This window comes from Mucilaginibacter aureus (assembly GCF_053514885.1).
Map to the genome: position 1 here is coordinate 1,381,373 of NZ_CP170601.1, position 115,343 is coordinate 1,496,715.

General features: G+C 43.4%; 106 protein-coding genes, 1 tRNA gene and 1 pseudogene (2 of these 108 running past the window's edge). 75 read left to right on the forward strand and 33 right to left on the reverse strand.

The genetic code is table 11. The features are described from left to right. The 10 genes in view from nuoK to ACFGVR_RS05865 are tightly spaced (at most 52 nt apart) and all read left to right on the forward strand, a layout consistent with a single transcriptional unit that may run on beyond the window. On the forward strand, positions 1–304 hold the 3' portion of the coding sequence (gene nuoK, locus ACFGVR_RS05820) for an NADH-quinone oxidoreductase subunit NuoK (RefSeq protein ID WP_448701733.1). Its footprint begins 26 nt before the window's first position; 304 of the gene's 330 nt are visible here — the last part of the coding sequence; its start codon lies off the left edge, out of view; the stop codon is at positions 302–304. Between the two features lie 48 nt (positions 305–352). Continuing rightward, on the forward strand, positions 353–2,263 hold the full coding sequence (gene nuoL / locus ACFGVR_RS05825) for an NADH-quinone oxidoreductase subunit L (protein ID WP_448701734.1): 1,911 nt from the start codon (positions 353–355) through the stop codon (positions 2,261–2,263). 21 nt (positions 2,264–2,284) lie between these two features. After that, the gene (locus ACFGVR_RS05830; protein WP_448701735.1) at positions 2,285–3,748 is read left to right on the forward strand and encodes a complex I subunit 4 family protein; all 1,464 of its coding nucleotides are present in this window, start codon (positions 2,285–2,287) and stop codon (positions 3,746–3,748) included. 3 nt (positions 3,749–3,751) lie between these two features. Further along, positions 3,752–5,140, forward strand: a complete 1,389-nt coding sequence (locus ACFGVR_RS05835) for an NADH-quinone oxidoreductase subunit N (RefSeq protein ID WP_448701737.1) — start codon at positions 3,752–3,754, stop codon at positions 5,138–5,140. Positions 5,141–5,192: 52 nt separating this feature from the next. Then, a complete protein-coding gene (locus tag ACFGVR_RS05840) occupies positions 5,193–5,849 on the forward strand; it encodes a DedA family protein (RefSeq protein WP_448701739.1) in 657 nt (218 codons plus the stop codon). Between the two features lie 9 nt (positions 5,850–5,858). Then, positions 5,859–6,407: an inorganic diphosphatase gene (locus ACFGVR_RS05845; RefSeq protein ID WP_448701741.1), complete on the forward strand. Its 549-nt coding sequence runs from the start codon at positions 5,859–5,861 to the stop codon at positions 6,405–6,407. Further along, positions 6,408–7,751, forward strand: a complete 1,344-nt coding sequence (locus ACFGVR_RS05850) for a hemolysin family protein (protein WP_448701743.1) — start codon at positions 6,408–6,410, stop codon at positions 7,749–7,751. Between the two features lie 10 nt (positions 7,752–7,761). Beyond that, positions 7,762–8,469 carry a 16S rRNA (uracil(1498)-N(3))-methyltransferase gene (locus ACFGVR_RS05855; RefSeq protein ID WP_448701745.1) on the forward strand — a complete coding sequence of 236 codons (708 nt, stop codon included), beginning with the start codon at positions 7,762–7,764 and terminating at the stop codon, positions 8,467–8,469. Next, positions 8,466–9,122 carry a DUF4159 domain-containing protein gene (locus ACFGVR_RS05860; RefSeq protein ID WP_448701746.1) on the forward strand — a complete coding sequence of 219 codons (657 nt, stop codon included), beginning with the start codon at positions 8,466–8,468 and terminating at the stop codon, positions 9,120–9,122. Before ACFGVR_RS05855 ends, ACFGVR_RS05860 begins: the two co-directional genes overlap by 4 nt. A gap of 2 nt (positions 9,123–9,124) precedes the next feature. After that, entirely contained in the window at positions 9,125–9,625 is a 501-nt protein-coding gene (locus ACFGVR_RS05865; RefSeq protein WP_448701748.1) for a biotin/lipoyl-containing protein, read from the forward strand. A 151-nt stretch (positions 9,626–9,776) separates the two neighbouring features. Here the strand turns inward: ACFGVR_RS05865 and ACFGVR_RS05870 are convergent, their stop codons facing one another. From ACFGVR_RS05870 to ACFGVR_RS05920, 11 genes are all read right to left on the reverse strand, one after another. After that, complete coding sequence (locus tag ACFGVR_RS05870) at positions 9,777–10,532, reverse strand: DUF4197 domain-containing protein (protein ID WP_448701750.1); 756 nt, start codon at positions 10,530–10,532, stop codon at positions 9,777–9,779. Between the two features lie 99 nt (positions 10,533–10,631). Continuing rightward, positions 10,632–11,222 (reverse strand): hypothetical protein, encoded by a 591-nt coding sequence (locus ACFGVR_RS05875; RefSeq protein ID WP_448701752.1) that lies wholly within the window; start codon positions 11,220–11,222, stop codon positions 10,632–10,634. An 87-nt stretch (positions 11,223–11,309) separates the two neighbouring features. Then, a complete protein-coding gene (locus ACFGVR_RS05880; protein ID WP_448701754.1) occupies positions 11,310–11,960 on the reverse strand; it encodes a DUF47 domain-containing protein in 651 nt (216 codons plus the stop codon). 52 nt (positions 11,961–12,012) lie between these two features. After that, positions 12,013–13,071 (reverse strand): sensor histidine kinase, encoded by a 1,059-nt coding sequence (locus ACFGVR_RS05885; RefSeq protein ID WP_448701755.1) that lies wholly within the window; start codon positions 13,069–13,071, stop codon positions 12,013–12,015. Between the two features lie 280 nt (positions 13,072–13,351). Continuing rightward, positions 13,352–13,885, reverse strand: coding sequence for a YceI family protein (locus tag ACFGVR_RS05890; protein ID WP_448701756.1), 534 nt, complete (start codon positions 13,883–13,885; stop codon positions 13,352–13,354). A 96-nt stretch (positions 13,886–13,981) separates the two neighbouring features. Then, complete coding sequence (locus ACFGVR_RS05895; protein ID WP_448701757.1) at positions 13,982–15,592, reverse strand: ATP-dependent DNA ligase; 1,611 nt, start codon at positions 15,590–15,592, stop codon at positions 13,982–13,984. Further along, complete coding sequence (locus tag ACFGVR_RS05900) at positions 15,589–16,692, reverse strand: ligase-associated DNA damage response exonuclease (protein WP_448701758.1); 1,104 nt, start codon at positions 16,690–16,692, stop codon at positions 15,589–15,591. The genes ACFGVR_RS05895 and ACFGVR_RS05900 overlap by 4 nt, the downstream gene beginning before the upstream one ends. A gap of 282 nt (positions 16,693–16,974) precedes the next feature. Next, positions 16,975–19,137: a carboxy terminal-processing peptidase gene (locus ACFGVR_RS05905; protein WP_448701759.1), complete on the reverse strand. Its 2,163-nt coding sequence runs from the start codon at positions 19,135–19,137 to the stop codon at positions 16,975–16,977. A gap of 201 nt (positions 19,138–19,338) precedes the next feature. Then, positions 19,339–19,962 (reverse strand): response regulator, encoded by a 624-nt coding sequence (locus ACFGVR_RS05910; protein ID WP_448701760.1) that lies wholly within the window; start codon positions 19,960–19,962, stop codon positions 19,339–19,341. A gap of 20 nt (positions 19,963–19,982) precedes the next feature. Beyond that, on the reverse strand, positions 19,983–20,552 hold the full coding sequence (locus ACFGVR_RS05915; protein ID WP_448701761.1) for a tetratricopeptide repeat protein: 570 nt from the start codon (positions 20,550–20,552) through the stop codon (positions 19,983–19,985). A 143-nt stretch (positions 20,553–20,695) separates the two neighbouring features. Further along, on the reverse strand, positions 20,696–21,343 hold the full coding sequence (locus ACFGVR_RS05920; RefSeq protein WP_448701763.1) for a DNA-3-methyladenine glycosylase family protein: 648 nt from the start codon (positions 21,341–21,343) through the stop codon (positions 20,696–20,698). A gap of 62 nt (positions 21,344–21,405) precedes the next feature. Here ACFGVR_RS05920 and ACFGVR_RS05925 point away from each other — a divergent pair, with 62 nt between their 5' ends. From ACFGVR_RS05925 to ACFGVR_RS05940, 4 genes are read left to right on the forward strand one after another with little or no spacing between them, the layout of a single operon-like run. Continuing rightward, positions 21,406–22,686 carry a replication-associated recombination protein A gene (locus ACFGVR_RS05925; protein ID WP_448701764.1) on the forward strand — a complete coding sequence of 427 codons (1,281 nt, stop codon included), beginning with the start codon at positions 21,406–21,408 and terminating at the stop codon, positions 22,684–22,686. Between the two features lie 39 nt (positions 22,687–22,725). Next, positions 22,726–24,201 (forward strand): DUF5687 family protein, encoded by a 1,476-nt coding sequence (locus ACFGVR_RS05930; protein WP_448701765.1) that lies wholly within the window; start codon positions 22,726–22,728, stop codon positions 24,199–24,201. A gap of 2 nt (positions 24,202–24,203) precedes the next feature. Next, a complete protein-coding gene (locus ACFGVR_RS05935; RefSeq protein ID WP_448701766.1) occupies positions 24,204–24,944 on the forward strand; it encodes an ABC transporter ATP-binding protein in 741 nt (246 codons plus the stop codon). 1 nt (position 24,945) lies between these two features. Beyond that, positions 24,946–25,446, forward strand: coding sequence for an N-acetyltransferase family protein (locus ACFGVR_RS05940; RefSeq protein WP_448701767.1), 501 nt, complete (start codon positions 24,946–24,948; stop codon positions 25,444–25,446). A 372-nt stretch (positions 25,447–25,818) separates the two neighbouring features. Here ACFGVR_RS05940 and ACFGVR_RS05945 read toward each other — a convergent pair whose 3' ends face one another. The 3 genes from ACFGVR_RS05945 to rsfS form a co-directional block, all read right to left on the reverse strand. Further along, positions 25,819–26,457: a LutC/YkgG family protein gene (locus tag ACFGVR_RS05945; RefSeq protein WP_448701769.1), complete on the reverse strand. Its 639-nt coding sequence runs from the start codon at positions 26,455–26,457 to the stop codon at positions 25,819–25,821. A 54-nt stretch (positions 26,458–26,511) separates the two neighbouring features. Continuing rightward, positions 26,512–28,605, reverse strand: coding sequence for an ATP-dependent zinc metalloprotease FtsH (ftsH, locus tag ACFGVR_RS05950; protein ID WP_448701770.1), 2,094 nt, complete (start codon positions 28,603–28,605; stop codon positions 26,512–26,514). Between the two features lie 62 nt (positions 28,606–28,667). After that, on the reverse strand, positions 28,668–29,042 hold the full coding sequence (rsfS, locus tag ACFGVR_RS05955) for a ribosome silencing factor (RefSeq protein ID WP_448701771.1): 375 nt from the start codon (positions 29,040–29,042) through the stop codon (positions 28,668–28,670). A 91-nt stretch (positions 29,043–29,133) separates the two neighbouring features. Here rsfS and ACFGVR_RS05960 point away from each other — a divergent pair, with 91 nt between their 5' ends. The 4 genes and pseudogenes from ACFGVR_RS05960 (at position 29,134) to pfkA (ending at position 33,035) form a co-directional block, all read left to right on the forward strand. Continuing rightward, positions 29,134–29,862 (forward strand): biotin--[acetyl-CoA-carboxylase] ligase, encoded by a 729-nt coding sequence (locus ACFGVR_RS05960; RefSeq protein WP_448701772.1) that lies wholly within the window; start codon positions 29,134–29,136, stop codon positions 29,860–29,862. 5 nt (positions 29,863–29,867) lie between these two features. Beyond that, positions 29,868–30,314, forward strand: coding sequence for a protein-disulfide reductase DsbD domain-containing protein (locus ACFGVR_RS05965; RefSeq protein WP_448701773.1), 447 nt, complete (start codon positions 29,868–29,870; stop codon positions 30,312–30,314). Between the two features lie 21 nt (positions 30,315–30,335). Next, positions 30,336–32,071, forward strand: a pseudogene (locus ACFGVR_RS05970) (protein-disulfide reductase DsbD family protein). Continuing rightward, positions 32,058–33,035 (forward strand): 6-phosphofructokinase, encoded by a 978-nt coding sequence (gene pfkA, locus ACFGVR_RS05975; RefSeq protein ID WP_448701774.1) that lies wholly within the window; start codon positions 32,058–32,060, stop codon positions 33,033–33,035. The pseudogene ACFGVR_RS05970 and the gene pfkA overlap by 14 nt, the downstream one beginning before the upstream one ends. Before the next feature lie 761 nt (positions 33,036–33,796). Here pfkA and ACFGVR_RS05980 read toward each other — a convergent pair. Beyond that, on the reverse strand, positions 33,797–34,585 hold the full coding sequence (locus ACFGVR_RS05980) for a PAS domain S-box protein (RefSeq protein WP_448701775.1): 789 nt from the start codon (positions 34,583–34,585) through the stop codon (positions 33,797–33,799). Between the two features lie 261 nt (positions 34,586–34,846). Between ACFGVR_RS05980 and ACFGVR_RS05985 the strand changes: the two genes are divergently transcribed. From ACFGVR_RS05985 to ACFGVR_RS06040, 12 genes are all read left to right on the forward strand, one after another. Beyond that, positions 34,847–35,422, forward strand: coding sequence for a 30S ribosomal protein S16 (locus ACFGVR_RS05985; RefSeq protein WP_448701776.1), 576 nt, complete (start codon positions 34,847–34,849; stop codon positions 35,420–35,422). Positions 35,423–35,506: 84 nt separating this feature from the next. Continuing rightward, positions 35,507–36,031, forward strand: coding sequence for a ribosome maturation factor RimM (gene rimM, locus ACFGVR_RS05990; protein WP_448701777.1), 525 nt, complete (start codon positions 35,507–35,509; stop codon positions 36,029–36,031). Positions 36,032–36,103: 72 nt separating this feature from the next. Next, positions 36,104–36,988 carry a hypothetical protein gene (locus ACFGVR_RS05995; RefSeq protein WP_448701778.1) on the forward strand — a complete coding sequence of 295 codons (885 nt, stop codon included), beginning with the start codon at positions 36,104–36,106 and terminating at the stop codon, positions 36,986–36,988. Between the two features lie 19 nt (positions 36,989–37,007). Continuing rightward, positions 37,008–37,451 (forward strand): hypothetical protein, encoded by a 444-nt coding sequence (locus ACFGVR_RS06000; RefSeq protein WP_448701780.1) that lies wholly within the window; start codon positions 37,008–37,010, stop codon positions 37,449–37,451. After that, positions 37,441–37,641, forward strand: coding sequence for a helix-turn-helix transcriptional regulator (locus ACFGVR_RS06005; protein WP_448701781.1), 201 nt, complete (start codon positions 37,441–37,443; stop codon positions 37,639–37,641). The genes ACFGVR_RS06000 and ACFGVR_RS06005 overlap by 11 nt, the downstream gene beginning before the upstream one ends. Before the next feature lie 52 nt (positions 37,642–37,693). Further along, on the forward strand, positions 37,694–38,545 hold the full coding sequence (locus tag ACFGVR_RS06010; RefSeq protein ID WP_448701783.1) for a hypothetical protein: 852 nt from the start codon (positions 37,694–37,696) through the stop codon (positions 38,543–38,545). An 11-nt stretch (positions 38,546–38,556) separates the two neighbouring features. After that, entirely contained in the window at positions 38,557–38,946 is a 390-nt protein-coding gene (locus ACFGVR_RS06015; protein WP_448701784.1) for a VOC family protein, read from the forward strand. Positions 38,947–39,021: 75 nt separating this feature from the next. Continuing rightward, positions 39,022–39,696 (forward strand): tRNA (guanosine(37)-N1)-methyltransferase TrmD, encoded by a 675-nt coding sequence (gene trmD, locus ACFGVR_RS06020; protein ID WP_448701785.1) that lies wholly within the window; start codon positions 39,022–39,024, stop codon positions 39,694–39,696. Further along, on the forward strand, positions 39,693–40,145 hold the full coding sequence (locus ACFGVR_RS06025; protein WP_448701786.1) for a nucleotidyltransferase domain-containing protein: 453 nt from the start codon (positions 39,693–39,695) through the stop codon (positions 40,143–40,145). Before trmD ends, ACFGVR_RS06025 begins: the two co-directional genes overlap by 4 nt. A 118-nt stretch (positions 40,146–40,263) precedes the next feature. After that, positions 40,264–41,031 carry a hypothetical protein gene (locus ACFGVR_RS06030; protein ID WP_448701787.1) on the forward strand — a complete coding sequence of 256 codons (768 nt, stop codon included), beginning with the start codon at positions 40,264–40,266 and terminating at the stop codon, positions 41,029–41,031. A gap of 130 nt (positions 41,032–41,161) precedes the next feature. After that, a complete protein-coding gene (gene rplS / locus ACFGVR_RS06035) occupies positions 41,162–41,509 on the forward strand; it encodes a 50S ribosomal protein L19 (RefSeq protein WP_448701788.1) in 348 nt (115 codons plus the stop codon). An 89-nt stretch (positions 41,510–41,598) separates the two neighbouring features. Continuing rightward, positions 41,599–42,759 (forward strand): mechanosensitive ion channel family protein, encoded by a 1,161-nt coding sequence (locus ACFGVR_RS06040; RefSeq protein ID WP_448701790.1) that lies wholly within the window; start codon positions 41,599–41,601, stop codon positions 42,757–42,759. A gap of 55 nt (positions 42,760–42,814) precedes the next feature. Here the strand turns inward: ACFGVR_RS06040 and ACFGVR_RS06045 are convergent, their stop codons facing one another. The 4 genes from ACFGVR_RS06045 to ACFGVR_RS06060 form a co-directional block, all read right to left on the reverse strand. Then, complete coding sequence (locus ACFGVR_RS06045; RefSeq protein WP_448701791.1) at positions 42,815–43,606, reverse strand: MlaD family protein; 792 nt, start codon at positions 43,604–43,606, stop codon at positions 42,815–42,817. Positions 43,607–43,611: 5 nt separating this feature from the next. Then, entirely contained in the window at positions 43,612–44,400 is a 789-nt protein-coding gene (locus ACFGVR_RS06050) for an ABC transporter ATP-binding protein (protein ID WP_448701792.1), read from the reverse strand. Position 44,401: 1 nt separating this feature from the next. After that, a complete protein-coding gene (locus ACFGVR_RS06055) occupies positions 44,402–45,175 on the reverse strand; it encodes an MlaE family ABC transporter permease (RefSeq protein ID WP_448701793.1) in 774 nt (257 codons plus the stop codon). A gap of 89 nt (positions 45,176–45,264) precedes the next feature. Further along, positions 45,265–45,975, reverse strand: coding sequence for a pirin family protein (locus ACFGVR_RS06060; protein WP_448701794.1), 711 nt, complete (start codon positions 45,973–45,975; stop codon positions 45,265–45,267). 165 nt (positions 45,976–46,140) lie between these two features. Between ACFGVR_RS06060 and ACFGVR_RS06065 the strand changes: the two genes are divergently transcribed. From ACFGVR_RS06065 to ACFGVR_RS06080, 4 genes are all read left to right on the forward strand, one after another. Continuing rightward, entirely contained in the window at positions 46,141–48,021 is a 1,881-nt protein-coding gene (locus tag ACFGVR_RS06065; protein ID WP_448701796.1) for an ABC-F family ATP-binding cassette domain-containing protein, read from the forward strand. Beyond that, complete coding sequence (locus ACFGVR_RS06070; protein WP_448701798.1) at positions 48,018–48,269, forward strand: CBU_0592 family membrane protein; 252 nt, start codon at positions 48,018–48,020, stop codon at positions 48,267–48,269. Before ACFGVR_RS06065 ends, ACFGVR_RS06070 begins: the two co-directional genes overlap by 4 nt. A 48-nt stretch (positions 48,270–48,317) precedes the next feature. Further along, a complete protein-coding gene (gene mnmG, locus ACFGVR_RS06075; RefSeq protein ID WP_448701799.1) occupies positions 48,318–50,180 on the forward strand; it encodes a tRNA uridine-5-carboxymethylaminomethyl(34) synthesis enzyme MnmG in 1,863 nt (620 codons plus the stop codon). A 112-nt stretch (positions 50,181–50,292) separates the two neighbouring features. Then, positions 50,293–51,930 (forward strand): Ig-like domain-containing protein, encoded by a 1,638-nt coding sequence (locus ACFGVR_RS06080; RefSeq protein WP_448701800.1) that lies wholly within the window; start codon positions 50,293–50,295, stop codon positions 51,928–51,930. Here ACFGVR_RS06080 and ACFGVR_RS06085 read toward each other — a convergent pair. After that, positions 51,920–52,432, reverse strand: a complete 513-nt coding sequence (locus ACFGVR_RS06085) for a gamma carbonic anhydrase family protein (RefSeq protein WP_448701802.1) — start codon at positions 52,430–52,432, stop codon at positions 51,920–51,922. The genes ACFGVR_RS06080 and ACFGVR_RS06085 overlap by 11 nt on opposite strands. 39 nt (positions 52,433–52,471) lie before the next feature. On the opposite strand from ACFGVR_RS06085, the gene ACFGVR_RS06090 reads away from it, so the two are divergent. Further along, positions 52,472–52,544, forward strand: a tRNA-Gly gene (locus tag ACFGVR_RS06090). Between the two features lie 9 nt (positions 52,545–52,553). Here ACFGVR_RS06090 and nadB read toward each other — a convergent pair. Next, positions 52,554–54,149, reverse strand: a complete 1,596-nt coding sequence (gene nadB / locus ACFGVR_RS06095) for an L-aspartate oxidase (protein ID WP_448701803.1) — start codon at positions 54,147–54,149, stop codon at positions 52,554–52,556. Positions 54,150–54,557: 408 nt separating this feature from the next. On the opposite strand from nadB, the gene nadA reads away from it, so the two are divergent. The 5 genes from nadA (at position 54,558) to ACFGVR_RS06120 (ending at position 59,303) form a co-directional block, all read left to right on the forward strand. After that, on the forward strand, positions 54,558–55,550 hold the full coding sequence (gene nadA, locus ACFGVR_RS06100) for a quinolinate synthase NadA (RefSeq protein ID WP_448701804.1): 993 nt from the start codon (positions 54,558–54,560) through the stop codon (positions 55,548–55,550). Between the two features lie 107 nt (positions 55,551–55,657). Further along, complete coding sequence (gene thiL, locus ACFGVR_RS06105) at positions 55,658–56,707, forward strand: thiamine-phosphate kinase (protein WP_448701806.1); 1,050 nt, start codon at positions 55,658–55,660, stop codon at positions 56,705–56,707. Between the two features lie 20 nt (positions 56,708–56,727). After that, positions 56,728–57,561 (forward strand): hypothetical protein, encoded by an 834-nt coding sequence (locus ACFGVR_RS06110; protein WP_448701808.1) that lies wholly within the window; start codon positions 56,728–56,730, stop codon positions 57,559–57,561. A gap of 54 nt (positions 57,562–57,615) precedes the next feature. Next, complete coding sequence (locus ACFGVR_RS06115; RefSeq protein ID WP_448701809.1) at positions 57,616–58,449, forward strand: hypothetical protein; 834 nt, start codon at positions 57,616–57,618, stop codon at positions 58,447–58,449. 5 nt (positions 58,450–58,454) lie between these two features. Continuing rightward, positions 58,455–59,303, forward strand: coding sequence for a hypothetical protein (locus tag ACFGVR_RS06120; protein ID WP_448701810.1), 849 nt, complete (start codon positions 58,455–58,457; stop codon positions 59,301–59,303). 5 nt (positions 59,304–59,308) lie between these two features. Here the strand turns inward: ACFGVR_RS06120 and rmuC are convergent, their stop codons facing one another. From rmuC to ACFGVR_RS06140, 4 genes are all read right to left on the reverse strand, one after another. After that, positions 59,309–60,649: a DNA recombination protein RmuC gene (gene rmuC, locus ACFGVR_RS06125; RefSeq protein WP_448701811.1), complete on the reverse strand. Its 1,341-nt coding sequence runs from the start codon at positions 60,647–60,649 to the stop codon at positions 59,309–59,311. A gap of 228 nt (positions 60,650–60,877) precedes the next feature. Then, positions 60,878–61,366, reverse strand: a complete 489-nt coding sequence (locus ACFGVR_RS06130) for a gliding motility lipoprotein GldH (RefSeq protein ID WP_448701812.1) — start codon at positions 61,364–61,366, stop codon at positions 60,878–60,880. A 1-nt stretch (position 61,367) separates the two neighbouring features. After that, entirely contained in the window at positions 61,368–62,801 is a 1,434-nt protein-coding gene (locus tag ACFGVR_RS06135) for a PSP1 domain-containing protein (protein WP_448701813.1), read from the reverse strand. Between the two features lie 2 nt (positions 62,802–62,803). After that, positions 62,804–63,949 (reverse strand): DNA polymerase III subunit, encoded by a 1,146-nt coding sequence (locus ACFGVR_RS06140; RefSeq protein ID WP_448701814.1) that lies wholly within the window; start codon positions 63,947–63,949, stop codon positions 62,804–62,806. A 139-nt stretch (positions 63,950–64,088) separates the two neighbouring features. Between ACFGVR_RS06140 and ruvX the strand changes: the two genes are divergently transcribed. The 7 genes from ruvX to ACFGVR_RS06175 all read left to right on the forward strand — a co-directional run bounded on the left by ruvX (position 64,089) and on the right by ACFGVR_RS06175 (position 69,058). Beyond that, the gene (gene ruvX / locus ACFGVR_RS06145; protein ID WP_448703030.1) at positions 64,089–64,493 is read left to right on the forward strand and encodes a Holliday junction resolvase RuvX; all 405 of its coding nucleotides are present in this window, start codon (positions 64,089–64,091) and stop codon (positions 64,491–64,493) included. Positions 64,494–64,691: 198 nt separating this feature from the next. Further along, the gene (locus tag ACFGVR_RS06150) at positions 64,692–64,973 is read left to right on the forward strand and encodes a GxxExxY protein (RefSeq protein WP_448701815.1); all 282 of its coding nucleotides are present in this window, start codon (positions 64,692–64,694) and stop codon (positions 64,971–64,973) included. A gap of 64 nt (positions 64,974–65,037) precedes the next feature. Next, positions 65,038–65,679 (forward strand): O-methyltransferase, encoded by a 642-nt coding sequence (locus ACFGVR_RS06155; RefSeq protein ID WP_448701817.1) that lies wholly within the window; start codon positions 65,038–65,040, stop codon positions 65,677–65,679. A gap of 3 nt (positions 65,680–65,682) precedes the next feature. Next, the gene (locus ACFGVR_RS06160) at positions 65,683–66,237 is read left to right on the forward strand and encodes a glucosaminidase domain-containing protein (RefSeq protein ID WP_448701819.1); all 555 of its coding nucleotides are present in this window, start codon (positions 65,683–65,685) and stop codon (positions 66,235–66,237) included. A 50-nt stretch (positions 66,238–66,287) separates the two neighbouring features. Beyond that, positions 66,288–67,160, forward strand: a complete 873-nt coding sequence (locus ACFGVR_RS06165; protein ID WP_448701820.1) for a glucosaminidase domain-containing protein — start codon at positions 66,288–66,290, stop codon at positions 67,158–67,160. A gap of 63 nt (positions 67,161–67,223) precedes the next feature. After that, complete coding sequence (locus tag ACFGVR_RS06170) at positions 67,224–67,988, forward strand: hypothetical protein (RefSeq protein ID WP_448701821.1); 765 nt, start codon at positions 67,224–67,226, stop codon at positions 67,986–67,988. 308 nt (positions 67,989–68,296) lie between these two features. Next, positions 68,297–69,058: a DUF3078 domain-containing protein gene (locus ACFGVR_RS06175; protein ID WP_448703031.1), complete on the forward strand. Its 762-nt coding sequence runs from the start codon at positions 68,297–68,299 to the stop codon at positions 69,056–69,058. A gap of 334 nt (positions 69,059–69,392) precedes the next feature. Here the strand turns inward: ACFGVR_RS06175 and ACFGVR_RS06180 are convergent, their stop codons facing one another. Further along, positions 69,393–70,400, reverse strand: a complete 1,008-nt coding sequence (locus ACFGVR_RS06180) for a terminase small subunit (protein ID WP_448701822.1) — start codon at positions 70,398–70,400, stop codon at positions 69,393–69,395. Between the two features lie 484 nt (positions 70,401–70,884). Here ACFGVR_RS06180 and ACFGVR_RS06185 point away from each other — a divergent pair, with 484 nt between their 5' ends. The 4 genes from ACFGVR_RS06185 to ACFGVR_RS06200 all read left to right on the forward strand — a co-directional run bounded on the left by ACFGVR_RS06185 (position 70,885) and on the right by ACFGVR_RS06200 (position 73,818). Then, a complete protein-coding gene (locus tag ACFGVR_RS06185; RefSeq protein WP_448701823.1) occupies positions 70,885–72,216 on the forward strand; it encodes a hypothetical protein in 1,332 nt (443 codons plus the stop codon). Positions 72,217–72,223: 7 nt separating this feature from the next. After that, a complete protein-coding gene (locus tag ACFGVR_RS06190) occupies positions 72,224–73,090 on the forward strand; it encodes a DNA adenine methylase (RefSeq protein ID WP_448701824.1) in 867 nt (288 codons plus the stop codon). Positions 73,091–73,190: 100 nt separating this feature from the next. Then, complete coding sequence (locus ACFGVR_RS06195; RefSeq protein ID WP_448701826.1) at positions 73,191–73,445, forward strand: hypothetical protein; 255 nt, start codon at positions 73,191–73,193, stop codon at positions 73,443–73,445. After that, complete coding sequence (locus ACFGVR_RS06200) at positions 73,435–73,818, forward strand: hypothetical protein (protein WP_448701828.1); 384 nt, start codon at positions 73,435–73,437, stop codon at positions 73,816–73,818. Before ACFGVR_RS06195 ends, ACFGVR_RS06200 begins: the two co-directional genes overlap by 11 nt. Positions 73,819–74,252: 434 nt before the next feature. Here the strand turns inward: ACFGVR_RS06200 and ACFGVR_RS06205 are convergent, their stop codons facing one another. Continuing rightward, positions 74,253–75,311, reverse strand: coding sequence for a Vgb family protein (locus tag ACFGVR_RS06205; protein WP_448701829.1), 1,059 nt, complete (start codon positions 75,309–75,311; stop codon positions 74,253–74,255). 158 nt (positions 75,312–75,469) lie between these two features. Between ACFGVR_RS06205 and ACFGVR_RS06210 the strand changes: the two genes are divergently transcribed. Beyond that, on the forward strand, positions 75,470–76,018 hold the full coding sequence (locus ACFGVR_RS06210; protein ID WP_448701831.1) for a hypothetical protein: 549 nt from the start codon (positions 75,470–75,472) through the stop codon (positions 76,016–76,018). A gap of 90 nt (positions 76,019–76,108) precedes the next feature. Here the strand turns inward: ACFGVR_RS06210 and ACFGVR_RS06215 are convergent, their stop codons facing one another. Further along, positions 76,109–78,559: a DUF5916 domain-containing protein gene (locus ACFGVR_RS06215; protein ID WP_448701832.1), complete on the reverse strand. Its 2,451-nt coding sequence runs from the start codon at positions 78,557–78,559 to the stop codon at positions 76,109–76,111. A 356-nt stretch (positions 78,560–78,915) separates the two neighbouring features. Here ACFGVR_RS06215 and ACFGVR_RS06220 point away from each other — a divergent pair, with 356 nt between their 5' ends. The 11 genes from ACFGVR_RS06220 (at position 78,916) to ACFGVR_RS06270 (ending at position 96,014) form a co-directional block, all read left to right on the forward strand. Then, positions 78,916–80,253 carry a hypothetical protein gene (locus tag ACFGVR_RS06220; RefSeq protein ID WP_448701833.1) on the forward strand — a complete coding sequence of 446 codons (1,338 nt, stop codon included), beginning with the start codon at positions 78,916–78,918 and terminating at the stop codon, positions 80,251–80,253. 1 nt (position 80,254) lies between these two features. After that, positions 80,255–82,570, forward strand: a complete 2,316-nt coding sequence (locus ACFGVR_RS06225; RefSeq protein ID WP_448701834.1) for a hypothetical protein — start codon at positions 80,255–80,257, stop codon at positions 82,568–82,570. A 140-nt stretch (positions 82,571–82,710) separates the two neighbouring features. Beyond that, the gene (locus ACFGVR_RS06230) at positions 82,711–83,331 is read left to right on the forward strand and encodes a hypothetical protein (RefSeq protein ID WP_448701835.1); all 621 of its coding nucleotides are present in this window, start codon (positions 82,711–82,713) and stop codon (positions 83,329–83,331) included. After that, a complete protein-coding gene (locus tag ACFGVR_RS06235; protein WP_448701836.1) occupies positions 83,312–83,611 on the forward strand; it encodes a winged helix-turn-helix domain-containing protein in 300 nt (99 codons plus the stop codon). The genes ACFGVR_RS06230 and ACFGVR_RS06235 overlap by 20 nt, the downstream gene beginning before the upstream one ends. A gap of 52 nt (positions 83,612–83,663) precedes the next feature. After that, positions 83,664–86,168, forward strand: a complete 2,505-nt coding sequence (locus tag ACFGVR_RS06240) for an XrtN system VIT domain-containing protein (RefSeq protein WP_448701838.1) — start codon at positions 83,664–83,666, stop codon at positions 86,166–86,168. Continuing rightward, positions 86,158–87,552, forward strand: coding sequence for an exosortase N (xrtN, locus tag ACFGVR_RS06245; RefSeq protein WP_448701839.1), 1,395 nt, complete (start codon positions 86,158–86,160; stop codon positions 87,550–87,552). Before ACFGVR_RS06240 ends, xrtN begins: the two co-directional genes overlap by 11 nt. Continuing rightward, positions 87,509–87,991 (forward strand): hypothetical protein, encoded by a 483-nt coding sequence (locus tag ACFGVR_RS06250; RefSeq protein WP_448701840.1) that lies wholly within the window; start codon positions 87,509–87,511, stop codon positions 87,989–87,991. The genes xrtN and ACFGVR_RS06250 overlap by 44 nt, the downstream gene beginning before the upstream one ends. A gap of 3 nt (positions 87,992–87,994) precedes the next feature. Further along, entirely contained in the window at positions 87,995–88,375 is a 381-nt protein-coding gene (locus ACFGVR_RS06255; protein ID WP_448701841.1) for a ribosomal maturation YjgA family protein, read from the forward strand. Then, entirely contained in the window at positions 88,375–89,136 is a 762-nt protein-coding gene (locus ACFGVR_RS06260; protein WP_448701842.1) for an oxygenase MpaB family protein, read from the forward strand. Before ACFGVR_RS06255 ends, ACFGVR_RS06260 begins: the two co-directional genes overlap by 1 nt. A gap of 33 nt (positions 89,137–89,169) precedes the next feature. Beyond that, positions 89,170–89,949: a phosphodiester glycosidase family protein gene (locus ACFGVR_RS06265; RefSeq protein WP_448701843.1), complete on the forward strand. Its 780-nt coding sequence runs from the start codon at positions 89,170–89,172 to the stop codon at positions 89,947–89,949. A 233-nt stretch (positions 89,950–90,182) separates the two neighbouring features. Further along, complete coding sequence (locus tag ACFGVR_RS06270; protein ID WP_448701844.1) at positions 90,183–96,014, forward strand: carboxypeptidase-like regulatory domain-containing protein; 5,832 nt, start codon at positions 90,183–90,185, stop codon at positions 96,012–96,014. 55 nt (positions 96,015–96,069) lie between these two features. Here ACFGVR_RS06270 and ACFGVR_RS06275 read toward each other — a convergent pair whose 3' ends face one another. Beyond that, positions 96,070–97,716 carry an alpha-L-fucosidase gene (locus tag ACFGVR_RS06275; protein ID WP_448701846.1) on the reverse strand — a complete coding sequence of 549 codons (1,647 nt, stop codon included), beginning with the start codon at positions 97,714–97,716 and terminating at the stop codon, positions 96,070–96,072. A 153-nt stretch (positions 97,717–97,869) separates the two neighbouring features. Between ACFGVR_RS06275 and ACFGVR_RS06280 the strand changes: the two genes are divergently transcribed. Both ACFGVR_RS06280 and ACFGVR_RS06285 read left to right on the forward strand, forming a co-directional pair. Further along, positions 97,870–98,769: a helix-turn-helix domain-containing protein gene (locus ACFGVR_RS06280; RefSeq protein ID WP_448701847.1), complete on the forward strand. Its 900-nt coding sequence runs from the start codon at positions 97,870–97,872 to the stop codon at positions 98,767–98,769. A gap of 133 nt (positions 98,770–98,902) precedes the next feature. Next, positions 98,903–101,785: a PAS domain-containing protein gene (locus ACFGVR_RS06285; RefSeq protein ID WP_448701848.1), complete on the forward strand. Its 2,883-nt coding sequence runs from the start codon at positions 98,903–98,905 to the stop codon at positions 101,783–101,785. A 118-nt stretch (positions 101,786–101,903) separates the two neighbouring features. Here ACFGVR_RS06285 and ACFGVR_RS06290 read toward each other — a convergent pair whose 3' ends face one another. Together ACFGVR_RS06290 and ACFGVR_RS06295 are read right to left on the reverse strand one after the other, a co-directional pair. Beyond that, on the reverse strand, positions 101,904–102,971 hold the full coding sequence (locus ACFGVR_RS06290; RefSeq protein ID WP_448701850.1) for a glycoside hydrolase family 130 protein: 1,068 nt from the start codon (positions 102,969–102,971) through the stop codon (positions 101,904–101,906). 19 nt (positions 102,972–102,990) lie between these two features. Next, positions 102,991–103,767, reverse strand: a complete 777-nt coding sequence (locus tag ACFGVR_RS06295) for an HAD-IIB family hydrolase (protein ID WP_448701851.1) — start codon at positions 103,765–103,767, stop codon at positions 102,991–102,993. 119 nt (positions 103,768–103,886) lie between these two features. Between ACFGVR_RS06295 and ACFGVR_RS06300 the strand changes: the two genes are divergently transcribed. From ACFGVR_RS06300 to ACFGVR_RS06315, 4 genes are all read left to right on the forward strand, one after another. Further along, complete coding sequence (locus ACFGVR_RS06300) at positions 103,887–104,438, forward strand: hypothetical protein (protein ID WP_448701853.1); 552 nt, start codon at positions 103,887–103,889, stop codon at positions 104,436–104,438. Positions 104,439–104,518: 80 nt separating this feature from the next. Continuing rightward, positions 104,519–105,847, forward strand: coding sequence for a signal recognition particle protein (gene ffh / locus ACFGVR_RS06305; RefSeq protein WP_448701855.1), 1,329 nt, complete (start codon positions 104,519–104,521; stop codon positions 105,845–105,847). A 266-nt stretch (positions 105,848–106,113) separates the two neighbouring features. After that, the gene (locus ACFGVR_RS06310) at positions 106,114–106,848 is read left to right on the forward strand and encodes a hypothetical protein (RefSeq protein WP_448701856.1); all 735 of its coding nucleotides are present in this window, start codon (positions 106,114–106,116) and stop codon (positions 106,846–106,848) included. A gap of 81 nt (positions 106,849–106,929) precedes the next feature. Then, positions 106,930–107,874 (forward strand): hypothetical protein, encoded by a 945-nt coding sequence (locus tag ACFGVR_RS06315; protein WP_448701857.1) that lies wholly within the window; start codon positions 106,930–106,932, stop codon positions 107,872–107,874. Positions 107,875–107,878: 4 nt separating this feature from the next. Here ACFGVR_RS06315 and ACFGVR_RS06320 read toward each other — a convergent pair whose 3' ends face one another. Continuing rightward, a complete protein-coding gene (locus tag ACFGVR_RS06320) occupies positions 107,879–108,010 on the reverse strand; it encodes a hypothetical protein (protein ID WP_448701858.1) in 132 nt (43 codons plus the stop codon). A 169-nt stretch (positions 108,011–108,179) separates the two neighbouring features. Here ACFGVR_RS06320 and ACFGVR_RS06325 point away from each other — a divergent pair, with 169 nt between their 5' ends. From ACFGVR_RS06325 to ACFGVR_RS06350, 6 genes are all read left to right on the forward strand, one after another. Beyond that, positions 108,180–108,548, forward strand: a complete 369-nt coding sequence (locus ACFGVR_RS06325; protein WP_448701860.1) for a hypothetical protein — start codon at positions 108,180–108,182, stop codon at positions 108,546–108,548. 3 nt (positions 108,549–108,551) lie between these two features. After that, on the forward strand, positions 108,552–109,220 hold the full coding sequence (locus tag ACFGVR_RS06330) for a hypothetical protein (RefSeq protein WP_448701861.1): 669 nt from the start codon (positions 108,552–108,554) through the stop codon (positions 109,218–109,220). Continuing rightward, positions 109,184–110,014, forward strand: a complete 831-nt coding sequence (locus tag ACFGVR_RS06335; RefSeq protein WP_448701863.1) for a sensor histidine kinase — start codon at positions 109,184–109,186, stop codon at positions 110,012–110,014. Before ACFGVR_RS06330 ends, ACFGVR_RS06335 begins: the two co-directional genes overlap by 37 nt. Then, positions 109,980–110,627 (forward strand): response regulator, encoded by a 648-nt coding sequence (locus ACFGVR_RS06340; protein ID WP_448701864.1) that lies wholly within the window; start codon positions 109,980–109,982, stop codon positions 110,625–110,627. Before ACFGVR_RS06335 ends, ACFGVR_RS06340 begins: the two co-directional genes overlap by 35 nt. Before the next feature lie 174 nt (positions 110,628–110,801). Continuing rightward, positions 110,802–113,696 (forward strand): sensor histidine kinase, encoded by a 2,895-nt coding sequence (locus ACFGVR_RS06345; protein WP_448701865.1) that lies wholly within the window; start codon positions 110,802–110,804, stop codon positions 113,694–113,696. 53 nt (positions 113,697–113,749) lie between these two features. Then, positions 113,750–114,820: a PA0069 family radical SAM protein gene (locus ACFGVR_RS06350; protein ID WP_448701867.1), complete on the forward strand. Its 1,071-nt coding sequence runs from the start codon at positions 113,750–113,752 to the stop codon at positions 114,818–114,820. Here ACFGVR_RS06350 and ACFGVR_RS06355 read toward each other — a convergent pair whose 3' ends face one another. Next, positions 114,821–115,343, reverse strand: the final stretch of a protein-coding gene (locus tag ACFGVR_RS06355) for a tetratricopeptide repeat protein (RefSeq protein ID WP_448701868.1). 965 nt of this gene lie beyond the right edge of the window; 523 of the gene's 1,488 nt are visible here — the last part of the coding sequence; its start codon lies beyond the right edge, outside the window; its stop codon occupies positions 114,821–114,823.

The window sequence follows — 115,343 nt, forward strand, 5'->3', positions numbered from 1 at the left end:
AACCATACCGCTTAATCACTACATCATATTATGCGCCATCATCTTTTCGATAGGCGTAATGGGTGTATTGATCCGCCGTAACGCCATTGTGATATTTATGTCGGTTGAGCTGATGCTGAACGCGGTTAACCTGCTGCTTACCGTATTCTCCGCTTACCGCGGCGATGCCACCGGGCAGGTATTTGTGTTTTTTATCATGGCCCTTGCCGCTGCCGAAGTAGCGATAGGCCTATCCATCATCGTGATGGTTTACCGCAATACCAATTCGTTGGATATTAACGTACTGAACAGGTTGAAACACTAAGAAATAATTAAGAGTCAAGACTTTAGTCTTTAAAGCGATAAAATATAAATGGTAAATAATTATATCTGGCTTATTCCCGTACTTCCGTTAATTGGATTTTTGATTAACGGAGTTGGCCGCAATGCATTGTCAAAAGGCCTTATTGGTGTTATTGGCAGCGCGGTAGTTTTAGCATCCTTTGGTATCAGCGTGGCTGCCTTTATGCAGGTAAGTAAAACCGGTGGCTTTACCGTTAACCTGTTCGACTGGATAAAAGTTGGCAATCTGGATATTCAATTCTCTTTCCTGGTTGATCAGTTAAGCTCCATTATGCTGCTCATCATTACCGGAGTAGGCTTCCTCATCCACGTTTACTCGGTAGGCTACATGCACGATGATGCCGGGTTTGGTAAGTTCTTCTCGTACCTCAACCTGTTTGTGTTCTTTATGCTGTTGCTGGTATTGGGTTCAAACTACGTGGTGATGTTTATTGGCTGGGAAGGTGTAGGTTTATGCTCATACCTGTTGATCGGTTTCTGGTATAGTAATGGTGAGTATGCCGATGCCGCTAAAAAAGCCTTTGTAATGAACCGTATCGGCGATTTAGGCTTCCTTATCGGTATCTTTGTTATTTTTAACGCTTTTGGTTCGGTAGCTTTCGCCGATGTGTTCCACAAAGCAGAATCGCTGCACAGCGGCAACACTACCGTATTATTGATCACTCTTTTGCTGTTTATCGGTGCAACCGGTAAATCGGCACAAATACCTTTGTTTACCTGGCTGCCAGACGCAATGGCCGGCCCAACTCCGGTTTCGGCACTCATTCACGCTGCAACCATGGTTACAGCCGGTGTATATATGATAGCCCGCTCAAACATCTTGTTTACCCTGGCGCCGGTTACCATGCACATCATCGCTGTTATCGGTTTAATGACGTTGGTTTTAGCCGCGCTCATCGCCATTACACAAACAGATATTAAAAAGGTACTGGCTTATTCAACCGTATCGCAACTGGGTTATATGTTTTTAGGTTTGGGCGTTGGCGCTTATACCGGGGCATTCTTCCATGTGTTAACACATGCTTTCTTTAAAGCCCTATTGTTCCTGGGTGCAGGTTCGGTTATTCACGCGGTAAGTGGCGAGCAGGATATGCGTAATATGGGTGGCCTGCGCGGCAAATTGCCAATCACTTTTGCCACCATGCTTATCGGAACCATCGCTATCGCCGGTATACCGCCATTTGCAGGCTTTTTCTCAAAAGATGAAATACTGGCACACGTTTACGAACATAACCCGGTGCTATGGGTAATTGGTGTGTTAGGTGCTGTGCTCACATCTTTCTACATGTTCCGAATGATGTTCCTGACCTTCTCGGGCAAATTCCGCGGTACTCATGAGCAGGAACACCATCTGCACGAATCACCAGCTACCATCACTATACCGTTGATCGTTTTGGCTGTATTATCAGTAGTTGGTGGTTTTATCAATGTGCCCGAAGTATTATGGGGCCATCACTCGCTCGAAAACTTTTTATCACCCGTATTCAAAGTATCAACAGACATGTTGAGTCATGATAAGATCGAAACTTCGGCTTCAACCGAATGGGCCTTAATGGGCGTTTCGGTAGTTGGCGCACTGTTCGCTTTGGGTTGGGCTTACAGCAAATACATCAGCAAAGGTCAGTTACCTGTTGCCGATACCGAAGAGCGCCCGGCATTTACCAGCTTATCATACCATAAATTTTATATCGACGAAATTTACGATACCATCATCCGCAAACCGCTTGATGCCATATCGGTGTTCTTTTACAAAGTTGTCGATCTGTTAGGTATCGATGGCTTTGTGAACGGCCTGGGTAAAGGCTCGATGGAAGCGAGTAAAGATCTGCGCCTGTTACAAAGCGGTAACGTAGGTTTCTATATTTTTATGATGGTAATAGGCATTGTTGCCTTACTGGTTTACAATATATTCAGATTTTAAGGGCATTTATAAGATATTATAATGACGGTTACTATATTACTTTTTTTACCGGTACTCGGTGCGCTGATAACCTTGCTGTTTAAAGGGTCATCGGCTAAAACGGCGGCGCTGTTTTTTGCCGTGGCCGAATTAGCTGTAGCTGTGCTTTTCCTCACCAAATTCATTCCCGATTCGAGCATCCAGTTTTCAGTCGATTATCCCTGGATAGAACAATTCGGCATTCACTTTAAAGCCGGTATCGATGGTATCAGCATGGTATTGGTGCTATTAACCACGCTGCTTGTGCCCATCATCATATTAAGCAGCTACAAGCACGAATACAAAAACCCATCGGTTTTTTATGCGCTTATTTTGTTTATGCAGGCCGGTATGCTGGTAGTATTTACTGCGTTTGATGGCTTTTTATTCTATGTTGGATGGGAAATAGCCCTAATACCCATCTACTTTATCTGCGCACTATGGGGCGGTACCGATCGTATCCGCATTACGCTTAAGTTTTTTATTTACACCTTCGCGGGATCGTTGTTCATGTTGTTAGGGTTCATCTACCTGTACATGCAAACGCCCGATCACACTTATGATCTGCAATCGTTTTACCATTTACAATTAAGCGCTGCACAGCAAGCCATGGTATTCTGGGCGTTCTTTTTAGCTTTCGCTATCAAGATGCCGATATTCCCCTTCCATACCTGGCAGCCCGATACCTATACCGAATCGCCAACCGCCGGCACCATGATGCTTTCGGGTATTATGCTAAAAATGGGTGTTTACGGCGCTATCCGCTGGATGATCCCTATCGCACCTGCCGGGCTGACGAACAGTGGACCTTATGTGATAGTTTTGGCCGTTATCGGCATTGTATATGCATCGCTTATCGCCTTTAATCAAAAAGACGGCAAACGTTTGATCGCTTATTCATCCATTGGCCACGTTGGCCTCATAGCTGCCGGTATATTTGCCTGGAACGTGCAGGGCATACAAGGCGCCATGATCCAGATGCTTAACCACGGTATCAATGTTGTGGGTTTGTTTTTTGTGATGGACATCATCAGCCGCCGTTTAAATACCCGCGATATCGACCAGTTGGGAGGCATCTCAAAAGTAGCACCGCAATTTGCAGTTAAATTTCTCATCATTTTGTTAGGTACAGTGGCCCTGCCCTTAACCAATGGTTTTATCGGCGAGTTTTTGTTATTGAACGGTGTTTATCAATACAATATCTGGTTATCCGCTGTAGCGGGATTGACCATTATTTTTGGCGCGGTTTATATGCTGCGTATGTACAAAAAAGTAATGCAGGGCCAAACCAACAGTCTCACCGCTACCTTTACCGATATTGATGGTTCCGAAAAAGTAGTTTTACTGATCATCTGCGTACTCATCATTTTTATAGGTGTGTACCCCAAACCAATTCTGCACCTGTCCGAAGCCAGTGTAAAAGCACTTATTGAACAGGTAAACATTAAATCATTATCAGCTAAGTAAACAATGAATACTCTAATAATCATTTCTGTTTTACCGATCATCCTTTTATACCTGGGATTGTATAAGTTTAACAAAGCTTTATTACCGGTTACTATAGTTGGCTTACTTGCTGCCTTAGGCTGCGCTATTGCTGAATGGAACCAATATCCAAGTCCTATTTTTAGCGGCATGATGCTGTTTGATAACTTCTCCATCGCGTTTTCGGGCGTTACTATTATCTCAACCATATTGATCCTGCTGCTGTCAAAAAACTATTTCGAAAGTATCAGCGAGCACGTTGCCGAGTATTATTCCATTATTTTGTTTGCCCTTGCGGGGATCATCGTGATGCTCTCATACCATAACATGGTGATGCTGTTTATCGGTATCGAGATCATGTCGGTAAGCTTGTATATCCTTGCGGGGATCAAAAAGAAAGATTTCGCATCTAACGAAGCTTCATTAAAATATTTTTTAATGGGCGCTTTTTCAACCGGGTTTTTATTATTTGGTATCACGTTGATCTATGGCGCTACCGGGTCGTTTAACCTGGATACGATACAGGATTGGGTAATTCATCACCCACGTAACACCGAGCCGTTCTTTTACCTGTTTTATGCCGGTATTTTGTTAATGATCGTGGGCCTTTGCTTTAAAGTAGGCGCAGCACCCTTCCATTTCTGGACACCCGACGTATATGAAGGAGCGCCAACACTCATCACTTCGTTTATGTCGACTGTAGTTAAAACAGCAGGCTTCGCTGCTTTCCTGCGTTTGTTTTCAACCTGCTTTGGTACGGTTGCCAACCTGTGGACACCAACCCTGCTCATCATCACCATCCTGACGTTGTTTATAGGCAATATCACCGCCTTATACCAGCAAAGCTTTAAACGGATGCTGGCGTTCTCGAGCATCTCGCACGCGGGCTATATGCTGTTTGCTATTGTGGCCCTGGGCGCAAACTCAAACAACTCGGTATTTGTTTATGCTACGGCTTATTCCATAGCATCTATCATTGCTTTTGCGGTACTGATGCTGGTGCAGCAACAATCCGGCTCCGACCGTTTTGAAGCTTTTGACGGCTTGGCTAAAAAGAACCCGTTCCTGGCGCTGGTACTCACTATATCCATGCTATCATTGGCCGGTATACCGTTAACCGCGGGCTTTATCGGTAAATTCTTTATGTTTTCGGGCGCGCTGGCGCAATACCAGATCACCCTGGTTGTTATAGCCGTAATTAATGCCATCATCAGCATTTATTACTATTTCAGGGTAATTGTAGCCATGTATTTTAACCCGGTCGAGCGTAACGAACTTTCTGTACCAACTTATTTCACTCTTGTTTTAGGCTTTTCGGCACTAATAACCATTGTTATTGGTGTATACCCGGTTTTTTTAACTACCTTAATATAATATTTACCGGTAGGGTAAACCGGTTAAATATTTGTAGTTTTACAAATATCGAATGGAAAGTTTCTGGGAACACCTAAAAAATTTAACCGAAGCAAAAGCGATTATTGAACACGGTGGGTTTTACCTGTTGCTTGTAGTTGTTTTTGCCGAAACAGGTTTATTTTTCGGATTCTTTCTACCCGGCGATTACCTGTTGGTACTGGCAGGCATATTTTGCGCCAACGGTATGATCAATACTTCAATTTACGTATTGATACTAAGTCTCATAGCTTCTGGCTTTTTAGGTAATTTTGTTGGGTATTGGTTTGGTTACCGAACGGGTGATGTATTGTTCACCCGCGATGACTCGTGGTTCTTTAAAAAGCGATATGTGCGTGTAGCCGAAGAGTTTTATACCAAACATGGCGGAAAAGCATTGATTATTGGAAGATTTCTCCCCATAATTAGAACTTTTGCTCCTATCTTTGCAGGGATTGCCCGGGTTGATTTTAAACGGTTTACCCTTTACAATTTGGTAGGCAGCATTGCCTGGGTAACTACCCTAACCCTGATAGGCTATTTTTTGGGGCGTAAATATCCCACCCAGATACAGGATTATTTACAATATATTGTAATTGGTTTAATAATAGTTACAACAATTCCGCTTATTATAGCTTTAGTAAGAAAGCGGTTGGCAAATAACAACATTGACGATAAAACAAACACATAAATATACTAAATGAGTACGCAACATCCATGGCACCAGGTTTCACCTGGCGAAAATATACCCAATATTGTTAACGCTATCATCGAAATCCCAAAAGGTTCAAAAGCCAAATACGAAATAGATAAAGAATCGGGCCTGTTAAAATTAGACCGTGTTTTATTCTCGTCGGTAATGTATCCGGCTAACTATGGCTTTATCCCGCAAACCTATTGCGATGATAAGGATCCGCTGGATATTTTGGTTTTATGCTCTGTTGACGTTTACCCGATGTCGATCATCGAGGCGCAGGTTATCGGTGTGATGCACATGGTTGATAACGGCGAGCAGGATGACAAGATCATCGCGGTAGCAAAAAACGACATGTCGGTTAACTACATTAACGAGCTAACCGAATTACCGCCGCATGCCATGAAAGAAATTGTACGTTTTTTCCAGGATTATAAAAAGCTGGAAGGTAAAAACGTAACCATAGAGCACCTGATGGGGCAGCGGTATGCCTACAAGGTGATCAACGAGGCGCTGGACTTGTACAAGTCTACTTTTCCAACTTATCAATCGTAAATGGCCCCACCCGACCTCCATATAAGCGGTTTTTACGTATTTGCCACCCTGGCGCTGGTTGCGCTTAACGGCTTTTTTGTTGCAGCCGAGTTTGCCATGGTGAGGGTGAGAGGATCGCAAATTGAACTGCAGGCAAAAACAGGCAGCGCCGTTGCCAAGGTTGCCAAAACCATTATGTTTAATTTGGATGGTTACCTGGCCGCCACGCAACTGGGTATCACCATTGCCTCGCTTGGTTTGGGTGTGGTGGGCGAAGGCGTGGTGAGCGCCATTATGCTCAATATATTTAATGATGTAGGTTTTACCGTTACATCAAACGTGGTGATCAATATCAGCCACATTACCGCATTTACGCTCATCACGGTGTTTCACATTGTATTTGGCGAATTAGCTCCCAAATCGATCGCGATACAGCGTTCTGTGCGTACGGTGATGGCGGTGTCTGTCCCGTTAAGGGTATTCTTTGTGATCTTCAGGCCCTTTATCTGGACGTTGAACACCTTTGCGAATTTTATATTAAGATCGTTAGGTATTAAAACCGTACCTGGCGGCGAGGCACACCATAGTTCGGAAGAGTTGCAATACCTGCTTGAACAGGGTAAGGAGACTGGCGCATTGGATTCGAGCGAGCACGAGCTGATCCAGAATGTGTTTGATTTTAACGAGCGTGTAGTTAAAAATATCATGGTGCCCCGTACCAAAATATCGGGGGTTGATCTGAATACCACCAAAGAAGAATTACTGGAAAGCATTATTACTGAAGGATATTCGCGGATGCCGGTTTACGATGACGTGATCGATAAGATTGTAGGTATTGTACACGCTAAAGATATTTTAGCTCTGCTTGCCCGTAACCAGGATATTGTGTTGAAGGATATTATCCGTAAACCGTACTTTATCCCGGAGACTAAAAAGATCAATGACCTGATGGCCGAACTGCAGCAAAAGCGCATCCAGATAGCTATCGTATCCGATGAGTTTGGCGGCACGGCAGGTATGGTTACCCTGGAAGATATTGTGGAGGAACTGGTTGGTGAGATACAGGACGAATACGACGAGGAAAAGCCGATAGTTGAAAAACTGAACGAGCGCGAGTTTGTAGTAAACGCACTTGCACCGATATATGATGTGAACGAGCATTTGCCGCATGACCTACCAGAGGATGGCGACTTTGATACCGTATCCGGATGGCTGGGTGATATTTTTGGTAAGATACCCGAGGTTGGCGAGCAAAAGGAGGCGAACGGATACAATATTACGGTACTCAAAAAATCAGATCAGAACATCGAGTCGGTAAAGCTCGAACTGCTCATTAACGAGTCGGACGCGATAGACCTGCACTAAACCGGTAGCCATGCAGCTTTTTTACACACCAGATATCACCGATTCGCCACTTTACTACCTGAGCGAAGAGGAGAGTAAACACGCTATCCGGGTATTACGCCTGCAAAATACTGATCACGTCCAATTGATTGACGGCAAGGGTGGTTTATACGAAGCCGAGATCGTTGACCCGCATCCCAAAAAGGTAGCCCTGAAACTATTATCGCATCAGCAGGAATTTGGCAAACGAAACCATTACCTGCACATTGCCGTGGCGCCTACCAAAAATATTGAACGCCTGGAATGGTTCCTGGAAAAGGCTACTGAGATAGGTATCGATGAGATCTCGCTCATTATTTGCCAGCGTTCGGAGCGTAAGGAAGCTAAGGCTGAACGCCTGAACAAGATCATTACGGCGGCCATCAAACAATCGCTCAAAGCGTACCACCCGGTGTTGAACGAGGCTGTGTCTTTTGCCAAATTCATCGCGCAAAGCAAAGCCGCCCAAAAAATGATAGCCCATTGCGAGCCGGGCGAAAAAGCCGATCTGCGAAAGCTGGTAAAACCTAACGGCGATTACCTGGTTTTGATTGGACCGGAAGGCGATTTTGCACCAAAAGAAATAGCCGATGCTTTGCAAAATGGATTTGAACCAATAACTTTAGGCGATAGTCGTTTACGTACGGAGACGGCCGCGCTGGAAGCCTGCTTCGAGATCAATTTTTTAAACCGCCCATGAGAGCACTCAATGCCATTGTTATAGTTTGCCTGTTGTTGCTAAGCAGCTTCAATGTGCCTACGTATAAGATGGCTAAGGTAAAGTATAATGGCGGCGGCGATTGGTATGGCGACCGCACAGCGCTGCCAAACCTGATAGCTTATTGTAACGATAACCTGAAAACCAATTTTCAGCAGCAGGATGAGATAGTGGAGGTTGGCAGTTCGGAAATATTTAATTACCCGTTTATATTTTTGACCGGACATGGTAACGTGATCTTCTCCAACCAGGAAGTGGCCAACCTGCGCAAATACCTGATTGGCGGCGGCTTTTTGCATATCGACGACAATTACGGCCTGGATAAATTTATCCGCCCGCAAATGAAAAAGGTTTTCCCGGAACTGGAATTTACCGAGCTGCCTGCCAATCATCCCATCTATCACCAGAAATATGATTTCCCGAACGGGCTGCCCAAGATACACGAACATGATGGTAAGCGCGCACAGGGTTTCGGTTTGATCTATAAAGGTAGGCTGGTTTGTTTTTACACTTACGAATGCGATTTAGGCAACGGATGGGAGGACCTGGGAACTTATCCTAACGACACGCAGGAATCGCGCTTAAAAGCCTTAAAAATGGGTGCTAACCTGATACAATACGTTTTAACGCAATAAACATGTACAGCATTAAAGTAAATGATCAATTTGGTTTTGAAGCAGCGGTAAAAAAGGACTTGCTAACCTTGAACAACACAGCCGTAAAAGCCGACGTAGCCAAGCTTGATGCAAACAATTATCATGTCATTAATCAAAACCGATCATACCGGGTGGAGGTGGTAGCTTTTGACCGTGCAGCCAAAACCGCAAGCATTAAAGTAAACGGCAATACTTACCAGGTAAAGGCCAAAGATCAGTTTGACGCTTTGTTAGAACAGCTTGGCATGAGCAATTTAAACAGCACCAAGGTAAGCGACATTAAAGCACCGATGCCGGGCCTGGTATTAAAAGTTTTAGTTGCCGAAGGCGATGAGGTTAAAAAAGGTGATAACCTGTTTGTATTAGAGGCCATGAAAATGGAAAACATCATCAAAGCCCCGGCCGATGCCACCATTAAAAGCATTAAAATAAAACCTACGGATAAGGTGGAGAAGGGGCAGTTGCTGATCCTGTTTAGCTAAAATCTCTCACATCTCCGTTGTCATCTCGAACGATAGTGAGAGATCTTCTACTGTAGGCTCGCAGGCTTTGCAGGTAGCAGAAGATTTCTCTTTCGCACCTCCTGCTATTCCCCCTCTGCTCTATCGAAATGACATAAGGGGTGGTTAGCCATTACATCTTCGATGAAGCAAAGGCAAATACCTTTTGCATAACCGGGCTTGGGCGTGCGCCGATATTGGTACGGATATTCAACTCTTCCGCAGCTATCTTGATAAACAGGCCGTCGATGGTTTTTTGGCAGGCGTAGTCAACAATATCAGGGTTTACCTTGCTTACAAAAGGTATTTTATTGTAGATGGTAGCGCCCTGGCTGTAGTATTGGGTTGCACCCGTTTTGCCTAAGCTTTTTTCGATAACGGGTTTAAATGCTGCAACAAGGGCTACGGTAGTTGTACGTTTAAAATATTGGGTGGCCGAATCGTTGTTACCTAACAGTATCTTTTGTACATCATCTAAAGTCATTTTTTTAATGGCATCTATAAAGATGGGCTTAGCCTGGCTGGCGGCATCTTCGGCAGCGCGGTTTAACGACAGGATGATCTTATCACACAAAGCGTCCTGGCCTAATTGCCTTAAACGGCTCTCAACTTTTTGCGCTTCGGGCGGGAACAATAGTTTTACAGTAGCGTCGGCAAAAAAGCCATCAACAGCTGATAATTTATCTGAGCTTTTGGTGGTTCCCTGGGTTAAGGCATCTTTTAAAGCGGTACCTATTTCTAAAGTGGTTGGCGTACCTGATGTACTTGTACTGCCCCCTGTAAGCGCTTTTATTGAGGATGGTAATTTTATTTGTGCCGATGCTGTGTTTAAAAAGCCTGCTGATAATAAAGTTGCAGCTAATAGGGGTAAACGAAATACTTTGTTCATAGTGGATATTTGCTCTAAAACGGTAATGATAGTTATTTAGTCTGTGCTAAACTAATAAATTAAACACAAATGCGATATCACGGTATCGGTCCATCAATTTTAGTATTCTTTGTATTTCATGTCAAACCGGCCAAGTGTTACATGCGTGGTATCTGTGATGTTTCTGATGTTTACAGCGTTAAATGAGAAGGTACCGGATATGATCTTGTTTACAGGGTCTAATTTGCTAATGTAAAGTTGTCCGCTAACTTGCGTGTTGGTGTAATAATCATAAAAAGTATGATTTGAAAACAACGAGTAGAATGCAGAAGCACCATTTGGCTTATTCGATTCTTTTAAAATATAGGTTTGGCCCTGGGTAAGAGCTAAGGAATCTGTTTGAATATAAACAGACGGCTCGGAATAATTGTCGCTATCGTTAAACGCCCCCAGCGAAAACGTATACCCACTCTTGTTATAGCCGGGTGAATAAACGCAGGTAAGGGGTTCCCGATAATACAATAATTTGTATTGCGCGAATGGTAAAAAAACTTTTCCATTAATAACGCAACCAAATGTATTGGCGCCGGTTTGTGTTTCGGGTGGTAATCTGTCCAGATTTGAACCCGGATCATCATATTTTTTTGTACACGATGACAAGAATAAAACACCAATAAGACACAGTTTGATCAAGCTGATCTGTTTTTGCATAGTAATACCGCTTTACATATTGGGATAAATATAAAGTAAGAATGAGCAGGCCCCTTGCCTTGCCGATGTGTCCTCACCGGCAAGTTACTACGCGTTTTTCACCAGGATGGTTTCCATCACGTTGGCTACATCTTCGCACATATCAGTAGCGGTTTCTAAGGCGGCCAGTATCTCTTTGTATTTGATGAGCTTTACAGCGTCCTTTTCGTATAAAAACAGATCGGCAACGGCGCGGTCAAAAACATCATCGGCCTGGTTCTCTATGCTGTTGATGCGGATGCACGAATCGGCAATGCTGCGCACATTGTTCATATCTTTTAATTCCTTGATGGCCTTTTCCATTTCAATGGCGCCGCTTAAGATCAGTTCTGAAAGTTTTTGCACGGCCGGTGTCATCTCTTCCATGTTGTACAGGTTCATCCGGTTTACCGAACCCTGTATATAATCCGCCACATCATCAATAGCGCCAGTTAACGAGGCAATGTCTTCCCTGTCGAACGGGGTGATAAAGTTTTTACTAAGCTCCAGGTATATCTGGTGAGTAATTTCGTCACCTACATTTTCCAGCTTATCAATTTGGTTAAACAGCGCAATCCTATCCGCAGCATCGGCAACAGCTACAACCTCAACCAATAGTTTAGCCATAGTAACCACATTGGTCGCGGCTTGCTCAAATAAAGGAAAAAATACTTTTTTGTCCTTTGGTACAAAATACTGGAAGATGCTGTTTAATGACATTGCGGGATTTTTTTAATTTATACAAATGTACCTCACCACTGTTAAGCCAGTGTTAACTTTTTAATACGGGTAACACAGGGAACGGCGACTGGCGTACCTTTTGCAAAGTAAAGCCAAATGTGGACCCGATACCTTCGGTGCTACGCACGTTGATGGTTTGCTGGTGCGACTCAACAATGTGTTTTACAATAGCCAAACCCAGACCGGAGCCGCCGATCTGCCTCGAGCGGCTGCTATCCGTGCGGAAAAAGCGCTCGAATAAACGCGGCAGGTACTTTTCTTCAATGCCGATACCATCATCGGTAACCTCTACCAAAACCTGTTCGTGCAGATCGTACAGTCGTACGGCGGTATGGCCGCCTTCCTTGCCGTATTTAAACGAGTTGTCGATCAGGTTTACCAGCACCTGGCGAATCTTCTCGCGATCGGCGCTCACCATAATGTGTTCGTCATACTTATCTTTAAACTCGAGCTTTATTTTGTGTTGTTTGGATTTCAGCTCCAGCGATTCGATCACTTCCTTGATCAGTTCGTTGATCCTGAATTTGGTGTAATTGATCGGTATTTCGCCCGATTCGAGTTTCGAGATCTCATCCAGGTCCTTGATCAGGTAGCTCAGCCGGTCTACGTTCTTGGCGGCCTTATCCAAAAACTGCTTCACCATATCCGGATCGTCCATATCATCCTGCAAAGCCTCAATGTAGCCTTGTATGGCAAAAAGCGGCGTTTTAAACTCGTGCGAAATGTTCGATAAAAAATCGCGCCTAAACTGCTCCTGCTTTTTGAGGTCTTCAATTTCGGTTTTCTTCTGGCGGGCCCACTCTTTCACTTCAACTTCCACGTCGTTTATCGGGTCGCTGCTTACATGGTCGCCAATGGCATCCTTCAGATCCTTACCCAGTTTTAAATTATGGATGAGTTTATAAATGATCTTGATTTTGGCCACAATATATCGCTCTATCATATAATAAATAAAGATAAAGCCCGATATCATGCTCACCGAAAAGGTAATGGCCACATCGTACCAACTATGCCTGAAGTAATAGTTTACCGCCGAAATAGTGATAGCTACGGCAAGGGCGTTGATGAAAACAAGTACGCGGAGTTTCATTTCGGGGGATGTAAAACGTAAATATACGTTGAAGCGGGTAAATAAGTTATATTTAACAAAAAGATAATGTGGAGGATGATTTCGAATGTTCAATTTCGAATTTTCTATCTTTCACGAAGTCATGCCGAGCTCGTTTCAGCTCGTTAGTCACAAGTTAACCCACCACACCACCAGCCCTTAAACTTGCGCCAGTAAAAAAATAAATCCGAAATTGAACATTCGAAACGGCGTAGCCCTCTTGAGCACCTTAAAAAAATAAGCAACAGCGAAAAATCCGAAATCAAAAAGATGTTTCCACATTCAAAAACACTGTCACCTCATTACTCAACACCACGCTGGTATCGCCTACGCCAAAATCGAGGCGGTTGAGTTTAAAGCTACCGGTAAAGGTCGCGATATTGCCTTTCGGGACGTAGGTAAACGGCAGCTGGATGCGTTTGGTTTTGCCTTTTATGGTGAGATCGAAATCGCCGGTATAGTTATTGCTGCCCGTTTGTTTAAATGAAACCGATTTGAGCGTGATCTTTGGGTAATGATCGGCATCAAAAAAACCTTCTTTACGCAGATGCTCATCGCGCATGTCATCGTCGCTGTTGATGGTTTTTACTGCTACCGAGGCCTCGATGCTGCTGGTTGCAAGCTGAGCTTTATCAAACAAGATAGTGGCTTCAACCCCGCCGAACTTTCCGTTAGTAGTGAAACCCATATTTTTGATCTGATAGGTAACGGATGATTTGGTTACCGTGTGTTTGGTTTGCGCGTTGGCGAGCAGGGTTGCGCCAAGCAATAGTATAATCAGGGATATTCTTTTCATTCGTGTTATTAAACTTCAAACCTAACGATTATACCTTTTTGTTGGTATAACCGTCATGGATTATTTACAATTATGACTGCTTAATTGCTTGTTGGTTTAAAGCATGGCTTTCAATGTTTCCAGGGTATCGGCTTCTTCCATGGGTTTATCTGTGCGCCAGCGCAGTATCCTCGGGAAGCGCAGCGCTACTCCGGATTTATGCCGGGTGGAATAATTGATACCCTCGAAACCGATCTCGAACACCAGCTGCGGTTTAACAGTGCGCACCGGGCCAAACTTTTCGAGCGTGTTGCGTTTAACAAAATTATCCACCTTGCGGATCTCTTCGTCGGTTAAACCGGAATAGGCTTTGGCAAAAGGCACCAGCTTATCACCATCCCAAACGGCAAAGGTATAATCGGTGTACAGGTCGGCGCGGCGGCCGTGGCCCTTTTGTGCGTAGATCATCACAGCGTCCACGGATAGCGGATCGATCTTCCACTTCCACCAGTCGCCGCGACGGCGGCCCACCTGGTAAGCGGCGTTTTTACGCTTGAGCATAATGCCCTCGGCTATCATACTGCGTGATTGTCCGCGGATGCCGGACAGTTCATCCCAGCTGTTAAAGCTGATCAGTGCCGAAATGCGGAAGGTATCCGGGTAGGCTGTTGCCGATTGCAGCTGTTCCAGTATCAGCCGACGTTCGCTTTGTGTGTGATGGCGGATATCCTCGCCGCCGTATTCCAGGCAATCATAAGCGATAACGGCTACCGGGCTTTCCTCCAATATCTTTTTGCTAAGATTTTTACGTCCAATGCGGGTTTGCAGCACATTGAACGGCATGGGCTGGCTATCGCGAAAGCTTAGTATCTCGCCATCCAATACAGTTCCATCAGGCAGGGCATTCAAAAACGGATGCAGCTCGGGGAATTTATCGGTAGCCAGATCCTCGCCCCGGCTCCAGATAAAGATCTTGTCCCCGCGCCTGATCATCTGCGCTCGGATGCCATCCCACTTCCATTCGGCCTGCCATTCGGCGGCATCGCCAAGAGCAACCTGCAGGTCATCTGCCGACTTCTGCTTTTCGGATGTTTCCTGTATGGGATACGCCAAAAAGAACGGATACGGGCGCGATATATCATCCGAAGCGCCTTCTTCGGCTATGAGCTGTGCAAACTGGTAATCTTCGGGCGCCCAGTTACCCATGATACGGTGTGTAATGGTTGCCGAATCAAGTTGAGAAATATCGGCCAAAGCCTTAACCACTAAGTTTTGCGATACCCCGATACGAAACCCGCCTGTAAGGAGCTTGTTGAATACAAAACGTTCCTGCGTATCCAGCATTTCCCACGATGTAAGCAGCCATTGCTTACGCTCGTCTTCGGTTTTATCGCCAAGCGAGTTGATCTCGGCTATCCATTCGGTTAGCGTTTTATTACTGCTGTTGGTGCTTTTAGGAAGCAGTAGCGTAATGGTTTCGGCCAGGTCGCCAACCACATGATAGCTTTCTTCAAACAACCAAACTGGTATATGTGCCATCTCCATGGCCCAGGTACGCACCAGGGTAGAATTAATGGGCCTTTTAGGTTTCCGGCCTGTAAACAGGGCCAGCATATGCATCTTATCGGTGTCGGGCACCGATAAAAAGTAATCCTTTAAAATCCTCACCTTTTCGTTGGTTTTATTAGTTTCATCAAGCGAGAGGAAGAGCTGGGCGAAGGCTTTCATTCCTTTGGTTCTCCTTCCGGGATGGCTTCGGTTTTAACCAAAACTTCTTCATCCGCCTCCGTCAACTCATCGCCACCATAAAGGGTATGCACTTCGTGCGCATCAAAACCTATCTCGCTTAGGTATCGCGCAAAGCTGGCCGTATAACCATGGGTAAGATAGACCTTTTCGCAGCCGGTAGCATCAATAGCACTGATCAGGCCGTTCCAATCGGCATGATCGCTAAGCACAAAACCACGGTCGGCAGCACGGCGGCGTTTGGCCCCGCGTATGCTCATCCAGCCCGAGCAATAACCAAAGTCGTACGGGTTAAAGCGGCGCATCCAGGGTGTACCCACCGATGACGGCGGCGCGATGATAATGCCCTTTCGGGCTTCTTCTTTAGATGTATCCGGAGTGATCCGATGGGTCGGATTCAGAACAATGCCATTGCGGCGCAAGGCTTCGTTGGTGTTTTCGATCACCCCGTGGGTATACACCTTACCTATCGACAGATCGAGGTTTTGCAAAATACGTTGCGCCTTGCCCAAACTGTAGCCCACAATCACGGTAGCAAGGCCATTCTCCACGTTATGTCGCCACCAGTTGTTGATCTCGTTAAAAGTTTCGGCTTGGGGTTTCCACTTGTAAACAGGCATCCCAAAAGTACACTCGGATATAAAATGATGGCAGCGTACCGGTTCAAACGGTGTGGAGATTCCATCATCTTCTACCTTATAATCGCCACTTACTACCCATATCTCGTCTTTATAGCATACCCGGATCTGTGCCGAACCGATAACATGCCCCGCCGGGTACAGGCTGATCTCCACCCCGTTCTTCATTACTTTTTCGCCGTATTCTACCGTTTGCAGCTGGATCTCGCCAAGGCGATAGCGCAGCACCTGTTCGCTGTAATGGTGCGCCAGGTAACGCTTGTTGCCGGCACGGGCATGGTCGCTGTGCGCATGTGTGATCACAGCATCATCAACAGGCAGCCAGGGATCGATATAAAACAAACCCTGTGCACAGTAAATGCCCTTATCGGTAAACTCAAGCAGTGGTTTTTTAAGCATGGTAATTAAAAAGGCCTGGTTATGTGCCGGGCCTTTAAGTAACATGTTTTAATGGTCAATGTTTTATTGGGCAGTATTGTTTGGTGTGCTGCTGTATACCTTAACGGCTTTGTGTATTTTATGATTCCCGATACCGGCAGTAATATAAAAAGCCGGTATTGAAGCCACCATAAGAATGAGCGGAGCACCGATCTGCAGGCTGGCTTGTCCCCGGTAGGTAGCCGCACCCGGCGAACCATAAGTTATGTTCCGTAACCCCCTATTATAAACAACAAAGCCCCGTTAAGTAAACATAACGGGGCTTCTATATTAATTATCTTAAATAATTTATAGTTTATTAACCGGAGGTGCTGTATTGATTTTGGTTATTTTGTTATCCATTAAAATATAGTCAGTGAGTATCTGCCCGCCGGCATATTTTAAAAAGTCGAGATCCTCGCTTCTTGGTTTTTTCTGGCCTTTTTTAAGAACCGGTAAGCCCAAAGCAACACGCTCGGCATTTTCGCCTTCGGTGGTTTTGGCCTCATCAATATCACGTTGTTTTTTCAGCTGTTCTTCGTTCAGCGAGATGCTTTTTTCGGCGTCGCGTTTCTTATAATCATTCATGGCGTTCACCAGGTATTTATAAGCCGGGTTATTGGCCATGCGCTCCGTAAACATTTGGTTTAGTTTAGGCACGGCTGCAGCCAGGTCGCCTGCTTTAACATAATTGCTTTTCGCAATCATATCGTAAGGCAATGCCGATGGCTCGGTATCTTCGCCATATTTATCCACCGGGATAAGCGACGGGAACTTAATATCGGGAGTTACACCTTTATGCTGGGTTGAAGTACCGTTAATACGATAAAACTTGGCTATAGTTAAATTAAGCTGACCTAATATGCTTTGGTTACCCGATCCATCCGGAACAGGTGTTTTGGTTTTGGCAAATAAGGCCTTCAGTTCTTCCATTTTGCCAGGCTCTATCTGCTGGTCAAGGTCAATTTCGTTTTGCACGGTACCTTTACCATAGGTTTGTGTGCCGATGATCAGTCCGCGGCCGTAATCCTGTATGGCGCCGGCAAAAATTTCGGATGCCGATGCGCTGAAACGGTCAACCATTACCGCGAGTGGGCCGGTATAAGCAACGCCGGTATCCTCGTCGCGCTCCACGTCGATCCGGTTGCGGCTATCACGTACCTGCACCACCGGACCAGCTTTGATGAACAATCCGGTCAGGCTGATCGCTTCAGGTAATGAACCGCCTCCATTTTCGCGCAGGTCTATCACCACACCATCAACACCTTTTTGTTTCAAGGTATCCAATATCCTCCGCACATCGCGGGTAACACTTTTGTAATTGGGGTTACCGGCGCGATAGTCGGCAAAGTTCATGTAAAAATCCGGGATGTTAATAATGCCTATTTTGGTGATCTTACCATTGGTATTATAGGTCTTGATCTCCGATTTTGCCGAACGGTCTTCCAAAACTATCTTCTCCCTAACAATGTCCAGCGTTTTAGGCTGGTCGGAAGCCTTGGCGCCTTTTGGCAACAGTTTCAATCGCACAACAGTGCCTTTAGGTCCGCGTATCAGCGATATGGCATCATCAATGCGCCAGCCTACAATATCTTTAAACTCACCGTCTTTACCCTGTGCAACGGCAACAATACGGTCGTCAACATTAACCTCTTTGGTTTTATACGCCGGGCCGCCCGGTACAATGGTTTTGATGGTTACATAATCATTTTCGGTAGCCAGCGTTGCGCCAATACCTTCCAGCGAACGCGACATTTCCATATTGAACTGCGACGCATTAAACGGCGTAAAGTAACTGGTATGCGGATCTATAGCACCGGTAAAAGCATCCATAAATTGCTGAAAAACATCTTTACTCGATAACTTATTAGCATTAGCCAACAGGTTTTCATAGCGTTTTTTCAGCGTCTCTTTATCTTTAGCGATATCGGCATTAGCCAGTTTAAGGTTAAGCAGATCATATTTAACACGCTTGCTCCAAAGTTCGTTCATCTCGGCGTCGGTGTTTATAAAAGGCAAATTATCCCTGTCGTAGGTAAAAGTTTCGTTTTTGGTAAAATCGTAGGTTTTATCCAGCTGCGCCAGCGAGTATTTTACCCTTTCCAGATAGCGTTTTTGGTAAACGTTAAACATGTAAAAAACATCCGCCAGGTCGCCGGCCTTAATATCATCGTCGAGTTTGGTTTTAAACGGCTCAAAGCTTTTCACATCAGATGCCAGCAGGTAATTGTGGTTTTCATCCAAACTTTTTAAATACCTGTTGTAAATTACCGTCGAAAGCGAATCATCCAGCGGAAGCTTTTTATAATTGATCTGCAGCATTTCGGCAACCAGGTGCACCACTACGCTTTGCCTTTCATCAGGGGTAATATCATTTGATCCCGGAACCTTCACCATCGGTTTTCTTGGAGCAGCAGCGGTACATGCCAGCGTTGCGCCAAGTATAAGCAGCACATATATTTTCTTAAACATATCTTTTACTGAATTTACATCAATTTTTGGACTGAACATTTATCTGATAACGTAATTAATTGCTAATCTATATAAAAAAAGAAACAGCCCTACAGCTGTTCCACTAATAACAATAACAATATTACAAAAATGTTTGATTTGTTTTACGCTAAAGGCACCTATAAACATTAAATTACAATTCGCAGAAGATCGGTGCACAGATCAGATAATGTTTTTTTGATAAGCGTACTGTAACAGGCCGGCCGTATTGGCAGCTGATGCTTTCCGCAAAATATTACTCCGGTGGCTTTCCACTGTGCGTTCGCTTATGGCCAGCTGATCGGCTATCTCGCGGCTGCTGTGTTCTTTGGCTATCAGTTTAATGATCTCTATCTCACGCTCGGTAAACCTGATCATGGTATCAACCCTAGTCATGGCCTGCTGTACCTCTTCCGAAAAATATTGGCCACCATTGGCTATGATGTTAAGCGCCTGCACCAGTTCTTCTTCGCTGGCATCTTTTAACACATAGCCGCAAACGCCCGCATCAACCATTTGCTTAATGATCACCGGGTCGCAAAACATCGATAAGGCCAGTATCCGCATACGCGGATATCTTTTCAAAACGGTACGCGCCAGCTCAACACCCGACATTTGCGGCATGTTGATGTCGGTCAATAAAATATCCGTGGGATTTCTTTTCAACAGTGTCATCACCTCTGCCGGGTTATTGCTTATACCGCTTATCTCAAATCCGCTTTGATCGGCAAGTAACGAGGCTACCCCCTGTGGTATCAGAAAATGATCGTCGACAATAAAGATCCTGCGTTTATGCTGGTAAGGCATAAAATATTCGTTTAGTACTGTTAATTTTTTTTCTCTTCGGCTAACTCAGCATACCTGATATCGTTTTTGATATTCAGACTGCGGTTATGCTCAACTATAAGCAGCTTTTTTTTGATCTCGTTAACATCGTTTAAACGGCCCTTGCCTGCTGCAAAATCAATGGCGGCGTTCAGGTCGTCCTTTGCCTGGGCAAAGTCGCCTATCTGCAATTTTACCATCCCCAGGCCAACCAATGATGCTATTGTATTGGCATCATCCCCTTTTTGGCGGGCCAGGTAATTGATCTGCAAAAAGTACCATTTAGCTTCCGAATAACGCTGCTGCTCCAGGTACAGGGCTATTAAGCTGTTAAAGTTATCAATACTTTCAGAGTGCATATGAAACCGCAGCGTATGATAAAGTGATTTCATCAATGCCGCTTCGGTTACATCATAGCTAAACTGGCTGCGTTCAAATTTTATATTAGCTGTTATGGCCGGGTTAACTATTTTGCTTTGCATTATACCCACATTGTGGGCTTGCTGCAATGGCGAATATCTCACCAATACGGGCTTCTTTTTCATCCACTGAAACTGTGCGTCAGCAGACAAACAAATTAATAAACATAGGGGGGCGAGTATAAATACTCTCGTCTTTTTAAACACTATAATATCCGTATGCTACAAATATACATCTAAAACACCTATCGTTAACCAGTATTGTGTAAAATTTTCGATTAAATTAAATATCGCCATTAATTTGCTCTATTCTTGTTGGCAGGTTTTCTTTCCTCCAGGTAAAAGTGCCATAACAGCATTGTAGCCAGTGTCTGGTACGGTTTCCAGCTTTTCGCGATCAGTAAAATATCCTCCCTTGATATTCCTGCCGGCAGATTTTTGATCCTTTTCAAGGCATTTACCGCTGCAAGGTCGCCCACGGGGAATATATCTGCCCGGTGCAGAATAAAGATCAGGTAAATATCTACCGTCCAGTTACCAATACCTTTAATAGCGGTTAATTGCTGCCGCACCTCATCATCAGTTAAATATTCAAGCTTTTCCAGCGATAGTTGTCCGCTCACTATACATTCGGCCAGATGCCTTACATAAATAGTTTTTTGCCTGCTAAAGTAACAGCCTTTTAATTCTTCATCGGTTAAAAGCAATAGGCGGGCGGGCGTAATCTCCTGTATCTTTTCCTTTAATTTATTTAATGCCGATAGTGCCGAAGCCAGCGATACCTGCTGCTCCAAAATAATATGGACCAGTGATTCAAAAGTATTTGGCCGCTGCCATAGCGGTGGGTAGCCATACGTTTTGATGATATTACCCAGGTCGGCATCTATTGCAGCTACGTTGTCGCAAAGCTGGGGCAGGTTGGTGATGTCAAAATGTTGGCTCAAGTAAAATAAGTTTTGCTAACAAAATTAGGATTTAGGATTTAGATTTTCCTAATTTTACTTTTATGAGTACCCTGCCACCTTTAGCCGAGCGCATGCGCCCAAAAAACCTTGACGAATATGTTGGGCAAAAACATTTGGTTGGGCCCGGCGCGGTATTGCGTAAGGCTATCGAATCGGGCAATTTGCCATCCATGATCTTTTGGGGGCCGCCGGGGGTGGGTAAAACTACGCTGGCCTTTATTATCTCTCAATCGTTAGACAGGCCTTTCTTTTCCCTGAGCGCTATCAATTCGGGCGTAAAAGACGTGCGCGAAGTGATCGAGAAAGCTGCGCTATTGCGCAAGGCAGGGCAAGCCTTACCGGTATTGTTTATCGATGAGATCCACCGATTTTCCAAATCGCAGCAGGACTCGCTGCTTGGTGCTGTTGAACGCGGCATTGTTACCCTAATAGGCGCCACCACCGAAAACCCTTCGTTCGAAGTCATCTCGGCTTTGCTTTCGCGATGCCAGGTGTATATTTTAAAACCCTTAAGCGAGGACGATCTGATCCACCTGCTGCAAACCGCACAGCAACAAGACGAGGTAATTAAAAATCGTAATATCACTATTGAAGATTACGAAGCATTGATCCGCCTTTCGGGAGGCGATGCCCGCAAACTGCTCAATATCTTTGAACTGCTCATCAATGCGCTCGATAGTGATAACATCACCATCACCAACGATGTAGTGCTCGAAAATGTGCAGCAAAACATGGCCCTGTATGATAAGGCAGGCGAGCAGCATTACGATATCATTTCTGCCTTCATCAAATCCATGCGCGGCAGCGACCCCAACGGCGCTGTTTACTGGCTTGCGCGGATGATAGTAGGTGGCGAAGACCCCCTGTTCATTGCCCGCCGCATGCTCATCCTGGCATCCGAAGATATCGGCAATGCCAACCCTAACGCCCTTTTACTGGCGCAAAGCTGTTTTAATGCGGTACAGGTTATCGGCATGCCCGAATCGCAGCTCATTTTATCGCAAACCGTTATTTACCTGGCCACATCGCCCAAAAGCAACTCGGCAACAACTGCCATAGGTGCGGCTATTGCAATGGTTAAGCAAACTGGCGATCTGCCCGTGCCCCTGCACCTGCGCAATGCACCAACCAAACTGATGAAAAACATAGGCTATGGCAAAAACTATCAATACGCACACAGTTTTGAAGGCAATTTTGTGGACCAGGATTTTTTACCCGAAGCCATCCGCGGAACTAAATTATACGAACCAGGTAACAATTCGCGCGAAAACGAATCTAAAGAGAAATTAAAAAAACTTTGGGGCGACAGGTATAAATACTAACTTACCACTCACTATTAACTGCTCACCATTTAACACTATATGACCTTAACTTTTATCCGGCACGAGCTAAAATCCTTTTGGCGGTCAAAAAATACCGGTAAAACCGTAGCTATACGTATTGTAATGGGTATATTAATTTTATACCTGCTGCTTAATGTGCTGGTGGTTTCCTTTTTTCTGGATAAAATATTAGAAAAATCCTTCCCCACGCAAGATCTGATCACCTCTTTCTGCGGTATTGTACTCTACTATTTTTTGTTCGATCTGTTGATGCGTTTCCAGTTGCAGGAGTTACCCACACTAAGGGTACAGCCTTACTTGTTGCTGCCGGTGCGTAAAAACACCCTCATCAGGTATCTGTCATTCGCGTCGCTACAGTCGTTTTTTAACCTGTGGCCAATCATCTTGTTTTGCCCGTTTATATTTAAAGTAGTAAAGCCCGAGCGCGGTATAGGCGCAGCCTTGCTGCTAATTGTTGCCATATTGGGCCTAACCATCTTCAACAATTATCTCAGCTTATATATCAAGCGCCGCTCGAGCTTAAACGGGTGGGTATCTATTGGTTTCGCGGCTGTGCTGATAGTTCTTGGCGCCAGCGATTTTGCCTGGCACGTGGTTTCGTTCAGCAAAATTTCGTTTGTTTATTTCGGCCATCTGCTTACACAACCAGTACTGGTGCTTATCCCAGTAGTACTGGCTTTGGTAATGTACTACATTAACTTTTTGTACCTCAAACAAAATCTGTACCTCGAAGAGTTAGGCTCGCGCAAAACAAGCTACAAAAGCAGCACCGAGTTCCCGATACTTGATCGTTTAGGTTCAGTTGGCGACCTGGTAGGTAACGAGTTAAAATTGATCTTTCGCAATAAGCGCCCGCGTTCGGCCCTGGTGATGACACTGATGTTTATGTTTTACGGCCTCATATTTTACACCAACAAACACTATTCCGGCGATTACATGAAGATTTTTTGCGGTATGTTCATGACCGGCATTTTCATTATCAACTACGGCCAGTTTATGTATGGCTGGCAGGCAGGCCATTTTGATGGGATATTAGTAAGTAAAGTTAAGTTCCGTGATTTTTTACGTGCCAAATACCTGTTGTTCACCGCGGTATCTTGCGTAGCGTTTTTGTTAACCACGCCTTATGCCTACTTTGGCTGGCACATTGTGCTGGTACATTTTGTAATGTTTGTTTGGAACATTGGCGTTAACACCACCATCGTGCTGTTTTTTGCCAACCGCAATTATAAACGCATCGACTTAAGCAAGGGTGCCTCATTTAACTGGGAAGGCGTTGGGGCAACACAATTACTACTGGGCTTCCCGTTGTTTATATTACCATTTATCATTTACGGGCCATTGGCATTCTTTAAACATCCGGATATTGCCCTGGCCATTTTATTTACGGTGGGTATACTGTTTATTTTAACACGCAGCTACTGGATCAAACTTTTAGAAACTGATTTTTACGAAAAGAAATATAAAATAGCCGATGGCTTCAGAGCTAAATAATTATGATAGAAATTAAAGACCTTAAAAAAGTTTACGCCGATGTGGTTGTGGTTAATGTGCCGCACCTTAACATTGGTAAAGGCGAAAGCGTTGGCCTGATAGGTAATAACGGCGCAGGTAAAACAACCCTGTTCCGCACCATTCTCGATCTGATCCGCCCCGAAAAAGGCGAGGTTCTGTCAAATGGCGAAAATGTGGCCAATAGCGAAAAGTGGAAAAACTATACCGCGGCCTACCTTGACGAAAGCTTCCTGATAGATTATCTTACACCCGAAGAATACTTTTATTTTATTGGCGGCCTGCACCAGCAAAGCCGTGCCCATGTTGATGATTTCTTAGCTTCGTTTGCCGATTTTTTTAATGGTGAGATCTTAAAAAAAGGCAAATACATTCGCGATCTGAGCAAGGGCAACCAATGCAAGGTTGGTGTTGCCGCGTGCCTGCTTCAAAACCCGGAGGTGTTGATGCTGGATGAACCTTTTGCCAATATTGACCCAAGCACACAGATCAGACTTAAAAACTTATTAAAAGACATGAACCGCTCACGCGGGATAACTACCATTGTATCAAGCCATGATCTCAACCACGTAACCGAAGTTTGCGAACGCATTTTGCTGATGGAAAAGGGCAAGATTATTAAGGATATTACCACAAGCGCTACCACCTTAAAAGAGCTGGAAGAATATTTTGCAGTAGGTGGCGAAACCCCTACGATCAATGTTCCACCTGTTGAGTTAAAGTAAAATGCCCGTACACATTCGCGAAGCAAGCCTTACCGATGTTGAGGCTATTTGCCAGATAGCCCATAAAACCTGGTGGCCAACCTATAGCTCCATTTTAAGTGCCGAACAGTTAACTTTCATGCTTGGTGTGCTTTACAATCACGAAAAAATCAGCACCCAGGTCCAAACCGGCGAACAGACGTTTTTAATACTCACCGAAGATGATCAGGTGGTAGCATTTGCGGCCTATTCCGTTCGCGAAGAAAACCCAGATATTTATAAACTCCACAAATTATATTGCCTGCCACAAACCCAGGGTAAAGGCTATGGTAAAGTATTAATTAACGAGGTAATATCCAGGGTTATAGCGGCAGGCAAAAATGTGCTGCAGCTTAATGTAAACCGGTTCAATAATGCCCGTACTTTTTACGAAAAAATGGGATTCGGGATCGTTTACCAGGAAGATATTGCCATCGGCGATTATTGGATGAACGATTTTGTAATGCAAAAAACGCTCTCTTAGGCTCCTAATCCTTGCTTGTCAGGCATTTTTTGATAACAAATTCTCAATTTTTTTTACTATTGATTATAAAAAAGGGTTGTGATCGATTAAATAATTCGTAAAAAAATAAAAATTAATTTGATGCGTTATTTTTTAATACGCATAGAAAATTTGACCGGCATTTTTATTATGTTAGGAAACTATTTATCCGTGCGCAACGTATAATAGTCAGAACCCTTTATTAAAACTTTTTTTAACCCATTAATTAACTAACATGTTGATATTGCAAGTTATTGTCCCCGCAATACCCGGTATTGTCATGACACTTATCGCTATACAGTTGCTCCCCAAGAGAGACCGGTAAGCAAACTGAGTTTAACGAATTATGATTGTTTAACCATCCAGTAAAAACACAAAAAGCTCTTTGGGGCCATGTGCACCTAAAACCAGTGTTTTTTCAATATCTGCTGTACGGCTTGGGCCGGTTATAGTTGATATAAGTGATGGTATGGCATTGCTGTGTTTATTTTTGATCAGCTTAAAGCCATCGCTCAGGTCCATAACCAATTGCGAGGTGTAAGCTAATACAATATGCACATTGGGATAAATACTCAATCGGCGGCCAGCTGCATTGCCGTTTGAGATCAGTATGCTGCCATTGCGCGCAATAAGCGCTTCGCACAACGTAAAACCTACTTCGGCTTGCTCAAAATCTTTGTCCGTTTCAAAAAACGGGTATTCGTATTGGGTCAAAATGTCTTGTAGTGGTTTTTCCCAGCAATAAATTTTTCGCCAGTTGCGCTCTTCGGCAAGTGTAAGCAGGTTTTCAATAAACTGCATCTCGTCTTCACAAAAAACAAACTGCCCATTAACCGCGGTAAATTGCTCAGCAAATAAAAGCTCTGGCAAATCGGCAGGGGGCGGGTACAAGGGTAGATCTTCCATATTAGGGTATGGGTTATCCCGCCTTTCCAGCAAAGCTTTGCGAATCTTTTTAAGCAGTTTTTCTTTACTTGTTGTGTTGTTTTTCATTACCCAATAAAAAAGCCGCTATGGGTTTCCATAGCGGCTTTAAATATATGCTTTTTAAGCTTGTTCTTGTCCTTCAATATTGTTTGCTTTAGCCGGGTTGGTCAGCTCGTCCGGTATTGCGTTGTTATCAACACCCGGGTTTAAAGCAGCTTCGCCGTTCACAAACTTGTCATAAGTAGTGCGCTCGTCAAACGGCCTTTTGCCCAATATTTCTTCCAGGTCCGATTGGAACAATACTTCTTTCTCCAGCAGCTTGGCAGCCAGTTTTTCAAGGCCGTCGCGTTTTTCATTCAGCAATACTTTGGTCGAAGCATAAACCTTGTCAACCAGTTTTCTCACCTCAGCGTCTATCATTTCGGCTGTGGTGTCAGAGTATGGCTTGTTAAACTGGTACTCGCCCTGCGGATCGTAAAACGATACATTACCCACATTGCTGTTCATACCATAAATTTTGGTCATGGCATAAGCCAGTTTGGTTATGCGTTCCAAATCGCTCAATGCCCCGGTCGATATTCTTCCAAAAACAATATCCTCGGCAACCCGGCCACCCATCGAAACGCTCATCTCATCAAGCAATTGCTCTGTAGTATATAAAAACTGTTCTTTAGGCAGGTATTGCGCATAACCTAATGCTGCAACACCACGCGGAACGATAGATACCTTAACCAATGGATCGGCGTGCTCCAAAAACCATCCCGCAATAGCGTGCCCGGCTTCGTGGTAAGCAACAATACGTTTTTCTTCTGGTGATATGATCTTGTTTTTCTTTTCCAAACCACCGATAACCCGGTCAACAGCATCCTGAAAATCCTGCATATCAACAGCCTCTTTGTCTTTACGGGCTGCAATTAAGGCCGCCTCGTTACAAACGTTGGCTATTTCGGCGCCGGCAAAACCTGGTGTTTGTGCCGATAGTTTTTTGGCATCCACATCCGGTGATGTTTTTACCGGGGCAAGGTGTACTTTAAATATCTGTTCGCGACCGTTCAAATCAGGTTTATCGATAGAGATCTGCCTGTCAAAACGTCCGGGGCGCAGCAATGCCGAATCTAATACATCCGGGCGGTTGGTTGCAGCCAGGATAATAATACCCGAGTCGGTACCAAAACCATCCATCTCAACCAATAACTGGTTCAATGTATTTTCGCGCTCATCGTTACCGCCCATCATGTTGTTTTTACCACGGGCACGGCCAATAGCATCTATCTCATCAATAAAAATGATACAAGGTGCTTTATCTTTAGCCTGGCGGAACAGATCGCGAACACGCGATGCACCCACACCAACAAACATTTCCACAAAGTCTGATCCCGACAAGGAGAAGAAAGGCACCTGGGCCTCGCCTGCTACGGCCTTGGCCAATAAAGTTTTCCCGGTACCCGGCGATCCGATCAATAACGCACCCTTAGGTATCTTACCACCCAAATTGGTGTATTTTTTAGGGTTTTTAAGAAAATCAACGATCTCCATTACTTCCTGCTTGGCTTCTTCTAAACCGGCGACATCGTTAAATGTAACCGATACCTGGGCTTCTTTATCAAACAAGGTAGCTTTTGATTTACCGATGTTGAAGATCTGACCACCCGGACCACCGCCCGAACCGCCCGACATACGGCGCATAATAAAGATCCACATACCGGCAAAAAGCACGATCATGATCACACATTGCACCAGCCAGTTTGACCAGATGCTTTCGCGAGGCTCCAGGATAGGGGTGATCTGATCTTTAGCCGGCCAATCTTTCTCGATAGCGGCTATGGCCGATTGCAGTCCATCAAACGAGCCCGCGGTAAACATATATTGCGGGGCGGCATCCTGAGAAACACCAAACGTGCTTTTATTTCTTACTTCAGCATATTTTGATTTTTTATTCAGACTGTCTTTTTTAATATAAACCTCTACATAGATCAGGTCGCCACCTTTATAGGCAACCAGTTTCTCAACATCACGATCCCTTAGCATGGTGCTAAAATCCTGCATGTTGGTTGGTTTAACATTCGAAGTGTTAAATATGGTTGAGGCCACAACCAGGGCCAGTACAATTAAACCATATATCCAAATGATATTAAACTTGGGGGCCTTAGGGCTAAGCTTTTTATTTGGATTTCTCCGGGTAATTTTGGGTCTATCTGCTTTAGTTTCTTTCATCTTTTTACAAGCTCAAACTTAATTCTTTGAAATTTTTTTTGCTGGGAGGAAATTGATTTTGTTTAAGCGCTTATGTAATATTTTATTTCTGCATCGCCCCACAGATCCTCAACACCGTAGTATTCGCGTTTATCTGTTCTAAAAATGTGTATCACTACATCAAAGTAATCAAGCAATATCCATTCGCTGTTTTCCAAACCTTCTTTACGCAGGGGGTCTATCTTCAGTACTTTATAAATTTCTTCTTCAACACTGTTGGCAATTGCCTTAACCTGCGTGGCCGAATCGGCATGACATATTACAAAGTAATCGGCTACTGAACTGTGGATGTTTCTGAGATCGAGCCTGATAATATCATTTCCTTTTTTTTCCTGGATGCCGTGAACGGCCAATTCCGAAATATGAGACGATTCGTTGATTGATTTATTTTTTACCATCAAAAAGATTTAGTTTTGGACGAACTGACAAATATTAAATTCGACATTGCAAAATAACACATTTTCAGGATTATTTGTTGGACAAAATTTGGTGACATTAACCGAAGTTGATTCAACTAACAATTTCCTTAAAGAAGCATTGGCAAATTCCACGCCATTAACCGAAGGAACGGTCATTATGGCAGAAAGCCAATATGCGGGCCGGGGCCAGCAGCAAAACAAATGGCATACCGAGCCCGGTAAAAATCTCACGTTCAGTATATTGCTTAAACCCACATTTTTAGCTGTTAACCAACAATTTAATTTAAATTTAGCTATTAGTGTTGGTATTATAAACGCATTAACACCCGTTTTAGGTACAGGCGTAAAAATAAAATGGCCCAACGACATTTATTATAACGATAAAAAGCTCGGCGGAGTTTTAATTGAAAACATCATCCAGGGCCCGCAGATCAAAAATTCGATCATAGGCATCGGTTTAAACGTAAACCAAACCGATTTTGCGCCATGGGTGCCTAATCCTGTCTCTGTAAAACAAATCTTACAGAAAGATTATGAACTGAAACTTTTATTATCAGACATTTGCGGTTGCATTGAAGCTGCGTACCTAATGCTTAAGGCTGGTAATATCAACCGGCTAAAAGCGTTTTTTATGCAAAACCTGTACTGGTTAAACGAATTGAAACCTTTTAAAATACCCGAAGGTATATTTAATGGTGTGATCAAAGATGTGACATCTACCGGACAATTGGCTGTAAGTTTTGACAACCAATTGCGACTATACAGTTTTAAAGAAATAGAATTTTTAAACAAACCATAACAAAAATGAAGAAGTTATTGATCGCTTTTGCAACCATTTTATTTAGCGCAAGCACCTATGCGCAAATTGAGAGCCATGTAAAATGGGCCGAAGGCGTAAAAAAAGTGAGTGCTACCGAAGCCGTTATTTTAGTGAAAGCCACTATTGATGAGGGCTGGCATATTTATTCGGTTAATCAAAAAGATGGCGGCCCGGTAAAAACCACCATTAGCCTTACCCCGTCGAAAGATTTTAGCCTGGTTGGTAAAACCATCGAGCCGACGCCCGTAACCAAATTCGAAAAATCATTTGGTATCAATGTAAGCTATTTTGAAAACTCGGTTGTTTTTCAGCAAAAAATTAAGCTAAAGACAAAACAAACTGTTGTTAAAGGCAAAATAGAATTTATGACCTGCGACGATCACAAATGCCTTCCACCCGAAGACATTGATTTTAGCGTAGCTATTAAATAATAACGCCTGCAGCATCAAATCATGAAAAAACAATTAAATATACTTTTATTGTTACTGACCTTTTTTTGCTTTTCGGCGGATAGAACCATCGCACAAAACAAAAAGCCGGATACCGTATCAACCGAAGACGTACAGTTTATCAGTATACCAACCGCTGCCGATAGCATAGCCATGCGCAAGGCAAAAATGGATTCGGCGGCAAAAACTACAGCAGCAGTAACACAGGCAGTAGCCAATGGTAAAAGCGTACCGGGCGTTACCGTTGTTAAGGTAGAAATACCAAAAACTTTGTGGCAGATATTTCTTGCTGGCTTGCTCGGTGGTTTTGCGGCATTGATTATGCCGTGTATCTTTCCTATGATACCACTAACAGTTAGCTTTTTTTAAAACAAGGTGGTACACGTAGCGGAGGTATTGTTAAAGCTGCTTTATACGGCTTGTCGATTATAGTTATCTATGTTGGCTTAGGTTTACTTGTTTCTATTATTTTCGGTTCGGCGGCATTAAATAATTTGGCAACCAACGGGATTTTTAATTTTCTATTCTTCCTGTTGTTACTGGTATTCGCTTCGTCTTTTTTAGGAGCATTCGAAATTAATCTTCCGTCATCATTAGCAAATAAGCTCGACGCAAATTCCGATCGGGGGGGCTTAGGCGGCATATTTTTTATGGCGGCGACCTTATCGGTTGTTTCATTTAGTTGCACCGGGCCCATTATTGGTTGGATTTTAGTTGACACGGCAACCAAAGGGGCTCTTTTGGGGCCTGCTATTGGTATGTTTGGGTTTTCGCTGGCGCTGGCAATACCGTTTACGTTGTTTGCAGTTTTTCCATCATTATTAAAATCACTGCCAAAATCGGGCGGCTGGCTTAATAGCGTAAAGGTGATGCTCGGCTTTTTAGAGTTGGCATTTTCAGTTAAGTTTTTATCAAACGTCGACCTGGCCTATCATTGGAATTGGTTTGACAGGGAAGTGTTTTTATCGCTGTGGATCATCATCGCGCTTTTAGCAGGGTTATATTTGATTGGAAAATTGAAATTTTCGCACGATTCCGACCTGCCTTTCATAAGTGTGCCCCGGATATTTATGGCAATTATTTTATTTTCATTTACCCTTTATATGGTTCCGGGTTTATGGGGTGCGCCTTTAAAATTCATTAGCGCGTACTTACCGCCACCCGCCACACAGGATTTTAACTTATACAATCTTCAGCTTAGTGGCACAGGTAGTAACTCAAAACCAAGTGCCGATATCAGTAGCGTTGGCCCTAAAAAATACGAAGAAGGCTTTACCCGCGGTAAAGTAATGGACCTGGATGGCTGGTACGATTATGATCAGGCTCTGGCCGTATCAAAAATTACCCATAAACCTATCCTGCTCGATTTTACCGGCTGGAACTGTGTTAATTGCCGAAAAATGGAAAACAACGTATGGAGTAACCCGGAGGTACACAAATTATTAAAGAACGAATTTGTACTGGTTGAGGCCTATGTTGATGATAAAAAAGTTGAGCTCGAAAAAAACCAGCAGTATACTTCTTCGTTTAGTGGGAAAAAAATCACACTTTTGGGCGCAAAATGGAGCGATATCCAGGCCGAAAGATTTAATTCAAACTCGCAGCCCGACTATGTAATACTTAACAGCAAGGGCGATCAACTGTTACCGGCGCAAGGCGCAGACTATAACCCGGATAACTATATTAAATTTTTGCAGGCCGGATTAGCGGAATACAAAAAGAACAATGGCTCAAATTAAAAATATAGGTGTTTTTACTTCCGGCGGCGATGCCCCGGGCATGAATGCTGCCATTAGGGCAGTGGTACGTTCGGCATTATATTACGATCTGCAGGTTACCGGCATACGTCGCGGCTACGAAGGCATGATCAACGGCGAAATGATACCCATGGAGCGCAAATCGGTGGCCAATATTATCCAGCGTGGTGGCACCATACTCAAAACAGCCCGCAGCGATAACTTTAAAACCGTCGAAGGTCGTAAAAAGGCTTACGAACATTTAGTTGAGCATAAAATTGATGCTTTGGTGGCCATCGGTGGCGATGGTACCTTTACCGGTGCCAAGGTTTTTGGTAAAGAATATGATATACCCGTTGTAGGCTTGCCCTGCACTATTGATAACGATTTGAACGGTACCGATTTTACCATCGGCTACGATACGGCCATCAATACCGTGATCGATGCGGTTGATAAGATCCGCGACACGGCCGAATCGCACGACAGGTTGTTTATTGTGGAAGTAATGGGCCGCGACTCGGGCCTTATCGCCCTGCGTACCGGTATAGCAGCCGGCGCCGAAGCCATCATCATTCCCGAAAGCAAAACCGATATTACCGCTTTGTTTGATCGTTTAGATCGTGGCCGCAGGGATAAGTCATCAAAAATTGTGATGGTTGCCGAAGCCGAGGAAGCCGGCGGTGCTTTTGAGATAGGCCGCCAGGTAAAAGAAAAATATCCAAATTACGATACCCGTATCTCTATTTTGGGCCATATACAACGCGGCGGCAGGCCAAGCTGTATGGACCGTGTACTAGCAAGCCGTGTTGGCGTTGCCGCAGTTGAGGCCCTGCTGGCCGGCCACCGTAACGAAATGGTTGGCGTGGTACATAACGAAATATCATACACCCAATTCGAAAACGCCATCAAGCACCACGTTGATATTAATCCTAATTTCCTGAAGATCGTAGAAATACTTTCTCTTTAATTTCGGAATTCGGATTTTTGATTTCGGATTTGTTTCCTCATTGAGAAATTGAACTTACGCCAGTTTTTCTACGTCATAGCGAGCTATAGCGTGAAATCTACCGCTATGCAGATCGGCTATACAAGTCTTTTCGGCCTCCCAAACACAAACTTCATATGCTGTAGCCTTGGCGAAAACATAGGTATTTTTCGGTATTTTCGTGACTTTTTTCGCACTTTCTTCGCTTTTGAGTCTCAGGGCCACATTTTCCAATTTTAATACCCATCAAACACATCGGTATTACATGGGTATGGCATCGGTATACCTATGTCTGCATTCGGTATTGCTACAATATTCAAAGAACGTACATTTACTTGCGCAAGTTTAAGGGCTGGTGGTGTGCTGGATTAACTTGTGCCTTAAAACTACCCAAAGCTCCTTCATTAATAACCTCAATAACAACCTATAATCCATAAAGTTACGCAACTCACATTGCAAAAGTGTCTCACATTTTTAAGACAAAAGAGTGGTACATGAGTCAAAACTGGTGCGATAAAAACACGGATCAGGAGCAGAAAAAAGCGTAATTAAATAGGGCTGTCATCCTGAGCTTGTCGAAGGATAGCGTGCGATGGCCTGCCCGCCGTGGTTCGAGAGGTTCACCATGACAGTCTCTCCCACAAAGTTTGAAAATGAACCCCGCGTTGCAGAGGATACCGGCCCCGTGCCTAATGCCTGTGTAGTATGAGCGTATAGCGCCGCTTTGACTGAAATCCACGCACCTATCCGCTCGTATCTAATTGTTTAGCCCCATCGCGCTCCTGTTCAAAACGCACACGTTCAGTAACATCAGTGGCAATCACAATACGGCACGAGGCGTTGTTATATTTAATTTCGTACCCGGTAATTTCGGCGTAGATCAACTCTCCTTTGCTATTAATGTGTTTCCAGATACCGCCGGTATTTAAACCGGGGAGTGCTCTGCGGGTAATGCCCTTACGAAAAATATATTCGTTAAACTTAGCCAGGTCTATTTTAGGGCGGATATCCCTAATGGTGAACGACAGGAACTGCTCTTCGGTATAACCATAATGCTCAACTGCGGCGGCGTTAACCTTCAATATCCGTAACGACGGCACCTCGTATATCCACATCGGACTGGTACTTTTTTCAAATAAAATGCTAAAATCCCCGAGTGAGTTTTTTAAATGGTAGTTGATGGCATGTTTATCGCTCACATCTTTGATCACCCCTAAAACAACATTGTTTCCGGTAGTTTTATCTACAAATCGCAATTTTTTTTCGTACAACCACTTAATTTCGTCGCCCAGCTTTACGCGATAGTATAGCTCCGCCTGCTCGTCAACCTTAAGGCCCAGGCTTGTGTTTACCATTTGCTTACGGTCGGCCGGATGAATATTCTTATACCAGGCTTTTTTATCCGTTTTCAGATCATCGGGGGTAACCCCTAAAACGGTATCGATGGCCGGATCTATAAAAATGTATTGGTGTTCCGTTTGGTTATAGGCCCATGCATAGTCAGATAGCGCTGATAGAAGATGCTCAAGCATTGCTTTGTTGTTTAATCAAAAGATAGACCACCCCGGGGATAGATGGTATCGTAAAAATACATTTTTTGTTTTAAATGTTAAAATCAAAAAAAATGGCCTTTCGGTAATTCGCTATCTCACTATTTCCGCTTTCTGGCCTCACATTGCGTTCATTTTTTTATTAATCACAAAATCAGTATATTAATTATAATTTTTTATTTACCTTTGCAGCCCCGCAGAAAGAACTCCGGGAACATATGTTGAATACATAAAAAGCAAAAAATGGCAACTAAAATCAGACTGCAAAGACACGGTAAAAAAGGAAAACCTTTTTATTACATCGTGGTAGCGGATTCACGTGCTCCTCGCGACGGTCGTTTCATCGAGCGTATCGGATCATACAATCCAAACACAAACCCCGCAACAATTGACATCAACTTCGACAAAACCCTTGATTGGGTTAACGATGGCGCACAACCTACAGATACTGTACGTGCGATCTTATCGTACAAAGGTGTGTTGTACAAAAAACACCTGCAAGGTGGCGTTAAAAAAGGTGCATTAACCGAAGAACAAGCTGAAGCGAAATTTACTGCATGGCTTGAGCAAAAAGACGGTAAGATCACCGGCAAAAAATCTAATTTATCATCGGCTAAAGAAGAAGCTAAAAAAGCTGCTTTAATTGCTGAAGCTAAAAAGAAAGAAGACAAAGCTGCAGCTATCGCTGCTAAAAATGCTCCTCCGGTTGAAGAAGTAGAAGAAGCTCCGGTTGAAGAAACAGAAGAAGCAGCACCAGTTGCTGAAGCTACTGAAGAACCTACGGCTGAAGCTGCAACTGAAGAACCAGCAGCAGAATAAGTTATTTAATTACAACAGAGCTATAGCGAAGCATCTTCTTAACCGGAGCGCTTCGCTATACTTTTTTAAAGGCATTTGTAAGACATGAAGATCGAAGATTGTTTCCGTATTGGTTCGGTTATTAAAACCCGTGGTTTAAAAGGCGAGCTGCAGGCTTTTATTGATTTTGCCGAACCCGAAAAGTTAGACTTTGATGCTTTGTTTTTAGAAGTGAACGGCAAGCTGGTACCCTACTTTGTTGAGTCGTTTAAAATGCCGCAAAAAAACACTGCCTTTATTTACCTTGAGGATATTGATCATATCGACAAGGCTTTCCCCCTGGCCAAAAAAGATATTTACCTGCCCAACAAACTCAAACCCAAAAAGAAAAAGGGCGAGTTTGGTTTAAAAGATCTGCTCAACTTCATAGCCGTTGATGTGAACGAGGGCGAGCTGGGCGAGATCATCGAACTGCAGGAGCTGCCACAGCAGCTGATAGCCACCGTACACTACCAGGGTAAAGAGGTGCTATTCCCGCTTAACGAAGCTGTGATCAAAGGTATTGATATGGTAAAAAACGTTGTAATGGTTGATCTGCCAGAAGGCTTGCTGGATATTTATCTCGACTAAAAATATTTTTGTCAAATATACTTTACTTTTGTAAACTTTGTTTTACATTTGGTCTAATCAATTTGACAAAACATGAAATCACGTTTCTTATTTCCCTACTTTTTTAAGTACATCGGCTATATGCTGGCTGTTCCGGGTCTTGTTTTAGGATGCCTGGTACTTTATGGTAATTACAAGATCCCGGGCTTCGCGTTTAAGCTCCGCGAAAAGGGCGATATTTTTTTACCGGCCATTCAAAACTTTACCGCTACAGCGGCCCTTTTTATTTTTGTGCTGGGTTTGGTGTTCATTGCTTTTTCAAGGTTAAAGCGCGAAGACGAATTAATAGCCCGTATCAGGCTTAACTCATTGCAATGGTCGGTACTGGCCAGCTATGCTATTTATGCCTGCCTGTTGGTTATTTCCATAACATCCGATGCGGTTAAAATTCCGGTGATTAAAATCATCGATCCCTTCGACAACAAATTTACTGTCTACAATCTTTTTGCGCCCCTTGTTATTTTTATAGCCCGGTTTAATTATTTGATCCTGAGTAACAAATCGATGTTCGAGGTAAACGGTATTGGCTATTTGGCCAATAAGCCCTGGCGCTTTATCGGCATTTTTACGTCGGTATGGCTTATCCTGCTTGTTATAGGCACGCATGTTTTAAACGGCAATACCGAAATAGCTGATAGCCTGTTTACCCTCTTGCCGCTTTGCCTGCTGATGTGGGCCTACTCAAAAGAACGCCAGGAAGATGAGTACGTGGATATGCTCAGGCTCGAATCGATGCAGGTTGCCGTTTACGCTAATTATGCCATCTTACTCATCGCCGACCTGTTAATTTATGGTTTCGATTTTCTGTTGGTGCAAATAATCAACCTGATTACCATACCCATCATTTATATTATCTGGTTCCAGCAGCGCAGATTACGCGACAACAGGCTGGGTGCTGTTAAATCAATATTAGTCTAACAATAACTAAACTAACCCCATGAAACCACAATTTCTGTTTCCCTCCTGGTGCCGCTGGCTTGGCCTGGCGTTGTTCCTGGTTCACTTGCCGGTGATATTGATCTTTAAGTCGTACGACATTCATTCCGACCCGGCTGATACCACCCTGTTAAGTTCCGGCCATTTGCTTTTTGTGCTCACGGTTGTACTGATGGTATCCGGCCTGTTCCTCATCGCCTTCTCGCGCGAGCGGATAGAGGATGAGCAGATCTATCAGCTTCGGTTATCGTCGTTGCGCTGGGCCATCTTCGCCAATTATGCCGTGCTCATTATATGCCTGGTGTTCACCAACAATAAGGCCGATTATAAAGATATGCTGCGGCTTAACCTGTGGGTGCCGCTGATGCTGTTCATTGTTATTTTCCGTTGGAAGATATATTGGTCGGGCCGATCATTAGGTAAGGAGGAAGAGTATGAAAAATAACCTCCGCGTTGAGCGCGCCATAAAAAACCTTACCCAGGCCGAGCTTGCCGGGCTGATCGGTGTATCGCGCCAAACCATTAATACTATCGAGAGCAATAAATACGTACCGTCAACGGTATTGGCCCTCAAGATCGCCCAGGTATTTAAAAAACCTGTAGAAGATATTTTTATGCTGGAAGAGGGTGACTAATTGATATTTAGCGTATTAATGGTATACCATTTGTAAACTATTACCTACCTTGATGAGAACTAATTTGCTGTTGCCCTCTTATTTTAAATACATTGGCTATATGCTGGCCGTGCCCGGTTTGGTTTTAGGGTATTTTTTTGCATTTGAAAGTTTTACCTTTAAGTTTTTGAGCAACGGTCATCGCCGTTCAATGTTAGTCGGGAGCGAGAATTACACCGATGAGGTCACAATAACGCTGATCGTTATTGGCCTGTTTTTTATCTGCTTCTCAGCAAACAGAGCTGAAAATGAAAGGTCACAAGCCTCCCGGCATAAGGCTTTGTATCTATCTGTTTTTATAGCTGTTTTAGTCCCTGTTGCCCTGTTCATCTTTAGCCTATTGTCTGTAGTTCCGAGATTTCTTGCCTTTTTGCCCCTTTACTTTTTTTTATACCAGCCGGTCATTTTTATCGCACTGTCCAATTCCTTTTTATATTTCAAAAGCCAGGAGGGTCTTAATAATTCTCCTCCTTTACCACACAAATACTTTCACAACGGAGGGTTGTATTTGCTGATTACGTGTATATTGTTAAGAGCAATTTACGCATGTGTGAATTATACTAACAATGATTTGTTAACAGGCATTTACTACGCTGGTACTATCGGACTGTTGTTATCAGTGTTTTCCAAAGAAAAGTTAGAAAATATCACTATGATAAATTATAGATCCGGATCGATGCAAATTGCCGTTTACATAGCCGCAGGCATGTTTTTAATAGCCACCTGGTATATTTACGGGCTCGATTACCTTGGATATATGTACTTGTACCCGGTCTATCTTTTGGTCATCTACACTGTTATTTTTCAGTACAAGCTATACAAGAACAGAAAACAAATTCAGAAGATCATCGCATTAACTAATTAACAATATCGATCATGAAAACTCAAACCGCCTTTGCGCCAGTGCTTAAAATTGAAAACGGCACCACCGATGTCAGCTTTTATAAAAATGCCTTCGGCGCCAACGAGCATTTCTGTTATACCAATGATGATGGCTCCATCCATGTGGTGGAGTTTGATATTGACGGTGCAATATTTCATCTGCACGAGGAGACATCGACATCAAGCGGCACTTACCCTCATAAAATAAACACAACTACGGTAACTATTGGTCTGTTTACTGATGATGTACACGCGGTTTTCGACAGAGCTGTTGCAGCCGGTGCAATAATACTTAACCCTGTTACCGATTATGAGTACGGCTACCGCCAGGGCGACCTGAAAGACCCGTTTGGCCATGTCTGGACGATACAGAAAATCCTTTAATGTTCTACGTGGAACAATAAAGCACGTCGCAATACGCATATCGCAATACTCAATACTAAGCTCTATCTTTGCAAAATGCGTTTTGATATCATCACCGTTTTGCCAGGCTTGCTCGAAAGCCCTTTTGCCCATTCTATTTTACAGCGTGCACAAAAAAAGGGGATCGCCGAAATACACGTACATAACCTGCGCGACTACAGTAACCAAAAACAAAAAAGTGTTGATGATTATCCGTACGGAGGTGGCAGCGGCATGGTGATGACCATTGAGCCATTCGCCAAATGCATTGAAGCCCTAAAGGCGGAACGCGATTATGATGAGATCATCTTTATGTCGCCCGATGGCGAAACGCTTAACCAAAAGATAGCCAACCAGCTATCCATTAAAGGCAACATCATTATTTTATGCGGCCACTATAAAGGCATCGATCAGCGTATCCGCGACCTCTTTGTGACCCGCGAGATATCTATTGGTGATTATGTACTCTCCGGTGGCGAACTGCCCGCAGCGGTGCTGGTTGACGCCGTGGTGCGATTAATACCCGGTGTATTGAGCGATGAAACATCTGCTTTATCCGATTCTTTCCAGGACGATATGCTGGATGCGCCGGTTTACACCCGCCCTGCCGACTGGAACGGCCACAAGGTACCCGACATCCTGTTAAGCGGCAACACGCCCGAAATTGAAAAATGGCGCTTTGAGCAAGCTTTGGAGCGCACCAAACAACGCCGGCCCGATCTGTTAAAATGAGCACAATAAATAACATCTTAGTACAACTTGCTCAAAAGTTGGCCACAATAAAAGGCAACTGGATGCTTATCGGTACGGCAAGCCTTTACCTTGCGGGATATCCGGTTGTGCCAAATGATATCGATATTTTAACGGATGCGGCCACCGCTAAAGAGATCGAACAATTACTTGCCGCTTACAACGTTGCGAGCCAGGTAAAACCCAGCCAAAAGTTCCGGTCGGTATTCAGCCAATATATTTTCTACGGTTTTAGTATCGAAGTGATGGGCGATCTGGAGGTAAACTCCGCCGATGGTTGGGTTTTGCTAAGCGACCAGGTTGTTAACCCACAAACCGTTGTTTTTCAGGCCAATGTGTTCACCGTTCCATCAAAACAAGATCAGATCGCTATTTATACTTTGTTTAACAGGGCCAAGGATGAGCCGGTTTTGCAAATGCTGGCCGTGTAAAAACCCGACCTTACGCTCGTTTGCAAACGAGTACAAGATAAATTAAGGCAACCTTTTCGATTTATTTATTGTGTTGTTGTTTAACGTCAACTATGGCGGAGATTATAAAACAACAACAATGAAAATCAAACACTTTATTTTCCCGGCGTTTTTGATCGCCGGTACAGTTCTGTTGGGCTCCTGTAAGAAAAACCGCAATGTAAGCCCTGACACACGCGTTACCTCTCATTTCGAAGTAGATTTTAACACCACTACCATTGATATCAACCGGGTCGATTCGGTGACAATATCATTTAACTCTGCCGGTCGGACTGAGATCATCAAAAAAATGCAAAAGCTGGCAACCTCGTATAATATCGATAATGTTGAGTTTGGTAATGACCCTGTTAATGTTCAAATCATTGTTTACACGCCGAAATACGATAACATTCAGGGAGATAAGCCTATCAGGACTTTTGCTTACGATATTGCAGGCACAACAAACGCTACCATCAACGGCCCGACCGACAGGAAAAGCGACACATGGAAACCACGTTTTATTTTTAGTGATAGTGACCAGCACATTCGTTTAACTATAAGCGAAGATCAAAAAGATCCTTATTTTTCGCTAAAGGCTGACCATCCACAGGAATGGATAGTTGCTCATTTTCAGAAAGCGATTCTTGATTTGAATGGTACTGCTATTGATAATGCACTTTGGGAAGCTACCAGTACGGATACTATCTTTCCGCAAGGCATTAATACCATCGTCAATACAACAAATTTCGCCCCATATGCTGCGCGCATAGCAAACGTCAATTGGGATCAGGAGGACATCTACCTTTTGATGTTTAATAATATACCGGGTAAATACATCATTTTGCATTCTGTCTATAATAAGCGTTAAAGCACTATATTTTGTTAATTAAAATACAATTGTGGAAAATTTTAAATAACACTTTTTTAAACAAAAAAAAATCCCTATAATTGCAATCCGATTTTTACGGGTTAAAAATCGACTTTAAGAGCTAAAAATCATGGATTTAGTAAAATTTGTTGAAGAACAATCAGTAGAAAAAAAGGTATATCCTACATTCAAATCAGGCGATACCATTAGTGTACACTATAAAATCAGAGAAGGTAACAAGGAACGTATCCAGGTTTACCAAGGCGTGGTTATACAACGCAACAGTGCAGGTAGCACCGAAACTTTTACCGTACGTAAAGTAAGCAACGGTATTGGCGTTGAGCGTATCTTCCCTGTTAACTCGCCAAACATTGATAAAATCGAAGTAAACAGCAACGGTAAAGTACGCCGTGCTAAACTATATTACCTGCGTGCCCTTACCGGTAAAGCAGCTCGTATCAAATCTAAGAGAGTATAGTCTTTCAAATATAAAAAAGAGCCTTCCTGTTTACAGGGAGGTTTTTTTGTTTGGGCGTTTTACTACCTTTAGCGCAATACTTTTACGATATGAATACTGCATTTTTTAATACATTGTTTTTAGGCAATACTGTAAAGAGCTACATCCTTTTTACAGGCATCCTGTTGCTTTGGCTATGTTTTAAAAAAATATTCTCGCGGCTCATCAGCAAGCTATTATTGTTGTTTTTCGGGCGTTTTGGTAAAGAAGTGAACGCGGCCATATTTGTCGAGCTGTTAATTAAGCCTATACAGTTCTTTATCAGCCTTGATTTGATCTACCTGGCCATTAACCAGTTGAGCTATCCGCTTAATGAAGTTATTTTTGAGCGCAAAACCACGGTTGATAAAGTACAGAAGATAACCAGCATTACCACCATTGAAGTAGTTGATAAGCTATTCCTGCTCATGATGCTGATCTCGTTGTTCTGGATCATTTTACGGCTTATTGATTTTGTTGCTCATGTTTTTGCCTACCGGGCATCGCTAAGCGAATCAAAAGAAGACGACCAACTGGTGCCCTTTGTGAAAGAGCTGGTAAAGATCACCACCATCACCATCGCTTTTTTTGTGATACTGGGTTATGTGTTCGAGATCAATGTGCTTACGCTGATCACCGGCCTGGGTATTGGCGGTATAGCGATAGCCCTGGCCGCAAAAGAAAGTTTAGAGAACCTGTTAGGCTCATTCACCATATTTGTGGATAAGCCTTTTGTAGTTGGCGATTTTGTAAAGGTTAACAGTATTGAAGGCACGGTTGAAAAGGTAGGTTTCCGCAGCACCCGGATCCGCACCGCCGAAAAAAGCCTGGTAACCATGCCCAACAAAAAGATGATCGACACGCCGTTAGAGAACATGACGGTGCGCAATTATCGCCGCATTCGTTTTGACGTGGGCCTTACCTACGATACCCCGGTTGCCGATATTAAGATCATCGCACAAAAGATCACCGATTACATAAATGCGCACGAAAAAACCAATAATGATGCCATTGTCACCTTCGAAAATTTTGGCGCTTCGTCGTTAGATCTGCAGGTATTGTACTATATCGAAATGATGGATTATAACCCGTACTTAAAAATTAAGGAAGAGATCAATTTTAAGATCATCGAAATAGTACAGCAAAACCATGGCGATTTTGCCTTCCCAACGCAAACGGTTATCCATCAGTATGATGAGCCAACCCAGGTTGCAGGCAGCAATAAGGCATAAAAAAGCATCCGGCAAATAATTTACCGGATGCCAAAAAATCAAACAATTAAACGTGTTATCCTTTACCGCCCAGGCCTAAAAAACCCTTGCGTTTTTTCTTAGTTGTATCTACAACTCCATTAGCCTTATTTATCGAGTCTTTTTTTGCTTGTGCCGCTTTTTCTTTCTTTTTAAAGAAGCCTTTTAACAAAAAGTTATGCTGTGCCGCCTTTAAATCTTCATTTAGGGTGCCGGTAGTAGTTTTAACCGAGCTCATGGTATTTTTGGCTTCCTTTACAGTTTTTTCCATATCCTTGGCCATTTTATCGTTATTCAGCAAACGGCCAATGCTGCCCTGTCCGTTATTTACTTTGGCTACTATCTCCGAAAGGTCGCCGGTAATGTTTGAGGCATTGGTAATAATGGTTGTTGCTTTCGCGATGATCTTATCTACATCAACCGGCGGCACAGTTGCCAGCAGTTGGCCGTTTTCGGCAGTGGCGGTTGTGTTCGGCCCGCCCGGACTGATCGTGATCAGCTTGTCGCCAATAAAACCATCGGTACCTATTGATAATTTGGCATCTGTTTTAACAAACTTTTTAACGTTGCTGTTCAACGTCAGGTCAACACGTACTGATGTATCGGTCAAAATGTTGATACCTTGAACAACGCCAACGTTTATCCCCGCAAGGCGTACATTGTTGCCTACCTGCAGGCCGCCAACGTTTTTAAATATGCCGTAAACTCCATATGTTGAGCTAAACAGGTTTTTCTGACTTCCTATTAAAAATATCGCCACAAAAAGGATAACTATACCTATCAGGGTAAATAATCCAATTTTTAGCTTTTGTCCGGTAGTGGTTTTCATGGTATTTATTTAAAAAATGATCTTACAAATTCTTTATCCGATTTTTTGAGTTCGTCAAACGAACCTTCCGCCACAAATAATCCATCGTTCAATACGATCAAACGGTCGGCTATTATTTTGGCGCACTCCATATCGTGTGTAATGATAATGGATGAGGTTTTATATTTTTTCTGCATCTGCAGTATCAGGTCGCTTATTTCGCGCGAGGTAATGGGATCGAGGCCGGTTGTCGGCTCATCGTACAACATGATTTCCGGCTTTACGATCAATGTGCGGGCCAGACCAACGCGTTTGCGCATCCCGCCCGATAGTTCCGATGGCATTTTATCAACGGCCTCTTTCAAACCAACGGCATCCAATATCTCTTCAACACGCTGGTCAAGTTCGCTTTGCTCGTGTATCTTTAACACACGTGTGAGCGGGAATTCAAGGTTTTCCCTCACGGTCATCGAATCATACAGTGCCCCGCTTTGAAACAGGAAACCTACTTTGGTGCGTAATTCTTTCAATTGGGTATCGTCCATTTCCGATACTTCGTCGCCCAACACCTGTACCGTGCCGTCATCCTGCGTAAGCATGCCTACTATACATTTAATGGTTACCGATTTACCCTGACCAGACCGGCCCAATATCACCAGGTTTTCGCCCCGTTTTAGCGTAAGGCTGACATCTTTCAATACATCTTTGGTACCAAAAGTTTTGCGGACATTTTTCATCTCCACAACAACTTCGTTTTTGCTATCAGCCTTTTCCTTTTCGGCAGGCGCTTTTTTCGTTTCTTCTGCGGTGCTCATCTTAGTAAAAAAGTAATTGAGTTACCTGTACGGCAACCACATCCAGAAAAAATATCCATAACGAAGCGCTTACCACCGCCGAGTTTGCAGCGCGGCCCACGCTTTCGGTACCGCTGTTTGAGTTATAGCCTTTGTAGCAGCCTACAAAGCCCACTGCAAAACCAAAAAATATAGTTTTAACAAAAGCCGGCAGTAAATCAGTAAAGCCGATAGAATTAACGCATTTAGCGAAGTATAAGGTCCAGCTGGTATGATCGGCCAGGCTAACGGCCAAAAAGCCACCAAACAGCCCTAAAACATCACCCATTAAGGTTAGTAATGGTATCATTATGGTAGTGGCCAGTATGCGCGTAACTACCAGGTATTGCATGGGGTTGGCACCCGATACGTCCATCGCATCAATTTGCTCGGTAACCTTCATACTGCCCAGCTCGGCGCCAATGCCCGATGATATTTTACCGGCACAGATGATAGCGGTAATTACCGGCCCTATTTCGCGGACTATAGATACGCACACCATTAAAGGCAGCATGCTGCTGGCGCCAAATTTTACCAGCGTTGGCCGCGATTGCAGTGTGAGCACCACGCCCATAATAAACGAAGTGATGCCTACCAGGGTGAACGATCTATAACCTATCTCGTAGCACTGGCGCACAAACTCCGACCATTCAAAGCCTCCCCTGAACACATTTCGAAAAAATGATGTAAAAAAATTGACCTGATCGCCGGTTTCTTCCAGCCAGCGTTTATATCCCGGTACAGCCTCGTCTGCCATATTAATATTTTATTGTCAATATGTTATAACAAACAAAAGGGAGATTGTTTGCAACCTCCCTCACAATTAACTAAAACAAAAATTTTAAATCAGAACATAGGCACTTCGATAATCAGGATCGTTGCTTCTGTTTGAGTGGTTATGGTAAAGCTTTCAGTATCATAAATACCTATCGCATCGCGTGTATTTAAGGTTTTGGCATCAATTTCAACGCTGCCATCAATGATAAATACATAAGCTCCGTTACCGGGATATTGTATTTTGTAATCCACCGCTTTACCGGCATCAAATTTACCCATAGTTAAACGGGCATCCTGGTTTATCCATAAGGTATCTTCGGATTTTTGAGCATCTATCAACGTTGTGAACTCATTTTGCACCATTGCGCCGGTAAAGCTTTTCTGATCGTACCTTGGTGTAATGTTTTCTTCTTTCGGAAAAATCCAGATCTGGAACGAATTGGTTTCTTCTGTTTTTGATGGATTATATTCAGAATGACGTATGCCGGTACCTGCCGACATGATCTGCACTTCGCCGGCTTTAATAATACCAACGTTGCCCATGCTGTCTTTATGTTCCAAAGCACCTTTTGATACGATGGTGATGATCTCCATGTTATCATGCGGGTGTAAACCAAAACCCATTGCTGGTGCTATATAGTCATCGTTCAGCACGCGTAAAGCGCCAAAATGTACCTTTTCAGGATCATAATAGCCTGCAAAGCTGAACGAAAAATTAGCTTTTAACCATCCGATGTCATTATACCCACGCTCATTGGCCGGGTGCAATACTTTTTTCATTGTCTATCCCTTTTTAAATTATATGTTGTAACATACAATTTTTATACCATAATTATTATTTCCGTACTTTTGCACAATTATTTTGGCTTTGTGGCGCTATAGATAAATATCGGGCCGTAAAAAGCAGACTAATTGTCAGTAATACAATAAAATTAAACAAATACAGTGAGTACTTATATTTCAGCAGAAAATCTCGGCCATTCATTTAACGATACCTGGTTGTTTCGCCAGTTAACCTTTGGCATTAACCGCGGCCGCCGTGTGGCCTTGGTTGGCGCTAACGGTGCAGGCAAATCAACCTTATTAAAATTATTAGCCGGCCAGTTTTTACCTGTTGAAGGCAAGGTAGTAAGGAGTAAAGAATTAAAGTTAGGGTACCTGGAACAAGATCCCCAGTTTGCCAAAGATGCCACCATCAGCGATTTTATTTTTCAATCGGATAATATCCAGCAGCAGCTGATACGCCGGTATGAAGAATTACTGGAGGATGACCCTGATAACTATGCTGAAATTGAAAAAGTAACCGAAGAGATCAGTAACAACGATGCCTGGGAATATGAGCATAATATCAAGACCATTTTGGGCCGCCTTGATATTCACCACTTAGAACAGAAGATCGATACCTTATCAGGAGGTCAGAAGAAACGACTGGCTCTGGCACAGTTGCTTATAGCCGATCCGGAAATATATGTTTTAGATGAGCCCACCAACCACCTGGATATCGATACGATAGAATGGCTGGAGAGCTTGCTGACCGAAGGCAACAAAACCATTTTACTGGTTACACACGACAGGTATTTCCTTGATAATGTATGTAATGAAATTATCGAGATTGAGCGTGGTAAGATATTTAACTACAATGGTAAATATGGTTACTACCTCGAAAAGAAAGCCGAGCGCGAAGCTACCGACGTATTGCAGTTTCATAAAAACTCCAACTTATTAAAGAAAGAATTGGAATGGATGCGCAGGCAACCACAGGCACGCGGTACCAAATCACAGTCGCGCATTAATGCCTTTTATGAGTTGGAAGAAAAAACCAAGAATGCTGGTCCGCTTGAAAAAGTTGAACTAAGCATGAAGGCTGCGCGCCAGGGCAACAAGATCATGGAGATCAACCATCTGACCAAAGGTTTCCAGGGAAAAACTTTAATAGAGGATTTTAGCTACACCTTTAAAAAGGGCGATCGTATTGGTTTGGCCGGGAAGAATGGCAGTGGTAAATCAACATATCTGAACATGATCACCGGTTCGTTGCAGCCGGATAGTGGTAAAATAGATAAAGGCGAAACTACGGTGATGGGTTACTTCCATCAGGGGGGTATCACTTTTAAAGAAACCGATCGTGTAATTGACGTGGTTAAAAACGTGGCCGAGTATATTTTAATGGCCGATGGCAAAACCATTACTGCATCACAGTTGCTTACCCAATTTTTGTTCCCTCCTGCTAAACAGCATGGGTTTATATCCAAACTGAGTGGTGGCGAAAAGAAGCGGTTGCAGCTGATGCACATCCTGATGAAGAACCCTAACTTTTTGATACTGGATGAGCCTACCAATGATCTGGATATTGATACGCTTAATGTATTGGAGGATTTTTTAACCAATTACCCTGGCGTGTTGGTATTAGTTACGCACGACAGATATTTGCTTGATAAACTAACCGACCAGTTGTTTATACTGGAAGGCGATGGGAAGGTAAGGATATATAACGGTAATTACTCGTCGTACCGCTTTGAGCAGGAAGAAGCAAAAGCACTCGCTAAAAAGAAAGCGATTGAAGATGCTAAGAAACCGGTACAGGCCGCACCACCGGCTCCTAAGAAAAGCAAGCTCAATTTTAAAGATCAAAAGGAGTTGGAAGAACTTGAAAAACGCATAGCTCATATTGAAGCCGAGATAAAAACCTTTACAGCCGAGCTAAATTCGGGCATAACTAACCATCAAGAGTTGGCGTACCTGGCTGATAAAATATCCGATCTGACAGAAGAGTTGGAAGATAAAACAACCCGTTGGCTGGAGTTAACAGAAATGAGTGAAGCATGAGCACACCCGATATCATAGCAACAACCGGCGTTATTATTCTATTAGTTGCGTTCTTTTTAAATTTAAATAAAAAGGTTTCGGCCAACAGCTACTACTATATTATCAGCAACATAGTTGGTGCGGGGCTTTGCTGCTTCTCGTCTTACCTCATCCGTTTTTACCCTTTTGTAATTTTGGAGGCAATATGGGCGAGTGTTGCTTTAGTGTCATTGTTTAAGAATGTTCCACGTGGAACATCGGGCGAGTAAGTATATTAATTAATTTTGCATGTTCCACGTGGAACATATCAGATAAAGATGTTTAAAAAGTATAATGTAATTGTAGTAGGCGCCGGCCATGCCGGATGTGAGGCAGCGGCAGCAGCAGCTAACCTTGGCTCGAGTGTATTACTGATCACCATGAATATGGAGACCATTGCACAAATGAGTTGTAACCCTGCTATGGGCGGTGTAGCCAAAGGGCAAATTGTGCGTGAGATAGATGCTTTAGGTGGTTACTCGGGTATTATATCCGATAAAACAAGTATCCAATTCAGGATGCTCAATCGCTCAAAAGGCCCTGCCATGTGGAGCCCGCGTACACAAAATGATCGTAAACGATTTGCTGAAGAATGGCGCTTGGCGTTAGAACGTACACCAAACGTTGACTTTTGGCAGGATATGGTGAGTTCACTCATCATCAAAAACAATAAGGTTTGCGGTGTTAAAACATCCATAGGTGTAGAAATTGAAGCTGATGCTGTTGTACTAACTAACGGTACCTTTTTAAACGGCGTTATCCATATCGGCGAAAAGAAAATGGGTGGCGGCCGTACTGCTGAAAAAGCTGCTACAGGTATTACCGAACAATTGGTTAGTTTAGGTTTTGAAGCCGGGAGGATGAAAACCGGTACCCCTCCCCGCGTTGACGGACGTTCGTTAAACTACAGTTTGATGGAAGAACAATGGGGTGACGAAGAGCGTGGGCGCTTCTCTTTTACCGACGTTGAATTAAAACAAGAGCAACGTTGTTGTTGGATAACGTATACCAATAGCTCCGTGCACGAAACTTTAAAAGAAGGCTTTGAACGCTCGCCAATGTTTACCGGCCGCATTAAAGGACTTGGCCCAAGGTACTGCCCATCCATAGAAGATAAGATAAACCGCTTTGCTGAGCGTGATCGTCATCAGATATTTGTTGAACCTGAGGGTTGGAACACTTGTGAGATCTATGTTAACGGCTTCTCTACATCTCTACCAGAGGATGTACAATATAAAGCATTGACTAAAATACCGGGTTTTGAAAACGCCAAAATGTTCCGCCCGGGATATGCCATCGAGTACGATTTCTTCCCACCTATCCAGTTAACTTTAACTTTAGAAACTAAACTGATCTCAAACCTGTTTTTTGCCGGTCAGATAAACGGTACCACCGGTTACGAGGAAGCCGCATCGCAGGGATTAATTGCCGGTATCAATGCACACCAAAAGGTTAACGACAAGCATGAATTGATCATGAAAAGATCAGACTCGTACATCGGTGTGTTGATAGATGACCTGGTTACTAAAGGTACCGAAGAACCTTACCGCATGTTTACCTCACGTGCTGAACACAGGCTTTTACTACGCCAGGATAATGCCGATATCAGGTTAAGTCCGATTGGCCATGAGTTAGGTTTGATCAGCAATGAGCGCTTAGCGAAAGTTAGCAAGAAGGTAAAAGATAGCGACGACATTGTAAAGTTCACCCGCGAGAAAAGCATCGGCATGAGCGAAGTAAATAGTTTATTAGAACAGCTGGATACTACCCCGGTAGCACAAAACGTTAAACTTTTTAATTTATTGAGCAGGCCACAGGTTGGTTTTAATGATCTGCGCAAAGCAGATACTGCGCTAAACGAATTACTGGATAGCTACAATAAAGAAACCATTGAGCAAGCTGAGATTAAAATTAAATACGAAGCTTACTTTGAAAAGGAAATGGAAATTGTAGATAAGATGAAGAAGATGGAAGACAAAGAGATCAATCCTGAGTTCAACTATCATCAACTGGTTTCGCTGTCAAAAGAAGCGCGCGAAAAATTGATGCGGATCAAACCACGAACTTTAGGCCAGGCATCGCGCATTTCGGGAGTTTCACCATCGGATATATCGGTTCTCATGATCCATGTGTCAAAATAGTACTTAAATGATTGATTATCAACAAATTATAAAATATCGTTTTATAGCGTAGATTTCAAATTTTTAATATCAAACTTCATTAAAAGCAAAAAATAGTTTATAGAGCCTAAAAATGACCTTAAATCAAAAATCCCTGTTTTTACTTCAAATTTTTATTGGCTTTATAGCAATTTCGGTAATTTTTAGCTGCGCCAACATACAAAGACCCATGGGCGGCCCGCGTGATAAGACTCCGCCCAAATTATTAAAGGCGACACCGCTCAACCCTACCCGTAATTTTAATGCGAAGATTATTCAGCTCGACTTTGATGAATATTTTAAACTGACCAACACTTACCAGGAAATCACGGTTAGCCCTGACATGACGAAACTACCGGAGTACCAGATCAAAAATAAAAGCCTCCTCGTTAAACTAAGAGATACCCTCCAAAAGAACACCACCTATGTAATCAATTTTGGCAAAGCCATTGCCGACGTTAACGAAGGAAATATTCTAAAAAACTTCACCTACGTTTTTTCGACGGGCCCGACCATCGACTCGTTACGATTGACGGGCAATGTAAAAAATGTACAAACACAAGCCGTAGAAAAAGATGTTACCGTTATGCTTTTCCCCCTCCGTCAGGACACTTCATGGGGTAAACATAAACCTGCCATTTATACCACAACTGATACCGCAGGTAATTTTAGCTTGAGCAATTTAAAGGCAGGCGACTACAAGATATACGCGCTGATGGAAAAAGCGCCAAACAAGATCTATGATAATGATGAAGAGTTGGTGGCCTTTAAGAAAAATACCATCCACTTAACCAAAGATACAGCAAATCTGCAGCTCACCTTATTCAGGCAGATCCCACCAAGGCTGCGCCCGATCGAAAGAAAAATAGACAATGATGGAAAGCTCTATTTTACATTTAATAAGCCTTTGCTTAACCCGGGCGTACGAATATTGGACCCTAAATTAGATGCTCAAAAAATAGTTGATTTTAGCCCTACCGCTGATACTGCCATGATCTATTTAAAGGATATGACCTTCGACTCGGTTAAAGTATCGTTTTTGGATAAGGACAAACCATTGGATACCTTAACCTTAAAACGTAGTAAAAGGGATAGTTACAAGCGAACTATCGCTTTACAATACAATAGTAGTTTCGACAAATTAAAGCCCGGTACCGATTTAACCTTTACCGCCAATTATCCTATTGAATCGATCGATCTTTCACGTATTATCATGATGGAAGATAGCAATGAAGTTAATGACTATACTTTAGTACGTGATCCTTCAAATCTTAAAAAATTCTCTCTAAAATATCGGTTGCGGCAAAATAGAAATTATACCTTAGTATTTAATATCGGGACATTTACAGATATTTATGGTGACCGGAATGTTGCTATCAAAAAGCAATTCAGTGTTGATAAAACTGAAAATTATAGCAAACTTACCTTAAATATAAGTGTGCCCGACAGCAGCAAAAACTATATTGTACAATTGTTGACACCAGATAACCAGGTGTTGCGGAACGATATCATTACTAAAAGTACAGCCGTAGATTATAACGGCTTCCCCACCGGCAAATACAAAGTACGTGTAATTTATGATGAAAACCGGAATGGTAAGTGGGATACCGGTAATCTTAAAGAAAAAACACAACCCGAAAATATCTGGATATATAAGCCGGTGATCACGTTACGTTCGAACTGGGAAGTTGAAGAAGCAGTTGATATTCCTAAAGAAATACCTAATCCGTAAACCAACCCGAATACATGATGTAATTGTTGGGAAGCTTTTTTAACATTTCACGCTGCTCATCAGTAATGGGTTTGATCTTTTTTGCCGGAGTACCTGCATACAGGTATCCCGATTCGCATACAGTATTCTCTAATACTACAGATCCGGCTCCAATGATCACAAATTGCTGCACATCAGCATGATCCATTACAATGGCACCCATACCTATTAAAACATGATCATGTAGCGTACAGCCATGTACCAATGCATTGTGGCCTATTGATACATTATTACCAATAGTTGTCGCAGCGCGCAGATAAGTAGCATGTATTACAGCACCATCCTGGATGTTGGTGTTATTACCTATCTTAATATAATTTACATCTCCGCGGATAACAGCATTAAACCAAACAGAGCAATTATCGCCCATGGTCACATCACCTACAATGGTTGCATTTTCGGCAATAAAGCAATCGTTTCCCCAGGCGGGATTTTTATCTTTAACAGGCAGTATTAATGGCATTGTATTATAATTATTTTATAATTTAGTATCGTCAAATAAGCGGGAATAGCTCAGCTGGTAGAGCATCAGTTTCCCAAACTGAAGGCCGCGGGTTCGAATCCCGTTTCCCGCTCTTTAACTTCTATCTCAACACAGTATCTTCAATGTGTTCCTGATGTTCCGGGTAATCTGTAGTATAATGTAATCCACGACTTTCCTTCCGCATCATCGCTGATTTGATCACAATATAAGATACCTGGATCAAGTTTCTTAGCTCACAAAGTTTAACCGACAGCTTTGTTTTCTTGTAAAACTCTTCTGTTTCTTCGTATAGTAAACCTAAGCGGCGCATGGCACGTTCCAACCTAAAATCAGATCTTACTATACCCACATAATCATTCATTACCTTTTGCATTTCGCGAACGTTGTGCGTAACCAGGATATCTTCATTTGAAAGCTGTACGCCTTTCTCATCCCAATCGGGTATATTATCCGGTATTACATTGTGCTCATATTGCTTGATCGCATCTTCGTAAATACGGTGTGCAAAAACTAAAGCCTCTAATAATGAGTTGGAGGCCAGTCGATTAGCACCGTGTAAACCTGTTGATGAAGTTTCGCCGCAGGCATATAAACGTATAATTGACGAACGACCGGCATCATCAACCATTACACCGCCACACATATAATGGCAGGCCGGTGAAACCGGTATCATATCTTTGGTCATATCGATACCGATATCTAAACATTTAGCGTAGATATTAGGGAAATGAGCCAGTATATCTGATTTACTACGATGACGAATATCCAGGTAAACAAAATCCTCCCCCGATTTTTTCATTTCCGCATCTATAGCACGGGCAACAATATCTCGGGGAGCTAACGATTTACGTTCGTCATACTCTTGCATAAACTCCTCGCCATTTCTACGTTTCAACACGCCACCAAAGCCGCGCACTGCTTCTGATATTAAAAATGAAGGATAGTCACCAGGATTATATAGCGCTGTAGGATGAAACTGGATAAACTCCATATTACGCACTTTACCTTTTGCACGATAAACCATCGCCACACCATCGCCGGTTGCTATAGTAGGATTAGTAGTAATACTATAAATATGACCGGCACCGCCTGAGGCCATTACTGTAACTTTAGAAAGTATCTTCTCGACTGTGTTAGTCTCGGTATTAAAGGCATAAATACCGTAGCAGGTAATATCGGTTGATGATTTATCTACAAAATCGCCCAGATGATGCTGGGTGATCAGATCAACCGCAAAAAAATGGGTCAATATCTCAATGTTCGGGTTCTCATGGATCTGTTCCAAAAGTGCGCGTTCAATCTCAAACCCTGTAATATCTTTATAATGTAATACCCTAAATTCGGAGTGTCCCCCCTCTTTTGCCAGGTCGAACAAGCCCTGATTAGTTTTATCAAAGTTGGTTCCGTAATCAATAATCTCCTGAATCCGTTCAGGTCCTTCTTTAACTACAATCTCTACTACGTGCTTATCGCACAAACCGTCGCCGGCAATTAAGGTGTCTTCAATGTGCTTTTCGAAGGAATCTTCTTCTTTATCCACAACCACAGCAACACCGCCTTGTGCATATTTTGTGTTCGATTCATCCTCATTTGATTTTGTAACTATCAGTACTTTACCATGTTTTGCTGCTTTTAGTGCAAAACTTAAACCAGCAATTCCTGAACCTATTACCAGGAAATCAACATTTCTGTTCATGTATTATCAGTAAAATGTATAAAAAAATCCGTTGTGTTAATAACACCCCATAAAGATGTTAATTTTGCGTCTGTAAAAAAGTGATAAATTTTAAAATAGTTAATAACTACCTTTTGCTGACAAAAATTTAGAAACTTGTCATCAAATTGTAAGCCGGTTTTAAGAGGATACAAACATTTTTAAACAGAAGTATTAATTAACATAAAAGTTTTTAATTTTTTATTTGTTAAATGAAGTGTTCAGTAAATCAGTAAGATAAGATTAACCGAATATGAATTAAATGTTAATAAATTATTATAAACAACTTTTTCAAGTTTTTGTATCACTACTTTTAAACAAAACTAACACACTAACAAGTAATAGCTTTTTTTATATTAAAAATAATTGTAATTTATTGTAGCGTTGATAATGGATACATTTGAAGAAATAAGCGTTAAAGGATTTGTGGACGAAAAAATTGATCCGACACTTGATCTGTTCGAGGAAATAGAAAAGTTAAAAAAAGAAAAGAATGCCGTTATACTTGCGCACTATTACCAGGAACCTGATATACAGGATATTGCCGATTATATTGGCGATAGTTTGGGACTATCGCAGCAAGCAGCAAAAACCGATGCCGATATTATTGTTTTTGCAGGCGTGCATTTTATGGCCGAAACAGCCAAGATCTTATCGCCTACAAAAAAGGTTTTGTTACCCGACGCCAAGGCTGGCTGCAGTTTAGCCGACAGCTGCCCGCCGCATTTGTTTAAAAAGTTTAAAGAGCAGCACCCGGATCACCTGGTGATCACTTATGTAAACTGTACGGCCGAGTTAAAGGCGATGAGCGATATTGTTTGTACATCGAGTAATGCGGTGCAGATTGTGGAAAGTTTGCCTAAAGAGCAAAAGATCATCTTCGGTCCCGATAAAAACCTGGGCAGATATGTGATGAAAAAAACAGGCCGGGATATGGTGTTATGGAACGGCGCCTGTATGGTGCACGAGATATTTTCGCGGGAGAAGATAACACGTTTAAAAGAACGTCATCCACAGGCTAAGTTACTGGCGCATCCGGAATGCGAAGATATTATTTTGGAAATGGCCGATTACATCGGATCGACCACAGGATTGTTGAAATATAGTTCTAATCATCCTGATAAAGAATTTATTGTAGCAACAGAATCGGGTATTATACACCAGATGCAAAAGGAAAACCCGGGTAAAACATTTATACCGGCGCCACCAAACAACAATTGCGCCTGTAATGATTGCCCGCACATGAAACGCAATACTTTAGAGAAACTATACCTGTGCATGAAAAACGAACAGCCTGAAATATTTGTACCGGCTGATATAATTGAAAAAGCGGTAAAACCGATAGAGCGGATGCTGGAAATATCAGCACAATTAGGTCTTTGATAGCTGATTTAGTTTTGATTACGGTGATTTCGCTGATCTTTGCCGAATAATCCTTTTTATATTTTTTAATCAGCGAAATCATATAATCATTAAAAATCAACGGTCAGATGTTCGATAATAAAGAAAAAACGGATATAGCGCATTTAGGTGAATTTGGTTTGATAGATCATTTGACCAAAAACATTAAACTTACTCAAAAAACTACGGTTAAAGGTGTTGGTGATGATGCTGCTGTTTTAAATTTTAAAGATAAACAGGTATTGGTATCAACCGATATGCTGCTGGAAGGGATCCATTTTGACCTGGCTTATACCCCATTAAAACATTTGGGTTATAAGGCTATCCAGGTTAACCTGAGCGATATTTATGCGATGAATGCCACGCCGACACAGGTTACGGTATCGCTGGGTTTTTCGAGTAAATTTCCGCTGGAAGCTGTTGAAGAGCTGTACGATGGGATGCTATTGGCTTGCGATAAATATGAAATTGACCTGGTTGGCGGCGATACTACTTCATCAAAACAAGGTTTGGTAATTAGTGTAACCAGTATTGGTTATGCCGATGAAAAAGAAGTGGTATATCGTCATACTGCTTACGAAGGTGACTTGATCTGCGTATCGGGTGATTTGGGTGGCGCTTATACCGGTCTGCAATTATTAGAACGCGAAAAATTGGTTTTTTTAGAAAATCCGAATATTCAGCCCGACCTGGAAGGTAAAGATTATATTGTTGAACGCCAGTTAAAACCAGAAGCGCGCAAAGATATTATAGACCTGTTGAAAAAAATAAAAGTAATACCAACGGCTATGATCGATGTATCGGACGGATTGGCATCAGAGGTTTTGCACATTTGTAAAAAAAGCAATAAAGGTTGTAATATTTACGAGGAAAAAATCCCGATAGACCCGATGACGTATGATACCGCCCGTGAGTTTAACCTCGACCCCACTGTTTGCGCATTAAGCGGCGGCGAAGATTATGAATTACTGTTTACCGTTAAGCAGGCTGATTACGATAAAATTAAACATGATGTTGATATCAGCATTATTGGCCACATAACCGAAGCTTCGGCAGGATGCAACCTGGTGAGTAAGAGTGGTAATGTGCATCCGCTTAAAGCACAGGGCTGGAACGCTTTTAGTCCCCCGGCCCCCTGAAGGGTAAGTTATTTATCCTGATGAAAAAGGCAAATCTTATATTTATTTTTCTTTTTGCTTTCGCAGATGTTTTTGCCCAGCAGGGAGTGATCTTTAAAATGAGGTATTTGCCCGACTTAACTTATACCTGTACGCAAACTATCAATTCGCTTACGCAGATAGATTTTACGGGTGATAAAACCGAACTTGAAAAATTGCCGGTAATGCAGTTACCTATAGTGCTTCAGAACAAAAATAGCCTTAAATATACCTTAAAAACCGGAAAGCCTGATTTTCAAAAAAATTTTTCGGGCATAGTTCAATACCTTTATGCAAGCACCAAACAGCTGATGAATGGAGAAGAAATTGCAGGGGTGGACTCTTTAAAAGGAAAAAATTTTGCGGGGATTTTTTTGAATAATGTTTTTCGCCTGGATGATGTTAAAAATGCGCAAATACCCGATAGCTTAAGAAATTTAGTTTCCGGTATGATTAATTCGGTGCAAATTATTTTTCCTGACAAGGCGCTAAAACCAGGAGACAGCTTTACCCAGGATGTGCCAATGCAAATGCCTGTATCTGGTAAGCCCGTAACCGTAAACACACGCGTTGTTTATAAACTGATCAGTACCAAAAATAACGGGGCATTTTTTGACGTAACGCAAACAGCTGTTTTTAAAACACATACCGACAATGGCGATATGGAAATAACCGGTACCGGAGATGGGCATATTTTTTATGATATGCAACATCATTTTTTTAGGTTGTACCAAAACACGTTGACCCTTAAATTTACTATACCAACGGGTAAATTAACCATGAGCGGCACATCGACTATCTTATCGGCCTATCAAACAGAGATCAGCACCCAATAACAAGTTTTATTTGTAATTATATTTCCATAAGTTTAGTAAGTAAAAAAAACTCACATGAAAAAAATATTTGCAATTTCCGCAGTACTGCTCACAGCGGTATTATCTGCTAAAGCGCAGAAAGAAGTGCTGTTTAAAATGAAAACCCTGCCTGATCATCAGTACTCATTAAACATGAAAATGAACATGGATATGAATATGGAGGGCGCCCCCCAGGGCGCAAATGGTGCGCCGCAAAAAATGCAGATGGAGATGGGTATGAAAATGGAAATGAAAACAGGGCGTGTTAATAGTAAAAAGGAATTTCCGATCAGCATGGATATGGAGATGTCGCCTTCAACCATGACCGTTAATGGTAAAACAACACCGATACCCAATGCTGCTGTTAATGCTATGCCCACCATGTACGGAAAATGCACTTTGGATGGTTGGCCGCACATAGATTCGATATCAGGTAAAACTATGACCGATTCGATGAAAACGGCGATGAATACAATGATGGAAGGTTTTCAAAGCCAACTCAAATTCCCGGATAAGCCCATGAAAATAGGAGAAACATTTGTGCAAAATATGCCTTTCAACATACCAATAATGGGCGCAGGTATGAAATCAGATTTAAAAGTAACGTATAAACTAATTTCGATATCAGGAGGTAAGGCCAATTTTGATACTAATTATACGATGGATATTGATATGGCAGCCAATAAAAGTATGCCGGCCGCAATGCACATGACCGGTGGAGGCAACGGCACAATGGAGTATGATATTGCAGTTAATTATCCAACGCATTATATACAAAATATGGATATGAACATGACTATGCCTGCTGGTGGTAAAGACATGACCATGAAGATGAAAATGAAGATGGATATGCAAACTGTGGTGAAATAGGGATAATGAAGAAAATATTTCTTTTAACCGCGTTTTGTGCAATGGTGGTTCAGCTAAAGGCGCAAAACGCGGTTTTATTTAAAATAAAATATCTGCCTAACCATACCTATTTAGCAACCACCAAAATGGGTATGAATATTGAAATGGATTATGATGCGGATTCGGTTACGCTAAAGCAGATAAAGGCCAGCGGCGCTAAACTGCCGATGTTAATGAGCGTGCAGACGGATATGCGGTCGGACTTGAAAACGCGTAATTATAACCTGAATAAAGAGGTGCCGTTTACCATGGTGATCGCTCAAAGCAAACCTGTGCTTACCATAAACGGAAGTTTGGCGCCGGTTCCGGATGAAGCCTCGAGCCAGACCGTGTATGGCCGGTACAGCCCTGGCGGAAAAGTGACGGTTGAAGGAGTGCAGGATAAAAAACTGACAGATTCGGTAAAAAGTGGGGTTATGGGGCTGATCGACAATATACAGGCCAATGTTGAGTTTCCGAAATTTCCCATTAAAGTTGGCGACAGCTTTGCGCAGGAAACGGATATGGCGGTACCCATACCCGGTTTTGATGCCCGGATGACCATGAAAATAACCTACAAGCTGATATCGGTAACCAATGGCAAGGCACATTTTAATATGGATTTTGTAACCACCATTGATAAAAAAAGCGGGGCTACCGGCATGAAAATGGAAGGCACCGGAAAAGGGGGCTTTATTTTTAATATAGGCACCAACTATGCCGAAAGCATGAATGAAACCATTAACATGACCTATGTACGGCCAATGCCCCAGCAAAAGGTGAGCATGAAAGGTACCGTACAAATGGTGATGGAACAGCAGGTAACGATCAAATAAAAAGGCTATTCGACCTCGTTTATGGCGATATATTTCTGATCGATCTGCTTATCCGCTTTAGCGCCTAACTTTTTGATCTTATCGGCGGTAACAACAAGGTTGCCCCTGCCGGTTGAAAGTTTGTTTACCGCTTTATCGTAATTATCCTGCGTTTGTTTAATGTTTTTACCGATGCCCTCCATATCGGCAATAAAGCCATAAAACTTATCGTACATTTCGCCGCTAAGACGGGCAATCTCTAATACGTTGCGGTTTTGGCGCTCTTGTTTCCACATGCTGGCAATGGTGCGCAGGGTTGCCAGTAAGGTAGACGGACTAACAATAACCACGCGCTTATCCCAGGCGTAGTTAAATATTTCGCTATCCAGTTGTACGGCTATGCTGAATGAAGATTCGATAGGCACGAACAGCAATACAAAATCGGGCGAGTTGATCTGGTACAGATCGTGATAGCGTTTGGATGACAGGGAGGTAATATGGTTACGCAATGATTCGACATGCGCCTTAGCGAAAAGCTTACGCTCCTCTTCGGTTTCGCAATTAACCAAACGCTCGTAGGCAATCAATGAAACTTTTGAATCGATAACCAGATGCTTATCATCAGGGAGATCGATGATCACATCGGGCTGGTAACGGCTGCCGTCGGCAGTTTGCATACTGGCCTGGATACGGTACTCGCGGTCGCGGATCAGTCCCGAGTTTTCCAATACCTTTTCCAGGATCACTTCGCCCCAGTTACCCTGCCTTTTATTATCGCCTTTAAGGGCCTTGGTTAAATTATTGGCTTCGTCGCTTATCTGTTTGTTCAAATCCATTAATTGTGTGATGACGCCCTTTAAAATATTGCGCTCGTCGGCCTCAACCTTGTATACTTTGTCCACCTTATCTTCAAAATCCTTCAGCTTTTCTTTAAAGGGGTTTAATATCACATCCATATTGACGCGGTTATGCTCGGTAAATTTTGCCGATTTTTCGTCGAGCAGCTTATTGGCGATGTTTTCAAACTCGAGCTTAAATTTTTGCTGTACCTGCTGCACGTAAACATCCTGTTCGGCCAGGCGCTCGCGCTGTGCTTTTAAAGCTTCTTCGGCTTTGATGGATAGATTTTTTTCGGCAAGCAATTGCTGGTTTAAAGTTGCCAGTCCGGCTTCTAAACGTAAACGTTCGTTATACAATTGCTGGGCTATATTATCCCTTTCGGCTATCAGCCCTACAACCTGTTGCTCGGCTTTAGCCAGTTTTATTTTGAGGTCATCGGTTTGGGTACTTGCGCCGGGACGCTTTAAAAATAAAACGATAGCGATGATGAGAATAACTACGGGAGCCCCTAAAATTATAATCTCCATGATAAAATTTTTAGTAAAACAAATTTATAAAAATTAGTAATACTAAAAAAATTATGAATTAGATTTATATATTATTGCAGGGTACGAAGAATCGCACGGAGAAAGACAAACTTGCACAGCCGTTCTGTATAGCAAGAGATTATGAATAGACCTAATTGTTTTTAATGGTATTCATGAACCCTCTGTGGTCGCTTTCAGCGCGCTCTTCCTCGCAATGAAAAAAGGAGATTATTGAACTCTTTCCACCCGCAATCCCACATCGCTCACTTCGTGTAGTGGGTTATCGCGCATGTTTTGCTCCAACTCGATGCGGTAAATACCCTTTGCAGGGAATGTATACCTGGCTTCGAACGGCATTTGGTAGCTGTATAAGTTACCGGTACCCTGCCCAAGCCATTCGCCGTCGGGATTGGCCAGCTTAAACTCCACGCGCTCGGTTTTTGTTTTTTTATCGGGACCGGTTTGATGTATGAGTACGAAGATATTGGAGTATCTGTAGTTTGGCGTTACGCGTAAATTTAAAAACAGGTTGTATTTAGCACCGGCATCATCAATAGTGAAATTGACACGGATCTTGTTCACGTATGACCAGTTGAGATCATAAATGGAAATATTCTGATCGATAACGGTATTTTTATCCGGCCGCACGCAACTGCTAAAAGATAACAGCGCGGTTGCCATCAGCAATAAAATATAGCCTTTTAAGCCTGTCTTCATTTTACTCGCCGCCTTTATTGGGGTTACGATTCTGATCACTATTGCCGCCGCCCTTGCCGTTACGGTTTGGCCTGTGGCGATGCTTGTTGCGTTTGTTGTTGCCGCCGGCATTACCTTCCGGTTTTGCAGCATCGGTTTGGTTTGCTACCGGCGCCGTACCCGGGTTTTGCACCATAATAGGTTGCGGCCTTGGGCCACGCTGATTTTGGTTGTTATTGCCGGCCCCCCGTGGTTGCTGATTTTGGTTGTTATTACCACCGCTGCGTGGTTCCTGTTGCGGGTTTTGGTTATTGCCACCACGGTTTTTATTGCGGTTACGGTTGTTGTTATTCCTGTTTTTATTGCGTTCATCCAGGCGGGTCAAACTGTCCTGGCCAACCACGTTCTCATAATCCAGTACCTTGGCGGTGATCTTGTTTTCCAACTCAGCCATTTCGCCCAGATCCGGAGGTATCACACCATCCCTGTTTTGTTTTTGGATCTCTTTAACTCGGTCGATCTCTACCGGTACCCAGGTATCATCCTTAGGGTAGCTAAACCACATCAATTTTTTAAAGATGTCGGTTTTTTGCAGCTTAGCGTCACCTTTTTCGGTTTTAAGGTAGTTTACGTTATCGGGGATGTGTTTTAGCGCATCCATGTACGTATCCAGCTCGTAGTTCAAGCAGCATTTTAATTTACCACACTGACCGGCCAGTTTAAGCGTATTTAAGCTTAGGTTTTGATATCGCGCAGCAGCGGTTGAAACGGTTTTAAAATCGGTTAACCAGGTTGAGCAGCATAGCTCTCGCCCGCAACTGCCTATCCCGCCCAGGCGGCTTGCTTCCTGGCGCATCCCTATCTGGCGCATCTCGATGCGGATACGGAAAGCTTCGGCCATTTTTTTGATCAGCTCCCGAAAATCCACGCGGCCTTCGGCCGTATAATAAAAAGTGGCCTTGGTTTTATCGCCCTGGTAATCCACGTCGCTAAGCTTCATTTGAAGGCCAAGCTCAAGTGCCAATGTACGGGCCTTATGCATGGTTTGCCATTCCAGGTCTTTGGCGGCTTTCCATTTATCTACGTCGGCCGAGGTAGCTTTACGATAGATCTTTTTAACCACATCGGCCTCGTTAACGTGGCGCTTGGTCATTTGCATACGCACCAGTTCGCCGGTTATTGAGATATGGCCAACATCAAAACCACCGGTAGTAGTTTCAACAGCAACCAGCTCGCCAAGCTCCAGGTAAAGGTTCTCGGTATTAACAAAAAACTCCTTGCGTGATCCTTTGAACTTTACTTCGACAACCTGAAAAGGCTTATAATTTGTCGGCTTATCCATGTTGGACAGCCAATCGTAAACATCTAATTTGCTGCACCCATTGGTAAGGCACGAGCCATTACTTTTACAGCCTGCAGGCGCACATCCGCCTGTTGAGCAACTTCCACATCCCATATTTAGATCGGTATATATTGATTCCCTTGCGGGATTATTTTAAAATGTAACACGCTAATAATTTGTAAAGATACATCTAAAAATAAAATTTTCGGATTCGCATTTCTTTCCACATGATAATGTGCCTTTTCGAGCAGGTTACTAATGGCTTCGGCTATGGGCAAAGTCATTACTTTGGTCATTTTTTGAGCGGTATCCAGCTCGTTTGCCGGCAGGTGCACCAGGTTACCGGCACCAACAATGATCATGCAGATCTCGCGGATATAGCTGATGCCGTAGCGCATAAAATTTTTTTGATTTTCGCGGCCCATCTTAGCCAAAACATCCACAAAGTTCATCACCTCGATGCCTTTATTGCTAAAACACATGCGCAGCCACTTGATGAGTATCTCGTGATAGTTGCTGTCATCGGTACCCAGCATCGCCAGGGCTTCGGTTAAGTTACCGTTGCTTAAAAAAGCGATCTCGGCGGCAGCGTGCTCGGTTTGGTGATGCTCGTCTATCAGATATTGTTTAACCACTTTATCGTTTAAGCAAGGTATTTTAACCAGTTGCGTACGCGATAAAATGGTGTTCAGTATCTGGTCCTGGTTTTGAGCCACCAACAGGAACAACGTATTGGGCTGCGGCTCTTCAATGATCTTTAACAAGGCATTTCCCGATTTATCGAGATACTCGGGTAACCAAAGGATCAGGATCTTGTATTGCGATTCGAATGGTTTTAGGCTCAGTTTTTTGATGATCTGGTGGCACTCGGCAATATTGATATTGGCTTGTTTGTTTTCGGCATCCAAATAATTACGCCAGATATCGAGGCTTAAATACGGATGTTTTAATAGGGCATCGCGCCACTCTTCGATAAAGGCAAGCGCTGTATCATCCTTATGTTTGGCAAAAAACGGGTACGAAAAGTGCAGATCGGGATGAACCAGTTTTTGGTATTTGCGGCATGACGAGCATTCGCCGCATGAATCGTCGGCTTTGCGGTTTTCACAGCTTAAATATTGCGCGTATGCAACGGCCAACGCCAAACCACCAGAGCCCTCGGGACCTAAAAATAGCTGCGCATGGCTAACCCGGTTATCTTTCACCGTGTTAATTAACCGTTGTTTAATATCGTGCTGGCCAATTATAGTACTAAACTGCATTGGTGCAAAATACTGAATTAGTATTGAGATATGCGTATTGCGTATTGCGATTTTTGAATTATGACAAAAGAATAATGCGCAGGAGCAAATCAATTATATTTGCATGTCGCAATACGCAAATCGCATTACGCAATACTACATGAGAATTATGGCTTTTGATTACGGTACCAAACGCATTGGCATTGCGGTGACCGATCCGCTGCAGATCATCGCTACGGGTTTGGACACCGTGCACCCTAAGGATATTGTGGAGTACCTTAAAAAATACATGACCGCCAACCCAGTTGAGCGCTTCGTTGTGGGCGAACCTAAACAGATGGACAATACCGAATCGCAGTCGGCACCGCATGTGCGTGGGTTTGTTACCATCCTGAAGAAGAACTTCCCGGATATCCCGGTCGAAATGCTCGACGAGCGTTTTACCTCGAAAATGGCCTCGGCAGCTATTGCGCAAAGCGGAATGAGTAAAACTGCAAGACAGAATAAGGCGCTGGTGGATACGGTTTCGGCGACGATAATTTTGCAATCATATCTGTACCGCTGATTAGTTTGATTAAATGATTCCGTTGATTTTTATTTTTACAATTTCTATTGATTTTGCTTGATACCTTTTGTTGATGTTTTAGGATATGATTAACACCAACTATAAACACTCTGAACTTACTGGTAAAATTATTGGTTGTGCCATGAAAGTTCATAGCTATTGGGGAATGGTTTTCAGGAAGTTATTTACCAACGCTGCTTGGATATTGAAATGCGGAAGCAAGGTTTAAGCTTTGGCCGGGAGTTTGAAATGGATATTTATTATGAAGAAATACATGTTGGTACACGCCGGGTTGATTTTTTAGTTGAGGATAAAATTATGGTCGAATTGAAGGCCACAGCGTGTTTAGATGATCGGCATCTGGCTCAAGCCATCAATTATTTGGAAGCGTATAAATTGGAAACAGGGTTGCTGATAAATTTTGGAGCGAAAAGTATTGAATTTAAACGGATTACAAACGAACGAAAGGTTAGTCATTGAAAGCGAAACATAGAAAATCAGCGAAATCCTTTAATCATTAAAATCAGCGGCTTATCTTTGCACCATGGAAATACTTCCAGAACTGTTGCAACAATACCTCGAAACGCATTGTGAACCCGAGCCGGAATTGTTGAAAACCATCAATCGCGAAACGTATGTTAAGGTGTTAAAACCGCATATGCTTTCGGGCCATTACCAGGGCCGCTTGCTGAGTATGCTGAGCAAACTGATGCAGCCTAAATGCATCCTGGAAATTGGCACCTACACCGGTTACGCCACGATTTGCCTGGCTGAAGGTTTGGCTGAAGGTGGCGAAATACACACCATTGAGGTGAACCGCGAGATGGAAGAAATGATCAGGAAAAACTTCGCGGCAAGCGAATTTGAAAAAAGTATTTTTCCACATTTTGGTGATGCTCAGGATATTATCTTGGAGCTTTCAGAAAAAATTTACGATATTGCGTTCGTTGACGCGGATAAAAAGAATAATTTAACCTATTTCAACATGATCCTTGGCCAGGTAAAAACGGGCGGTTTGATCATTGTTGATAACGTTTTGTGGAAAGGAAAGGTGTACGACAGCGGCGCGAGTGACGCTGATACCCGACTGATCCGCGAGTTTAATGATGCTATAAGTGCGAATGATAACGTGGAGAAACTGATCCTCCCGGTGCGCGATGGAATTTTGATCATCAGAAAAAAATAAATTATGAAGAAACTCTTACTGATTGCATTACTGCTGGTATCTGTTCAGGCTTCAGCCCAAAAAAACACCTCACAATCATACATCGATAAATTTAAGGACGACGCTATCCGCATTATGCATGCCAGCGGCGTGCCGGCAAGTATCATCCTGGCTGTAGCCATGCACGAAAGCGGTTGCGGCAACAGCAAAATAGCCCAAAATCTCAATAACCAATTCGGCGTTAAAGGCTTTAACAAAACGGTTTACACCACAAGCAAAAACAAAAAGGTAAGCACATTTTATAAACACTATGATTCGGTGATGGAATCGTTTGAAGATTTTGCCCGCATCATGACCCAGCGCAAACAATTTAGCCAGCTTGCCGAAAGACTGAGCAATGTTGACTATAAAGGATGGGCCAAAGGCATTCAAAAAGCAGGCTATTGCAGCAGCCATACCTGGTCAAGAGATGTGTTGGCTATCATTAAAAGATACCAGCTCAATGCGTTCGACCTGTCGCCATCAACTACCGATGCAGCGGTTAACCCGATAGACATCGACCGTGTTGATAACAAATAAGCATGGCCAATACCGTTAACTTGTAGCTTTGCCGCAAAACTAACCGGTTTATGCAAAAAGTAATTGGTGCCTTATTGTTGATATCTGTTTTAGCATCGTGCGCATCGCACAAAAAACACCTCACTGGTAACACAACAACAACAACGGCGGCAGCTCCTGCTATCAGCAACAGCGAAGCCAAACGCAATAACGACAAGATCAAAAAGCAGTATAGCGAATCCATTGCCAGCTATACCACCTACACCGCCGATAGCTATATTGCCCGCTTTAAGCCCATTGCCGTGCAGGAAATGAATACTTACGGCATACCCGCAAGCATTACCCTGGCGCAGGGTTTGGTCGAGTCGGGCAACGGTAACGGCGACCTTGCCCGCATTGCCAATAACCACTTCGGCATTAAATGCACCAGCGACTGGACCGGCAAAAGCTATTATAAAGACGATGACCAGGTGAACGACTGTTTCCGCGTTTATGATAAACCCGAGGACTCGTTTCGCGACCATAGCAACTTTTTAAAACGCAAGCGCTACGCGCCCTTGTTTGAGCTGGATAAGGACGATTACGTAGGCTGGGCAAACGGTTTAAAAGCCGCCGGATATGCCACCAACCCCAAATATCCGCAAATGCTCATCAACATCATCCAAAAATACAGCCTTGACCAGTACGATCGGCCGGAAGGCGAGGTACAGAAGATCAAACGCGAGGATAGGGTGCTTACGCAGATCAATAACAACATCGGGAAAGAAAACCGCGACTCGATACTACACACCACCCCGGTCGATAAGTTATACACCGTAAAACAAGGCGATACACTTTATAACATTTCTAAACGTTTCGGGTTAACAGTAGACGACTTAAAGAGCCTCAACAGCATGGGCGATGCCAACATTAAGATTGGGCAAAAGCTGGTTGTGGCAAAATAAACGCCGTGTTAATTTTTGTTAAATGCTATGCTAATAACGCGCCGATGTTTTAGTTTTAACCCTGTGATTAAATTATGGGCTATTGCTTTATTGTGCGCGGTGCAGGTTACGGCTGCCTTTGCTCAGGACAAAACCATCGACGGTATTGTGTTTGATAATAACAGCAAAGAACGTATAGCCAGGGTAAATATCGTTAATACCCGCAGTCGCGAAAGCTATTACAACAACCTTAAGGCCGAGTTTAAAATTAAGGCCCTTGCCGGGGATGTTTTAGTATTCAGCAAAACCGGCTATTTTAACGATACCGTTACAGTAAAGAACGAAACCACCCTGGTGATCTATCTCAGGCCAAGCAGCGTGCAGCTTAAAGAAGTAACCATCCGCAGTTTGGTAACTCCGCTTGATCAATTGAACCAAACCAGGCGCGACTATACCAAAGTGTACGGGCATCTGTCCAGAAAAGATCTGCTGTCGTCCATCAGCGGGCAGGGAGCCGGGTTAAGTATTGATGCGCTGTGGAACATGGTTAGCCGCGAAGGGCGCAATGCCACCAGGCTGCGGGCAACTATCGATCGCGACTACCGCGAAAACGTAATTGACTACCGCTTTAACCGAACCCTGGTGAGCACTGTTACCGGGCTTGATGGTACCAAACTAACCGACTTTATGTTTAAGTACCGCCCGCCGTATTACCTGGTGCTTAACGCCAACGATTACGACTTTATCAAATACATCCGCGCAAGCTATAAGCGTTACGTGCGTAACCCGGCAGCCTTTTCGTTACAGCCTTTGGTAAATGATGATGACAGTCTTGGTTTTAAGCGGTAAGCATTGGCTATTTGATACAAATTGCGCATCCGTATTTTAAAAAAAATGCCTTAATTTGCCTTATGTTCAAATATACCCGCAGCATAGCCACTTTAGCCCTGTTGTTTGTATTTAAGGCGGCTTTTGCGCAAAAACCCGATACGCTTAAGATAGACACAAACCTACTCAAACGTTACCGCATCGATCCGCCAAAGAACGCGTTACCGGTACGCAGCCGGCCCATCATCATCCGGCCCGAGATCATACCCGTTACCGATCTGGGTTACCAGGTAAGCTACTGGCGCAAAAGCTATATCATTGGCGTTAACATAAACCAGGCCGCATTTAGCAATAACTGGAGCGGGGGCGGTATCAGCAGCATTGCCCTGGGCAATAACTTTGATTTCAAGGCCGAGTACAACAAGCAGCCGTTCGACTATGCCACCGAGCTGGTGCTCATCTACGGCATCTCACAAAGCAAGGGCCAGCTGTCGCGTAAAACAAACGACCGGATCTTTTTCGATAATAAGGTATCCACCCAGTTAAGCAAGCATTGGTACTTCTTCGGGTCGGTTAGTTTCGAGTCGCAGTTTGCCAAAGGTTTTTCCTACAGCAACGATGCCTCCGGAAATCCCAATATCCAAACCCTCATCAGTAACTTTATGTCGCCGGGCTACGTAACCGAATCGCTCGGTGTGGAGTATAAACCCGTAAAATATATCGATATCCGTTTGGGCACCGGTACCGCCCGCCAAACCTTTGTGCTCGATCGCTCCATCTCCCAAAACGTGCCCCTTAATTACGGCGTGCCCATCGGCAGCACCTTCCGCAACGAACTGGCCTTCCAGGTGGTGAGCACCATTAATAAAGATATTGCCACAAACATGAACCTGCAGGCCCGCTACGCCCTGTTCATCCCTTATAACGACCTGAGCCACATCAACCACCGTTTAGATGCCACCCTCATTGCCAAGGTTAACCGCCTCATCAACGTAAGCGTAACCGGCACCATGCTGTACGATGTCACCACCACCAGCAACGTCCAGTTTTCGCAAGGCCTAACCCTGGGGATAGTGTATAAGTTTCCGTGACGGTTTGTGCATAAATTAATCGGGAAGTTCATTAGACTATAGTTTTTATGTAAGATGGATGATGTGCATTAATGGAAGATGGATAAGGTAAGATGGAAGATGTGCAGATAAAAAACCAGTCATGCTGAACTTGTTTCAGCACCCCATCATACAGAGCGGATGTACAAGCCTCTCCACGCGTCATTGCGAGGCACAGCCCGTGCCGAACTTGTTTCGGTAAAGCAATCTCTATACTATACAGAGCAGCTTTACAATACTTTTCCAATCAATCATTCAATAACTCAATCCTTCAATCATTATAACATGGGCGTTGCCTCCGGCCCGGGCTTTACGCTCATACTGCACAAGCCTTAGCCACGGCCTGCCCTGAGCCCATCGCCTGGCCGGTATCCGCTTCAATCCCTAACGCAAATCCGACGTCACTAAACCTGCTTTCCTCATTCAATCCATCAATCATTCTATCATTCAATAATTGAGGAAGGGGGGAAATTGTAAGAATATTTTCCATGTTTTCACCAATCTCCAAATCATCCGACTCAAGACTTTCCCGCGGCCGCCCCGGACTAACATTCACCTCCTCCAGCGCCATTAAAGTCTTCAGATCGATCCCCTCCAGCTCAAAATCCTCCACCGGGTAATCCATAGGCAAATTGTTAGTATTCCTATCCACCACTGCCGAATCACGAACCCCGTTAACAGTTCCCCTCTTGAGAGGGGTTAGGGGTGTGTTATCTACGCCTTCAAAATCATCTTCCGGACTTTCGGACATCGGACTCTCTTCTTCCTCTTCCAAAAAAATTTCCCGCTTCAAGCCTCCCGCTTCCGGCTCAGAAACCTGCGTCTTTAATCCTTGTTCCTTGCTCTTTGTTCCATTTAAACCATAAAAATTCAAATGCCTCGCTATCTTATCCAGCGCACTCATTTTATTATGCAGCTTAATGCGGCTTTGCATCCCCACGCGGTAACCCTCACCATCCTGCACTTCGGTAATATCATAAAAACTAATGGCCGCTTTCTCGTCAGCCGTCAATTCGTTCATCCGTTTTAAACAGGCATATTCATCGTAGTAGTTCCCCATATTGCTAAAAGCAATTTTTGATAGTTCCCGTAAGATCATATCATGCGTTATCTCCAGCCGCTGGCTGCGCCGGTTCATGGCCTGCTTTAAATAATACTGAATTTTAGGCACATGCAGCAAAGCGCCCTTCCGGCTCGTATTCTCGCTATAGCCGCTATTCACGGCAGCCTTAAAAGCATTAAAATGTGTCAAATACTCATCGCAAAAACGCTGCTGCTGATGCGTTAACCGGTAATGGTCCGGTATCGTCTCTGTTGTGTTCATCTATTGGTCTATTTAAGTTTAAATTATTACCTATGTAATGTAAAATCTTAAATATACGCAAATTAATCCAAATTACCAATATTAATTTATTACAAAACCAACTCCATCTCCACCATGTCATTGCGAGCGATAGCGTGGCAATCGCCCGGAGAAATTTTCTTCATGATGTCATCTCGAACCGGCCAGTGGGCAGGCTGGCGCAGTGAGGGATCTTCTGCTGTAGACAGGCGTGTAGCAGAAGATTTCTCGTCGCTGCGCTCGCTCGAAATGACAAAGGGGGTGTAGAAGGCGGGATAAGGCCCTGCTCTCCGCGCCTCATTGCAAGGAATGAAGTAGTTATCGACTTACTGATCGCTTGATGATCTAAATACCGTACGCGGGAAGGATAACGATAGGATTAATTATCATTTTTATATTAATATTATTCTTTTTGTGAAAATAATTATTATGTTTATAAAATAACCTTAATTAAATTAAACTTACGATGGCCGGAATACGAATCAACTTACCTATTGATAAGATAAACTTGTTTAAAGAAAACCCAAGATTTGAACCTGTAGCCTCTCAAAAAGAAGCAATCTTTGCGATACTAAATAATCAAGGTGATAAGCTTTTTGAATTAGCTAAGGATATTAAGGAACATGGATTAAACCCAGGTGATTCACCTTATATTATTGCTGACGAGGTAGATAAAGGATTTTATATCGTGTTAGAAGGTAATAGGCGATTTTCATGTATTAAATTATTAGAAAACCCTGAATTAATAAAGGACTATCCGGATGGGAAGGCATATTTAAAATTTAAAAAGCTAAGTGAGGAATATTCAACATCTATAAATCGTATCATAACAGTCGAATGCGTTTTATTCGACTCTTTTTTAGAAGCTGCTCCATGGATTGAAAGGAAACACGTTGGAGAAGTAGGGGGAAAAGGAACGGTTACATGGGTTTCATTGCAGTCTAATCGTTTTAAACGTCTATTAACCGGTAAAGCGTCAGTGGAATTACAGGTAGCCGATTTTGTAAGGTCCCATTTTCCTGATATCGCAAAAAACATTGAAAAATTACCAATAACAAATTTGGAAAGGCTTCTTGGAGATAAATATGTGAAATCACAATTAGGCTTGGAGGTAAAAGAAGGCGTAGTATATGCTAATATTGAGCTTAAGGAGGTAACTAAATCATTAGGAAAAATTGTATTGGATTTAATCGAAGGTAATATTGATGTTAATGATATTTACCATTCAGAGGATAGGAAAAAATATATTGACGGATTAGATGCAGAATACAAGCCAAATCTTAAAAAAACATTAAAAACGCAAGTCAAACTCGATCCGGTGTCGACGATTGTTCCATCTACATCTACAAAAAAGAAAAAGACAAAAAGTCCTCTAGATAGAAGCACTGTCATTTCTTCCGTAGAGGCTATTAAATCAAAACACACTAAAATAGATCAGTTGATTTATGAATTAAAAACGATAAGCGCAGACAAGTGCCCAATTGCTGCTGCTTTTTTATTGAGGTCATTACTAGAGTTTTCGATTCAAGAATATTTAGATAGAAATACTGTGACCGCCCCGAATGACAAATTGCATGTCCGTGTAACAAGCGCTATTACTCATTTGAAATCAAAAACCCTCGTAACCAAAGATCAGATTAAAGGAATAGAAGCGTGGATAAACGACCCTGCGTCTTGGTGCTCGATAAATTCTCTAAATGCAGTCGTACATAATAGTACCTTTACAATTCCATTGTCAACGTTAATATCTGGTTTTGAAAATATCAAACCTTTTCTGATTGTTGTATGGGCTAACTAGCTTGCAAATGAATTATTATTCACCCTTGAGGTACCCCGGCGGCAAAGGAAAATTTTCGAAATTTATCCAAGATTTAATCTTAGACAATAACTTATTAGATTGTGAATATATTGAGCCTTTTTGCGGCGGTTCTGCAGTTGCGCTTGCTTTATTATTTGAAGGATATGCTCGAAAGATTGTCATTAACGACTACGATCCAGTAGTATTTGCGTTTTGGGACGCAGTAATAAATAATACAGACGAATTATTAAAATTGATTACCGATACCAAGCTATCTATTGAAGAATGGAATCACGCAAAACACATTCATAGTGACCGAAAGGCGCATTCAAATTTGGAAGTCGGCTTTGCTACTTTTCTGTTGAACAGAGTTAATAGGAGCGGTATTTTGAAAGCGGGGATAATTGGAGGCAAAGGGCAATTAGGTGTTTGGAAAATGGATGCTAGATATAACATCGTTGATCTAAAGCAAAGAATTGAAAAAATAGCGTTAAAAGGCAACCGCATTGAAATAATGAACTTAGATGTTTTGGAATGCATAGAGACATTAAAAGAAAGAAATCCGGTCAAACCATTAATCTATTTTGATCCACCATATTATCACAAGGGGCCTGAACTTTATTTGAATTATTTTCAGCATGGAGACCATGTTAGAATTTCTGAATATATTAAGGAATTAAAATTTTCTCCGTGGATAGTTTCCTACGACAATTGTGTTGAAATAAACAATTTATATTCGTTTGCTGAATCAAAAAGTTACGAATTGAATTATTCGGCGGGAAGTATTCGCTCAAAAGGGAAAGAACTATTGTTTGGCTCACAAGGTTTAAAATTGCCTATAACAGGTAATCAAGATTTAGAATTAGTGTGTTAGTACCGCCCTCCACAAAGCGTCCAGATTAAAGGTAGTAGCAAAACACATTTATTAAGTGCTGAATATTTATTCATATTTTTATAATCAAATCTAAGCCAATATGCAATTTGAGATACTTATAGCGGTTGCCGTTTCTTTGCTATCCGGTATTGCAAGCCTAACTAAGCTTATCAAATCATGGATTTCAAGTAAAGCCGAATTAAACACTGTTAAAATAAAAATCACTAAGAACAATGGTGAAATAATTGAATTAATGTCTAAGCAACAGGACTTGGACTCCCTCAAAAAAACATTAGATGCGCTAATGTCTGAAACTCAAAAAAATGAGAAGAAGGAGGTGATAAGTGAAAACTAACAATACTTCGCCCAATAAGTCAAATTTACAGGCAGGCGTAGCCGGAGCAGGCGGAGGTACTTTAATTCTATTACTTGCAAAGAATCTACCAGACACCAACGAGTATAAATCCTGGTTACTAATTATAGCACCGTCTGTTGCCGTTGGACTATCAGCATTCTGGAAATGGCTTTCAAATTATATTGACAATTATTTAAAGCGGCGGAAAGCAGAGCAGCTCAAAGATAAATTAAGGGAAGAGTCTGAAAGGGCACTGACAAGCCCCCATATTCCTCAAGATCAAAAAGATATTATAAAAGCTAAATTAGCCGAATTCGAACTACAAAATATTGACACGCTTTCACGAGCATTTGCTTCTATCGAAATAGAATAGTCCTCGATACCGCAAGCATCACCCCTTGCTACCGCAAGCGTCCCGCTTGTGGTACGTAAACAAGCTATTCGCCATACTTTCGGAACGCCAGGTTCGCGTTAGGGATTGCAGCGGATACCGGCCTTGTGACTAAGGCCTGCGCAGTATGAGCGTAAAGCCCGGCCGCAGGCAACGCCCATGTTATAATGATTGAAGGATTGATTGACTGAATGATTGAATGGAGGCAGGAAGCTGTTCAATTCAGGCACAAGTTAACCCACCTCAACACCAGCCCTTAAACTTGCGCCAGTAAAAGTTATGCTGAACTTGTTTCAGCATCCCACAGGACAGGTATTACGCTTACCAATCATGAGAGATCTCAAACAAGTTAGTTCAGCAACACTTCAAGAAAATTCGAAATTGAACATTCGAAATTCGAAATCAAACATCCGAAATCAACGAACCAACCCGATCTTCCCCAACCTATCCGTCATCATCTCAGTAAACCACAGGTTGCCTTTGGCGTCGGGGCGAATGCGGTGCATCATGCTCCGGCGGCTGGGCACATCGTGCATGGTATACGGCACGTTGTGGATATCGGTGCCAACTACATGGCGGATGGATTTGTCAAAGCGGATAATATAGTCGATGCCGGCAGGTACGGGGTTAGCAAAGTCGACATACACCTGTACCCACAGGTTGCCCTCAAAGTCGAACGATAGCGAGGCCAGGATATCGTTTTTATGTCGTGTGGGCACTTTGTATTCGGTAATATTGCCGTGCATATCTATCTTGCCGATGTTAACGCCTGCTTCTTCGGTAAACCACATATAAGGTTCGGATGGGTCGGGAATAACGGCAATAGGGCGACTGTTGGGTGTAGGTATGGCATATTCGTTGATCTGGCCCGCGTGGGTAGCCTGGATAATGCCGTTACCTAAAAGCTGCGTACCCCAAATACATTGATCGGGCCCGGCAAACAAAAATATGGGCAGCGCCGCCAGCGTTTTAAACTCAAAATGCTCCACCTTGCCGTTTGGCGATATTTTACCGATGCCGCTGGTGCGCTTGCCTGTAAACCAAATGGTTTCACCATCAGCATCCAAACCGATGCCATGCGGCGCCACGTTAACAGGTTTGGCCGCGTTGGTGGCGTTCATGCTCACATCTATCTCTTTAACTACCTTACAATTTTCATCAAGCTGTACCACCTTGCAGGCAAACTCCCACGATACCCAAAGCCGTTTATGCTTATCGATCAGTAAACCATGCGGGCCGCTGCCCGCAGGCATTTTAAAATGGTCTATCTTGCTCGTCGCCAGGTCAAACCGCGCCACCTGGTCCATATTTTGCCCGGTAACATAAATATATTGATCGCTGATCACCAGCTCGTGCGTTGAGCCAGCGGTTGGCGGGGTGGTTGGCAGCCAGTTAAGCGAATACTCGGTAATATCGCCCACGGTAACAGGCCCGTTTGCTGCCGGCATGCCGGGCATATCCATGTTCATATCCATTGCAGTAAGGTTTTTAGGTAGATGTAAATAATATTTAAATATAATTATTAAATGTGCAGATGTGTAAATAAATATCTGAAGCAGATTCGCATTGCTGAACCTAATTAAGAGGCACTAACAGCTATTTTTGTATATTTAAACCCCTAAACTTAACCTAAATGCAAGATAAACTTTCAAGGGGCACCACCATCAGACTTAAAATATTAGGCTGGTATCAAATTATCGGCGGCATAGCCGGGCTGATCTTAACTATCTGGTTATTGGTCCGTACAGAAACGATCACCGGATTGATCGCGCTGTTATTTTTAACGGCTTTTGGCCTGTATGTTTTTTCAATTTATTGCGGCAAACTCTTGCTTGGCAATGGGTATAATAAGGGGCTTAGCTTATCAAATGTTAACCAGGCATTGCAGATCGTAAACTTTTTATTCCTGGGGTACGGTTTTATGTACATATCGGGCGTAATGCTGATAGGAAGCATAAAATATGGCGGCGGTTTTAGTATGGGGTTTAATTTTGGATTTAACTCAATCTGGCAGTTCTCAATCCATAGCGATGATCGTTCCTTCGCATTGGGCGTAAATTTTGTAGCCATCTACCTGCTGTTCTTTGTAGCAAACCTGCGCGAACGGATTGCCGGGGACAAACAGGATCAGGCGGTCACCGAAACAGAAGATGCAGCAGCCGATACTGATCCGGATTTGTGATTATAGTATTATAAAAGCGTCATTGCGAGGCACGAAGCAATGACGCGTGGAAAATAAATCCGAAATCGAACATCCGACATCCGAAATCAATCACCCCTTCTTCTTCCGCAGATTCTGATAATCGATATAGTACAATATTTTCACCGAAAAGTTATTGTTTTGCGGACTGTTAAACGTGCCGCGCAGGTTGTGGTAATAACCATATTGCGCCTCGTTGGTATCCGTTAACGACGAATTTTTGTAAGCGATACTCAGCTCGCTTCCCGGCGAAAACTGCCACACATAGATCATGTCCACATTAAAGGTGTTAAAGGCTTCATCGTTACTTGAGTTAAACTCGGATGGGACGCGCGGCGTGAGGTTGCCATCGGCCATAAGGTTATAAAAGCTCAGGTTGTTGCGCGCGCTCCAGTAATGGCGCACACGCAGGTTAAGGCCCATGGTAGCGGTAAAGGTGTATTTGAGGTTAAAAATGTTTTCAACGGTGTTACGGTTATACAGCGAAAACACCGGGTTATTGGCGTTATCAATGGTGAAAAAGCCCAAAACAGAGCGCTGCGGCATATAAGTAACATCCTGGCTTATCGAAAAATGATCGCTGAACTGCCAGGTATAAAACAGCTCGTCGGTATTGGTGAACGAGCCGTGCCCGTTGCTTACCTCAACTAACTGCACAAAATATCCCCAGTTAAAACGTTTTGAGCGCGGACTGTTGCCATAAATGTTCCCCCTGTAGCTCGAAGGCGATTTGTAAAACATACCGGCCACTTCCGGCGCGTAAAAATCGTTACCTGCCGGTTGATAGTGGTAGTTGGTACCAAAGGTCCACAGGTTTTTAAAGGTCAGGTTACCACCCACAGCATAGTCCGCAGTTTGGAATGCCGCCGGTGCGTACCGCCTTGAATAATAAATATTCGACCATATGCTCCACTGATTAAAATACCGGGTGGGCTTATAATGCGCGTATTGCAGGTAAATGCTATGGTCAAGGTAGTTAGGGTTATTTAAAAAACCCAGGTCGTTCGAGTTATAATTGGGGCTCACATAGTCCTGGCTGATGTTGCCTGTAAAGTTACCCAGGGTTTTAACCAAATTGATCTCATAGCTGTAACCCTTGATATCGGTCTTATCCGGATAGATCAAATTGCTCATAAAACCATAACCGGTTAAACCGTAGGAGTTCTTTTTATTGTTGAGATTAAACGCAAAACCACCCACATCGGCATTATAATCACTACCAAAACGGGTTACATTGGTGTTGATCAACGTGAACGACGAATTGTTTTTGAGGTTCTGATCCAGCACAATGATATTGTAATTGGTGGTTGGCGATGTGGATACCTCGCGGGTTTGGCCGGTAATGGTATCCTGCACCGTCGCGTCTGCCGATTGCTGCACCGCATTAAATACCCCGATCCCTAAACCACTGGCCGTCCGGCCCGAAAACTTGGTCGCGTTAAGCAAACGGGTCTCGGTTGGGTTTTTAACGATCTCCTCGTGGGCATTAAGGCTCACGTTTCCGTAATCAATAGGCATACCGCCCACCCTGCGCGAGTAAAACAGGTTGCCCTTGTTAAACAGCTCGGTACCCTCGGTAAAAAACGGCCTGTTCTCATTGTATTTTACCTCGAAAGGCGTTAAGTTAAGCACCTGGTTATCACTCTGCACCTGCCCAAAATCGGGTATCAGCGTCATGTCGATGGTAAAGCTCTGGTTAATGCCGTATTTAATATCCATGCCCCCGTTAACCGAGTTGGTAGTATTTGATACCCCCGGCGTATTGTACGGGTAATGGTTTACATAAGTCGAAAAATAAGGGTAAAACGCCAGCCGCACCGGTGGTATTAGTTTTTCAATACCGTTTAGCTGGCCTTCCTGGTTAATGAAGCCGTTCTTTTTAGGGTCGAGCTCGTTCCAAAACAATTGGATCTGTTGTTTTTGCCTTTTTCTAACCATATTGAGCCCCCAGGTTTGGATATCCTTTTTCGGAAAGCGCAGCGCCGAATACGGTATACGGAACTCGGCCGTCCAGCCCTTGTCGTCTATCTTTACCTTGCTGTCCCAAACCGCGTTCCAGTTCGAATCCTCATTGCTGCCCCCGCCCGGCGTTGGCGAGTACTTGGCATCGTACTGGCTGCCCGCAGCGGTAACATAAAATCCCGAGGCGTTTATCCCGTCAAGATAAGTATCAAACACTATCCCGATAAAATCGGCATTACCCACATTATCACGGGTGGCTATTTCATGGGCTATTTTTTCGGGGCCGGTTTCATACATCCGTGCGGCCACATAAATAGCGGTATTATCATACAGTATGCGTACTTCGGTACGTTCTTCGGGTTTTTCGTGCCGGCCGGCAACAGGGTTTAGCTCAACAAAGTCGGTGGCTATGGGTGCGGTTTTCCAAACTTCATCGTCAAGCACACCGTCAATTTTGGGGGCTATGGTAGTTTTGGTGGCCTGGAGTTTTTTAACCGCAGGTTGCGCAAAGGCTGTGGCGCATAAAAGTAAAAAAGCAGCAAACAAGTAAGTTTGTTTCATTGGGATTTAGAAGTCAGCTATAGATAATACTCTTAAGACGCTCTAAATTAATATTGGTTACAATATTTTTTTGTTAAGGAAAAGTTAAATCTCGCAAAGGGGATAAATATTAACTTTTATGAAAAAAACATCCCAAATCTGAGCGTTGAAAAATACGCCGGATAACATCGCAAGCAATTTTATAATGTATTGATTTAAAAATAAATACAGTAAAAACACCCGATAATTTACCGTGAAAACACGGTGTTAAAAAATAAGACGATCTGTTAGTTTTATAGGATATTACCTGCCGAAAAAAAGATAAGGAGATTATAATAATCGATAAACAATAAAGAAATGAAAACGAATGAAAACGAATGAAAAAGAATGAAAAAGAATACCCCAAACTTCCTTATATCGGCTTTTCATTTATCGGCATTGGTGTGTTTATTTTACTTATAAGCCAAACCAAATGGTATTGCTTAACCGGTGAAAGCTTATCGATAGCATTTTTCATTATTATGCTGGGCTTTGCCTTCGCTTTTCCCGATTTGCTTAAAGATGCCAATAAAGGATTGAGCACCATGCGTTTGGTTGCCTTTATGATGATCAATGTCATTTGTATCTTATTATTGAAAATAGGCTGGGGAGCATCAAGCTTAACTGTTATAGGGCTTAATGCATCGTGGATGGGCGTTATTGCTTTTGTATTTGGCGCTAAGGCAACGCAATCGTTTTTTGAAAGTAAAATGGCTGTGCCTGATGTAGTAAGCCCCCAATCCACCGCCTCGCCGGACACGGCAGACCCGGTATTGCAGGAGCGAATAATCAATATTGCAATAGATCAGAATAAAGCGGTTTTCGACAGGCCTAATATCAGGGGGTTGATGCACGGTAAAATGCTACAAAACGGCCAGTTGATAGATTGCATAACCGTACACCTTAAAGATGGGCAAAAGGCGGGCTATCCCGGTTCGGTAACTGCCAATATAGGCCAGCCTAATCCTGTTGTTGTTTATGTGGACTATATTACCGATGTTGATGTGCCAAAGGTATCAGGCAGCGCTCAGAATGGCGGACCCATTGCAAATAGCGCTACTGCCGGCTTTAAAGGAACTATCTGTTGCAGAGTACAAAAAAACGGAGACAATAAGTATTATATGCTTACCTGTAGCCATGTAATGACTAATGGCTCAAAACATAACTACGGCGGGCAATTGCAGACAACACACAGTGCATCGCCATTAGGTACGTGGACCTGGGCTATGCGAACCGATGATATTGATGCTGCCCTTATCGCTCTTCAACCATCCGATCATTTTTCTTATCATATTTCGGCGCTCCAAAATAAAAAGCCGCGCCTGTTAACCTCTGCCGATATTTTAACAACCAATATTTTTATGGCAGGCCGCGATGATAAAGACCACCTGAAACTTATGCCGGGCAAGGTAACCACATACAGCAGCGTTTTTCCGATAGGTATTGGCTACGCCGAGGGCGAATACCCAATCAATGGCCTGATCGTATTATCAAACATTGTAAAAACCGGAGATAGCATTACTTATAAAACCTTATCTGTACCGGGCGATTCAGGAGCATTAATATACGATGATCAGAATACCCCTTTAGGTATGGTGATTGCCGGGAACAGCCAGTTTACTTACGCTATACCGCTTAACACAATTTTGTCAACCACACAATCAGCAATTGCATAACATGAAAAAGTCAATTCAACCCCTAATCTTTTTACTCTTTTTAACAGCAAGGTGTTTTGCGCAAACGCTTGTAACGGTCGATTATGTTACCGGTAACGCATCGGCCACAACCATTAATCTTGATGGAACAGCTACGATCAAAATAATAAACGTCCCGGCAAATCTTCCAAATGACATAGCCATAGGAGATAACGGAGGTATGAATATCACCATTACTAAAACCGGACTTACCAGCACGTATAGTACCGCCTTTGACCCCGCAGCAAAAACTATAACCATTAATATAGTTGACGGAAAAATGAAATCTCCTTTTCCTGGCTCGGCTATACAAGTACCGTTAAAAATAGTCATAAACCAACATACTGCTTCATTAAGCGCGGGTGGAGGGCAACAACAACAAACATCAGCTTACACGCCTGGTTATATTTATTATGATGCCGTTAAACTGATCCGGTTAAAAAAAGAGAACAAATCCGATTCTGTAAAAATGATTGTAGATGCTTATGGCGGCATAAATAACGGATTTTTAAAAGATATTTTGGGAACAACTTATAGTTCTTCTGTCAACATTCAGGGCGGTGGCGCATTATCCCTTTCATCCGTGTTTTCGGCTGCCGGCAATTTAAACGTCACCAACTTTGCTGATGGTTTGGCCAAATTTTTAGTGGCCCGCAGTAAAGAGGAATTGAACGTCGCATTTTTTTCACAATTTAAACAGGCGGCACTTAAATATCCCGAATTAAACACAGTGTTCCCTACAACATTTAAATTTTTAAACGACATAAATGCATACCAGTATGCCGCAATGTTACCCGCTTTGCGTAGTGCATTTCAAAAAGATATGAATGCGATAGCGGGTAACCTGGTAAATCTGCGCGATTTGTCATCATCCAAATGCCCCAAAGATGCACAAGCGTGTATTTTACGACTGAAAACAGAAAACGATTTTTTAAATAATTATTTGGCAGGCCGATCAATAATTGCCGCATTAATAATTGCAGATAACATTATAAAAGGGAACAATGCTGCCGACGCTATTAACAACCTGGCTATCGATAAAGTTTGTGATGTGAAAGACACCAGTAAGTTTTACAACGTTGCCAATGGTATTCGTTTTGTCGATCTCATCTCTCAGTCACTTCGAAGTACCGACCCCACACGAGTATGGATAACCAAACAACAGGTTACTGCACTTATAAATGACAATGCAACGCTCGAAGTATATTTAGGATTGCTCTACGCAAAAGATCAGAAAAACCCACAACAAATAACCTTTAAAACTCAAAGAGGATCGGCCGGTTTAAAAGATTTACTTGACGAAGTGTATAAAAACTGGAATTTAACAGTATTGCCAAAAGAAATAGGCGATTTTAAAACCCAGGTAAAAGGCATGATCTCTTCGTACAGTGATGCAGCTGATAATGCTTTAACCGCAATTAATGCTAAAAGTCAGGATAGCCAAAACTTAATACTTGCTTATACCAACTATGCTTCCTCGTTGTCTGTCATGATCAAACAAACAGCAACATTTTTAGCAAACGATTCGACCCTCGTTCCCAAATTTGCCGGTGTAAAAAATACCCTGCTTAAATTTTCTTCAGGTATCGATGATGCTACCAACATGGCATCTAATATTAAGAGTAATGACTACGCCGCACTTGTTTTAAATTCATCAGCACTTCTTGCCGACCTTTTGGGTAGCAATTATACCTTCAAAGAGAGCTACATTAAGTACGGAACTTTTATGGCCAATATTATACAGGCCAATAATTCCGACGAGGTTAACGCAGCTATTGAGGCTGCTGTTTTACCGGTTGGCAGTGCATCCATCAAAAGAGAAACCCCGGTAAATATCTCTCTGAATGCCTATATAGGGCCTACATTCGGCTCCGAGTATATTTCTAAAAGCCAAAACCCTACCGCGCCGGTTGTCGGCATAACCGCCCCGGTTGGTGTGGCATTCAGTCTTGGTAACAATAAGTCGCCCAACGCGGCAGCAACTGTTGGCGGCAAAAGCCACACCCTGTTTGTCTCATTAATTGATGTAGGCGCCTTAGCCTCATATCGCCTTTCGGATAACACCACCACCGTCGCTTCTGAAATTGAGCTTAAAAACATCGTATCGCCCGGTCTGTTTTATTATTTTGGCTTTGGCAAGTGCCCGATATCAATTGGTTTTGGTGCGCAGCTTGGCCCTCAACTCCGAACCGTTACGGGTACAACCGTTACCGTTGATAGTAATTATTACGTTAAATACGGGGCAAGTATTGTTGTGGATATCCCATTTTTCAACTTGTATACAAAATCTAAGCAATAACATCCGATCTAAGCTATCAGCGCTTATTCTTCGTCGATCTTTCGTTACGGAGATAAGCGCTGATAGCTTTAAGGGTAAAAGTAAATACCATTTTGATTTATAAAATCAATTTCGTTACTTTGAATATCAAAGTACTTTAAATGAAAGAAAAAGATCTACTTGACGACCTGGGCTCCATCAAAAATATAATGGAACGCTCCACAAAGTTTATTTCGCTCAGCGGGCTTTCGGGGGTAATGGCCGGTGTATATGCGCTGGCTGGCGCGGGTGTAGCTTACCGCTTGCTTAATGCTTATGTTGAAGGTGGCCGCTTTGGCGGGCAAATATTAACCATGCGGTTATTTTTAATTGCCTGCGCAGTGTTAACATTGTCATTGATTACCGGCTTGTGGCTCACCGTTCGCAAGGCTCACCGTAAAAATTTAAGTGTAATAAACCCAAGCAGTCGCGCCCTTTTATTCAGCGGTGCCATACCTTTGGTAGGCGGCGGCACATTTTTATTGATACTTTTGTACCAGGGCTATTATGGCATTATTTGCCCCGGCTGCCTGGTTTTTTATGGCATGGCGCTGGTTGCTGCCAGCCAGCATACTTATGGCGATGTTAAATGGCTGGGCCTGTGCGAAATTGCCCTTGGCCTGTTGGCTGCCGCAATGCCGGGATATGGTTTAATATATTGGACAGTTGGTTTTGGCGTACTGCACATTTTGTATGGTACCGTGATGCATTTTAAATACGATCGTGAAGGCAGTACTACATAATTTTGATAAAGCTTTTGAAAACCGCATACGCCTGCAAGCCATGAGTGTGCTGGTTGCTAACGAAAGCTACGATTTTAACGCGCTTAAAGAACTGTTGGATGTAACCGACGGTAACCTGGCATCGCACCTTAAAGCTTTGGAGAAGGAGGAATACATCACCGTAACCAAATCTTTCCTCGGACGCAAGCCCAACACCCGCTACCTGGCCACCAAATTGGGCATTGCGGCATTTAAAAAACACCTCGAGGCACTCGAAAATTTAATAAAACAGCAAAAATAAATTTTTTTACCCATATACTTTGAAATACAAAGAACTTTTAAATATATCAAAAATGAAGATCAAAACCTTATTACAAGATGGCTTTACCGCAACCGGCCTGGCCCTTATCATCATCTCGGCAATCGTATTTGCATGCACCATTCCGGTTGGTCAAAACGATACGATGGGCGTTTTCTTTATCAATTATTCATTTTCGCTCGGCTACCTGCTGGCTTTGGGCATCAATAGCATTGTAAGGCAACGCTGGGGTTTCTGGCAAAACAAGTTACAACATACCATCATTATGCTGGTGCTTTGGTTTATCAGCGCGTTTGCTTTAAACCGCAACATGAATGTTTTTGATGCCTCGGTACCCTGGCTTTGCGTGTATATCATTGTGGCTGCTGTAACCTTAGTGCTGGCTGTTTTTTACCAGGCAATGGGCGCACTATCCCGCTATATCTTCTTTTTCTTTTTAGGCAGCGCGGCCATCCTGTTTACTTATTACGCCATATACCTGGTGCCCCTGTATGGCATAAGTGCTGTTGCGCTTATCGCGATAGGCATTTCCATGCACTCGTATATCACGCTGTTTATGCTCATAGCCACCATAACTGTTTTTATACGTGCTTTGCGCGATGATAAAAAAATAGCCTGGGCATTTGGCGCAGGTGCTTTATGGCCGGTGTTGGTTTGTGGGGTGTTTTTGGTACAATGGAACAATACCGATCAAAAAATAAATCGTGTTTTAAATCAATACACACTTAACGAAGCCAAAATACCCGCCTGGATGGTAGTGAGCCAGAAGATCGACCGTTCGCCCATTGCCGAACGCATTTTAAAAACCGGCCTGGTATATCACGAGGTTAAACTAACCGGCGAGTGGTTTTGGGGCGATATGCCAACCCGTGGGTTTGATGTACAAAAGCAGCACGACCCATTAGTGGTGATAGCCAGCCTGTTTTGTACCCGCCCCAACCTCGACGACCAGGAACGCATCAAAATATTAAAATCAATGTACGATTCGCGCCACCACGCTCAGGAACGCCTTTGGGCCGGCGATGAGCTGACAACGGCAAGCATAGTGAGCAATGTTAAGCTCTTCCCCGAATACCGCATGGCTTATACCGAAAAAACACTCACCATCAAAAACAATTCCGACCGGAGCTGGCAGAACCAGGAAGCGATCTATACTTTTCACCTGTCCGAAGGCTCTGTGGTAACCTCGTTATCGTTATGGATAAACGGGCAGGAAGAAAAGTCGCGGCTCACAACTAAAGCCAAAGCCGACTCCGCCTACAAGCAAATTGTCGGTGTTCAAAACCGCGACCCGTCCGTTATCCACTGGCAGGAGGGCAATATCATCACCGTAAGGGTATTTCCATGCCCTGTTGACGAAAACCGCAAAGTGCGCATCGGGGTAACCGGTCCGCTAAAAAAAGACGGTGATAAACTGGTTTACGAAAACATCTATTTCGAGGGCCCCGAAGCTACCCGTGCGCTTGAAACCGTGCAGGTGGCCTTTTCAAACAAACCTGCCGGCCTGCAGTTACCGGGTAATTTTGAATTAACAGGTAAAGATGTGTACCAAAGCGAGCGCGATTATCAGCCTTATTGGGAGATCAGCTGCAAAGCGCCGCAATTGGCAACAAACAGTTTTTATTTCGATAATGCCAATTACCGGGTTAAAGATCTGCAGCCGCAGTACAGCAGCTTCGAGCCATCGGTGGTGTATCTCGATTTGAATAATGCCTGGTCGCGCGATGAGTTGCAGCAGGTTTGGGATCGCACCAAAACCAAAACCGTTTATGTATATCAAAATGGCTTAACCCGTTTAAATGACGAAAACCTCGACGAAGTTTATAAACTGGCCGCCCAGGATAACTTCAGCCTGTTTCCGTTGTATCATGTTACCGATCCTGAGCACTCGCTCATTATTTCGAAAAGTACGGTAGTTGCGCCTAACCTGCAGGATTTGGAAGGCAGCGCTTTCGCCAAAAAAATGGACGACTATTTTAAAACGCCCAAACAGATCAGGCTGTATAACATCGGCGATCAGCTCTCGCCCTACCTAAAAGCCTTAAAAGAGCTGCGCGTGTTGAATTACGAAAACGGAACCCGGGAGCAACTGTTTACAGAATTAGGTAAGCACCGTTTTTTACTGAGCCAGGAAAGCGATTCGACCGTTGCGGTTAACCACGCCCAAATGCTGATACAAAAAACAGATGTAGTAAGCAGCGGCACGGCTCCCGACCATCTGCTGCGTTTGTTTGCCTATAACGATATCATGAAAAAGGTAAGCGCGGGCTATTTTACCAATAACTATGTGCAGCCCGATATTATCGACGAGGCCGAAAGGGCCTACGTGGTTACCCCGGTTTCAAGCCTCATCGTACTGGAAACGCAGAAGGATTACGAACAGTTTAACATTGCCGAAAGCAAGAACAGCCTAAAAAACGCATCGATCAAATCATCCGGATCAGTACCTGAGCCTCACGAATGGCTATTGATCGCCCTGTTTATCAGCATTGTGCTTTACCTTAAGTTTTATACCAAAAAGGCAGGTTATGAAGGCTAATATCAGTTTGTCGTATATCAAACCCATCAGCGTAAGTATGGTCAATGTGCTATTAGCGGCTTATGGCTGTATCGCTTTCTGGTTGTTTAAAGGCTATTTTAGTTGGGATGTGAATGTGAGTTTGGGGCTGGCAACGGCCCCTTACATTTGTACGGTTAACAAAGGCACCCTGTCGTTAAAATATCTCGTCCCAACAATATTGGCCATGGTTTTGGCCATATTGCTGCCCGTACGCAGCATGCTTTTTGTGGCCATACTTTTAGCGGTATTACTGTTGGTTGAAAACGGTATCGGCAAATTAAGCAACGTGGTACTGTTCCTGATGCTGCTCATCTCGCCCATGTTTAAATACGCGGCCATGATATTCGAGCTGCCCGTTAGGCTTTGGTTAAGCGCGCAGGTGGCGGCGCTGCTAAGCCGTATCGGCATAGTGGCCGTTGCTGCCGGTAACCAGATCGTGCTCAACGGATCAGAGTTTTCTGTCGACCCGGCCTGCGCCGGGTTGAACATGCTGGTAACATCGTTGCTCATTTGCCTGTTTACCATCGCATTCTATCAGCGGCAAACGCAAAAGCGGTTGCATTTTTTGTTCCTCGGTGGATTGTTGATCATCACCATCGGGTTAAATATTGTTTGCAACTTTTTCCGTATCACGTTCCTGGTGCTGTTTAAAGTAATGCCCCAAACCTTCTTCCACGATTTTATCGGCATGTTTTGTTTATTACTTTACGTAATTGTACCGTTAATGTATGGCTGTAAACTGATCTTTGGCTTCATCGCGCAAAGCAAACCACCGAAACAACAGCCGGCGATGGTTCAAAATACGATAAGGTACCCGTTGCTGCACGCTTCATTTTTAGTTTTAACCATTTTTATCGCGTTTCACCTTTCGGCAATGCAGAACAGCATGAACACTAAGAATGTAGATATTGATCTGCCCGGCTATCATAAAAATAAGCTGGCCGACGGCGTACTGAAATTTGAAAACGCGGAGGCGCTGGTATACCTTAAACCCACGGCCTACTACGCCCCCGGCCACGACCCGATGGTTTGCTGGACGGGCAGCGGGTACGCGTTTACTAATATTAGCCGGTCGGCAATTAACGGCACCCTGGTTTATACAGGCACGCTAAAAAAAGGCGCCGATAAAATTTACGCCGCCTGGTGGTTTGATAACGGCACACTGCAAACCAGCGATCAGTTAAAATGGCGCTGGGCCGCAGCTCAGGGGCAACCGCAATTTTACCTGGTTAATGTAAACGCAGCAACACCACAGCTTTTAAAAAGTAAAGCCACTCAACTATTATCAGCAAACAAATATTTAACAGGCAATTCATACCATGCACACAGTACTGATCAACAACAGGTTAACCCGCCGAATTAAAATATGCATCACCATGGTCATTATCGGTTTGGCGGTAAGCGGCATCACTGCATTCCCGATAGAAACCGAACTGGCCCTTTTAGCCAAACCCGGCACCGGTGTAATGAACCACTGGCTCAATACCATTTACGGGGCCATAAAAACCACCAACCAAACCTACCCCTGGTTAAGCTACGGCACCGATTGGCTGGCCTTTGCCCATATCATGCTGGCTGTTTTGTTTATCGGTCCCCTGCGTAACCCGGTTAAAAACATCTGGGTAATTGAGTTTGGCATGATCGCCTGCGTATCCATCTTCCCACTGGCGTTTATTGCAGGCGGCATACGCGGTATCCCCGTATTCTGGCGGTTTATCGATTGCTCTTTTGGTGTTATCGGCATTATTCCGCTGTATTTGAGTTATACAACAATTAAAAAAATAAACACCAAACAGTTTTAAGTAATGATTCAATTCAACATCAGGTATTTCGCCCTGACCGTAATACTATTCTTTATCGAACTCTATATCGGGTTTTGCGTTCGCGATGCCATTATCAGGCCCTACGGCGGCGACTTACTCATCGGTATATTTATTTATTGTTTTCTAAAAAGCTTCATTAATGCACCTGTGATGCCTGTAGCGATACTGGTATTGATGGTTTGTTACATTGCCGAGGTGTTGCAATACCTACATTTTTTAAATTACATGGGCTGGCAAAATTCGCACCTGGCACGCATGGTGTTCGGCGTTGGTTTTTCGTGGATCGATATGCTGTGTTATACCGCGGGCATGCTTATTGTACTTTTAGCAGAGCGGGCAAGGTATGCAATACAAAAATTTTGATGATGGAATATTTTGTAAAACAGGGTTCGGTAGTGCGGCAGATATGGGGTAAAAGCGATACCGTGCTGTTTATTTTTGCCGGTTCGGCGGCCGAGTTCGCACTCAATAAGGCTGTCGACTGGCTATACTTTACCGGCAAGTTACCCGCCGACCCGATCGGGCGTTTGTTCAGCACCGTTGCCTATGCCCGCATGATCCTTTTTGCCGATCGTGATCAGGCTCTCAAGGCTATCGACCAGATCACGGCGATCCACCAGCAGGTTGAAGCAAACCGCGGCGCCAAAATACCCGATTGGGCTTACCGCGATGTGCTGTTCATGCTCATCGATTATTCTATCCGTTCGTTCGAAGTATTGGAGCGGCCTTTAACCGGTTGGGAAAAAGCCGAGGTGTTTGATACCTTTTACCGCGTAGGCAATCGTATGGGTATAACCGATCTACCCAAAACCTACCCCGATTGGATCATCATGCGCCGGGAGCATTTGGAGCAAAATTTGCGCAACAGCAAATTCACCACCGACCTATATCAGCAATATAAAAAACACCTGGGCCGGGTACGGTATCAATTGTTAAAGCAGGTGCAACAGCTTATCGTCCCCGAAAAGGTAAAACAATTGCTGCAATTAACCGGTGTACCTTATATTAAATCCTTGTTGGCGTTGTACAAATTAAGCCGTCTTATCCGTATAGACACCATCTTAAAAAGCGCCATGCTGCCCGAAGCCTATAAAAAACAGATCCTCGCGCTCGACGAAAAGTAATACCCTATATTTGATAAAACAACAGGTTTTATCATGAGAGTTACTTTCGCGCTGATCATCCTATTCTGGCTCAATGCTAATGCCAAACTGGTGCCTTTTCCAAATGGGCATCATCCTGTGCTAAAACAGGCAGCAAAAAGCGGGTTGGTACAGGCGGTTGTTTTCCAAAATAAACATTACCTGGTTTGCAAATTCAATCCTAAACAATATAACATTGAATTGTTTAACCGGTTCGAAACCGGTACCTACACTTTTAGCGAGATTGAAAAGCATAAAAAACGCAACCTCATATTTGCCATGAATGCAGGTATGTACGAACAGGACCTTAGTCCCGTGGGTTTATTTGTATCGGGCGGTAAAACGCATAAGGAAATAGATCTGGCTACCGATAAGCCCGGCAACTTTTACCAGCTTAAACCCAATGGTGTATTTATTGTGGATGATCAAAACAACGCACATATTATTACCAGCGAAGCTTATCCGGCAGTAAGCTATAAAGTAAACCTTGCTACGCAAAGCGGCCCCATGCTGCTTATCGGAGGAACGTTAAACAGTAACTTTAAAGAACAATCAACCAACGTAAACATCCGCAACGGCGTTGGCGTTGATAATAAGGGTGATGTAGTTTTTATTATTTCGCTTGATAAAGTTAATTTTTATGAACTGGCGCAATTATTTAAAACGCAATACAACTGCGATAATGCCCTGTATATGGATGGTGTGATAAGCCAGTATTATGCGCCCGAACTGCAAAAAAAGCCTGTTGAAGGCGTACCGCTCGGTACCTTTATTACAGTGAGCCGTAAGAAGTAAACCGTTAACTGTTTAGAGGCTCCATTATGCCCTTATCTCAATAATCACTTTTTAAAGCTCCGGAGGAGCTACCTGTTTATAGTAAGCAGAAAAAAAGAACCCGGGCTCCGGAGGGGCCTCCTGTTTTCAACAGCAATTGCTTGCCTTATTCACAGCCTATATCATTTGACAATTATTTTCATAATATTTATGGAATCTTTTGTGTAAAACCATTTTGATACAAAAGCACAACCATGAAAACCTTTTCCTTATCTGCCCTGCTGCTTTTATGCTGCTGCGTTTGCTTTGCGCAAAAACCACTAACCAATAGCCGCACCAGCAGCTATTATACCTATATCTACACGCTAAGCGATGAGGATATGAAAGTGTTTTTTGAAGATACCAAAAAGAAGCCCGAAGACCTGGTTTTAAACCATCCTGTCGACTCTGTGCTTACCGACCGTTACGTTCAGCCCAAGCTGGTGCCCGGCAATTATTTAGCGGTACACGCTACCGAAAACAAGGTAAGCTATAACGTGATACAGGTCAATACCGCTTATTTACAATTACTGGATAATAAAAAAGACCTGCGGTTTTCCTTGTTCGACGCAAACGGGAACGAAGTTACCGATGCCGAAGCCTGGCTCGATCATAAACAGATCAGCTATGACCCCCTCTTTAAACTTTATCACATCAAATATCATCAGAAAGAAGACGATGATCACTATATAAAAATTAAATACAAAGGGGTTGTGAGTTATTATACCGTTGATCAGCAGGAAAGAGGCCGTTACGGTCCGTCAACATGGCATAACATCATCAACTCACGTCCAATAGTTTACCTGTGGCAGCCATTGGCTAATTTATTTTCAAAGTATCACCACGGGCCCTATTACGGCAAGGGTTCGCCTTACAACGGCTTTATGGCTTTTAATAAACCCATGTATAAACCGCGCGATACCGTAAGGTTTAAAGCCTATATATTTCAATATAAATCAAAAACGCCGGTCAAACAAAAAACGTTATACATCCGCCTTAAAGAAGCTTATGGCGATGCCGGCAAGATCATCGGCCAGGTAAACAGTTATCGCGACGGGGCCTTTGAAAGTTCGGTTGTTTTAAATGACAGCTTAAAACTGGTGCTCGACAGAAACTATACCATCAGTCTCGAAAACTCGGCAGATGTTAAGGCTAAGAATAATGTATTGATCAGCAAAAACTTCAGGTACGAAGAGTACGAGTTAAAAACCATCACCTTTAACATGCGCACCAACGAGGAAGAACAGCCATTTAGTACCGCTGCTACGCTATACCTTAAAGCAGCCGATGAGAATGAGCTGCCTGTTGCCGATGGCCGTATCGAGTTGATCTTAACGGCAGAAGATGTACAGCAATACAACGACAAGCATGTATTTGTACCCGATACCTTATGGCAGCACAAGCTGCAGCTCGACCCGATAGGCGAAACCAAAGTGCTGATACCCGATTCGGTTTTCCCTATGGCCGATGTGCGATACAGCGTACATGCTGTATTTTTAAACAGCAATAACGAGCGACAAACCAAAGACGAAACGTTAACCTTTTCGGCCCATAAACGCTATACCATTACCACTAAGCTTAACCAGGATACCCTAAAGATCACTTACCTGGATAAGGACCGGCCGGTATCGGCAAAAGCCCGGATAATCGGCTCAACGGTTAAAGGTGATACGCTATTGGTGAAAGATGTATCATTACCGGCACAGATCATCATCAACCCCAACATTGACAGCTACAGCATCCGGACAGATAGTGCGTACAAAAGTGCAGATATGGCCGATTTTAAAGACGAGATAAGCATTTCGTCGCTGCGCACCGCCGACTCGTTATTTGTCCGCGTAACCAACCCGCACCGCATCCCTTTTTGGTACACGGTGTTTAGCGGCAATAAAATAATTGACGGCGGCAAGGCGGTAAACCTGTTTTATAAAAAGCCTTGTCAGGTTAATGGCAACATCCACTTTCTGATCAATTATGTTTGGGCCGGTAAACCCGAAACCAAAGAAGAGGCCATTGGCTATTACGATAAATTACTCACCATTACGCCAACGCAGCCTATCTCGGTTTACCCGGGTCAAACAGCGCCTATTGTCATCAATGTTAAAGATCCCGCGGGTAAACCGGTTGCCGGTGCCGATGTTACCGCCTTTGCTTTTACCACCAAATTCAAAAACTACAAGGGAACATCCATTCCTTATTTTGGCAAAAGCTACCTGGCCCGTAATCTAAAAGAACGGCTTGAAATTGACGATAAGAGCGAGTATGGCGCATTTCAACTTAACTGGAAACGCTGGGGCCGCCAAATGGGATTGGACAGTATCATATATTTCCAATTTACTCATCCCAAAGATATTTATTTTATAAACGAACCCGCACCCGACAGCCTCACTCAAATAGCGCCCTTTGTTGTAAAGAACGGCGATATTTTACCCATATATGTTTTGTTTATTGATGAGCGCCCGGTATACTTTAGCCAGGCCGAGCAATTGCAGCGCTATAGTTTTATGGTATCGCCCGGCAGGCATAAAATTAATTTCCGCACGTTAAACCAGGATATTACCCTTGATAAGGTTTTTGTTGCCAAGGGGCAAAAAATGATATTGAGCGTTAATGCCGATACTGCATTGAACCACCAGGCACATTTTGTTAAAATGCCCGATACCCTAACCCCGTACGAGGCAGGGCTGATCAATAAATACATGATCAGGGTGGTTAATAATTTTGGTCCGCGTATGGCCACCCTTACGCAGGAAAATAGTTTGATATTACTCAATCCATCTCCATTATCGGCCACAAACAACACCATCTTAACCGGGCCGTTGTCTTATAACGATGCGCTTATTGATGTGAAAGGCGGCCTTACGCAAAGTTTTATAACCGAACCCGGCTACTCGTACGAGTTTAAACCAAATTTTCTAAAGCAAAAATCAATTGCCTCGCTTTATCCGTTCAATACACATCTTGGTACAAGTGCGCCCAATTACCAACGGTACCTGCCCAATGCCCCCAAAGACGCCGACATACCATCGTACAGCCAGTATGCGCTTACCGGTAAAGAAGTTGATACCCTTTGGCACCATTACCTGGATAGCCGCCGCAACACCCAGAGCTTATTTAACAACAATTATTTAAACCCCTATGGTAATGGTAAACTGGTTATTGGCTTTGATGAATACCAGGGCGATCATCCAGATAAACACCCGCCTTTTATCAAAAATGTAGTGATATACCGCGAGGGCAACCCCGATTATCTCGGCATTTACCCGGGCAGTACTACCGATTTCAGATACCTTAACCCCGGTAATTATCGCCTGTTGTTTTTATTGGATGGCGACAGGTACCAGCTGCAGGAAGGCATCAGTATCAAACCCAACGGCATTAATTATTACAAGGTAAAATTCAACCGCATCAAATCCAGGGATAGCGTAAGCATCAAAATATCAACTATTATTGAGCAGTATCTAACTGATTATCAGTACGCCGATGAAGATCAGCAAAAGCTGAAGATAAAAGAGGCATTTAACCATCAATACGTTGATAATACTACATTTAAAGACCAGATGACCGGTCAGGTGTTGGATAAAAATAAACAAACGCTTATCGGGGTGTCTGTTATAGTTAACGGTACCAATCACGGTACGGTTACCGATATAAATGGCCGGTTTAGAATTACCGTGCCCCCGTCGGGTAAGTTGCGTATCGCTTATATTGGCTATGTATCCACCATGGAAGATATCAGGCCGGGTACCGATGTCAAAATTATACTCGCCGAGTCGAGTATGTCGCTTAATGAAGTGGTTGTTACCGGTTACGGCACGCGATCAATGAAAAGCATGAGCCTGGCATCAGTTTCTACCTTAGAAGGCAAGGTTGCGGGTATCGATATCGCTATTCGCGGCGCGGCAACTCCGGACGCATCAGCTAAGCCCTTATACGTGGTTGATGGCGTTATTGTAGATAGCATAGATGGTGTTAACGCCGGTGACATCGCCGACATCAGCACCCTAAAAGATGCGGCAGGTACCGCCATTTACGGCGCCCGGGGTGCAAGCGGGGTGGTCATCATCACCACCAAAAAAGGGAGTAAAAATAGCACTGCCGGTATTGAACTGCCTGGCGGGCAAAACACCACGCGCACCAACTTTCGCGATTATGCCTACTGGCAGCCCAGGCTCATTACCGATGAACAGGGCAATGCCAGATACAATGCAACATTCCCCGATGATATTACCAGCTGGCGCACCACAGCGGTTGCTGTTAGCGGCAAATATACCGGGTATCGTGATAATCTCGCGATCAAAGCTTATAAGGCGCTTAGCGCAAATATGGTAACGCCACAATTTGCCGTTAAGGGAGATGAAATGAATGTACTGGGCAAAATGATGAACTATACTACCGATGTGGCCCATGTTGATCGTCGCTTTCTGTATAATGGTGAGCCGTTTAAGCAGAATAGGCTAAGCGTAAAAAATGCGCTTATAGATACTTTCAGGATAGTTGCCGCTGATAAGGACAGCCTGAAATTTGAATACACCATAAAAAAAGACAACGGCTATTTTGATGGCGAAAGGCGCAGCATACCCGTTTTTGAACAGGGCGTGCTTGAAACAAAAGGCACCTTTGCCGATCTGGAAAAGGATACCACCGTTACCCTAAAGTTCGACCCGGCATTAGGCAAGGTGACCTTCAGGGCCGAATCGTCGGTACTGCCTGCATTAACCGAGGAAACCGACCGCCTGCGCATTTACGAATATTTATGCAACGAGCAGCTGGCATCAAAACTAAAAGGGTTGCTGGTTGAAAAACGCATCCGTACTTATTTGGGGCAGCCATTTAAATGGGATAGGAATGTGTTGGACCTGATTAAAAAACTACAGGAAAACCGCCGTGCCGAAGGCACCTGGGGCTGGTGGAAAGATACCGAAGAAGAACTGTGGATAAGCCTGCACGCTGTTGAGGCATTGGTTGACGCCGAAAAGGAAGGCTACCACACCTTGATCGATAAACAAAAACTGATCGATTATTTAATGTACCAGGTAACCTCATACCAGGGGGTAAACAAACTGGATGCGATAAATATTTTACTGAAACTGAATGCCAAAGCCGATTACAATCAGCTGATAGCTGTTTACGAAAAAGGCTTGTCGCCAAAGATCAAACGGTCCGACTATGACAAAATGAAACTGATGGCTGTTAAACAGCAGGCCGGTTTGCCCATTGTTATGGATAGCCTGCTGCTCAAAAAGCGCAGTACCATGTTTGGCAATCTGTATTGGGGCGAAAACGACAGCTACCGCTTTTTTGATAACTCCATCCAGTTAAGTGTAATGGCCTACCATATTTTAAAAGCAGATGGCAAACACCCCGAAATGCTCATCAGGCTGCGCAACTATTTTTTAGAGCAGCGTAAAGACGGTTACTGGCGCAATACCTACGAGTCATCATTGATACTCGAAACTATTTTGCCCGATCTGCTTATCGGCAAACAAACCCCAGCCCCGCCGGCAATTACCCTTAACGGGGATAAAAACGAAACGGTAACACAATTCCCCTATACCGCCACGTTAAATCCGGCCACATCGTTAAAAGTAAGTAAAACCGGTGTAATGCCAGTGTACATAACCGGCTACCAGCAGTTTTGGAACAAACAGCCGGTTAAAGTAAGTAAGGATTTTACCGTGAACACCTGGTTCGAAAGATCGGGTAATAAAACAACCCTGCTAAAAGGCGGCGAACCTGTAAGCTTACAGGCCGAGGTTACCGCCCGCGCTGATGCCGATTTTGTGATGATCGAGATACCGATACCGGCAGGCTGCTCTTACGAGAGTAAAGAACAACCTTACTGGGGCGCCGAAGTACACCGCGAATATTTTAAAAACAAGGTGAGCATATTTTGCCGCAAGCTTAAACAAGGCAAATACAGTTTCACCATTAAACTGATGCCGAGGTACGGCGGTAATTACACCCTCAATCCGGCCAAAGCCGAAATGATGTATTTCCCGGTATTTTACGGTCGGGAGGAGCTAAAAAGGGTTACTATCAATTAGAGATTTTAGCGTGAATCTATTTTTCTACCCCGGTGTCTGTGTCCTCACAGGCACCTTATTTCAATTCAGCCGCCATTACCGGGTTACCCGATTCTGTCACCGTGGACGGGTTCATCTTTAAACCGGTAATTTTTAGCGTGCAGGCAATATCGCAGGGTGGATTGGCGGGCAGGGTTACATGCAAACCGCTGCCATCCTGTATAAAGGCGAGGTTCCCTTTCGCGCCAAGCAACGTAATCGCATTGATCTTCCCGGCAGGCGCCTGCCCTTCAGCCAGCGAAGTAATAGTTGCCGAAGCGCCGGGCCATTTGCCGCTGATAATGGCATACAACACATCGCCCTTCACTGTAAAGTGGATAGCGTCCTTCTCGCCCTCTGCAAATTTTATCCAGTTATGGGTATCGTAAATAGCCTCGCCGTTTACTTCCAGCCACTTGCCAATGCCTAACAATGTTTCCTGTTGGTCCTGCGGGATGGTGCCATCTGCTTTGGGCGATAAATTAAGCATCAGCGTACCGTTTTTGCTCACAATATCCACCAGCCGGTTAACAACAGATGCGGCATTGGCCACCGTCATACCATTGGTATAACCCCAGGTACTGCCTATTTTGCTGTCCACGTCCCAGGTACCGGTGCGGATGCCCGGAGGCACATGACCCTCAAAATCCAAAACAGAACCGATAGTTGCCGTATTGACTCCCGTTGGGGCAAAAGCTGCTTTTTTTGTGTTGAGGGTAACATCTTTACCCCATTTTTTTGCGCTGTTGTAATAGTAAGCCGCAACCTGCAGCTTCATCGGGTCCAAAAAGCGCTGATCGATACCATTATCGAACCACAATACATCGGGCTGGTATTTGTCAATCAATTCTACATTCCGGTTAAACCAGCCCAGCAAAAACTTTCGGCAAGCCTCATCGCTTCGGTCGGCAACGTTGTAAAAAGCCGCCCATTTCGCATCGAACAGATCGGCTTTTTCTGCCTTCATTTTTTCGATCATGTCGGCAGGCGGATTGATAAACTGAAAGTTTTCGATCTGGTGATTGGTGAAGCCAAATTTAAGGCCCTGTTTGCGTACTGCAGCACACAGTTCTCCTATCAGGTCGCGCTTGGGCCCCATTTGTTTGGCGTTGTATGGGGTAACTTTGCTATCCCATAAGGCAAAACCATCATGATGCTGGCAGGTTGGCGCCACAAACCGTGCACCCGATTTTTTGAAAAGATCGGCCCAGGCTTGCGGGTCAAATTTATCCTGGGTAAACATCGGGATGAAATCTTTATAGCCAAACTTATCCTGCGTGCCAAAATGATCCACGTGCCATTGGCCAATACCACCGGCTGTGTACATGTGTTTTTCGTACCATTCGTTATGATAAGCCGGTACCGAGTATAAACCCCAGTGCATACATAAACCAAACTTGGCCCCTGCATACCAGGCCGGTACTTTATAGTTTTCTTTTAACGATTCCCAGGTGGGTTTGTATGGGCCTTTGGGCATTTTGGTGGCAATGAGCTTTACCGCTGCTTCAACATTTTGCAGCGTAGTTTCGGGCGCCATATCAAAACCGGTATCGTTACCGCTTTCGCCGATGGCTTTGTTTAAGGTGCGGGTAACAGGCGCATCGGTTACAGCTTTATTTTGGGCTTTCGCCGATAGGGCTATTAAAAAAGCGGCAGTAAAACAGATGGAAAAGATTTTTTTCATCCTCATCGTTAATTAAATATGGGTTTATAATTGGCTTATCAAAACTAACAATAGCTGCCGGTTTTAATTTGCGGCAAACAGACTTTTTTTTGTACAAAACAGACTATTGATTATCTTGCTGCTATAAATGCAATCCTGCTTATCACCAGGCCAATGATCAAACGTGCGCAGAAATACACATTTTCGTTACTCAATGTTGACCACGTAGAACTGGGCGCAAACTGGAATTATAAAAACGTGATAAGCCCCTACTACCGCATATATTATATTGAAGCAGGTATGGGCGAAATTTCAAACATTTCGGGAACGGTGCAGTTGGAAGCCGGTTATCTGTACGTCATTCCAAGTTTTACTTTATGCAATCTAAAATGCGATAACCATCTTGATCAATATTTTGTCCAGTTTTTCGAAGAATCGTCTGATGGTATATCCCTGTTTGCCTATAACCGATCTGTTATTAAGATCAAAGCTACCGAAAACGACGTTAGTAACTTCAGGCGTTTATTGGAGATCAACCCTGGCAGGGGCATCAACCGGTCAGACAATCCGAAGATATACGAGCGCAATATATTTTATAAAGAATACCAGGAGTTGAACAACCGGCAGCACCTGCCCGCGTTTTTAGAAACACAGGGCATTATTATGCAGTTGCTTGCGCGATTCCTGGCATCAGCGGCAGTTACCCAAAAAGAAACAGGCATTATTCCTGTTAAAATACTCGATGCTATCAGTTATATTTCGTTACATCTTCACCAAAAACTATCGGTAACACATCTGGCGGAAAGGGCCAATCAAAACAGCGAATATTTTTCGCGTTCGTTTCAACGCCACACCGGCGACAGGCCCTTAAATTATATCAACGAAAAAAGGATAGAGCGTGCCCAGTATCTTATTGTTACCAGTCAGCTTACCTATGCCCAGATTGCCGCGCAAACCGGCTTCGATAATCAATCGCACTTTTCGCGGGTATTTAAAAAAATAACCGGTATGCCGCCGCGTATCTATAAGGTCCGTTTTGGCGATCAGTTTTTCTTCAGATCAGTATCCGGCTAAATACAGGCGCTTATAACTGGTAGGTCTTACTAGTGATACAATAAAAAATTAATGTATTTTGGTTAAGCTTGCCGGCAAACCTTTTGCAGGTTAAATGGTTATAACAAGCTAAACCATTGTCCTGTTAATATTAATGAATAACGCTAAACCGCTGTTAAGCGATCTACAATTACTCGACATTCTATCCTTAAGCAATTACGCGGTTGCGGTGCATGTAACCGAAGATGCTGTTATTCAGTTTGCTAACGATGCCATGCTGGCTATTTGGGGCAAAGGCGGCAGCGTTATCGGTAAATCATTGGAGGAGGCTTTGCCCGAGCTTAAGGGGCAGCCGTTTATCGATCTGTTTAAACGGGTTTGGAATGAGGGGATCACTGTTTCGGGTACGGATACACCCGCCGATCTTAAGATTAACGGCGAATTAAAAACCTTTTATTTTGACTATGAGTACCGCGCAATAAAAAACGCGCAAGGGCAAACATACGCCATATTACATACCGCCTTTGATGTTACCGAAAGATATTTAGGTAAAGAGCGCGAGCAAAACCTGACCGAAGAATTGCGGGCCTCAAACGAGGAGCTTTCGGCAGCTAACGAAGAACTGAATGCCGCTAACGAAGAGTTAACACAATCGCAGGAAGCGTTGCGAAAAATATACGATGAATTAGCCGACAGCAACGCCCGTTTTCGCAGCATGGTTAGCCAGGCCCCGGTGGGTATCTGCATTATCCGCGCAAGCGACCTAATGGTAACCGATGCCAACGACTCATACCTTGAGCTGGCCGGTAAAAAACGCGAAGATTTAGAAAACCATACCATTTGGGATGCCGTACCCGAAGCCGCCGAGGCCTATGCTCCGATAATGAATGAAGTGATTAGCAGCGGTGAGGCTTTTATTGCCAGGGAGCACGAAGTAATGCTGATCCGCAACGGCGTGCCGGAAAATGTTTTTCTGGATTTTGTTTATGAGCCCATGTGGCAAAATGAAGTGGTAAGCGCTATTATGGTTTTGGCCATTGATGTTACCGACAAAGTAAACGCGCGTATCGAGGTACAACGGGCCGAAGAGCTCCACCGTTTTTCGATAGATGCTGCAAATGGCGCAACATGGCATATGGATGCCGAAACGCATGAGTTTACCGTATCGCCCAGGTTGAGGGAAATATTTGACCTGCCGCCCGATGGCCCTGTAACTTACGACAACATACTGAGTAAAATACCGGCCGATTATCACGATAGCATAAACCAGGGTATACAGGCATCGGTAGCCCAAAACCAAAGCTATACCATGGAGCATCCTATTGTATATGCCGACGGGAGCCGCCGCTGGGTGAGGGCATCGGGTAAATTGTATGCTGCCGAGGGGCCCCGTCGGGCGCATTTTTCAGGTCTTATCCTGGATATTACCGCGCAGGTCGAATCGCGCGAAGCCATCCTGAATTTAAACAATGAACTGGCAGCTGCCAACGAAGAACTGCTATCAACCAACGAGGAGCTTAATGCCACTATTGATGAACTGCGCGTTACCCGCGATGAGCTGAAACAAAGCCAGCTTGAGGTTGAGCAAAGCGAAGAAGCTTTGCGTTTTGCTTTACACGCAGCTAACCTGGGCACTTTCGATCTCGACCCGGCAACCAATCGCTTTAAGGGTAATGCTATGCTTAAATCGTGGTTTGGGCTGGGGCCGGATGATGAAATAGAGTTTTCAAAAGCGATCAATATAATAGCCGAAAGAGACAGAAATAATGTGTTATCGGCTATCCAGGATGCGCTAAACTTCAGGTATGGCGGGCACTATGATATTGAATACACCATTATTAACCCGCTCGACCCCCGGCCGCGTTACGTAAGGGCCAAAGGGCAAACCTTATTCAATGCCAGGCAGCAGCCTGTGCGGTTTAGTGGTACGGTGCAGGATATAACCGAAGAACGCCGTGCACTGATGGAGCTGGAACGTTCGTACGAACAGGAACGCCTGTCGAAGGAAGCGGCGCAACTGGGTACCTTTGATATGGACCTGTTGGCAAATACCCTGGAGTGGGATGAGCGCTGCCGCACCTTGTTCGGCATATCGCATAAAGACCCGGTAAGCTATGATAAAGACTTTTTGCCCGGTCTGCATCCCGATGATCGGGAGCGGGTAACCGATGTAATTAAAGATGTTTTTGTTAAATCGGTTAACAACGGCAACTACGATGTTGAATACCGGACCATTGGTGCGGATGACCAAAAAATACGATGGGTGCGCGCCAAAGGCAAGGCCCTGTTTAACGAACACGACGAGCCGGTGCGGTTTATCGGCTCGGTGCTGGATATTACCGATCAAAAGCAGGACGACATACGCAAAAGTGCGTTTATCAGTATGGTGAGCCACGAGTTAAAAACGCCATTAACCTCGTTAAAAGCTTACGTACAGTTGCTGGGTGCCAAAGCCCGGAAAGATAGCGACCATTTTGCAGCCGGCGCACTGGGCAAGGTTGAAGTTCAGGTAAATAAAATGCACAACATGATCGATGGGTTTTTAAACCTGTCGCGGCTGGAGGCCGGTAAGATCCAGCTTAATAAAACATCGTTTGATCTGAGCGATGTGGTAAAAGATATAATGGACGAAACCCTGCTTTTAGGTGCAACCCATGCTATCAAACTATTACCATGCGAATCGATCAGTGTTTTTGCCGACAAGGATAAAATAGGGCACGTTATTTCTAACTTTATCAGCAATGCCATTAAATATTCGCCGCGCGGCTCAAATATCGATGTCAATTGCGAAAAAACAGGGAACAATATAAAAGTGAGCGTAAAAGACGAAGGCGTGGGGATTAAATCCCAGGATCTGAGCAAGCTTTTTGATCGTTTTTACCGTGTTGAAAACGCTAATACCCAACACGTTTCGGGCTTTGGAATCGGGCTTTATTTAAGCGCCGAAATTATTGAGCGGCATCATGGTAAAATAGGTGTGGAAAGTGAACCCGGCTCCGGCTCTACTTTTTGGTTTACTATTCCGGTCAATAAGTAATCAGCACCTATATTACTAATAATATCGGATAATGGATTTCGAATACCCAATACCGGGTTTTTGTCTGCTATTCCAAAACCGGATATCTGGTGTTCAATATTACCAATCTCTCATCTTGTTAATTGATATACGGCAAGGCATCGGGTATATCCAATCGCGCAACCCCTATCTTATCATCGGCCATACCGTAATAAACATCGTAGCGGTTGGGCTGGCCAATATCGGTTCGCTGGTCTATACCTGTCGGGAAAACCACATCGGCAATAATGCCAACGCGCTCTTCGGGCAGGTCGGGTTTTAAAAGCGGTTTCACAGTTCTGAAAACCACGTCGTAAGGGTCATTCTCCGAAAGGATCATCAAGCCTGCCGAATAACATAAAGCTTGTTTGTTTTTGGTTGAATGCTCACTTTCCATTACGCCGTGGTATAAAAACATCCAGCCAAATTTGGTGAGTACCGGCGGCGTTCCGGCACCGATCTTTAAAGCCTCCCAGGCTGATACCGGTATAGCCAGCGGGCGGTGTGAAGTAAATTCGCCCGGGTTCCATTTTTTATCCTTTTCGGGATGCACGTGGCAATAACTTAGCCAGATACTTTCGTGGTGTTTATGCACTTCATCGTCCCAGGGCTTTTTTACTTTTTCCTCGGGCCGGGTGCCCGGAAATAATGGCCGGTGCAGCATCCCTAATGATCGGTGCCCATGTGGGCTGGGTACCGCGCATGGAAAAAGGCAGGCATCCTTATTGTTCACACCGTCAAAATCAATGTCCTCATACGGTGCATAGCAGGCCAGCCCAAGACGCTCCCAACGGATCAGGTCTTTTGATTGTGCTAAGGCAATACGGGGCCCGTTCGCCGAAAAGGCGGTATAGGTCATGATATAATGGTCCAGCGGCTCAACATAGGTTATCCTCGGATCCTCGCAGCCGCCACCACCATCTGGCCGCTTTTCATAATCGGCTTCAGGCTCTAAAGCTATTCCTAAACGTTCAACATCAACCGGGTCGCCGGCTTTATTAAATATTACCCGGGCAATACCAATGCGCGAGTAATTATCTTTGGTGGCTATCCGCGGGAAAAGATACAGGTGCCCGTCTTTACCGCGTACAACGGCCGGGTTTAAAACGCCCCCGGCTTCCATGGGGTTTTCCATGTCGGGCTTCATAATAACGCCGAGGCGTTGCATTTTAAAATCTTTGACAGGTTTAGTTTTGGGGTGTACCATGGATATCTGTGTTTGCCAAACAGGCAATTAGGGTTTTAATTAAAATTTTGGTGTATTCCGGGTCGGGTACTTGTATGCAATCGGCACCGGTGGTGCTTGCCGGGTAATCATTACCGCCTTTAAACAGGGCATCGCCAACAAAAAGCATTTCGTTAATGCCTATTTCTAAAATATCCTGCAGCTTGTGCATGCCGTAGGCTTTGTCAATCCCGGGTTTGGTTATATCTATCGATGTTGCGCCGCCCAGCATCACCTGGAATTCGGGGATCATCTTGTTCAATATCGCTTTGATCTTTTTGCGCTTGGCAAACTTAGGGTCCCAGGCTTTTTTAGGTTCAAGCGGCGCTTTTTGCCCCAGGGCCGAAAACGTGATCTGGCTACCCCGGTCCTCTATCTGCTCCCCCCAGGTCTTATCCGCCTTAAAACCCGATTTTTCGACGGCTTTGTTTAGCGATTTGATGATCTTCTTCTTTTGTGTATCTGTAAAATCCTCACTGTATAGCTTTTCCCATTTGCCTTTTCCGTATTCGTAAAACTTAGTTCCACAGGTAGGTAATATGGATAATTGCTCCATTTTACTGCTTTTGGGTAGTTTAGCTATCACCTGCTTTTTAAATTGCGGCCAGGCTCCGCCGGATATGATCGCAACCCGGGCAACATCGAGCAGGTTGCCAAACAGCTTAGCCATTTCCTTATCTAACGGCGCCTTGCTTTGGGCAAGGGTTCCGTCGAGGTCAAATACGATCAGCTTTTTCATTTTTTAGGTTCACCCCGGCTTATCGCCGGTTTTCAATACACCAACACATACATGCCAAATTGGTTTGCACCGGGATGTAACAACTTTAATTATACCTTAGTAAAGTTTAAACCACTGGAATGAATAATGATCAATATATTTTTAAGACGAAGCCCAGTGCAAGGCTGTTTGTTTGGGGCATAATTGGGCTGGCTTTTTTTTGCTGGCTGGTGTATTTGCTCCTTTGGCAGGGACCTGGAGTTGAACAGAGTAAGATGACGATGGGCCATATAGCTTACATTGGTTTGATAGTCATTTTTGGTATGGTTGCTGTTATGTGTCTGTGGGTAATTATTTCATTTCAGCAATGTTATTTAACCGCAAATGAACTTATCATCGTTAAACCGCTACTGTCTTACCGGCGGTCGATCCGGATCACGGATATTGCAGCAATATCCGGCGAAGATTATCAAATTAAGGTTCACGGTAGAAATAGCACGCTATTTGAAGAAGATAACGAAGAAAATAAAATGCCTGTTTACTCCGGTCGTAAAATCATGATAAAACTTAATGACAACAGCGTTATACTACTCAAAAGCTTTGAAGTACCCGGTTGCCAAACCCTCGCAGATGAGATCAGAAAACAGCGTAAAAACCTAAAGTGGCAGCAGGCACATCAAAAAGATCAATAATTTACGTTCCTCATCTAAAACTAATTACCCCAATTTACGTGAAAATCATACCTTTGTGGGCTTAAAAAAGAATAATAAAGATGTTTGAGAATTTATCGGACAAGTTAGACAGGGCGTTCAAGGTATTAAAAGGCCAGGGCACCATTACAGAGATAAACGTGGCCGAAACCATGAAGGAGATTCGCAAGGCGCTCCTTGATGCCGACGTTAACTATAAAACCGCGAAAGCATTTACCGATGATGTGAGGCAAAAGGCTATAGGCCAAAATGTGCTCACCACCATATCGCCGGGGCAATTGCTGACCAAAATAATGAACGACGAGCTTACCCAGTTAATGGGTGGCTCAACCGCAGAACTAAACTTTCCGGCTACGCCTACTGTAATTTTAATTGCAGGTTTAAACGGTGCCGGTAAAACTACCTTTACCGGTAAGCTGGCCAACTTTTTAAAAACACAAAAAAATAAAAAACCATTACTGGTTGCCGGCGACGTTTACCGCCCGGCGGCTATTGACCAGTTAGAAGTTTTAGGCGGACAGATCGGTATTGAAGTTTATGCCAACCGCGACTCGAAAGACCCGATAGCTATTGCCCGCGAAGGTGTTGCCCGTGCAAAACAGAATGGCAATAACGTTGTGATTGTGGATACCGCCGGCCGTTTATCAATTGATGAAGCCATGATGGTGGAAATTGAGCAGGTAAAAGCAGCAGTTAACCCGCACGAGATTTTATTTGTTGTTGACGCCATGACCGGCCAGGACGCCGTAAACACCGCCAAGGTGTTTAACGATCGTTTGGACTTTACCGGCGTAGTATTAACCAAACTGGATGGTGATACCCGCGGCGGCGCGGCCTTGTCTATCAAATCAGTAGTGAACAAACCGATCAAGTTTATCGGTACCGGCGAAAAGATGGAAGCGCTTGATGTTTTCCACCCCGATCGTATGGCATCGCGTATTTTGGGCATGGGCGACGTGGTATCATTAGTTGAACGTGCGCAACAGCAATTTGACGAAAAAGAAGCTGCCGAGCTGCAACGCAAGATCCGCAAAAATAAATTCGACTTTAACGATTTTTACAGCCAGATACAGCAGATCAAAAAAATGGGTAACATGAAAGATCTGATGGGCATGATACCCGGCGTTGGCAAAGCCATGAAAGATATTGAGGTTGACGATAATGCTTTTAAAGCGATCGAGGCTATCATCCAGTCGATGACACCGTTTGAAAAGGAAAATCCCGATAGCATAAACCAAAGCCGCCGTAACCGTATTGCCAAAGGCTCGGGCACTAACCTAACCGAGGTTAACCGCCTGATCAAACAATTTGACGATATGCGTAAGGTGATGAAACAAATGAGCAACCCTGCGGCCATGGCCAGCATGATGAAACGCATGCCTAAAATGTAATAGTGGCGTAAGCGAAGCTAAACAGCCTTGAAACTGAATATTTTATGTACAGGTGTACAGAAAAGTATTCAGTTTTTTTATGAGCGATAATTCCCGCGGTGATTTGGGATAAGTCTGCTTTTTTAATCGTTGTTTTATTGTAAGTATTTGATTTTAAGTTAATTAAATTAAGTAAATTGTTTTTTTAACAGTTTTTAACATAATGATCAATTGATTTGGTAGGGTATTGGCTTAGGTTCTGTAGTATTAACTAATATACAGAAATCATGAAAAAGTTATTTAAACCCATGTTATTTGCCGCGGCCCTTTTTGCTACTAAGGCAAGTTTCGCCCAACTTAATGTTGGTGCAAGTACCGCTACCAAAATTGCAACTCAAACTGCTATACCGGCTGTAAATGCAGCTTCTACCACACAAAAAGTTGTTAGCCAGGCTACAGAAGCCAGCAAACAAGCTGCAATACAATCGCAAGCCGCAGCCCAAACAGCTGCACAAAATGCAACAACCAAGGCCGCTGCTGCTAAAGCCACAACGGATGCAACGGTTAATGCTACATCAAACACTGCTATAAATACTTCAAAGGCAGATGTTGATGCGACTACCAATACCGCCGCATCGGCTTCAAGATCAGGTATCAGCGCAAGCGAGGCTGCAAAAGCCAATGTTAGCGCCAATGCCGATAGATCAGTATCAGCAGTTAAAACCACATCGGCTGATGTTGCTGCAAATGCTTCGGCTAAAAAAACAGCGGCTGTTAATAAAGCCAATACTACTGTAGCCGCTAATAAAAGCCGTGCAATTAATGCCAGCAAAAAAGTAGCAGTTAACAGCAGTACTACCAGCAGCGGTTCGGCTGATCTAAGCGCTTCACCCAAAAAAGCAAGCCTGAGCGGCAGCAATAATACTACTACGTCAACCAGTGTTAAAGCTGGTAAAAAACAGGCAAGTATCAGCGGCTCATCAAGTGATAACGCTAATTTATCTGCTTCAAAAAACAAATAAAACCACAAAATTATCAGATCACGATCAGAAGGGCCTCCGGGCCTTTTCTGATTTTGATCGAAAATTTAATCCCCTGTCCCAATGAAAAAACTTCAACTTATTGTTGTACTGGCCGCGGCAATCACCACCCTGAACGCAAGTGGCCAGGTAACTCCGGATAGCATACACACCAAAAGTTTATTTTTTAACGCCGGCTTACAATACATATCAAACCTTACCTATGCCGGCCGCCGCGATAACTCAAGCGTACCTATATTGCTGCCTACATTTACCGTGGTATCAAAACAGGGCCTGTTTTTAAGTGCTGCCGGTTATTTTGATTTGAACGGAACCAAATCGGGTGCCGAAGGGATAAGCGTAACACCCGGCTATGTTTTTTCATTCGATAAAAAGAAAGAATTTGGCGGCGCCCTATCAGTAACCAAATATTTTATAACCAATAACAGCCCCATCATCCTGTCATCATTTAAGGCCACTATTGATGGGCAACTAAATTACAATCCGGCTGATGTGGTAAAAATAACCATCGGTGGCAGCTATCGTTTCGGGACACAAAACACCAACGATATTGTAAATAATGCCGAATTGAGTAAGGAAATAACCCTGCTAAAAACCGGCGCTAAAAAAACCAACGCCTTAAAAATAGCGCCAACAATTACTGCCTACGCCGGCACGCAATCGTTTTACGAAACGTATTATACCACGTCGCAGGTGCAACGCGCGGTTGAAAATCCGGGCTCACCAGGCTCGGCGCCTATTCTTGGAATACCCGGAACCGGTACCGCGGCAACCCCGCCCACGCAAACCATAATTAACGAAACAGATACCCAGCAAAAACAGCAGGAAGTTAAAAAATACACTTTCCTGTCGGCAAGTGCTGCTATGCCGGTAACTTATAATATTGATAAGGTGCAATTGATGGTAACGCCCTATTTTATCAAGCCCTTTAACCAGGTTGACTATAATAATAACAGCATGAACGGGCTTTATTTTTTATTTACCGGTGGTGTTAGCGTAACGTTTTAAACAACTATAATTCGGGTTTAGGCTGCAAAACCTTTAATTGTTTCAAGGTGCTTTCGGCAATGATAATTTCAACCTTGCGTGCTTTTTTTATACGAAAGGTTGCCGCATTTTTTTTAGGTTTTGGGATCGTTTGCATGGTGATGATTTTTGTTTATCCGGGCCCAATAAAATAGCCGTGTGTCTAAAATCACGCTAAAAAACAATAATGGCAATGTGAAAAACACCTAAAAAATACGGTGTTTTAACGGTATAAAAATTTAAAATTGATTTAATACCTTTAACTACACACTAAACCCTTATTAATAATGGCAAAAGGACACGGACCGGTTAACAATGACTTAGCAAAAGCATGTGTTAAAAATTATCATCAAATATTTAAAGGAGCGCTCGACCCCAGGATCGTTCAGGCATTTACAGAAGACGTTGTTTTTGACCGGCTGCAATTAATCGCCTGGTTAAATTCGCTTCAAACCGACAGCATTAAAATTTCATTGGGGATATACACCCCCGATTTTGTGGCCAAATACCCAAGTGCAAAGGTTAACAGGCTCACTACGTTTTTATCAGCGCATAATGCACCGTCAAAAGTATTGTCAGCACCCGCTGACGACCCGTCAGGCGATGACGATGGCAACCCGGATAATACGTACAATTTAGGGACTTTGACGCCTTAAAAAATGACCATCAGTTACTACATCTATTTTCAACTTTTAAGCCTTTTGTTAGCAATTTATTGTTACAAAGGGCTTAAAAGTTTTAAGCTACTGGGTTTTATTCCGCTGTTAGTTGTTGTTTGCGTTACCGAGATCATTGCGATCAATACATCGTTTTTTGGATGGGACAATAACAACCTGCAGATCTACAACCTATATGTTATTGTAAGTACACCAATAACAATTTATATTTTTTTGAGAATGCTTGGGTACAAGGGCCTCAAAAAATCGCTTTATATCAGCATGGGGGTGTTGCTTTTTATTTTTACCGTACTTAATTTTTTATTTGTACAAGGTAAATATAACTTTGACACCTACTCGCTTATACTGGTAGAGTTTATAACAGCGATGCTGGCATTGCTTGTTATAGCACGCTTATTTAAGGAGGACGACAGCGACATATTACTAAACCACCACCCCTATTTCTGGATCAGTGCAGCAACCCTGATCTTTAGCGCCGTTACCCTGATCGTTTGTGGCCTGCAGCAGTTTTTTTTACTTAAAAAGATCCAGATTGGCGGAGTGCAAATTTATAGGGTGATTATGCCCGCCATCAATGTTTTTTTATATTCGTGCTATAGTTATGCATTTTACTTATGCAGGAAATTAACCAGCAAGTCGTTGCCACAATAGTTACTGCCATTATTTTACTTTTGGCTATTGCTGTAATTATGTTGCTGTTAGCCGTTTATTATACCAATACAAAAAAACGACTCATCAGGGAAAAAGAAATTCTGAAAGCTACCTACGAACAAACGATATTAAAAACACAGCTCGAAATTCAGGAGCAAACGTTTCATAACGTAAGCCAGGAGATACATGATAATATTGGCCAGGTATTGTCATTTGTTAAATTAAACCTTGGCACGGCCGCTGGTCTAACAGAAAGCGAAAAAGATGAAAAAATAACTGAGAGCAAAGATTTGGTTGCCCAGGCCATTGGCGATTTGCGCGACCTTTCAAAAAGCCTCAGCTTTGATCATATATCTGCCAACGGTTTTATACACACCATTAAAACCGAGGTACAAAGGATAAATAAAAGCAAGCTTGTTGGAATTTCCTTTAAGCTTGAAGGAGAATATTATAGCCTGGGCGAGCAGCGGGAGCTGGTTTTGTTTCGTATTATGCAGGAATCGGTAAATAATGCCCTAAAACACTCGGGCGCTAAACATTTAACCGTAAGTTTGCAATATACTGCAGACCTATTTACTTTAACTGTTTTGGATGATGGCTCAGGTTTTGACCACAAGGAGGCCATGAGCAAAAACGGTTCCGGTTTAAAAAACATTAAAAACAGAGCCGGTTTAATAGGCGCTGAGTACAAGATCAACAGTGCGGTTGGTCGTGGTTCTGAAATAATAGTTACTTTAAACCCGGTTCAACAAAAAATTTATGTCAACCCAACCCATACAAGTAGCCTTAATTGATGATCATCGGCTTTTTAGAAGCGGTATCAGATCACTCATTAATAATTTTAGCGGTTATCAGGTGATGTTTGAAGCTGCTAACGGGAAAGAATTCACTCAAAAGATCAGCAAGAAATTTAAACCGGATATCGCGTTAATGGACATTAATATGCCCGAAATGGATGGCCTGGTTACCACGCAATGGCTAAGGCAAAATTACCCGGAAATAAACGTGATCATTTTATCCATGTTTGAAGATGCCGAAAAGGTTTTGGCTTTGGTAAAAATGGGTATTAAAGGATATTTATTAAAAGACTCTGAGCCCGAAGATTTTAAAGAAGCGCTCGACGCGGTATCAAACGATGAGATATATTACCCGGCATTTGTTTCTAAACACCTGGTTAACAATTTAACAGTGGCGGCACCGGTGGGCGGATTTAAATTAAATGATCGTGAAAGCGAATTTTTAAAGTATGCCGGCACCGAATTGACCTATAAAGAAATTGCCGAACGGATGAACGTAAGCGCACGTACAGTTGACACCTACCGCGATCAGCTTTTTGAAAAACTGCAGGTAAAAAGCCGTGTTGGCCTGGTACTGTATGCCATAAAAAACAAGATGATCGAGATTTAGCGTAGCTTAAATTAAGGCATAATTATCATATTTGCGCACCAAAAACCAATAGTAATAAGACAAAATATCTCGTTTTGGCGATATTATTTTAACACCATAATTTTATTCTTTATTATAGGTTTAATTTGGACAAACGCTTACATTTAGATTGTAAAGTTTTTTATTTTAACCCTTATGAAATTTAGGCTTTTTGTAATCTATATTTTTTTCATCTGGCCGGTTTCAGTATTCTCGCAAACATTACCACTTAAAGAAGTAAGCGGTTTACCCACCCGCGAACTTTATGACCTGCTTGTTGACAAAAGGGGCTTTTTATGGGTTACACACGATTTAGGCATAACCCGTTTTGACGGGATCAATTTCACCAACTTTTATAACCAAAAACAAACTTCGTTAAGCGGGGCCGGGCTGATAGAAGATCCGCAGGGCCGTATCTGGTTCAATAATTTTACCGGGCAGATATTTTATATCGAAAATGAAAAAATGCACTTGCTTGCCGGTTACGATTACAAAACCGAAGCAACATTTCCGCGTTTAGGCTTGTATAAAGGCCAGATAGTGGCTACCAGTAAAAAAGGGCTGTTTTTTTGCGATACCAAAACCCTGAAGTGCCATTATGTTACCTGTAAAAACAACCTGGCAGGCGGCACCACCTCATTAACCATAATGGGCGATAAAATTGTTGCTTATGGCGCCACCCGCTGGTTTATTTATACCGATAAAAAAGGATTGGTACCGGTTAATATCCATGGAAATAATGCGGCCATTATTGGTACCAACTCGTCAACCCTTAACGTTACTGCGTTTCGCGATACCGCTTTTTTGATATCAAACCCGGCAGGCATTTTAAGCAAATTAACGGTTGATGATACCTCGGTTACTGTAGCCGGGCAAAAATCATATCAGTACTTTATTAATACCGTAACGGTTGAACACAATAACGTTTGGGTTAATACCACGCAGGGCAGCTCATTGATCAATGACGTGCAGCAAATACCGGGCTATAATTTAAGCGACGAAGCAACCGATAAGGAAGGCAATATATGGTGCTCAAGTTTAAAAAAAGGCCTTTTTGTACATTATAAGCAAGCTGATTGGAGCAAAATAGAAATTCCGGGTTCGCTAACTGGCGACGGGGTAAAAACCGTTCAACGGGTAAACGGGGAGCTTTTTTTAGGTACACAAGATGGCAGGATCATGGTGTATAATACCACCCGGTCGGCTGTAACCGATCAGGTCAGTCTGCCGGCACCACTGGCGCCGGTAAATATCATTTATCCTTTAGGTAATGATACTTTTTTGATAGGCACATCAGTAAACAGTTATTTGTTTAATACCAAAACAAAAGTATTTACGCTGCTCAATGTCGCTGCTATTAAACAGGTTGTGAGTACTGATAATTCTATTTTTTTAGCAACCGCAACCGGACTGATCATATTTCCAAGGGATTACTCAGCAAAATGGGAAGCGGACATTAAACACCAGTTTGCAGGGGCCGTTTTGCAGCGTTATGTAAAGCCATACTTTTTTGCCTACAAGCAACGTTGCCGTGCGGTGTGTTACGATCCGTATTCAAGATCGTTATATGTGGCTTTTAAGGACGGTATTTTTTGCATTAATAACAAAGGAGTAGTTCCGTTTCTTTATAAAAACGCCCCGGTATATGCTATTTCGCTTACCTATGCCGAAGGTAAAGTGATCATCGGCACTATTGATAACGGGCTGATCGTTATTGATCATGGCAACATAAAAAATATTACCGCGAGCCAGGGTCTTTCAACCAGCGCGGTAATTAAAATGAAAGCCTTTGGCAGCCATTTATGGGTGCTTGGCGCCGGATCGATACAGGTGATAGACCTGAAAACGATGGGCTTTATTAATAACTATAACCTGCCCTCGATATCTGATGCCAACATAGCCGATTTTGAGGAAATGAACGATACGGCCTATGTTGCTACAAGCAGCATGATGGTTAAAGTGCCTTTGATAAAACCCAAGGATGGTCCTGTTTTTAACAATTATCTGTTAAGCGTTAGGTTAAACAACCCGGATTCGCTGCTAAACGGAAACAATGGCCTGCATTGGTACGAAAATGATCTTCAGTTTAACCTGGGCGTGCCTGTTTACCATAATGCCAATTACGTTTATTTTAAATACCGGTTAAAAGACGGCAATAATTCGCCATGGCTGGTTACCAAACCAGGTGAGCGCAGCATAAGGTTCCCATCGCTGATGCCAGGTAACTATACTTTTGAAGCCGTGGCCCAGCACCCGCAAATGGGCCCTGCCGAAAGCGCGGTACGCTACAGTTTTTATATTATGCCGCCATGGTGGCAAACCTGGTGGTTTAAAACATTAATTATACTGTTAATAACAGGCATTGTAGTATCTATTGTAAGGATATATTACCTGAACCGTTTAAGCAGGCAAAAGATAGCTTATGAAAAGGAACTGGCCATACAGGATGAGCGCCACAGAATAAGCAGCGAAATGCACGATGATATCGGCGCGGGGCTATCCGCACTTAAACTTTTTGCCGGCGCAGCAAAAGCCAAATCCGAAAAGAACAATGTGCTGGAGGTTGACAAGATCTATAACATGTTGAATGATCTTTCGGATAAGATACGCGAAGTGATATGGAGCCTGAATGTGGATAATGATAGCCTTGAAAACCTGTTGTATTATATCCAGTTCCAGGCGACGAAGATATTTCAATATTCGGATATTGATTTTGATACTAATATGCCCGATACCTTGCCGGCTGTGGTTATTAACGGTGTAATGCGGCGCAATGTGTATCTCATCATCAAAGAGATACTGCACAACGCCTTAAAGCATTCGAAGGCAACCAATGTGGATCTCAATTTTGAGATTGAGCAGGATAATTTGATGGTATTTATTAAAGATAATGGTGTTGGCATCAAAAATACCAGGGGCAATCCGGATAGTATGGGCCTTAAGAGCATTAACCAACGCATACAAACCCTTAAAGGAAAGATGGAGGTTACCAGCGATACAGGCACCCATATCGTTCTTACCCTGCCCCTTGCCAACCTTAAAGGCATCTAAAAAAATCTTTGGAACAAATTGTATTTTGCTAAAAATATTAGCAAATTTGTATCATGTCGCATGAGGAAAACCCGGAGTATTTTAAAGGCAGAGGAGCGCAGGTTAACACCCACAACAAGTTTCTGAAAAACAAATACGTGCAGGAACATATTGAAGGGCTTGACGAGCCTATGCTCGAAAATTCGGGCACGCAGATATTTGAGGAGCACCCCAAAAAAATTGTAAGCGAATCCAACAGTCCCGATCTGCATTTTATGCATTCCATTAACCCCTACCAGGGATGCGAGCACGGGTGCATTTATTGCTATGCGCGTAATACGCATGAGTATTTCGGCTTTAGCGCCGGACTGGATTTTGAGCGTAAGATCATCGTAAAACGCAACGCCGCCGATTTACTGGAAGCTCATTTCAATAAAAAAAATTACGAGCCGGTTGTTATCCTCCTTTCGGGGAATACCGATTGTTACCAGCCGCTTGAACGCAAGCTTAAAATTACCCGGGCTTTGTTACAGGTGTTTTTAAAGTACAGGCACCCGGTATCCATCATCACCAAAAACAATGTGATACTGCGCGACCTGGATATTTTATCAGAGCTTGGCAAGCTAAACCTGGTGCATGTTAATGTATCGCTTACCTCGCTCGATGAGCAGTTGCGGCAAAAGCTTGAACCACGTACCATTACTGCTACAGGCAGGCTGGCCGTGATACAGAAACTATCAGAAAATGGCATCCCCGTAAGGGTAATGACCGCGCCGATAATACCCGGCCTTAACAGTAACGAAATACCCAATATGATCAAAGCTGCAGCCGACAGAGGCGCCCTTGCGGCAGGTTTTACCATTGTACGGTTAAACGGCAGCATTGGCGAAATATTTGCCGACTGGGTGCATAAAGCCTATCCCGACCGGGCCGAAAAGGTATTGAATATGATTATGGCCTGCCACGGCGGGCAGTTAAACGATAGCCGCTTTGGTACCCGCATGAGCGGCGAGGGTAATATTGCGCAATCCATTCACCAGCTATTCAGGATGAGCTGTAAGCGTTTTTTAGCCGGGCGCGAAATGCCGCCGTATAATATGGGTTTGTTTACGCCAAGGAATGGGAAGCAGACGGAGATGTTTTAATTATTTAGCTCCCGAACGCTTTAACCCGTCTTTTGCTTTTTGCTGCAGGCTGTTTTTAAACTGGGTATTTTTAAAATCAAAAACCATATTGTAGGCGCTGCGGGCACGGGCAAAATCTTTACGCTCTTCGTAAATAATGCCGATGCGGATAGCTGAGCTGGCCGCGTAATGGTAGGTTGAGGTACGCCCAATGGCAATAGCATTGTTGTAGTATTTAATGGCCTCATCATCCTTATCCATTGCATCATAAATGCGGCCAAGGCGGTAATAATATTCTATTTTATCACGCGGAAGCGTAAAATCGGCCGTGGTTTTATTGCTTAGCGCCGCAATAGCTTTGGTGTAAAAACCGCCATCGCATAATAAACGGGCGCGCAGCAGGTTTACATCGGGGGCGTTGTCATTGGCTTCGTCTAAAGCTTGTTTATCTTTATCGTTATACAAGCTGCCTTTGGTTTTTACCAGGTCGACAAAAGCATAATAACGTTTGGTATCGCCTTCCAGCAAACACATCCAGCCTAAA

Bases quoted from the DNA above. Each gene is read 5' to 3' on its own strand.
- ACFGVR_RS05845 (WP_448701741.1), top strand. From the start codon at position 5,859: ATGAGTACGCAACATCCATGGCACCAGGTTTCACCTGGCGAAAATATA.
- nadB (WP_448701803.1), bottom strand. From the start codon at position 54,149: ATGAACAGAAATGTTGATTTCCTGGTAATAGGTTCAGGAATTGCTGGT.
- ACFGVR_RS06350 (WP_448701867.1), top strand. From the start codon at position 113,750: ATGTCGCATGAGGAAAACCCGGAGTATTTTAAAGGCAGAGGAGCGCAG.
- ftsH (WP_448701770.1), bottom strand. From the start codon at position 28,605: ATGAAAGAAACTAAAGCAGATAGACCCAAAATTACCCGGAGAAATCCA.
- ACFGVR_RS06280 (WP_448701847.1), top strand. From the start codon at position 97,870: ATGATCAAACGTGCGCAGAAATACACATTTTCGTTACTCAATGTTGAC.
- ACFGVR_RS05910 (WP_448701760.1), bottom strand. From the start codon at position 19,962: ATGCCTTACCAGCATAAACGCAGGATCTTTATTGTCGACGATCATTTT.
- ACFGVR_RS05980 (WP_448701775.1), bottom strand. From the start codon at position 34,585: ATGCTTGAGCATCTTCTATCAGCGCTATCTGACTATGCATGGGCCTAT.
- ACFGVR_RS06110 (WP_448701808.1), top strand. From the start codon at position 56,728: ATGAAAAAGGCAAATCTTATATTTATTTTTCTTTTTGCTTTCGCAGAT.
- ACFGVR_RS06050 (WP_448701792.1), bottom strand. From the start codon at position 44,400: ATGAGCACCGCAGAAGAAACGAAAAAAGCGCCTGCCGAAAAGGAAAAG.
- ACFGVR_RS06345 (WP_448701865.1), top strand. From the start codon at position 110,802: ATGAAATTTAGGCTTTTTGTAATCTATATTTTTTTCATCTGGCCGGTT.
- ACFGVR_RS05965 (WP_448701773.1), top strand. From the start codon at position 29,868: ATGAAGAAGTTATTGATCGCTTTTGCAACCATTTTATTTAGCGCAAGC.
- ACFGVR_RS06275 (WP_448701846.1), bottom strand. From the start codon at position 97,716: ATGAAAAAAATCTTTTCCATCTGTTTTACTGCCGCTTTTTTAATAGCC.
- ACFGVR_RS06045 (WP_448701791.1), bottom strand. From the start codon at position 43,606: ATGAAAACCACTACCGGACAAAAGCTAAAAATTGGATTATTTACCCTG.
- ACFGVR_RS06230 (WP_448701835.1), top strand. From the start codon at position 82,711: ATGAAAGAAAAAGATCTACTTGACGACCTGGGCTCCATCAAAAATATA.
- ACFGVR_RS05865 (WP_448701748.1), top strand. From the start codon at position 9,125: ATGTACAGCATTAAAGTAAATGATCAATTTGGTTTTGAAGCAGCGGTA.
- ACFGVR_RS06340 (WP_448701864.1), top strand. From the start codon at position 109,980: ATGTCAACCCAACCCATACAAGTAGCCTTAATTGATGATCATCGGCTT.
- ACFGVR_RS06335 (WP_448701863.1), top strand. From the start codon at position 109,184: ATGCAGGAAATTAACCAGCAAGTCGTTGCCACAATAGTTACTGCCATT.
- ACFGVR_RS05875 (WP_448701752.1), bottom strand. From the start codon at position 11,222: ATGCAAAAACAGATCAGCTTGATCAAACTGTGTCTTATTGGTGTTTTA.
- ACFGVR_RS05840 (WP_448701739.1), top strand. From the start codon at position 5,193: ATGGAAAGTTTCTGGGAACACCTAAAAAATTTAACCGAAGCAAAAGCG.
- rmuC (WP_448701811.1), bottom strand. From the start codon at position 60,649: ATGGAGATTATAATTTTAGGGGCTCCCGTAGTTATTCTCATCATCGCT.
- ACFGVR_RS06130 (WP_448701812.1), bottom strand. From the start codon at position 61,366: ATGAAGACAGGCTTAAAAGGCTATATTTTATTGCTGATGGCAACCGCG.
- ruvX (WP_448703030.1), top strand. From the start codon at position 64,089: ATGAGAATTATGGCTTTTGATTACGGTACCAAACGCATTGGCATTGCG.
- ACFGVR_RS06250 (WP_448701840.1), top strand. From the start codon at position 87,509: ATGCACACAGTACTGATCAACAACAGGTTAACCCGCCGAATTAAAATA.
- ACFGVR_RS06180 (WP_448701822.1), bottom strand. From the start codon at position 70,400: ATGAACACAACAGAGACGATACCGGACCATTACCGGTTAACGCATCAG.
- ACFGVR_RS06190 (WP_448701824.1), top strand. From the start codon at position 72,224: ATGAATTATTATTCACCCTTGAGGTACCCCGGCGGCAAAGGAAAATTT.
- ACFGVR_RS05870 (WP_448701750.1), bottom strand. From the start codon at position 10,532: ATGAACAAAGTATTTCGTTTACCCCTATTAGCTGCAACTTTATTATCA.
- ACFGVR_RS06270 (WP_448701844.1), top strand. From the start codon at position 90,183: ATGAAAACCTTTTCCTTATCTGCCCTGCTGCTTTTATGCTGCTGCGTT.
- ACFGVR_RS06255 (WP_448701841.1), top strand. From the start codon at position 87,995: ATGATTCAATTCAACATCAGGTATTTCGCCCTGACCGTAATACTATTC.
- ACFGVR_RS06315 (WP_448701857.1), top strand. From the start codon at position 106,930: ATGAAAAAACTTCAACTTATTGTTGTACTGGCCGCGGCAATCACCACC.
- xrtN (WP_448701839.1), top strand. From the start codon at position 86,158: ATGAAGGCTAATATCAGTTTGTCGTATATCAAACCCATCAGCGTAAGT.
- ACFGVR_RS06320 (WP_448701858.1), bottom strand. From the start codon at position 108,010: ATGCAAACGATCCCAAAACCTAAAAAAAATGCGGCAACCTTTCGTATA.
- ACFGVR_RS05935 (WP_448701766.1), top strand. From the start codon at position 24,204: ATGATAGAAATTAAAGACCTTAAAAAAGTTTACGCCGATGTGGTTGTG.
- ACFGVR_RS06085 (WP_448701802.1), bottom strand. From the start codon at position 52,432: ATGCCATTAATACTGCCTGTTAAAGATAAAAATCCCGCCTGGGGAAAC.
- rsfS (WP_448701771.1), bottom strand. From the start codon at position 29,042: ATGGTAAAAAATAAATCAATCAACGAATCGTCTCATATTTCGGAATTG.
- ACFGVR_RS05885 (WP_448701755.1), bottom strand. From the start codon at position 13,071: ATGAAACTCCGCGTACTTGTTTTCATCAACGCCCTTGCCGTAGCTATC.
- ACFGVR_RS06140 (WP_448701814.1), bottom strand. From the start codon at position 63,949: ATGCAGTTTAGTACTATAATTGGCCAGCACGATATTAAACAACGGTTA.
- ACFGVR_RS06060 (WP_448701794.1), bottom strand. From the start codon at position 45,975: ATGAAAAAAGTATTGCACCCGGCCAATGAGCGTGGGTATAATGACATC.
- ACFGVR_RS06220 (WP_448701833.1), top strand. From the start codon at position 78,916: ATGAAAAAGAATGAAAAAGAATACCCCAAACTTCCTTATATCGGCTTT.
- ACFGVR_RS06055 (WP_448701793.1), bottom strand. From the start codon at position 45,175: ATGGCAGACGAGGCTGTACCGGGATATAAACGCTGGCTGGAAGAAACC.
- ACFGVR_RS06135 (WP_448701813.1), bottom strand. From the start codon at position 62,801: ATGGGATGTGGAAGTTGCTCAACAGGCGGATGTGCGCCTGCAGGCTGT.
- nadA (WP_448701804.1), top strand. From the start codon at position 54,558: ATGGATACATTTGAAGAAATAAGCGTTAAAGGATTTGTGGACGAAAAA.
- ACFGVR_RS05905 (WP_448701759.1), bottom strand. From the start codon at position 19,137: ATGTTTAAGAAAATATATGTGCTGCTTATACTTGGCGCAACGCTGGCA.
- ACFGVR_RS05830 (WP_448701735.1), top strand. From the start codon at position 2,285: ATGACGGTTACTATATTACTTTTTTTACCGGTACTCGGTGCGCTGATA.
- ACFGVR_RS06295 (WP_448701851.1), bottom strand. From the start codon at position 103,767: ATGAAAAAGCTGATCGTATTTGACCTCGACGGAACCCTTGCCCAAAGC.
- ACFGVR_RS05855 (WP_448701745.1), top strand. From the start codon at position 7,762: ATGCAGCTTTTTTACACACCAGATATCACCGATTCGCCACTTTACTAC.
- ACFGVR_RS05945 (WP_448701769.1), bottom strand. From the start codon at position 26,457: ATGAAAAACAACACAACAAGTAAAGAAAAACTGCTTAAAAAGATTCGC.
- ffh (WP_448701855.1), top strand. From the start codon at position 104,519: ATGTTTGAGAATTTATCGGACAAGTTAGACAGGGCGTTCAAGGTATTA.
- trmD (WP_448701785.1), top strand. From the start codon at position 39,022: ATGCGTTTTGATATCATCACCGTTTTGCCAGGCTTGCTCGAAAGCCCT.
- ACFGVR_RS06300 (WP_448701853.1), top strand. From the start codon at position 103,887: ATGAATAATGATCAATATATTTTTAAGACGAAGCCCAGTGCAAGGCTG.
- ACFGVR_RS06325 (WP_448701860.1), top strand. From the start codon at position 108,180: ATGGCAAAAGGACACGGACCGGTTAACAATGACTTAGCAAAAGCATGT.
- ACFGVR_RS06160 (WP_448701819.1), top strand. From the start codon at position 65,683: ATGAAGAAACTCTTACTGATTGCATTACTGCTGGTATCTGTTCAGGCT.
- ACFGVR_RS06185 (WP_448701823.1), top strand. From the start codon at position 70,885: ATGGCCGGAATACGAATCAACTTACCTATTGATAAGATAAACTTGTTT.
- ACFGVR_RS05940 (WP_448701767.1), top strand. From the start codon at position 24,946: ATGCCCGTACACATTCGCGAAGCAAGCCTTACCGATGTTGAGGCTATT.
- ACFGVR_RS06120 (WP_448701810.1), top strand. From the start codon at position 58,455: ATGAAGAAAATATTTCTTTTAACCGCGTTTTGTGCAATGGTGGTTCAG.
- ACFGVR_RS06310 (WP_448701856.1), top strand. From the start codon at position 106,114: ATGAAAAAGTTATTTAAACCCATGTTATTTGCCGCGGCCCTTTTTGCT.
- ACFGVR_RS06080 (WP_448701800.1), top strand. From the start codon at position 50,293: ATGACCTTAAATCAAAAATCCCTGTTTTTACTTCAAATTTTTATTGGC.
- ACFGVR_RS05930 (WP_448701765.1), top strand. From the start codon at position 22,726: ATGACCTTAACTTTTATCCGGCACGAGCTAAAATCCTTTTGGCGGTCA.
- rplS (WP_448701788.1), top strand. From the start codon at position 41,162: ATGGATTTAGTAAAATTTGTTGAAGAACAATCAGTAGAAAAAAAGGTA.
- ACFGVR_RS06290 (WP_448701850.1), bottom strand. From the start codon at position 102,971: ATGCAACGCCTCGGCGTTATTATGAAGCCCGACATGGAAAACCCCATG.
- ACFGVR_RS05835 (WP_448701737.1), top strand. From the start codon at position 3,752: ATGAATACTCTAATAATCATTTCTGTTTTACCGATCATCCTTTTATAC.
- ACFGVR_RS05900 (WP_448701758.1), bottom strand. From the start codon at position 16,692: ATGTTACTTAAAGGCCCGGCACATAACCAGGCCTTTTTAATTACCATG.
- ACFGVR_RS05895 (WP_448701757.1), bottom strand. From the start codon at position 15,592: ATGAAAGCCTTCGCCCAGCTCTTCCTCTCGCTTGATGAAACTAATAAA.
- ACFGVR_RS06205 (WP_448701829.1), bottom strand. From the start codon at position 75,311: ATGGATATGAACATGGATATGCCCGGCATGCCGGCAGCAAACGGGCCT.
- thiL (WP_448701806.1), top strand. From the start codon at position 55,658: ATGTTCGATAATAAAGAAAAAACGGATATAGCGCATTTAGGTGAATTT.
- ACFGVR_RS06000 (WP_448701780.1), top strand. From the start codon at position 37,008: ATGAAACCACAATTTCTGTTTCCCTCCTGGTGCCGCTGGCTTGGCCTG.
- ACFGVR_RS06330 (WP_448701861.1), top strand. From the start codon at position 108,552: ATGACCATCAGTTACTACATCTATTTTCAACTTTTAAGCCTTTTGTTA.
- ACFGVR_RS06015 (WP_448701784.1), top strand. From the start codon at position 38,557: ATGAAAACTCAAACCGCCTTTGCGCCAGTGCTTAAAATTGAAAACGGC.
- ACFGVR_RS05850 (WP_448701743.1), top strand. From the start codon at position 6,408: ATGGCCCCACCCGACCTCCATATAAGCGGTTTTTACGTATTTGCCACC.
- ACFGVR_RS06070 (WP_448701798.1), top strand. From the start codon at position 48,018: ATGAGCACACCCGATATCATAGCAACAACCGGCGTTATTATTCTATTA.
- ACFGVR_RS05995 (WP_448701778.1), top strand. From the start codon at position 36,104: ATGAAATCACGTTTCTTATTTCCCTACTTTTTTAAGTACATCGGCTAT.
- ACFGVR_RS06040 (WP_448701790.1), top strand. From the start codon at position 41,599: ATGAATACTGCATTTTTTAATACATTGTTTTTAGGCAATACTGTAAAG.
- ACFGVR_RS06285 (WP_448701848.1), top strand. From the start codon at position 98,903: ATGAATAACGCTAAACCGCTGTTAAGCGATCTACAATTACTCGACATT.
- ACFGVR_RS06010 (WP_448701783.1), top strand. From the start codon at position 37,694: ATGAGAACTAATTTGCTGTTGCCCTCTTATTTTAAATACATTGGCTAT.
- pfkA (WP_448701774.1), top strand. From the start codon at position 32,058: ATGGCTCAAATTAAAAATATAGGTGTTTTTACTTCCGGCGGCGATGCC.
- ACFGVR_RS06165 (WP_448701820.1), top strand. From the start codon at position 66,288: ATGCAAAAAGTAATTGGTGCCTTATTGTTGATATCTGTTTTAGCATCG.
- ACFGVR_RS05860 (WP_448701746.1), top strand. From the start codon at position 8,466: ATGAGAGCACTCAATGCCATTGTTATAGTTTGCCTGTTGTTGCTAAGC.
- ACFGVR_RS06260 (WP_448701842.1), top strand. From the start codon at position 88,375: ATGATGGAATATTTTGTAAAACAGGGTTCGGTAGTGCGGCAGATATGG.
- ACFGVR_RS05925 (WP_448701764.1), top strand. From the start codon at position 21,406: ATGAGTACCCTGCCACCTTTAGCCGAGCGCATGCGCCCAAAAAACCTT.
- mnmG (WP_448701799.1), top strand. From the start codon at position 48,318: ATGTTTAAAAAGTATAATGTAATTGTAGTAGGCGCCGGCCATGCCGGA.
- ACFGVR_RS06025 (WP_448701786.1), top strand. From the start codon at position 39,693: ATGAGCACAATAAATAACATCTTAGTACAACTTGCTCAAAAGTTGGCC.
- ACFGVR_RS05985 (WP_448701776.1), top strand. From the start codon at position 34,847: ATGGCAACTAAAATCAGACTGCAAAGACACGGTAAAAAAGGAAAACCT.
- ACFGVR_RS06115 (WP_448701809.1), top strand. From the start codon at position 57,616: ATGAAAAAAATATTTGCAATTTCCGCAGTACTGCTCACAGCGGTATTA.
- ACFGVR_RS06030 (WP_448701787.1), top strand. From the start codon at position 40,264: ATGAAAATCAAACACTTTATTTTCCCGGCGTTTTTGATCGCCGGTACA.
- ACFGVR_RS06240 (WP_448701838.1), top strand. From the start codon at position 83,664: ATGAAGATCAAAACCTTATTACAAGATGGCTTTACCGCAACCGGCCTG.
- ACFGVR_RS05890 (WP_448701756.1), bottom strand. From the start codon at position 13,885: ATGAAAAGAATATCCCTGATTATACTATTGCTTGGCGCAACCCTGCTC.
- nuoL (WP_448701734.1), top strand. From the start codon at position 353: ATGGTAAATAATTATATCTGGCTTATTCCCGTACTTCCGTTAATTGGA.
- ACFGVR_RS06215 (WP_448701832.1), bottom strand. From the start codon at position 78,559: ATGAAACAAACTTACTTGTTTGCTGCTTTTTTACTTTTATGCGCCACA.
- ACFGVR_RS06195 (WP_448701826.1), top strand. From the start codon at position 73,191: ATGCAATTTGAGATACTTATAGCGGTTGCCGTTTCTTTGCTATCCGGT.
- ACFGVR_RS06005 (WP_448701781.1), top strand. From the start codon at position 37,441: ATGAAAAATAACCTCCGCGTTGAGCGCGCCATAAAAAACCTTACCCAG.
- rimM (WP_448701777.1), top strand. From the start codon at position 35,507: ATGAAGATCGAAGATTGTTTCCGTATTGGTTCGGTTATTAAAACCCGT.
- ACFGVR_RS05880 (WP_448701754.1), bottom strand. From the start codon at position 11,960: ATGTCATTAAACAGCATCTTCCAGTATTTTGTACCAAAGGACAAAAAA.
- ACFGVR_RS06265 (WP_448701843.1), top strand. From the start codon at position 89,170: ATGAGAGTTACTTTCGCGCTGATCATCCTATTCTGGCTCAATGCTAAT.
- ACFGVR_RS06155 (WP_448701817.1), top strand. From the start codon at position 65,038: ATGGAAATACTTCCAGAACTGTTGCAACAATACCTCGAAACGCATTGT.
- ACFGVR_RS06225 (WP_448701834.1), top strand. From the start codon at position 80,255: ATGAAAAAGTCAATTCAACCCCTAATCTTTTTACTCTTTTTAACAGCA.
- ACFGVR_RS06210 (WP_448701831.1), top strand. From the start codon at position 75,470: ATGCAAGATAAACTTTCAAGGGGCACCACCATCAGACTTAAAATATTA.